88 protein-coding genes and 1 pseudogene (1 of these 89 only partly in view) are annotated in these 115,343 nt (G+C 43.1%); 64 read left to right on the plus strand and 25 right to left on the minus strand.

Going from position 1 to position 115,343, the window contains the following annotated elements; translation table 11 throughout:
• The 4 genes from AC59JO_RS18215 to AC59JO_RS18230 all read right to left on the minus strand — a co-directional run.
• The coding region (locus AC59JO_RS18215; RefSeq protein ID WP_497306984.1) for a hypothetical protein at positions 1–330 on the minus strand (330 nt) is incomplete at its 3' end.
• 79 nt (positions 331–409) lie between these two features.
• Positions 410–562, minus strand: a complete 153-nt coding sequence (locus AC59JO_RS18220) for a hypothetical protein (protein WP_497306986.1) — start codon at positions 560–562, stop codon at positions 410–412.
• Positions 563–597: 35 nt separating this feature from the next.
• The gene (locus AC59JO_RS18225; protein ID WP_158286820.1) at positions 598–741 is read right to left on the minus strand and encodes a hypothetical protein; all 144 of its coding nucleotides are present in this window, start codon (positions 739–741) and stop codon (positions 598–600) included.
• A gap of 52 nt (positions 742–793) precedes the next feature.
• A complete protein-coding gene (locus tag AC59JO_RS18230; protein WP_158286821.1) occupies positions 794–955 on the minus strand; it encodes a hypothetical protein in 162 nt (53 codons plus the stop codon).
• 568 nt (positions 956–1,523) lie between these two features.
• On the opposite strand from AC59JO_RS18230, the gene AC59JO_RS18235 reads away from it, so the two are divergent.
• The gene (locus AC59JO_RS18235) at positions 1,524–2,954 is read left to right on the plus strand and encodes a tetratricopeptide repeat protein (RefSeq protein ID WP_497306989.1); all 1,431 of its coding nucleotides are present in this window, start codon (positions 1,524–1,526) and stop codon (positions 2,952–2,954) included.
• Positions 2,955–2,979: 25 nt separating this feature from the next.
• On the opposite strand, the gene AC59JO_RS18240 is transcribed toward AC59JO_RS18235, so the two are convergent.
• The 3 genes from AC59JO_RS18240 to AC59JO_RS18250 all read right to left on the minus strand — a co-directional run bounded on the left by AC59JO_RS18240 (position 2,980) and on the right by AC59JO_RS18250 (position 6,318).
• Entirely contained in the window at positions 2,980–3,276 is a 297-nt protein-coding gene (locus tag AC59JO_RS18240; RefSeq protein ID WP_091211431.1) for a hypothetical protein, read from the minus strand.
• Between the two features lie 218 nt (positions 3,277–3,494).
• Positions 3,495–3,863 carry a helix-turn-helix domain-containing protein gene (locus tag AC59JO_RS18245; RefSeq protein ID WP_091211432.1) on the minus strand — a complete coding sequence of 123 codons (369 nt, stop codon included), beginning with the start codon at positions 3,861–3,863 and terminating at the stop codon, positions 3,495–3,497.
• 169 nt (positions 3,864–4,032) lie between these two features.
• Complete coding sequence (locus AC59JO_RS18250; RefSeq protein WP_497306992.1) at positions 4,033–6,318, minus strand: ATP-dependent helicase; 2,286 nt, start codon at positions 6,316–6,318, stop codon at positions 4,033–4,035.
• Positions 6,319–6,648: 330 nt separating this feature from the next.
• Here AC59JO_RS18250 and ybiA point away from each other — a divergent pair, with 330 nt between their 5' ends.
• Positions 6,649–7,209 carry a riboflavin biosynthesis intermediates N-glycosidase gene (ybiA, locus tag AC59JO_RS18255; RefSeq protein ID WP_413667324.1) on the plus strand — a complete coding sequence of 187 codons (561 nt, stop codon included), beginning with the start codon at positions 6,649–6,651 and terminating at the stop codon, positions 7,207–7,209.
• 54 nt (positions 7,210–7,263) lie between these two features.
• Here ybiA and AC59JO_RS18260 read toward each other — a convergent pair whose 3' ends face one another.
• A complete protein-coding gene (locus AC59JO_RS18260) occupies positions 7,264–7,623 on the minus strand; it encodes a response regulator (protein ID WP_110585230.1) in 360 nt (119 codons plus the stop codon).
• A gap of 352 nt (positions 7,624–7,975) precedes the next feature.
• On the opposite strand from AC59JO_RS18260, the gene AC59JO_RS18265 reads away from it, so the two are divergent.
• On the plus strand, positions 7,976–9,130 hold the full coding sequence (locus AC59JO_RS18265; protein WP_497306995.1) for a hypothetical protein: 1,155 nt from the start codon (positions 7,976–7,978) through the stop codon (positions 9,128–9,130).
• Positions 9,131–9,239: 109 nt separating this feature from the next.
• Here the strand turns inward: AC59JO_RS18265 and AC59JO_RS18270 are convergent, their stop codons facing one another.
• Positions 9,240–11,204 carry a M1 family metallopeptidase gene (locus AC59JO_RS18270; protein ID WP_497306997.1) on the minus strand — a complete coding sequence of 655 codons (1,965 nt, stop codon included), beginning with the start codon at positions 11,202–11,204 and terminating at the stop codon, positions 9,240–9,242.
• 265 nt (positions 11,205–11,469) lie between these two features.
• Between AC59JO_RS18270 and AC59JO_RS18275 the strand changes: the two genes are divergently transcribed.
• Together AC59JO_RS18275 and AC59JO_RS18280 are read left to right on the plus strand one after the other, a co-directional pair.
• Complete coding sequence (locus tag AC59JO_RS18275; RefSeq protein WP_497306999.1) at positions 11,470–13,491, plus strand: thioredoxin domain-containing protein; 2,022 nt, start codon at positions 11,470–11,472, stop codon at positions 13,489–13,491.
• A 12-nt stretch (positions 13,492–13,503) separates the two neighbouring features.
• Positions 13,504–14,007 carry an FKBP-type peptidyl-prolyl cis-trans isomerase gene (locus AC59JO_RS18280; RefSeq protein WP_091211441.1) on the plus strand — a complete coding sequence of 168 codons (504 nt, stop codon included), beginning with the start codon at positions 13,504–13,506 and terminating at the stop codon, positions 14,005–14,007.
• Between the two features lie 130 nt (positions 14,008–14,137).
• Here AC59JO_RS18280 and AC59JO_RS18285 read toward each other — a convergent pair whose 3' ends face one another.
• The gene (locus tag AC59JO_RS18285; RefSeq protein ID WP_413667328.1) at positions 14,138–14,857 is read right to left on the minus strand and encodes a toxin-antitoxin system YwqK family antitoxin; all 720 of its coding nucleotides are present in this window, start codon (positions 14,855–14,857) and stop codon (positions 14,138–14,140) included.
• A 68-nt stretch (positions 14,858–14,925) separates the two neighbouring features.
• Entirely contained in the window at positions 14,926–17,715 is a 2,790-nt protein-coding gene (locus tag AC59JO_RS18290) for a TonB-dependent receptor domain-containing protein (protein WP_497307002.1), read from the minus strand.
• 127 nt (positions 17,716–17,842) lie between these two features.
• On the opposite strand from AC59JO_RS18290, the gene AC59JO_RS18295 reads away from it, so the two are divergent.
• From AC59JO_RS18295 to AC59JO_RS18440, 30 genes are all read left to right on the plus strand, one after another.
• Complete coding sequence (locus AC59JO_RS18295) at positions 17,843–18,409, plus strand: acyl-CoA thioesterase (protein ID WP_413667330.1); 567 nt, start codon at positions 17,843–17,845, stop codon at positions 18,407–18,409.
• A gap of 52 nt (positions 18,410–18,461) precedes the next feature.
• Positions 18,462–20,366, plus strand: a complete 1,905-nt coding sequence (locus tag AC59JO_RS18300; RefSeq protein WP_497307004.1) for a tetratricopeptide repeat-containing sensor histidine kinase — start codon at positions 18,462–18,464, stop codon at positions 20,364–20,366.
• Positions 20,367–20,625: 259 nt separating this feature from the next.
• Complete coding sequence (locus AC59JO_RS18305) at positions 20,626–21,696, plus strand: fatty acid desaturase (RefSeq protein WP_497307006.1); 1,071 nt, start codon at positions 20,626–20,628, stop codon at positions 21,694–21,696.
• Between the two features lie 329 nt (positions 21,697–22,025).
• Entirely contained in the window at positions 22,026–23,555 is a 1,530-nt protein-coding gene (locus tag AC59JO_RS18310; protein WP_497307008.1) for a TolB family protein, read from the plus strand.
• Positions 23,556–23,571: 16 nt separating this feature from the next.
• Entirely contained in the window at positions 23,572–24,486 is a 915-nt protein-coding gene (locus AC59JO_RS18315; RefSeq protein ID WP_413667334.1) for a TIM barrel protein, read from the plus strand.
• A 182-nt stretch (positions 24,487–24,668) separates the two neighbouring features.
• The gene (locus tag AC59JO_RS18320; protein WP_413667335.1) at positions 24,669–25,280 is read left to right on the plus strand and encodes a gluconate 2-dehydrogenase subunit 3 family protein; all 612 of its coding nucleotides are present in this window, start codon (positions 24,669–24,671) and stop codon (positions 25,278–25,280) included.
• A gap of 3 nt (positions 25,281–25,283) precedes the next feature.
• Positions 25,284–26,999 carry a GMC oxidoreductase gene (locus tag AC59JO_RS18325; RefSeq protein WP_497307011.1) on the plus strand — a complete coding sequence of 572 codons (1,716 nt, stop codon included), beginning with the start codon at positions 25,284–25,286 and terminating at the stop codon, positions 26,997–26,999.
• Positions 27,000–27,164: 165 nt separating this feature from the next.
• Entirely contained in the window at positions 27,165–28,844 is a 1,680-nt protein-coding gene (locus tag AC59JO_RS18330) for a GMC oxidoreductase (RefSeq protein WP_497307013.1), read from the plus strand.
• A 37-nt stretch (positions 28,845–28,881) separates the two neighbouring features.
• Positions 28,882–30,309 carry a Gfo/Idh/MocA family protein gene (locus tag AC59JO_RS18335; protein WP_497307015.1) on the plus strand — a complete coding sequence of 476 codons (1,428 nt, stop codon included), beginning with the start codon at positions 28,882–28,884 and terminating at the stop codon, positions 30,307–30,309.
• A 125-nt stretch (positions 30,310–30,434) separates the two neighbouring features.
• Positions 30,435–31,001 carry a gluconate 2-dehydrogenase subunit 3 family protein gene (locus AC59JO_RS18340; protein ID WP_497307017.1) on the plus strand — a complete coding sequence of 189 codons (567 nt, stop codon included), beginning with the start codon at positions 30,435–30,437 and terminating at the stop codon, positions 30,999–31,001.
• A gap of 147 nt (positions 31,002–31,148) precedes the next feature.
• Positions 31,149–32,300 carry a Gfo/Idh/MocA family protein gene (locus AC59JO_RS18345; protein ID WP_413667339.1) on the plus strand — a complete coding sequence of 384 codons (1,152 nt, stop codon included), beginning with the start codon at positions 31,149–31,151 and terminating at the stop codon, positions 32,298–32,300.
• A gap of 26 nt (positions 32,301–32,326) precedes the next feature.
• Positions 32,327–33,379 (plus strand): sugar phosphate isomerase/epimerase family protein, encoded by a 1,053-nt coding sequence (locus AC59JO_RS18350; RefSeq protein WP_497307019.1) that lies wholly within the window; start codon positions 32,327–32,329, stop codon positions 33,377–33,379.
• A 372-nt stretch (positions 33,380–33,751) separates the two neighbouring features.
• Entirely contained in the window at positions 33,752–35,059 is a 1,308-nt protein-coding gene (locus AC59JO_RS18355; protein ID WP_413667341.1) for an MFS transporter, read from the plus strand.
• A 141-nt stretch (positions 35,060–35,200) separates the two neighbouring features.
• Positions 35,201–35,644 carry a c-type cytochrome gene (locus AC59JO_RS18360; RefSeq protein WP_413667342.1) on the plus strand — a complete coding sequence of 148 codons (444 nt, stop codon included), beginning with the start codon at positions 35,201–35,203 and terminating at the stop codon, positions 35,642–35,644.
• 10 nt (positions 35,645–35,654) lie between these two features.
• Positions 35,655–36,878, plus strand: a complete 1,224-nt coding sequence (locus AC59JO_RS18365) for a nucleoside permease (protein WP_413667343.1) — start codon at positions 35,655–35,657, stop codon at positions 36,876–36,878.
• Positions 36,879–36,904: 26 nt separating this feature from the next.
• Entirely contained in the window at positions 36,905–37,798 is an 894-nt protein-coding gene (locus AC59JO_RS18370; protein WP_497307022.1) for a hydroxypyruvate isomerase family protein, read from the plus strand.
• 51 nt (positions 37,799–37,849) lie between these two features.
• A complete protein-coding gene (locus AC59JO_RS18375) occupies positions 37,850–38,725 on the plus strand; it encodes a sugar phosphate isomerase/epimerase family protein (protein WP_497307024.1) in 876 nt (291 codons plus the stop codon).
• 18 nt (positions 38,726–38,743) lie between these two features.
• On the plus strand, positions 38,744–39,514 hold the full coding sequence (locus tag AC59JO_RS18380; protein ID WP_413667346.1) for a 3-keto-disaccharide hydrolase: 771 nt from the start codon (positions 38,744–38,746) through the stop codon (positions 39,512–39,514).
• A gap of 499 nt (positions 39,515–40,013) precedes the next feature.
• A complete protein-coding gene (locus AC59JO_RS18385) occupies positions 40,014–44,204 on the plus strand; it encodes a hybrid sensor histidine kinase/response regulator (protein WP_497307026.1) in 4,191 nt (1,396 codons plus the stop codon).
• A gap of 31 nt (positions 44,205–44,235) precedes the next feature.
• Positions 44,236–45,018 carry an NIPSNAP family protein gene (locus AC59JO_RS18390; protein WP_497307028.1) on the plus strand — a complete coding sequence of 261 codons (783 nt, stop codon included), beginning with the start codon at positions 44,236–44,238 and terminating at the stop codon, positions 45,016–45,018.
• Positions 45,019–45,309: 291 nt separating this feature from the next.
• Positions 45,310–46,557 (plus strand): efflux RND transporter periplasmic adaptor subunit, encoded by a 1,248-nt coding sequence (locus AC59JO_RS18395; RefSeq protein WP_497307030.1) that lies wholly within the window; start codon positions 45,310–45,312, stop codon positions 46,555–46,557.
• 302 nt (positions 46,558–46,859) lie between these two features.
• The gene (locus AC59JO_RS18400; protein WP_497307032.1) at positions 46,860–48,317 is read left to right on the plus strand and encodes a TolC family protein; all 1,458 of its coding nucleotides are present in this window, start codon (positions 46,860–46,862) and stop codon (positions 48,315–48,317) included.
• A gap of 86 nt (positions 48,318–48,403) precedes the next feature.
• A complete protein-coding gene (locus tag AC59JO_RS18405) occupies positions 48,404–49,069 on the plus strand; it encodes an ABC transporter ATP-binding protein (RefSeq protein ID WP_413667351.1) in 666 nt (221 codons plus the stop codon).
• 23 nt (positions 49,070–49,092) lie between these two features.
• Positions 49,093–50,319: an ABC transporter permease gene (locus tag AC59JO_RS18410; protein ID WP_413667352.1), complete on the plus strand. Its 1,227-nt coding sequence runs from the start codon at positions 49,093–49,095 to the stop codon at positions 50,317–50,319.
• A gap of 26 nt (positions 50,320–50,345) precedes the next feature.
• The gene (locus AC59JO_RS18415; RefSeq protein WP_497307035.1) at positions 50,346–51,530 is read left to right on the plus strand and encodes an ABC transporter permease; all 1,185 of its coding nucleotides are present in this window, start codon (positions 50,346–50,348) and stop codon (positions 51,528–51,530) included.
• 21 nt (positions 51,531–51,551) lie between these two features.
• A complete protein-coding gene (locus AC59JO_RS18420; protein ID WP_497307037.1) occupies positions 51,552–52,925 on the plus strand; it encodes a sigma-54-dependent transcriptional regulator in 1,374 nt (457 codons plus the stop codon).
• The gene (locus AC59JO_RS18425; protein ID WP_497307039.1) at positions 52,909–54,210 is read left to right on the plus strand and encodes a sensor histidine kinase; all 1,302 of its coding nucleotides are present in this window, start codon (positions 52,909–52,911) and stop codon (positions 54,208–54,210) included. Before AC59JO_RS18420 ends, AC59JO_RS18425 begins: the two co-directional genes overlap by 17 nt.
• Positions 54,211–54,656: 446 nt before the next feature.
• Positions 54,657–56,327: an alpha-amylase family protein gene (locus AC59JO_RS18430; protein WP_497307041.1), complete on the plus strand. Its 1,671-nt coding sequence runs from the start codon at positions 54,657–54,659 to the stop codon at positions 56,325–56,327.
• Between the two features lie 601 nt (positions 56,328–56,928).
• Positions 56,929–58,122, plus strand: a complete 1,194-nt coding sequence (gene uxuA / locus AC59JO_RS18435; RefSeq protein ID WP_497307043.1) for a mannonate dehydratase — start codon at positions 56,929–56,931, stop codon at positions 58,120–58,122.
• A gap of 177 nt (positions 58,123–58,299) precedes the next feature.
• Entirely contained in the window at positions 58,300–58,983 is a 684-nt protein-coding gene (locus AC59JO_RS18440) for a hypothetical protein (RefSeq protein WP_413667358.1), read from the plus strand.
• A gap of 79 nt (positions 58,984–59,062) precedes the next feature.
• Here the strand turns inward: AC59JO_RS18440 and AC59JO_RS18445 are convergent, their stop codons facing one another.
• Positions 59,063–59,425: a SnoaL-like domain-containing protein gene (locus tag AC59JO_RS18445; RefSeq protein ID WP_377022052.1), complete on the minus strand. Its 363-nt coding sequence runs from the start codon at positions 59,423–59,425 to the stop codon at positions 59,063–59,065.
• 182 nt (positions 59,426–59,607) lie between these two features.
• Here AC59JO_RS18445 and AC59JO_RS18450 point away from each other — a divergent pair, with 182 nt between their 5' ends.
• From AC59JO_RS18450 to AC59JO_RS18470, 5 genes are all read left to right on the plus strand, one after another.
• Positions 59,608–60,156: an RNA polymerase sigma factor gene (locus tag AC59JO_RS18450; RefSeq protein WP_208864721.1), complete on the plus strand. Its 549-nt coding sequence runs from the start codon at positions 59,608–59,610 to the stop codon at positions 60,154–60,156.
• Positions 60,157–60,167: 11 nt separating this feature from the next.
• The gene (locus AC59JO_RS18455) at positions 60,168–60,983 is read left to right on the plus strand and encodes a zf-HC2 domain-containing protein (RefSeq protein WP_413667359.1); all 816 of its coding nucleotides are present in this window, start codon (positions 60,168–60,170) and stop codon (positions 60,981–60,983) included.
• Between the two features lie 15 nt (positions 60,984–60,998).
• The gene (locus tag AC59JO_RS18460) at positions 60,999–61,865 is read left to right on the plus strand and encodes a DUF4097 family beta strand repeat-containing protein (protein ID WP_413667360.1); all 867 of its coding nucleotides are present in this window, start codon (positions 60,999–61,001) and stop codon (positions 61,863–61,865) included.
• 11 nt (positions 61,866–61,876) lie between these two features.
• Positions 61,877–62,698, plus strand: a complete 822-nt coding sequence (locus AC59JO_RS18465) for a DUF4097 family beta strand repeat-containing protein (RefSeq protein WP_413667361.1) — start codon at positions 61,877–61,879, stop codon at positions 62,696–62,698.
• A gap of 474 nt (positions 62,699–63,172) precedes the next feature.
• Positions 63,173–63,592: an RNA recognition motif domain-containing protein gene (locus AC59JO_RS18470; protein WP_413667362.1), complete on the plus strand. Its 420-nt coding sequence runs from the start codon at positions 63,173–63,175 to the stop codon at positions 63,590–63,592.
• A 9-nt stretch (positions 63,593–63,601) separates the two neighbouring features.
• Here AC59JO_RS18470 and AC59JO_RS18475 read toward each other — a convergent pair whose 3' ends face one another.
• Positions 63,602–64,945 (minus strand): FAD-binding protein, encoded by a 1,344-nt coding sequence (locus tag AC59JO_RS18475; RefSeq protein ID WP_497307047.1) that lies wholly within the window; start codon positions 64,943–64,945, stop codon positions 63,602–63,604.
• Between the two features lie 253 nt (positions 64,946–65,198).
• Here AC59JO_RS18475 and AC59JO_RS18480 point away from each other — a divergent pair, with 253 nt between their 5' ends.
• From AC59JO_RS18480 to ligD, 5 genes are all read left to right on the plus strand, one after another.
• Positions 65,199–65,843 carry a carbohydrate-binding family 9-like protein gene (locus tag AC59JO_RS18480; RefSeq protein ID WP_497307049.1) on the plus strand — a complete coding sequence of 215 codons (645 nt, stop codon included), beginning with the start codon at positions 65,199–65,201 and terminating at the stop codon, positions 65,841–65,843.
• A gap of 31 nt (positions 65,844–65,874) precedes the next feature.
• Positions 65,875–67,167 (plus strand): sugar MFS transporter, encoded by a 1,293-nt coding sequence (locus tag AC59JO_RS18485; protein WP_497307051.1) that lies wholly within the window; start codon positions 65,875–65,877, stop codon positions 67,165–67,167.
• A gap of 328 nt (positions 67,168–67,495) precedes the next feature.
• Positions 67,496–67,786: a hypothetical protein gene (locus AC59JO_RS18490; RefSeq protein WP_091211483.1), complete on the plus strand. Its 291-nt coding sequence runs from the start codon at positions 67,496–67,498 to the stop codon at positions 67,784–67,786.
• Positions 67,787–68,344: 558 nt separating this feature from the next.
• A complete protein-coding gene (locus tag AC59JO_RS18495; RefSeq protein WP_413667366.1) occupies positions 68,345–68,521 on the plus strand; it encodes a DUF3606 domain-containing protein in 177 nt (58 codons plus the stop codon).
• 12 nt (positions 68,522–68,533) lie between these two features.
• Positions 68,534–71,260: a DNA ligase D gene (ligD, locus tag AC59JO_RS18500; RefSeq protein ID WP_497307053.1), complete on the plus strand. Its 2,727-nt coding sequence runs from the start codon at positions 68,534–68,536 to the stop codon at positions 71,258–71,260.
• Positions 71,261–71,421: 161 nt separating this feature from the next.
• Here the strand turns inward: ligD and AC59JO_RS18505 are convergent, their stop codons facing one another.
• The 3 genes and pseudogenes from AC59JO_RS18505 to AC59JO_RS18515 form a co-directional block, all read right to left on the minus strand.
• On the minus strand, positions 71,422–71,928 hold the full coding sequence (locus AC59JO_RS18505; RefSeq protein ID WP_497307055.1) for a hypothetical protein: 507 nt from the start codon (positions 71,926–71,928) through the stop codon (positions 71,422–71,424).
• Between the two features lie 307 nt (positions 71,929–72,235).
• A complete protein-coding gene (locus AC59JO_RS18510; protein ID WP_497307057.1) occupies positions 72,236–72,550 on the minus strand; it encodes a hypothetical protein in 315 nt (104 codons plus the stop codon).
• Between the two features lie 99 nt (positions 72,551–72,649).
• Positions 72,650–72,718: pseudogene (locus tag AC59JO_RS18515) on the minus strand (hypothetical protein); the annotation flags it as partial.
• A 226-nt stretch (positions 72,719–72,944) separates the two neighbouring features.
• Between AC59JO_RS18515 and msrA the strand changes: the two are divergent.
• From msrA to AC59JO_RS18530, 3 genes are all read left to right on the plus strand, one after another.
• On the plus strand, positions 72,945–73,553 hold the full coding sequence (msrA, locus tag AC59JO_RS18520) for a peptide-methionine (S)-S-oxide reductase MsrA (protein WP_413667371.1): 609 nt from the start codon (positions 72,945–72,947) through the stop codon (positions 73,551–73,553).
• Complete coding sequence (gene msrB, locus AC59JO_RS18525) at positions 73,553–74,071, plus strand: peptide-methionine (R)-S-oxide reductase MsrB (protein ID WP_497307059.1); 519 nt, start codon at positions 73,553–73,555, stop codon at positions 74,069–74,071. Before msrA ends, msrB begins: the two co-directional genes overlap by 1 nt.
• 335 nt (positions 74,072–74,406) lie before the next feature.
• A complete protein-coding gene (locus AC59JO_RS18530) occupies positions 74,407–75,438 on the plus strand; it encodes a class I fructose-bisphosphate aldolase (RefSeq protein ID WP_413667373.1) in 1,032 nt (343 codons plus the stop codon).
• Positions 75,439–75,485: 47 nt separating this feature from the next.
• Here the strand turns inward: AC59JO_RS18530 and AC59JO_RS18535 are convergent, their stop codons facing one another.
• Together AC59JO_RS18535 and AC59JO_RS18540 are read right to left on the minus strand one after the other, a co-directional pair.
• Complete coding sequence (locus tag AC59JO_RS18535; protein WP_497307061.1) at positions 75,486–76,583, minus strand: alginate lyase family protein; 1,098 nt, start codon at positions 76,581–76,583, stop codon at positions 75,486–75,488.
• A 7-nt stretch (positions 76,584–76,590) separates the two neighbouring features.
• Entirely contained in the window at positions 76,591–78,153 is a 1,563-nt protein-coding gene (locus AC59JO_RS18540) for a M20/M25/M40 family metallo-hydrolase (protein WP_497307063.1), read from the minus strand.
• A 207-nt stretch (positions 78,154–78,360) separates the two neighbouring features.
• Between AC59JO_RS18540 and AC59JO_RS18545 the strand changes: the two genes are divergently transcribed.
• The 6 genes from AC59JO_RS18545 to AC59JO_RS18570 all read left to right on the plus strand — a co-directional run bounded on the left by AC59JO_RS18545 (position 78,361) and on the right by AC59JO_RS18570 (position 89,793).
• Positions 78,361–79,647 (plus strand): esterase-like activity of phytase family protein, encoded by a 1,287-nt coding sequence (locus tag AC59JO_RS18545; protein ID WP_497307065.1) that lies wholly within the window; start codon positions 78,361–78,363, stop codon positions 79,645–79,647.
• A 416-nt stretch (positions 79,648–80,063) separates the two neighbouring features.
• Positions 80,064–83,243 (plus strand): SusC/RagA family TonB-linked outer membrane protein, encoded by a 3,180-nt coding sequence (locus AC59JO_RS18550; RefSeq protein ID WP_497307067.1) that lies wholly within the window; start codon positions 80,064–80,066, stop codon positions 83,241–83,243.
• A gap of 27 nt (positions 83,244–83,270) precedes the next feature.
• Positions 83,271–84,890: a RagB/SusD family nutrient uptake outer membrane protein gene (locus AC59JO_RS18555; protein WP_497307069.1), complete on the plus strand. Its 1,620-nt coding sequence runs from the start codon at positions 83,271–83,273 to the stop codon at positions 84,888–84,890.
• A 234-nt stretch (positions 84,891–85,124) separates the two neighbouring features.
• Entirely contained in the window at positions 85,125–86,960 is a 1,836-nt protein-coding gene (locus AC59JO_RS18560) for a 3-keto-alpha-glucoside-1,2-lyase-like domain-containing protein (protein ID WP_497307071.1), read from the plus strand.
• A gap of 12 nt (positions 86,961–86,972) precedes the next feature.
• Positions 86,973–88,937: a hypothetical protein gene (locus AC59JO_RS18565; RefSeq protein WP_497307073.1), complete on the plus strand. Its 1,965-nt coding sequence runs from the start codon at positions 86,973–86,975 to the stop codon at positions 88,935–88,937.
• An 85-nt stretch (positions 88,938–89,022) separates the two neighbouring features.
• Positions 89,023–89,793, plus strand: coding sequence for a 3-keto-disaccharide hydrolase (locus AC59JO_RS18570; protein WP_497307074.1), 771 nt, complete (start codon positions 89,023–89,025; stop codon positions 89,791–89,793).
• A 281-nt stretch (positions 89,794–90,074) separates the two neighbouring features.
• On the opposite strand, the gene AC59JO_RS18575 is transcribed toward AC59JO_RS18570, so the two are convergent.
• Both AC59JO_RS18575 and AC59JO_RS18580 read right to left on the minus strand, forming a co-directional pair.
• Positions 90,075–91,307, minus strand: coding sequence for an MFS transporter (locus AC59JO_RS18575; RefSeq protein ID WP_497307076.1), 1,233 nt, complete (start codon positions 91,305–91,307; stop codon positions 90,075–90,077).
• A gap of 57 nt (positions 91,308–91,364) precedes the next feature.
• On the minus strand, positions 91,365–92,018 hold the full coding sequence (locus AC59JO_RS18580; protein ID WP_413667383.1) for a FadR/GntR family transcriptional regulator: 654 nt from the start codon (positions 92,016–92,018) through the stop codon (positions 91,365–91,367).
• Between the two features lie 184 nt (positions 92,019–92,202).
• Here AC59JO_RS18580 and AC59JO_RS18585 point away from each other — a divergent pair, with 184 nt between their 5' ends.
• The 5 genes from AC59JO_RS18585 (at position 92,203) to AC59JO_RS18605 (ending at position 100,705) form a co-directional block, all read left to right on the plus strand.
• On the plus strand, positions 92,203–92,811 hold the full coding sequence (locus tag AC59JO_RS18585; protein WP_413667384.1) for an RNA polymerase sigma factor: 609 nt from the start codon (positions 92,203–92,205) through the stop codon (positions 92,809–92,811).
• 49 nt (positions 92,812–92,860) lie between these two features.
• Complete coding sequence (locus AC59JO_RS18590; protein WP_497307079.1) at positions 92,861–93,799, plus strand: FecR family protein; 939 nt, start codon at positions 92,861–92,863, stop codon at positions 93,797–93,799.
• Between the two features lie 110 nt (positions 93,800–93,909).
• The gene (locus AC59JO_RS18595; protein WP_497307081.1) at positions 93,910–97,263 is read left to right on the plus strand and encodes a SusC/RagA family TonB-linked outer membrane protein; all 3,354 of its coding nucleotides are present in this window, start codon (positions 93,910–93,912) and stop codon (positions 97,261–97,263) included.
• A gap of 33 nt (positions 97,264–97,296) precedes the next feature.
• Positions 97,297–98,811, plus strand: a complete 1,515-nt coding sequence (locus AC59JO_RS18600) for a RagB/SusD family nutrient uptake outer membrane protein (RefSeq protein WP_497307083.1) — start codon at positions 97,297–97,299, stop codon at positions 98,809–98,811.
• A gap of 58 nt (positions 98,812–98,869) precedes the next feature.
• Positions 98,870–100,705 (plus strand): alkaline phosphatase, encoded by a 1,836-nt coding sequence (locus tag AC59JO_RS18605; RefSeq protein WP_497307085.1) that lies wholly within the window; start codon positions 98,870–98,872, stop codon positions 100,703–100,705.
• A gap of 156 nt (positions 100,706–100,861) precedes the next feature.
• On the opposite strand, the gene AC59JO_RS18610 is transcribed toward AC59JO_RS18605, so the two are convergent.
• From AC59JO_RS18610 to AC59JO_RS18625, 4 genes are all read right to left on the minus strand, one after another.
• Positions 100,862–102,757 (minus strand): T9SS type B sorting domain-containing protein, encoded by a 1,896-nt coding sequence (locus tag AC59JO_RS18610; protein WP_497307087.1) that lies wholly within the window; start codon positions 102,755–102,757, stop codon positions 100,862–100,864.
• Positions 102,758–103,397: 640 nt separating this feature from the next.
• On the minus strand, positions 103,398–104,129 hold the full coding sequence (locus tag AC59JO_RS18615) for an MIP/aquaporin family protein (protein WP_413667390.1): 732 nt from the start codon (positions 104,127–104,129) through the stop codon (positions 103,398–103,400).
• Between the two features lie 25 nt (positions 104,130–104,154).
• Positions 104,155–105,669, minus strand: a complete 1,515-nt coding sequence (gene glpK / locus AC59JO_RS18620; protein WP_497307089.1) for a glycerol kinase GlpK — start codon at positions 105,667–105,669, stop codon at positions 104,155–104,157.
• Positions 105,670–105,726: 57 nt separating this feature from the next.
• Positions 105,727–107,307, minus strand: coding sequence for a glycerol-3-phosphate dehydrogenase/oxidase (locus AC59JO_RS18625; protein ID WP_497307091.1), 1,581 nt, complete (start codon positions 107,305–107,307; stop codon positions 105,727–105,729).
• Positions 107,308–107,459: 152 nt separating this feature from the next.
• Between AC59JO_RS18625 and AC59JO_RS18630 the strand changes: the two genes are divergently transcribed.
• Positions 107,460–108,224 (plus strand): DeoR/GlpR family DNA-binding transcription regulator, encoded by a 765-nt coding sequence (locus AC59JO_RS18630; RefSeq protein WP_497307093.1) that lies wholly within the window; start codon positions 107,460–107,462, stop codon positions 108,222–108,224.
• A gap of 192 nt (positions 108,225–108,416) precedes the next feature.
• On the opposite strand, the gene AC59JO_RS18635 is transcribed toward AC59JO_RS18630, so the two are convergent.
• The gene (locus AC59JO_RS18635) at positions 108,417–109,466 is read right to left on the minus strand and encodes a LacI family DNA-binding transcriptional regulator (protein ID WP_497307095.1); all 1,050 of its coding nucleotides are present in this window, start codon (positions 109,464–109,466) and stop codon (positions 108,417–108,419) included.
• 351 nt (positions 109,467–109,817) lie between these two features.
• Between AC59JO_RS18635 and AC59JO_RS18640 the strand changes: the two genes are divergently transcribed.
• From AC59JO_RS18640 to AC59JO_RS18655, 4 genes are all read left to right on the plus strand, one after another.
• Positions 109,818–110,438 (plus strand): RNA polymerase sigma factor, encoded by a 621-nt coding sequence (locus tag AC59JO_RS18640; RefSeq protein WP_413667395.1) that lies wholly within the window; start codon positions 109,818–109,820, stop codon positions 110,436–110,438.
• Between the two features lie 79 nt (positions 110,439–110,517).
• Positions 110,518–111,552: a FecR family protein gene (locus tag AC59JO_RS18645; RefSeq protein ID WP_497307097.1), complete on the plus strand. Its 1,035-nt coding sequence runs from the start codon at positions 110,518–110,520 to the stop codon at positions 111,550–111,552.
• Positions 111,553–111,563: 11 nt separating this feature from the next.
• Positions 111,564–115,013 (plus strand): SusC/RagA family TonB-linked outer membrane protein, encoded by a 3,450-nt coding sequence (locus AC59JO_RS18650; protein ID WP_497307099.1) that lies wholly within the window; start codon positions 111,564–111,566, stop codon positions 115,011–115,013.
• Positions 115,014–115,032: 19 nt separating this feature from the next.
• A protein-coding gene (locus tag AC59JO_RS18655; RefSeq protein ID WP_497307101.1) for a SusD/RagB family nutrient-binding outer membrane lipoprotein crosses the window boundary here: on the plus strand, positions 115,033–115,343 show its beginning. The gene runs 1,222 nt beyond the window's last position; only the first 311 of its 1,533 coding nucleotides appear in the window; its start codon is at positions 115,033–115,035; its stop codon lies off the right edge, out of view.

The following is a 115,343-nucleotide window of genomic DNA, read 5'->3' on the forward strand; positions in this document are numbered from 1 at the left end:
AGAACCTAAGTCACGTTTTGGCTGAGGACCGAAGGCAAAGTCGGCAGAACCTAAGTCACGTTTTGGCTGAGGACCGAAAGCAAAGTCGGCAGAACCTAAGTCACGTTTTGGCTGAGGACCGCGGGCAAAATCAGCAGAACCTAAATCACGTTTTGGCTGGGGGCCACGGGCGAAGTCAGCAGAACCAAGATCACGTTTTGGTTGAGGGCCACGGGCATCGGCAGAGCCTAAATCACGTTTTGGTTGAGGGCCATTGGCGGCGTTTGCTAAAGTTGCTGTTGATAATATGGTGCTTAATGCTAAAGTTGCTATCAGTGTTAAATTTTTCATGACGTTTTTGAATGTGTGGGGGTACGTGAATATTTTTTTGTTTAATAAATCTCTCTTGTGTGTTGTTGTCTTTTTTTATTTAGTCGGCGCTGCCTAAATCTCTTTTAAAGCCGGTTGTCAACGAGTTAACCGGGGCGATCACCATTTTTTCTTTGCTTTCATTTTTGTTGGTAGCTGATGATAGTGCTCCTGCACTAAGGGCTACTGTTGCTATGAGGATGAATTTTTTCATGTTGTTTTATGTTTTATTGATCGTGAACAGATAAATCAGTCAGCACTTCCCAGGTCCCTTTTGTAACCGGTTGTGAATAAATGAAGGTTAGCAAACTCAGCTTTGGGGCTTTCCTTTTTGCAGGATGATATAACTCCTGTAAAAAGAACTGCTAAAGTGATGGTGATTATTTTTTTCATGATCGTGTGAATATTATCGATGTTGAATTTTCTGTATGATTTTAATCTGATCTCAGTCGGCGCTTCCCAGGTCGCGTTTAAAACCGGCGGGCGTTTTTGTGAAATTGACAGCTGTTGGCTGAGCATCTTTTTTTGTCGATGATGACAAAACCGATGACGATGAGAGTACTCCGGCGCCTGCGGTCAGAAGTACAAAAAACACTGCTTTTTTCATATTGATTAATTATTGTATTTAATATTCTATTTTTTAAATTAATACGATAGTAAATATTTATTAAAACTCATTAAGCTTATTTTAAGCTTATCACAAATATTTTAAAAGTCAGATTTTATACTCTGTTTTTTTAAAAATCCTGTTATTTTAAATTTTAAATAAAAGCTATCTGTTTCGTATTTTTATGCTGTTAATTATTCGGTTAAATTACTAATTTTAAATGTAATATCATTCCGGTTAGTTGTTAATATGGTATACAATTTGTTGCACGTTTTTCACGTTATTTCGCTTATTTGATATACAAACTATAAACATATGGTACATTTTGTATATATGTTTAAATATTATTGTAATTGGTTATAAGTTACCGTGGGTGATATTGGATGCTTGTTTTTATGTATTTAATACATTGTATATCAGATATTTAACACTGCAAATATAAATATGTTTTTTAATTAGTTAGAAAAAATATAAAAATAATTTTCCACATTGTTTTTTATTCTTAACATTAAATATAATTCAGCATTATTTTATAACTTTCACCCCAACAGAACGTAGAAGTGTTTTAATGAAAAAAATCGGCACATTTATATTATTCTTTTTATTATCGCTTACGGTATACGCGAATGATATAGCTGATGTTGCTGCTAAAGATACTACTGAAGTAATAAGCCTGAACACCAATGCTTATGCAAACAGGCTCACAAACCCCGAACAAACCGTAGAAGACGCTACCAAAGCGCTTAAACTATCTACCAAACTAAACTATATTGATGGTATTGCAGAGGCTTATCGGGTTATTGGTATTGGGAAATACTATCTTGATCAACCCGAAAAAGCTATTGAAAATTATTTGAATTCGCTTTCATACTTCACCCTTAACAATAACCTGAGAGGTGAGGCCAAAGTTTATAATAATATCGGGATCCTGTTTCGGGACCATGATTACGAACGCTCGCTTACTTACCTCAACAGATCACTGGAGATAGCACAAAAAATAAACGATACTAAACTGGTTGGATCGCTGTATTTAAACATAGGCAACGTTTACACGCGCAAAAACAACCTGTACATGGCGCTTAAGTTTTATGATAAAAGCTTCCCGATATTTCAAAAACTAAGCGACTCGGTAAACCTGATCCAGTGCCTGCAAAACCGCGGTGTTATTTATTTTAAGCTTAAGGATTATGATAAAGCCCTGAGTTTGCTGCTGGAGGCCAATTCGGGCGCAAAGGCACGTGATTTAAATGAATCGGTTGCCAGCGTTGACCTCACGCTTGCAGCCCTTTATATGACAAAAGGCGATTTTAAGAACGCCGAAAAAATGGTACAGGAGGGAACAGCTTATACCCAGCTGGTAAAGGACCCTAAGCTCGATTACGATTATAAATATACCACGTACGAACTTGAGTATAATAAAAAGAATTTTGCCCGTGCAGTAAATCTGTTGAGGGAAATATATACCCAGGATAGTATTACCTACAAAACCAACGTATCGGCACAAATGAACCTGGTGGAGGCCAAACGCCGGCAGGAGGAGCAGCTGAAAGAAAATGAAAGGATTGCTGAGCGCCAGGCTTATGACCGGTCGAAATTTTGGGCGGTAACCGTGGTTGCGGGTTTGTTGCTTGTAGTAATTGGCTTGCTGATTAGTAATGTAAAGCGTAAAGCCAAAACCAATGCCCAGCTCACGCTGCTAAACGGCGAGGTATCCCGGCAAAAAGATAATCTTGACCGGATCAATCATCACCTCGAAGAAATTATTGATGAGCGTACCAAAGATTTACAGTTGAAGAATAAGAAACTTTCAGAGCATTCTTCATATCTGTCGCATCAGATCAGGGGGCCCATTGCTACTTTACGCGGTTTAATTAATCTTGAAAAAGAAGGCCTGGTTGACCAGGCCGAATGTTTGGATATGATGGATAAGTGTGTATCCGAAATTGATGAAAAAATCATCGAAATGAGCGATATGCTCCATAACCCGCCGCGGGTTTAATTCCAATTACCATTTCTCTTTCGTATTAACTAAAATGTACCGGCAGGCTTGAATGTATTTGCGCTTCAATAAGGCCCAGGTAAATACAATACCACGATATCATTTGTAAAACCAGCAGTTGCCTGTGTTTATCATAACCCTGTGTTTCAAAGGCCAAAGCTTCATTGCCGGCAGTCACAAAAAATCTTACTTCGCCTTTGCTGGGTTTAAAGCGAGCCCTTAGTAAGTCAAATGCTTTTATTTTTAACTTACTTTTAGGATCATGAATAATACCGTCGCTCAGGGTTTCATTTTTTGATATGGAGATAAGATAATTCGACATACAGTTTGTATTTGTAATCCGTATGCCACAATTATTACTCCAAACCTTTATAAAACGCTCATTATCGCTAAATTAGCTAATATAAGAAGAAGATTCTTTATTGATGTTTCCTTTTATTAAATATTGTTAACTGGTATTTAATGGAACCAATAAAACAGGACATCAAGCGAAGCAAACAATGTACACTATCTGTAAACTGTAATATTTACAGCACACATTCACATAGCTACGCTGGCCTTGTTGCGTAATTCTTCGTAAAGTAATATTACTTTGCGTTGTAAATTGGCAATTTCTGATTCGCGGTCTATTAGCTTTTTTTGCGCAACACTTAAACTTGAGGGCCTCATGTCAACTTCTTCGGTGTCAAGAGCCAGTATGTTCACAACGTTAATGTCAAAAATATTGGCTATCTGTTCAAGACGCGACAAGTTAATATCAGTTACTCCGGTTTCAATTTTTGAAAATGCCGGAATAGAGATGCCCAAACGGTTAGCCACATCTTCCTGGCTCCATCCATGCTGATGGCGTAATGTCCGGATGTTTTTACCAACGGATTTGTTTGTTTTCTTTTTTACAGTATCGCTCATATTTCAATCAAAATATTAATTAGGGAAAGGGATACTGATGTAATCCAAATGGTATGCCATCATTAAATTACCTTTAAATTAGTGTTATAAGGGCAATTTAATGATGGACTGTGGTGAGGCCTGGGGAATCAATTCCTCAAAGTAGGGATTTTAACTCTTGGTTTATGTTTTACTGAATGATGTAAAGCTTTGCAAATTTTAGCAATAACTGCTTTTGGCCAATCTCTTTAAAGAAGATGGTAGCTTTTATATCGGGCTTGTTGCCTTCAAGTGATATCACTTTACCAAAGCCAAAACGTTCATGTTCTACCTCCATACCCACCTGCAGATTGGATGTGTCGGAAGGTTTGAAATTGGCCGATGGCACGTGCGCCTTAGCCAGTATGGACGTAGTTTTTACTGGTGCAGCAGCTGCCGGTTTTGGCCGCGAAAATGTATCAGGCTGCTTATCCCTGCTCCATGCTTTGCGTTCGTCCTCAAAAAATGGATTACTGCCGGAAGTCGGTTTTGCAGTGTAATCGAGTTCAAGGTATTTTGCATCAATTTCGTCCAAAAAGCGGCTCGGTTCGCAATTGATCAATGTTCCAAACTTAAAGCGTGAGGTGGCATAACTGATATGCAGCTTGCTTTCGGCACGGGTAACTGCCACATAAAACAACCGGCGCTCTTCTTCCAGGTCACTGCGCGAATTAAGTGACATCTGCGACGGGAAAAGATTTTCTTCAAGCCCCACAACATATACCTGCGGAAATTCCAAACCTTTTGACGAGTGGATGGTCATGAGCGAAACGGTGTCTGCATCTTTATTTTTATCCTTATCGTCATTGGTTAACAGGGCTACGTCCTGCATGAAAATATCGAGGCCTTTTTCCTCAATATCTTCCCGCTCCGAAAACTCCTTAATACCGTTTAAAAGCTCCTGGATATTTTCGTAACGGTTAAGTCCCTCTACAGATTTATCTTCATAAAGATCTTTCAATAAGCCCGAATGCTGGGCCACATATAAAGCAGATTCGTAGGCTGATTTTGTTTTGGCCAATACCTGGAAGCTCTGGATCATGGTGGCAAAATTGGCTACTGCACCGGATATTTTACCCTCAAGGTATTTGCCGGGTTCAACAATAACTTCCCATGGTGTTATGCCATGCTGATCGGCCGCTACGATGATCTTATCAACTGAGGTGTCGCCAATACCGCGTTTAGGGTAGTTGATAACACGTTTCAAAGCTTCTTCGTCGTTAGGGTTAAAGGTAAGCCTGAAATAGGCTATCAGGTCCTTGATCTCCTTGCGTTGATAGAACGACAGGCCTCCGTATATTTTATACGGGATGCCCAGCTTACGTAAAGCCTCCTCCATGGAGCGGGACTGTGCGTTGGTACGGTAAAGTATGGCAAACGCGGCCCATTTAAGCCCGTTCGAGCTGCGGTCCTGCATGATGGCTTCGGCTACCAGTTTACCTTCTTCGTTGTCGCTAAAGGCCCGCATAACTTTGATCTTATCGCCCGATTCTTTTTCGGAGAATACGTTCTTTTTAAGCTGATCTTTATTATTGCGGATAATGCTGTTGGCTACATTTACAATATTTTGTGTAGAACGATAGTTTTGCTCCAGCTTAAACACTTTCAGATCGGGATAATCCTTCTCAAAATTGAGGATATTTTGAATATTGGCACCGCGGAAAGCGTAGATACTTTGAGCATCATCCCCTACAACGCAAAGGTTTTCGTTAACGGCAGCAAGCTTTTTAACAATCAGGTATTGCGAAAAGTTGGTATCCTGATACTCATCAACCATGAGGTATTTAAACTTATGCTGATACTTGTTTAGCACATCAGGGTGCAGTTTCAGCAGTTCGTTGGTTTTGTACAGCAAATCGTCAAAATCCATAGCGCCGGCACGGTAGCAGCGGGTAGCATACATCTCGTATATTTTGCCCATTTGCCCGCGGCCGCTCGAAAAGTCGTCGGCCTGGATCTGCTCGTTCTTGTTGTATTCCTGCCAGGAGATCAGGTTGTTTTTTGATGCCGAGATGCGGTTAAGTACAAAGTTTACATTGTACAGTTTATCATCAAGGTTCATTTCTTTTAAAATGGCCCTTAACACACTCTTGCTGTCGTCGGTGTCGTAAATGGTGAAGTTGCTTGGATAGCCAATTTTTTCGGCCTCAACCCGTAAAATTTTGGCAAACACCGAGTGGAAGGTACCCATCCAGATATTTTTGGCTTCGGCACCAACAACATGGGTAATACGTTCGCGCATTTCGCGTGCAGCCTTATTGGTAAAGGTAAGTACCAGTATGTTAAATGAATCAACACCCTTGCGTATCAAATGCGCCACGCGATAGGTAATAACACGTGTTTTGCCCGATCCGGCACCGGCAATAATCATTACCGGCCCTTCAGTTTGTTCAACTGCTGCCCTTTGTTCGGGGTTTAATCCCTGTAAGTAATCCAAAATCTTTTCCTCTTTTCTTGAAGCAGCGAAATTAAGGTTTTGGGGCGAAAGGGGAAAGGATTTCGGATGTCGAATTTGAGATTTCGGATTTGGACTTTTTGTTGGGATTACACCGATTATTTTTTGATTACACCGATTTTGAATGTTGATGTAGATAACCGCGTTGATTAGGCTAATTTTTTAAAGACTGGTTTTAGATTGGGGATTCCTTTTTTACTTCACTTTTATCCTTGCGCTCATCTGTGATGAGTGCTTAACATGGCTTCGCGATTGTATCGCGCGGTGGACGATCTTTAATACTGTTAAACAAAATTTTTATAGTTTTAAACCATGCTACAGCACTATGATAAACAATGGCTCATTCAGGAGTTTAAACAGGAAAAACCGGTTAAATATCTTTTCTTTTGGGGACATACTCCGAAACCAGGCGAACAGGTAGGGAAATTTTGTTTCAGTCAATGGTTTGAATTGCCTTTTACCGTTGATGGGATAACCTATCGCACTGCCGAACATTGGATGATGGCCAAAAAAGCTTTGTTATTTAACGACACCGAAATTCACGATAAAATTATTGAAGCCGTTAAGCCCGGCGAAGCCAAAGATCTTGGTCGGGAAGTAAGAAACTTTGACGACGAGGCATGGAAAGCGCAACGTTACGAAATAGTAAAACAAGGCAACATACACAAGTTTAGTCAATATCCACTTTTTGCCGATTATCTGTTGGCTACCGGAGACCGCGTTTTAGTTGAAGCGAGCCCAAGAGACACGATATGGGGTATAGGTTTAGGAGGGGATAATCCCAAAGCACAGCATCCGGATACCTGGCGGGGATTGAACCTGTTAGGGTTCGCGCTGATGGAAGTGAGGGCTATTTTGAAAGCTGCGAAGTAATATTTTGTTAGGTTTATGGGAATAACTTTTAATTGATTTTAATGAAGTTATTCCTCAATTCAAAAACCTGTTAATGGTTTTCACCAGCTTATTTACATCAAAAGGCTTGGGTACAAAAGCATCATAACCAAAGTTAACCAGGGCAATGGCCTGTTCATGGTAGGCCGAGATCAGGATCACGGGGATATGCCGGGTATCCTCATTGCCTTTAATAAGCTGACAAATACGACCGCCGTTAAGGCCCGGCAACATATAATCAGTTAGTACAAGATCGGGGTTGTAATTTTTTACGGCTGCAATAATATCATCAGTACGGTCAAGACCTGTAACCTCAAAATCATGAAAGGTAAGCACAGTTTCAAGCACCCGTAAAATTTCGGCATCATCTTCAATTATGAGTATATTTTTTGCCATAAGTAAATTGCTAATTTAATACAGTTAGTTATTAGCTTTTAATGTCACAAATAAACAAAATGTTTTATAATTAAAAATATTTCGCGGTATTTAGGTGGAGTTAATATAGAGCTATATTACAAATATCTTCCTTATAAGCAGTTAGATATCATGCTATTTTGATAGTATATTATCTTTTGTAAAGATAATTGCTTTGATCCCTTTTTCCAATAGAAACAACTGATAGTTAACCATATAATCACTTTGTGACAATAGTGCAAACGGCTGCAATGCTTGTTTTTATCAATGAGGTGCAACGCATTGAAAAGTTGCTTGTCAATTAGGGCATAACCTGACAAATATGATTTGCAAAATGAAAATTAAATTTAACCTAAGCTTAATGTTTTTGATGCTTTTTGTTGCTATTGCAAACAACAGTGTTGCGCAGTTAGCCAATAAGATGGAAAGTGATGACAGCGCTCCTGCGGGCCGGGGCGAAACAGATACGCTTGGCAACAATGCAGCCGGGATCCTTCCCGCTCCTGATGTTTTGAAAAATACAGGTATCGTTTATGATGATAGTGGCGATTGGCAGGATCGGGTTAAAAACGGAGTGTTGAAGATTGCGTCGAAAAAATATGGCAAAGTTTATACAGCCGGTAAATTGGACGAGCTAATGATCGATAACCGTTTTGGTGAGGTTAAAGTAAATACCTGGAGCCGCAACGAGTTTAGTGTGGAAGTACAGGTGAAAATTTATGCCGATAAACAAGCCGACGCCCAGAGTTTTTTAGATGTGGTTGGTGTAAGCGATAAAAGGGGAGAGGCCATGGTATCTTTTAAAACAATTATTGGGAATAATTACAGTAACAGCAATGTGTTATGGACAGGGGAGGACAAGCCTCATCTTAAAAAAATCGAGATCAATTATGTAGTTTTTATGCCCGCAAAAAATGCATTAAGTATCAGCAATAGTTACGGCACAACTATTCTGCCTGATTTTAGCGGGAAACTCATATTGAACACTCTGTACTGTGATGTTACAGCAAAGAGGCTGATCAACCCGTTAAACAACGTAAAAGTAAACTTTGGTAATGCCAATATTGAAGCATTTAGTGGTACCCGGCTCGAGGTTTTGCATGGCAGCCTTGATCTTAATGAAGGCAGTAACTTTAATGTAAGCGTAAGCTATGGCCCGGCAAGGATAGGGCGAATTTATTCTTCGGCTAACGTTGATGTAAAATTTGGCAAACAGTTCAGGATTGAAAATATCGACAAAAGCATCAAAACATTAAACGTAAATGCAGCCTACTGTAGCGTTCAGGTGGGCCGGGTCACCGGGGTAAATGCCAATTGTAATATCAATACCTTTTATGGACAATTGAACATCAACGATCCTAATATTAAATTGCTGAGTAATGCAACATCAGATAATGCAGCAAAAAGCTATAAAGGCTGCCTGGGCAAAGGGAATACAAGCAGGAATATCGTTATAAAAACAAATTTTGGACAGGTTAATTTTGATTAAAAGAACAAAAAATGGCGGTAAGCCCAAACACTCACCGCCATTCAAAATTCCATCTAATCTCTAATTTTCCATAAATCCGAAATTGAAATTCCCAAATCCGAAATTAAAATCACTCTCCCCTGTAAACGTTGTTTTTAAGGTCAACGTCGGGCAGTTGATGATTAGGATCAATCTCCATGCTTTTAATGGCCGATGTTGAAGGATATTTAAACTTCCAAACGCCATCCCGCTGCCAGATATTTACCGGCAAATGAAGAATTTCAGTTTTGCCATTAGCCTGAACAATTTTAAGATCAACAGGCATGGCCATTTTTTCCTTATTGGTAAGGGTGATCAGCGCACCTTCGGCCGGGTTGCCTTTGATATAGCTTACTGAAGTAATAGCCTGGTCAAGCTTCCAGGTGGTAAAGAACCATGATTTCCAAAACCAGTTCAGGTCTTCGCCTGTGGCGTCATTCATTGCCCTGAAAAGATCGTAAGGCAGCGGGTGTTTAAATGCCCAGTTTTTTACATACTCACGGAAGGCATAATCAAAACGCTCGGGACCGATTACTACGTTTCTTAAGATATCCAAACCTAAAGCTGTTTTTGTATAGTATTGACCGTAATCATTCAATCCGATAGCCTCCGGAGGGGTCATGAGCGGGTCTTTGCTGTTGCGGTAACCGGCCAGTATATTTTGTGCCGAACTGCTTCTTTCAACATATTCGCCGTTGTTAAATGCCTTGGTGGCATATTCATTGATGAAAGTATTAAAACCTTCGTCCTGCCACATGTATTTACGCTCGTTTGAGCCCACGATCATCGGGAACCAGTTATGACCTATTTCATGGGTAACATCGCCCCAAAGGTCGCCTTTTTTCAGGTTGCTCAGGCAGAAGATGGCGCCCGGATATTCCATTCCCAAAGCTACGCCCGATACGTTCACTGCCGAGTTCCATGGATATTCAAAATATAAGTTTGAATAGATCTCCATGCTGTTTTTTAGATACTCGGTTGAACGGCCCCAACTGTCATAGCCTGAGCTTTCAACCGGGTAAGCCGACTGGGCAATGCCTTTGCGGCCCGAAGGGAAGTTAACCCGTGCTGCATCCCAGATAAAGGCATCCGAAGCACCCCAGGCAATGTCGCGGGTGTTTTGCATTTTAAAATGCCAGGTAAGCGTACCCTTAAACGGACGGGTTGAACCTTTACCAACTTCTGCAGCGCTGATGACGGTTACCGTTTTATCGCTGTTGCGGGCTTGCTCCAGTCGCTTCAATTGGGTTGGCGTAAGTACTTCTTCAGGATTTTGCAAATCGCCCGAACCAACTACAATTTTATTGGCCGGGGCTGTGATGTAGTAATCAAAATCGCCGTACTCGCAATAAAACTCGCCTAAGCCCATGTAAGGCAGGGTGTTCCAGCCTTCTACATCATCGTATACGCACATACGCGGATACCACTGTGCAATTTCATAAACATTGCCTTGTTTGAATTTTTTGCGGCCCATACGGTCGGCGCCATAAAATGGAATGGCGAAATCATAATTTACCTTGATCTCAATTTTTTCGCCTTTGCCGTCCATTGGGGAATTAAGGCGCAGTTGCATGCGGGCGTCAGTAATGATCGGATCAACCTTATAAGTTTCGCCTTTATAGGTAACCTCAACAGAAGCAATATGGTAACCTCCGCGGCTAAAACCACGAACATCAAACCTATCGCCGGTATAAGGAGTTACCGCTGCTCCGCGCGAGTCGGGTTTAAAAAGGTTTTGATCCAATTGCAGCCACAGGTAGTCGAGCTTATCAGGGCTGTTGTTGGTATAGGTAATGTTAACCTCTCCGGTAATGGTAGTGTCTTTGCCTTCGTTAAGTGAAGCTTTGATCTGATAATCGGCCCGGTTTTGCCAGTAATTTGGCGAAGGTTTTCCGGCAGCAGAGCGGGTTCCGCCGCTGGTAACCGGCCAGGTAATCGGGCCAAAAAGATCGCGGTGATTGTATTTTGTTGTGTCGGTGCTTTGGGCCGATGCCGTTCGCGTTAAGGGCATCAGCGCTACAGCGCATAATAAATAATTCAGTTTAAAACAGTTCATCTTAAATTTTTGGTAACAAGGGGGCAAATAAAGGGAAATAATTTGTGAGTTTGATAATTTTTAGCGTTGAAATGGTTGGATATAAGAACCTCACCTAAATCCTCTCCAAAGGAGAGGACTTTGAATTGCATCATTGGTGAAGTATCAAAGTTTTTACACCCTCTCCTTTGGAGAGGGAAGGGTGAGGTTAAAACTTTTCTAAATAATTACCATTTAACTTACAGGTGCAATTATATCTGCATTTTTGCAGCAAATACACAGCTATATGAATCGTTTGGCCAACTCTACATCGCCATATTTATTACAACACGCCAATAACCCGGTTAACTGGTACCCCTGGGGCAAAGAAGCCCTTGATAAAGCCAGGGCCGAAAATAAACTGATCCTGGTTAGTATTGGTTACTCGGCCTGCCACTGGTGCCATGTAATGGAGCACGAAAGCTTTGAAGATGAAGCGGTGGCTGCCGTAATGAACGAATACTTTGTTTGCATTAAGGTGGATAGGGAAGAGCGCCCCGATGTCGACCAGATTTATATGAGTGCCGTGCAACTCATGAGCGGCAGGGGCGGCTGGCCGCTTAACTGCATCTGCCTGCCCGATCAACGGCCCATTTACGGCGGTACCTACTTCCGTAAAAACGACTGGACATCGTTACTCTTTAACCTTGCCGATTTCTACAAACAAAAGCCCGAAGAAGCTGAAGACTATGCAGTACGGCTTACCGAAGGAATCCAAAAATACGAGTCGATTGAATTTGTGGTTGCACAGGCAGAACATACCAAAGATGATCTGCAATCTATTGTAAATAACTGGAAACGGTATTTTGATAAGCAGGAGGGAGGTACCGGCAATGCACCCAAATTCCCGATGCCCAATAATTGGCTGGCTTTAATGCGCTACGCTCATTTAATGAAGGATGAAGAGATTGCCCAACAGGTAAAACTCTCCCTGCATAAAATGGCGTTCGGCGGCATTTATGACCATGTTGGCGGCGGCTTTGCCCGTTATTCGGTTGATGGGCGCTGGCATGTACCGCACTTTGAAAAAATGTTGTATGATAATGCCCAGCTTATCGGCCTGTATGCCGAGGCCTACACCTGGAAGCCGGATGAATTGTACAGGCAGGTAGTTGATGAGATCATCACTTTCAGTACCCGCGAGCTGATGTCGCCAGATTATGGGTTTTACTCGGCGCTTGACGCGGATAGCGAAGGGAAGGAAGGCAAGTTTTATATTTTTACCAAAGATGAGATCGAAGAGATCCTGGGAGATGAAGCCGGACTGTTCAGCATCTACTACAATATTACGGAGGATGGCAACTGGGAAGAGGAAGAATCGAACGTATTGTTCCGTAAGGATAGTGACGAAGAACTGGCCCAAAAGTTAGGTTTGCCGGTCGATGAATTACATGCCAAAATAAATGCTTCAAAACAAAAAGTATTTGAAGCACGCAGCGTACGTGTACGACCTGGATTGGATAACAAGATCCTTGCTTCATGGAACGGCCTGATGTTAAAAGGCTTGAGTGATGCTTATCGAACGTTTAATAAACAGGAGTATCTTGAACTGGCGCTGAATAACGCCGGGTTTATTTTAAATAACCTGCTTGGTCAAAATGGCAGGCTATCACGGGTTTATAGTGCCACATCGTCGCAGGATAAGCCTGTTGCATTTTTGGATGATTATGTCAATATCATTGACGGCCTTATTGCGCTGTATGAAGTTACTTTCAATGAGCACTGGCTGTTGCAGGCCAAAAGCCTTGCTGATACAGCCATAGCCCATTATTATGACGAAACAATGGGTATTTTCTTTTTCACGGCCGATGATGATGAGCAGCTGATTGCCCGTAAATCTGAAATTATGGATGGGGTGATCCCGGCCTCCAATTCGGTTATGGCAAGGGTGCTTAAAAAGTTAGGCTTGCTTTTTGATAACGAAAGCTACGTTGAGGTTTCGGCTCAATTGTTACGCAATGTAATGCCACAGCTGGCAAAGTATGGTTCGGCCTATTCAAACTGGGTGATGCTTTTGCTGGATGAAGTATTTGGTATAAACGAAATTGCGATAACAGGTACCGAAGCCGAAGCTTTCAGAAAGGAAATGGAAAATAATTACATCCCCAATAAAATTATGTTGGGTGGTAATACAGGAAGTTTACCTTTGCTGCAGGATAAGTTTGGTGCATCAACACAAATTTTCATTTGTAAAGATAAAACCTGCGGATTACCTGCTCATAACCCGGCCGACGCCCTTAATGAAGTTGAAGCCAGATTTTACAACTAAAAACAATTTACAATGAAGATTGCACCTCAGCACGTAGTATCATTAACCTACGATTTGTACGTAGACCGCGAAAACACCGGTACCGAAACTTTGGTAGAAAGTACCACCCAGGAACAGCCGCTTACCTTTTTATTTGGTGCCGGTCAGATGTTGCCTAAATTTGAAGAAAACCTGAGCACACTTTCAACCGGTGATACTTACGAGTTTCGCTTATCTCCTGAAGATGCTTACGGTGTATATGATGAAGAAGCTGTAGCCAACCTGCCTAAAGAAATGTTCCAGGGAACTGAAATTCCTGAAATTGGCAGCATTTTGCCTTTACAGGATAACCAGGGCCACCGTTTCCAGGCTATGGTAGTTTCAATTGCCGAAGATGCCGTTATTGTTGACCTTAACCACCCAATGGCTGGCCAGGAACTGCATTTTAAAGGTAATATCCTTAACGTGCGCCCTGCAACCCCTGAAGAATTATCACACGGCCACGCACATGGTCCGGATGGTCATCACCACCATTAAACCCCACCCAAACCCTCCCCTAAAGGGAGAGGGCTTTAAATAAAAAAGGTTCGCTTTAAGTGAACCTTTTTTATTTAAAGTATGCAAGGAAAGTCTCCCCTTTAGGGGAGATTTAGAGGGGTTGAGGTGCTCAATAAAACTCCAACCCTCCGTCATTCCTGAAACCGCATTTGATCACTACCCGGCAGCTAACTGCTTGGCCGTTTACAGTAGCTGGTACAAATATCTTGTCGGCAGGGTCGGGTACGTCGATGCTCATATTAAAGGTTTTTTCGTACGAGCCGCTATATACATGTACCTTGAATGATGCAAGCCTTCCTAACGGACTAATAAGCAATTCTACAGCGCCAAATGATACATTGGGATTAAGGTTCATTAATTCCGGCGGAAGCTTAAAGAGGTTGAGATAGGGAAGATATCCAAAAAATCTGCCGCCTACTTTAAGCGGCTTGGTTGTTTTTGCCGTATCATTAAGTTTTACATCAACAAAATACTGCAGATTGGAGGTACTGTCTTCAGGCGCTTCATAGGTGATCTGGTTGGTCCTGTAGTCGAAATTTTGTACCAGGTGCCCGCGGTTATCAAAAAAGTGCCAAACGCCGGTTCGCTTATCATTATCGTAATAGCCACTGGCCAGGGCATAGTTTTTTTGATACAACGCCTGGTATAGCCCCTGCCTGATACCCCTGTTAACTTTTAGCACGTTAAACCGTTCAATTACCGAATCGGTGAGGCGATGTTTTACAACCACAGTTTCGGGGCTGTTTTTTGCGGCGGCAGCATCTTTGGTTTGTGCAAACGCACAGCCGATAAATAGTATCGATATAAAGGTTAAAATAAGCTTTCTCAATGCAGGGATATAGATTGTTGTAAATATATAACAGCGGTTAACGTATCTCCAAAAAAACGGGATACAAATTATCCCCTGCCTCCACGACGCCCGCCGCCACCTCCGCCGAAACCGCGCCCGCCACCGTTACGCCCTCCTTGCGGACGACTGCCCGTAAATTTTTGGAGCCGGAGTGTAAAGCTCAGCATAAAATACCTGCCCAGGCGGTTAGTGCGCGTATCAATTATCTGGTTTCCAACCGCTGTACGGGTGATGCCTTTGTTTTCGTCAAAAATGTCAAAGGCCTGGAACCGGAGCGAAGCAATATGCTTGTTTAAAAACTGGTATTCAAGATAACTGCTCAGCAGGGTAGGGTTGGCCTTAACAGTACTGCTGAAGCCGTGATTGATGGTTTGGGTTAAACTATAACCAAGCACCCAGCTGTAAAAAAAGTAATTGCGGCCATCCAGTCCCAGTGTCCAGGTTTGGGCATCGGTATTTAATGAGGATGGCAGGCTGTAACGGGTGGTATTAATGCTGTAATTTGCGCTGATCTCACTGTCCATAATGCTGTCAAGGTCAACCCGGAGTTTAGCCCCCTGGTTAAGTACCCAGTTTTTACCCTCGTTGCGTTGATTCTCTATAAATGATATGTTGTTATTATAGCTGGCGCCGCCATTTAATGATACAGTGTACTTACGCTCGGCAAAAGGTTTGGAAAAGGAATAATTGCCGTTTACATTATAAACGCCATTGGTGTTAATATAACGGGTTTCCTGTATGGTGTTATTGCCTTTGGTGGTTTGGGTATTAGCACTAACCGGCGATGAGTTGGTAACTATTGCATCCTGTGTTTCGGCAAATGATAAATTGGTAAACAGTGAATTGCCGCTTGCAATATCGAATTGATTGTACCTTACATTGAAGCTATTGGTAAAGGACGGTTTCAAATCCGGGTTACCATAAACCCTGTTTTGAGGGTCGGAATAATCTGGCTGAAGCTGTAACTGACTAAACGACGGCTGTGCATTTGATCCGCTGTAATTGAATGAGAATGAATGGTTTTTTGAAAAATTATAGATAAACCTTGCCGTTGGGATAATATTAAAAGTAGATGTAGTGGTATGGAAATTATGTGATTCGCCATCGAGCTTTGAAGGCTGAACCGCCAATCCCAATGTGTAATTATACTTAGGTTGTACCCCCCGAAGGTTTAACCCGATGCGGTTGGTGATAAACTGATAGTTATACAACGTACTTAAGGAGTCGACATAAGTTTGATTACCCGTTACAGGATCAACCCGGTAATTGTAGCGGTTATTATCGGTATTGGAATAATTGTAGCTGTAATTGCTTTCCAGGTAAGTTGTTTTACCAATAGGTTCGATATATGAAAAGTGAAGGCTTACTTTTTGAGATTGATTATCGGAGTTAACCTGCTGAAACAGGGGCGTTACTACGGTATCAGCCCGGGTGGTATACTTATCGTTAAGTTCCTGATCATTTTTAGAATAGCTTACATTGGCGTTAACGCTAAAATTGCGCCCTTTTTTATGGAACTTGTGGTTGTAAAGCACATTAAGGCTGCCGGTTTGTGATGAGTTGTTGGTTAAAGCCAGTTCATTACCTGTAACTAAATTTTCATTACGGGTATTGCTGAAGGTATCGGTACTCATGTTTTCAGCAGTAGCGTACGAAAACCCCGGGTTTATTTTGATATAGTTGGATGTGTCTATTTTGTATTCGATATTGAAATCAAACCTGTGGTTAATACCGTGATTATGGTTAGTGCTGTTATCCATATTGATGATATTGCCCGATTGATAAAGGTTTTGTTGCAGGGTTGTGCTATTGATATCCCTGTCTTTATCTGCAAAACTGTAGCTGCCATACACCGTTACTTTTTTGCTCCAGTCATCGCGGTAATTGGTGCCTATTGAGCGGTTAGTAGTGATGCCATTAGCAGTACTTACCCCTCCGGCACTGCTGCCGCCTCCACCGCCTCCACGCCCGGCGCGACCGCCACCACCGCCGCTGCTGCCAATGTTGAACGTATTGGTGTTGTTGTTATTCCATGTGCCGATGAGCGCCAGCTGCCTTGCATCATAAAATGAATTGGCCGACAGACGGGCCTGGTACCTGTCGTCATTGCCTACGCCAACGCTTCCCTGGCCAAAGTTTCCCTTGCTTTTTCCTTTCTGGATGGTAATGTTCAGGATCTTGTCCGGGTCGCCTGTTTTAATGCCGGTTAAATTGGCCTGGTCGCCGTAGTCGTCAATCACCTGTATATTTTCTACGATATCAGCAGGCAGGTTTTGGGTGGCTGTTTGCACATCGCCGGTAAAATAATCCTTGCCGTTTACCCGCACCTTGGTAACCTGTTTGCCATGTGCGGTTACATTGCCATCCTTATCAACGCTTACGCCCGGCAGTTTTTTAAGCAGGTCCTCTACGGGTGATCCTTCTCTTACTTTATAGGCGCTGGCTTTGTATTCGACGGTATCTTCTTTTATGGTGATGGGGATCACAGCCGAAACCACTACCGTGTTTAGCATATTGGTTTGAACCTTTACTTTAATAGGATCAAGCTTAATAGGCTTGGTATCATTATCCATTACATAACGGCGTGTAAAAGGCTGATAGCCTATACCGCTGATGGTAAGTTTAAAGTTTTTGGATACAACGGCAGGGAAAAAGAATACCCCTGCGGTACTGGTTGCTACTACTGCACTATCTTTATCGGATATCAGTTTTACGGTAATCCCCGGAACGGCACCCACGCTGTCAACCACGGTCCCGTGTACCTCACGGGGCTGTTGGGCATAGGCCGTTGATAAAAAAAGAATGCCAATAAACGCAAGCAGTAAGTGTTTTTTCATAGTTTAGGGTCAATTTAGGTTATTGACCGTTAAAGTTTAATGAAGGTTTAATCATTTAATCCTGTGTAATACTAATGTTGCATAAATTGTATTTTAGTGCATAACCTTATACTATCTTAACATCATTATGAGCACTTTATCCGATATCGACGGCTATAAAAGCGTAGCCTTTTCACAAGCCACCATTACCGAACTGATGATCCCTTCATACTCCAATTTCGGCGGAAAAATTCACGGAGGGATTTTGCTTTCGCTGATGGATAAAGTAGCTTATGTATGTGCAGCCAAGCATGCCGGCAATTATTGCGTAACAGCCTCTATTGATACAGTGGATTTTTTGCAACCCGTAGAGGTTGGCGAACTGGTATCGCTCATGGCATCGGTGAACTATGTGGGCAATACATCGCTGGTAGTAGGCATTAGGGTAATATCTGAAAATATCAAAAATCACTCGGTAAAACATACCAATACCAGCTATTTTACCATGGTGGCAAAAGACGAGTTTAACAAGCCAGCCAAAGTGCCCGGCCTGGTGCTGGAAAACCGCGAGCAGGTAAGGCGGTTTATCGAAGCCCGCCGCCGTAAAGAAATAAAACAAAGCTATATGAAAGAAGTTGAGCAGATTCAAATGCCTGATAATTATGAACATTGCATTGAACTGTTGCAGGGCGAGCGCTGCCTGGTTGCCGGATAGCTATTGTCCATATTAAGTTTATTATTAGATTGCAGCCTGAAACTGTTTGCGAATGACGAGGCCCGTAGGTTTATTATTGCTGTTGTTGATGCATGGTGGTATGTATGCCCAAAAAGCAAGCGGAACTGATCCCCAAAAATCGCAGTCATTAATCAAAACTATTGATAGCCTTAACAGGGTTATCGAAAATATCTACGTTGGTGCTCCTCATGAGGCAAGGGCAATGGCCGAGCATGCTTTACTGCTTTCGGAAAAAATAAAATATAACGAAGGTACCGGTAGTGCCTTTTTGAATTTGGGGCACGTATATTGGTCACAATCCTATTATCCTATCAGTTTGTTTTATTTCAATTCGGCTTTAACCTATCTGCCCAAAAGCAAACCCCTGATACTTGCTCACTGTTATAGTTCAATAGGCCGCGCTTACACCGATTTGCAGAATTATGGCAAGGCTTTAAAAAATTTAGACATAGCTGCCCGGTTTGCAGGCCATGATCCCGAAATGCTGGCCGAGGTTTACAACGAACGTTCATTTGTTTATGCAAAGCTTAAACAATATGATAAGGGGATAGCCCTCGCAAAGTTCGCCATGCGGCTTAGCCGCACTATAAATGACCAGCCCGCTATTTGCATATTGTATAGCCGGCTTGCCAACGCTTACCGGTTAAAGGGGCAGTATAAGCAGGCAATTGCTTATTCGGATACCGCTTTGCATATGAGTTACTTTGTTAACAACAAGCGCTTAAGGGCTATATCATTTATTGAGCAAGCCACTATTTATAATCTGGTAAATCAGTACGATAAAGCAATTGAACTTTCTAAAAAAGGCGCAGTGTTATCAGATAGCATAGGGATTATGGATGGCATATCATCTGCATACAAAACTATAGCTCACAGCTTTGAGCAAAAGCATGATCTGGTGCAATCGCTGGCTTACCAAAAGAAATATACAGCAGCACTTGATAGTCTTAATGCTACCAATAAGCGTAAAAATACCGAGCTGATCCAAAGCTATTTTGAACTTAACAGTCGCCTAACTGCTATTGCGGCAGTTGAGCAAAAAGCTAAGGAATATCGCGGAAAAATCCATCTGCAGAAAACGATTATCATTACCCTGCTTGTTGCGCTGTTGGTTGTGATACTGGCTTTATCCGTTACCTACTATCATTATAAGCAAAAAAGGGTTTTAACCAACCGGATGCGTAAACAGCATAAGGCCCTGCTGATTCAGAAAGAACTGATAGAAGAACAATCTTCAAACCTGGTCGGCATCAACAGCCTTAAAGATAAGTTGCTGGCTGTTATAGGGCATGACCTCCGTACGCCTATTGCCAACCTGCACTCTATATTACGCTTGTATAATACCAATGTTTTAACTGATACAGAGGTACAAGGCCTGATGAAGGAGATTGAACCGGTAGTACAGGGTGCCGAATTAACACTTTTAAACCTGCTTGAATGGGCGGGGAGCCAAATCAAAGGTATTAATCATGAGCCATCGGCAGTTGATATTTATCTGATTGGTGTTGAAATGGAGCGGATCTTCAGCTACCTTTTTCAGCAAAAAGATATCCGGTTTGAAAACAGGGCCTTACCCGGAATATGTGTGCATGCCGACGAAAGGCATATCAAAGTAGTTTTAAGCAATCTGGTTAGCAATGCCATTAAGTTTACTGGTGACAAGGGAATAATCACCTTATCAACTCTTAATGGTCAAAACTCCCTTAAAATTAATATTGCGGATACCGGCAAGGGAATTCCTGCTGAAAAGCTTCAACACTTATTTAGCCTCAATACCAAATATTCAGCAACAGGTACCTCCGGCGAAAAGGGGACAGGCATTGGCTTGTTTTTATGTAAGGAGCTTATTGAGTTTAACGGCGGCAGTCTTTGGGTAAACTCGGAAGTAAATAAAGGCAGCACCTTTAGTTTTAGCCTTCCTTTGGTAACGGATTAACCTTTCCTCAAAAATTATTCCTATTTAAAATCTGTGGGTTTGCTACATGATTAATGCTTATTAAGTAATATCTGTAGGGTATTGGCTTTTGTAATTTCCTATAAAGAAATTTAATTATTTTGAAAAAGTTTTAATCATTTGTTGGGTACTTTAAATCTTTTTCTGTCGTTAATACGTATAAGCAATAAGTAATTTTTACTATATTGTGACAAAATAGACAGATATTTCCTACTCTTTAAACTAACCACCCCAAAACTTAATGGCATTTTTAAACACTGTGCTCGAACCACCTGCATATGGTTGGACAGATGAACTTGGCAATCTCTCAAAACCCACCAACAAGCAAATTGTAAAGGAATTTTTTAAAAGGCTCAACGTATTCAGCAATAAAAAAAACTGGCTTTCATTTTTAAGCTGGTCGCTGGTTTTGGCTTTAGTACCTTTTTTAGGCCTGTTCATCTTTAAATATTTCAGCATCACCGGGCTCATTGTTGCCTTTGTATACGGAATGATCATTATGGGCACCCACGGTACTATCTGGCACCACAGGTATTGCACTCATGGCGCTTATACTTTTAAAAATAAATTTTGGCGGTTTTTTACACAAAACCTTACGCTTAAAATCATTCCTGAAGAGATTTACGCCGTATCACACCACGTGCACCACGCTTTATCTGATCAGCCTGGCGACCCGTACAACGCACAAGGTGGTTTTATGTATTGCTTTCTGGCCGATGTTAACCACCAGCCTATAGCCCGCAACATGGACGAGGCCTGCTATAAAAAATGTGTTAACCTGATGAAGCATACCGGGGTAACCACCAATACTTACAAGCAGTATCAAAAATGGGGCACCTTGGCTAATCCAACGCGTACCATAGTTGGTATTATACTCAACTGGGGCTTTTGGTTTGCGGCTTTCTACCTGTTAGGCGGCCCGGCGCTTGCCTGTGCAGTATTTGGTTCGGCGGGGATCTGGGCAGTTGGCGTACGTACATTTAATTATGAAGGACATGGCAAAGGAAAAGATATGCGCCGCGATGGTATCGATCATAACCGCGAGGACATGTCAATCAATCAACTATGGCCGGGTTACGTTGCAGGCGAATGGCATAATAACCATCACCTGTATCCTAAAAGCGCCCGTTCAGGTTTTAAACCATACCAGTTTGACCTTGCCTGGTGTTATATTAAGATGATGAGCATGCTGGGAGCAGTAAGCTCATACCGCGACTCGAAAGCTGATTTTTTGAAGGATTACTGTACGCCGGTGCCTGTTATTGTACCTGTGGCGATACCCGTTAACGAGATATTGGCCAAGGCGGAGTAAGCTGCTTTATAATATTATATATGGAAAGCCATAGCGGGATGATTGCTATGGCCTTTTTGTATTTTGAAATTCCCGTTTCCCTTAGCCGTTGTTGGTGTTGTCACCAACAACTCTGCTCCAAGCCAGCGAGGTTCAGCGTTACCTGCCAGGTTGTTGTTGGTGACAACACCAACAACGGCTTAAATCTCCACTCCGTGTTAAAATTACACTTTGTAAAAATCTGGTTATATGTTAAAAAAGTGGAGAATTGTTAAAATAGTACTATCTTAATTGCGAATTGATTATATACCTTAGTGAACCGATTATAGTGTACACTAAACACCAAACCAATGCGCTGTAAAATATTAAACGTTGTGTTATGCATGGCTTGCCTTGCCTTGTTTTCATTTCGGGTTAAGGCTCAGGGACCGGGAATTTTTGACGGGCAAACCGATGTAGGTACAGTTAAACATGCGGGTAGCGGGGTATATGACCCCAAACTGCAGCAGTATACCCTAACCGGTTCGGGCCAAAACATCTGGGCTACGCATGATGACTTCCATTTTGTGTGGAAGAAAATGAAAGGCGATTTCATCCTTCGCGCCAACGCAGCTTTTATAGGTAAAGGCGTTGAGGCCCACCGCAAGGTAGGTTTAATGGTGCGTGCCACGCTCGATTCAAACTCAAAACATATCAATGCGGTTGTGCATGGCGATGGTTTAACTTCATTGCAATACCGTAAAACTGTAAGTGGAATCACTGAAGAAAAGAAAGCATCCATCACCGCCGCCGATGTGATCCAGTTGGAGCGTAAAGGCAATACCTACACCATGTCGGTAGCACGTAAAGGTGATTTGTTTGTGAGTGAAGAAGTTACCGATCTTGATTTAGGCGACGACGTGTATGTTGGCATCTTCATCTGTTCGCACAATGCTGATGTTACCGAGAAAGCGGTATTTAACAATACACGTATTGTTACACCAGCCCCGGCTACGCTTGTGCCGTATAAACAGTATTTAGGCAGTGCGATTGAACTGCTCGACCTGGAGAGTCGGAACGCTACTGTGATTTATCAGTCGCCAAAATCGATCCAGGCGCCAAACTGGATGCTTGATGGGAAATCGCTTATTTATAACAGCGAAGGCTCGCTTTATAAATTTGATCTTAAATCGCATACGCCAACAGTACTCAATACAGGCATCGCTAAGAACAATAATAATGATCATGTGCTTTCCTTTGATGGCAAAATGCTGGCCATTAGCAGTGGTGATGGTGGCCCTTCAATTGGGTACACTGTGTCATCAGCAGGGGGGGAGGCAACCCGGGTAACACAAACCGGGCACGGTGCAAGCTATATGCATGGCTGGTCGCCCGATAAAAAGTATATTGTTTTTTGCGGCGAACGCAATAAGGAATTTGATGTGTACCGCATCCCGGCGAACGGTGGTCCCGAAGAGCGTCTCACCAATACCCCCGGGCTTGATGACGGGCCTGAATATTCGCCCGATGGTAAGTATATTTACTTCAACTCGGTACGTAGCGGCCTCATGCAGGTTTGGCGTATGAAAGCCGACGGCAGTGAGCAAACACAGCTTACTAACGATGATTATAATAACTGGTTTCCGCATATTTCGCCGGATGGCAAATGGATAGTTTACATCACATTCCTGAAAAGCGAAGTATCTCCCGGCGATCATCCATTTTATAAACATGTATATTTACGGGTAATGCCAATTGAAGGCGGTCCGTCAAAAGTAGTTGCTTACCTATACGGCGGGCAGGGTACTATCAACACCCCGTCATGGGCGCCGGATAGCAAGCATCTTGCTTTTGTAAGTAATTCCGATTTATTGTTTCCTGTATTCCCGATAGCAAAATAACCTTAAACATATAACCATGTATACATCACGCAGATCATTTTTAAAAACCGGCGCAATGGCAGTAGCCGGAGCGGCTTTGCTTCATGATAGTTTATTTGCAGCAACTGACAATAAACTAAAGCGCGTAGGGGTGCAGCTTTATAGTGTACGCGATGCCATGAAAGCCGATCCGCAGGGAACGCTTAAAAAGATTGCTGATGCGGGTTATGCACATGTGGAGCATGCTAATTATATCGACAGGAAATTTTACGGCTATACTGCTAAAGAATTTAAAAAGGTCCTGGCCGACCTTGACCTGAAAATGCCAAGCGGCCATACCGTAATGACACCTCAGCACTGGGATGCATCTAAAAATGATTTTACCGATGCCTGGAAATATACCATTGAGGATGCAGCCACCATGGGGCAAAAATTTGTGATAAGTCCATGGCTTGACGAAAAGGTACGCACCGACACCGATGCCCTGAAACGTACAATGGAGCAGTTTAACAAGTGTGGTGAACTTTGTAAGCAATCGTCAATGATGTTTGGTTATCATAACCACAATTTTGAGATCAGTACCAAAGTAGGTGATATCACGCTTTATGATTATATCATTCAAAATACCGATCCGGCTTTGGTTGCTCAGCAAATTGACATCGGCAACATGTTCAGCACCGGCGGTATGGCGTTAGAGTTTATTAATAAGTATCCCGGCAGGTTCCAGTCAATGCACGTAAAAGACGAAATTAAGGTGCCGCCACATAATGGCGATGACACCGAAAGTACAATTTTAGGTAAAGGGATACTGCCCGTTAAAGATATTGTAAAGGCTGGTGCAAAAAAAGGAGGCACCTCGTTATTTATTATTGAGCAGGAATCATACCAGGGGATGGACCCAATCGATTGTGTAAAAATTGATTTACAAATCATGAAAAAATGGGGTTATTAAGAGTATAAGGCTATCTTACGCTCTCGTGAATATTTAATTTCCCGGCCTTTAATTTTAGATTGTAATTATTAAGTTTGGGAACACGTTATAAATCATAAAAAGCCTCATCCTTTATCTGTTCAATAGACTAAAAATAGTATGGCAGATAAAATGGGCTTCGCTAAAACAATTTAGTTTAAACAATGGACCGGCGTACCGTCATTAAAAACCTGGCTTTGATCATAGGAGGAGCGGCATTGCTCCCGGCCTGTTCACAGGATAAAACAAAGTCGAAGGTTGCACTCAAAAATATCGACATCACTGCCAATCAGGAGCAGTTGATAGGTGATGTTTCGGAAACTATTATTCCTAAAACAACAACGCCGGGCGCTAAAGACCTGCAGCTGCATTTATTTGTACTGAAAATGCTGGATGATTGCTATAAAAAAGAAGATCAGCAGGCATTTGTAACCGGTATGGAACATTTTGCAGATCAGTCTCAAAAATTATATAGTAAAACGTTTGACCAGCTGGATACCAAAACCCGGGAGGCATTTTTACTGGATATAGAAAAGGAAGGTAAAGCGGAAGAAGCGGCTGCACAGAAAAGCGGCGACAAGAAGGATGCTGCACCGGCCACTCCGCCGGCAGGGAAATATTCGCCCGAGCTTAAAAAGTTTTACAGCATAGTAAAAAGGCAAACCATAAACGGTTACACCAATTCAAAATATTTTATGACCAACATAGTGGTATATGAGCTTGTACCGGGCAGGTACAACGCGCATTTCCCTTATAAACAAAAGCAAGCAGTTTAAGCGATGGCTAATTTAAATATCGACAGCGTTAAGGAACGCACTTTCGACGCGATAGTAATTGGCTCGGGTATGAGCGGGGGATGGGCTGCTAAGGAGTTTACAGATAAAGGGTTGAAAACGCTGATATTGGAGCGAGGTCGCGATGTAAAACACATAAAAGACTATCCCACTACCAATATGTACCCCTGGGAGTTTGAGCACCGCGGCGAATTGCCGATGGCTGTTCAGGAGGCCAACCCAATAGTGAACCGCTGCTATGCATTTGGAGAAAGCGCGGCACACTTTTTTGTAAAAGATGCTGAGCACCCGTATATACAGGATAAACCCTTCGATTGGATCCGCGGTTACCAGGTTGGCGGTAAATCCCTGCTATGGGCACGCCAAACCCAACGCTGGAGTGACTTTGATTTTGAAGGCCCTGCCCGTGATGGTTTCGCTGTTGACTGGCCTATTCGTTATAAGGATATTGCCCCATGGTATAGTTATGTAGAGAAATTTGCGGGTATTTCCGGTAACCGGGATGGTATTGCCGAATTGCCGGATGGTGAGTTTCTGCCCGCATTTCCGTTAAACACTGTTGAGGAATATTTTAGAGATCACGTAAAAAGTAAATATAAAAACAGGTATGTGATCAGTGCGCGTTGTGCGCATTTGTCAACCCCTAAACAGATTCACTTAGATCAGGGTAGGGTACAATGCCAAAGACGTACTATCTGCGAGCGTGGTTGCCCGTTTGGTGGATATTTCAGCGCGAATGCTACTACAATTCCATGGGCGTTAAAATCAGGCCACTCTATGTTAAGGCCTTTCTCGGTGGTTGAATCCATTATTTATGACGACAAGCTTGGCAAAGCAACCGGCGTAAGGGTTATTGATACCAATACCAAAGAAGCTATTGAGTATTACGCCAAAGTAATCTTTGTGAATGCAGCAGCGTTAAATACCAACCTGATATTGCTTAACTCCAAATCGCACCGCTTCCCTAATGGCCTCGGCAACGACAGTGGTGTGTTGGGTAAATATGTTGCCTTCCATAATTATTCGGCCCATATTGGTGCCGAGTATGATGGCGCTAAAGAATGGACAACCGATGGCCGTAACCCTGCCGGCGGTGGTTACATTCCCCGGTTCAGGAACGTATATAAACAGGAAACTGACTTTTTACGCGGCTATGCATCGGGCTTTAGCGCTTATCGTTATCCGCAGCGCAGCTGGGATGGCGTAGGCAGCAGCCTGAAAGAAAACCTGGCTAATAAAGAGCTTGGCCCATGGCATGTAGGTTCGCACATGATGGGCGAAACCATCCCGAAGGAAAGCAATTTTGTAAGCCTGGATGATAAGCAAAAAGATGCCTGGGGAGTGCCTTTATTAAAGATGAACGTTGATTACGACGATAACGATGAAAAGATGAAGAAGGATTATATAGAGCAGCTAACCGAAATGTTTACCAGCGCCGGCTTTACCAATATTAAAGCCAGTACCGATAAACGTGCCCCCGGTTTGGATATCCACGAAATGGGCGGTGCGCGCATGGGTAATGATCCTAAAACATCCATATTGAACAAATGGAACCAGATGCATAGCGTTAAAAACGTATTTGTTACCGATGGCGCCAGCATGACCTCAACCTCATGCCAAAACCCATCGCTAACTTATATGGCCTTTACCGCACGTGCTGCTGATTACGCCATGAGCGAGATGAAGAAGGGGAATATTTAGCCCCCCAACCCCCTAAAGGGGATGTAAAAGCAGCTCCCCCTTTAGGGGGCCGGGGGGCGACCTATGTGTAAAAAAAACACAATGTAATTTTGCAAAATGAATTTTATTCATACATTTAACCAGATAACCAAGTACTAAACAAATTAAACTAATCATATTATTCGTATGTCTGCAAACACTTATGACGCAATAGTCATTGGCTCAGGAATTTCAGGCGGGTGGGCTGCCAAAGAACTAACACAAAAGGGTTTGAAAACCATCATGCTTGAGCGTGGTCGTAATATCGAGCATATTAAAGATTACGTAAATGCTACCAAAGATCCATGGGAATTTCCGCATAGAGGCGGGCGTACCCAAAAAATGATTGAGGATTACCCGGTTCTTAAGCGCGACTATCCGTTAAATGAAACAAACCTTGACTATTGGGCAAGTGATAAAGACAGCCCATACACCGAGATCAAAAGGTTCGACTGGTTTCGTGGTTATCACGTAGGCGGTCGTTCACTAATGTGGGGACGCCAGTCATACCGCTGGGCTGATGTTGACTTTGAAGCCAACTTGAAAGATGGTATAGCTGTGGATTGGCCTATCCGTTATAAAGATATCGCTCCATGGTATAGTTATGCCGAGCAATTTGCCGGTATCTCTGGTAATAAAGATGGTTTACCAATTCTTCCTGATGGCGATTTTATGCCGCCAATGGAAATGAACGTGGTTGAAAAAGACGTTTCAAAACGCCTTAAAGAATTCTATAAAGAAGCACGTCACATGATCATTGGCCGTACGGCCAATATCACTGTGCCGCATAACAACCGTACCAACTGCCAGTACCGTAATAAATGCTGGTTAGGTTGTCCGTTCGGTGCTTATTTCAGCACACAATCGGCTACTTTGCCTGCGGCTATGGCTACCGGCAATTTAACGGTGCGTCCATGGTCTATCGTTACCAAAATATTGTACGATAAGGACACCAAGAAAGCTAAAGGTGTAGAAGTACTGGATGCTGAAACCAACAAAACTTATGAATACTTCGCTAAGATCGTATTCGTAAACGCTTCAACTATAAACTCGGCCTGGATCCTGATGAACTCAGCAACCGACGTATGGGAAGGCGGCTTAGGTAGCAGCAGCGGCGAGTTGGGCCACAACCTGATGGACCACCACCTTAATGTTAGTGCTTATGGCAGAATTGAAGGGTATGAGGACAAATATTATTTCGGTCGCCGTGCAAATGGTTTCTATATCCCACGCTATCGTAACCTTAACGGCGAAAAGCGTGATTACATCCGCGGTTTCGGTTATCAGGGTTCGGCAAGCCGCGAAGGCTGGAGCCGCGACATTGCCGAACTGAATATCGGTGGTGCATTTAAGGATGCATTGACTGAGCCAGGTTCATGGCATATAGGTATGGGCGCTTTCGGCGAAACCTTACCTTATCACGAAAACAAGGTTACTATCGACAAAACAAAAAAAGATAAATGGGGCTTACCAGTTGTTGCCATTGATGCCGAATTAAAAGCAAACGAGCTGAAAATGCGTATCGATATGGAAAAAGACGGCAAAGAAATGCTTGAAGCAATTGGGGCTAAAGATGTTCAAACTTCCAGCACCAATCCGTTCCTTGGTCGTGGTATTCACGAAATGGGTACTGCACGTATGGGCCGCGATCCAAAAACTTCAGTATTGAATGAGTGGAACCAGGTTTGGGATGCTAAAAACGTATTTGTTACCGATGGATCATGTATGACATCGGCAGCATGCCAAAACCCTTCGCTTACTTATATGGCATTAACTGCACGTGCTGCCAATCATGCTGTTGAGATACTTAAAAAAGGCGAAATTTAATCTGCAGCACATAAAAACAACCTAATAAGAACAACCTATGACTGAAGAAAAGGACAAAACCCCAAACCCGTCGAGACGGCAATTTATCAAAAGCAGCGCTATTGCAGCCGCTGGTTTTATGATAGTTCCACGCCATGTTTTGGGCGGTAAGGGTTTTATAGCTCCAAGCGACAAGTTATTGATTGCCGGCGTAGGCGCCGGTGGTAAAGGCCAAAGCGATATTGCTAACTTTTACAAAAGCGGTAAAGCCGAAATCGCTTTCCTGTGCGATGTGGACGACCGCAGAGCGGCCAAATCACGCGGCGATTTCCCTAAAGCAAAGTATTATAAAGACTGGCGCGAAATGTTTGATAAAGAACACAAACATTTTGATGCCGTTTCGGTTTCAACTCCCGATCATAACCACGCTATCATCACATACAATGCGATGCAGTTAAACAAGCACGTTTATGTTCAGAAGCCATTAACCCATGATATTTGGGAAGCGCGTTTGTTAACAGAGGCTGCAAAAAAATACAAAGTGGTAACACAAATGGGTAACCAGGGTTCATCAAATGATGGTACCCGTTTACTTTCAGAATGGTATGATGCCGACCTGATTGGTGATGTGCATACCGTTTACTGCTGGACAAACCGCCCGGTTTGGCCGCAAGGTATTGCATGGCCACCGCCACAGCCAAACATCCCTAAAGAGTTGGATTGGGACCTGTGGTTAGGTACTGCGCCTAAAAAAGATTACGTTGATAAACTGGTTCCATTTAACTGGCGTGGCTGGTGGGATTACGGCACAGGCGCCCTTGGCGATATGGGCTGCCACCTGGTTGAGGCTCCTTTCCGTGTATTGGGGATCCAGTATGCAAAAGATGTTCAGGCCAGCGTTGGCAGTGTTTATGTAGATGAGTTTAAAGAAGGCCATTTCCCTGAAAGCTGCCCTCCGTCAAGCCACATCACATTGACATTCCCTAAAACTGATAAAACTAAAGGTGATGTTACCCTGCACTGGATGGACGGTGGTATCCAGCCTGAAAGACCTATCGAATTGTTAGCAAGTGAAAACTTCGGCGGCGAAGAAGGCAACGGTACTTTGTTCATCGGTACAAAAGGAAAAATGTACGCAAGTACTTATTCTGATGCGCCTACGTTATTACCAAAATCGCTTACCAAAGATGCGAAAGCTCCGCAAAAATGGGCACGTGTACCGGGCGGCGCCAATGGTCACTATGCGCAGTGGGTTGAAGGCTGTATTGCCGGTTACGGTAAAACAGAACTAAGCTCATCGTTTGATAAGGCTGGTCCGCTTACGGAGGCTTTATTGATGGCTAACCTTGCGGTGCGTGGTCATGAGCTTAACGGCGGCAGGGTAAAATTAGTTTGGGATAACCAGGCTATGAAAGTTACCAACTTTGATGCAGTTAACCAATATATAAAGCGCGATTACCGCGAAGGTTTCGTATTAAAAGCGTAAACAAAATAATTAGTGGATTAGTGAGTTAGTGAATTAGTGATTGAGAAATCGCTGTCACTAATTCTCTAATTCCTCAATTAATTAAAATCACTAATTCATTAATTCACTAAATCAATAACTAATTTATGAATAGAAGAGAAGCGATAGGCAGGGTAGGTTTGATCCTTGGCGGTACCATCATCGGCGCCGAGTTCTTCATCTCCGGATGTAAACCATCTTCGCCGAAAGTAAACGACCTTTTTACACAGGATGATGTGGCCCTGATGGATGAAATTGGCGAAACCATTTTGCCTGCAACTTCAACCCCGGGTGCTAAAGCAGCCGAAATTGGTAAGTTTATGACGGTAATGGTACAGGATTGCTACACTGCCGATGATCAGAAAATTTTCACTAAAGGCCTTAAGGACCTGAATGATGCAAGCGACAAAAAATATGGTAAAAAGTTTTTGGAGGCTACTCCTGAACAGCGTACCGAACTATTAACCGCGCTTGACAAAGAACAAAAAGAATATACCAAAACCAAAAAGCCCGAAGATCCTAACCATTACTTCAGGATGCTGAAAGAATTAACCCTGTTGGGTTTCTTCACTTCAAAGCCGGGTGCTACACAGGCATTACGTTATATTGCCGTTCCGGGCAAGTACGACGGCAACCTGCCATACAAAAAAGGCGATAACGCCTGGGCAACCTAAAAAATTGCAATATCAATTGATCATATCTTTGGTGATTACCCCAATGAATTTATTGTCAAAAACAGCATTATAATGTAATGCTGTTTTTGACGTATACAATCGATTGAGAAGCCTTTAATCAAAAAAAATCAACCCCAACAAAAACAAATGAAATTAAGATTAGGAATGATTGGCGGCGGACAAGGTGCCTTTATTGGTGCTGTACACCGCATAGCCGCCCGTATTGATGGCGAATATGAACTGGTTTGCGGCGCTTTTAGCAGTAATGCCGAAAAATCGCAAGCCAGCGGCCTTTTGCTGGGCTTACCTGCAAGCCGCTCATACAGCTCATACCAGGAACTAATTGAAAAAGAAAAACAAATGCCCGAAGACGAGCGTGTACAGGTGATCAGTATTGTAACGCCAAACCATGTGCATTTTGCCCCAACCAAAATGGCGCTTGAGAATGGCTTCCATGTGGTGCTTGATAAGCCCATGACCTTTTCGCTTGAAGAAGCTAAAGAACTTGAAAAAGTGGTTAAGGCATCGGGTAAACTGTTTTGCCTTACGCATACTTATACCGGTTACCCTATGGTTAAGGAAGCTAAACAATTGATCAAAGCAGGCGCCATAGGCACTGTTAAAAAGGTTTATGTTGAGTATCCACAGGGATGGTTAAGCACATTTTTAGAAGGAGAAGATAATAAGCAGGCTTCATGGCGTACCGATCCGGGTAAAAGCGGTATTGCAGGTGCTATGGGCGATATAGGTACACACGCCTTTAACCTGGCCGAGTACGTTACAGGTTTAGAGGTGACAAAAATTTGTGCTGATATCAACATTGTAGTTCCTGGCCGCAAGCTGGACGACGATGGCGCTGCCTTATTGAAATTCAACAACGGTGCAAGCGGTGTGCTTACTGCTACCCAGATTGCTGCCGGCGAAGAAAATAATGTGAAGATCAGGGTGTATGGTGAAAAAGGTGGTTTGGAATGGCACCAGAGTGATGCTAATTCATTAACTGTGATGTACACCGATAAACCGGCTGAGATTTGGCGTACTGGCGGTGGTTATACCAGCTCATTTGCTCAGCATAACACACGTACACCAGCTGGTCACCCGGAAGGTTATCTGGAAGCATTTGCCAATCTGTACCGCAACTTTGCTTTAACGGTTAAAGCCGGTTTGGAAGGTAAAGAAGCTACTCCTGAAGAACTGGATTTCCCGGGTATTGAACAAGGCGTTCGCGGAATGGCCTTTATCGAAAATGTGATAGCATCAGGTAAATCGGACCTTAAATGGACTGATTTCACTATTTAATTTACCATCTACTTAAAACAAAAAACATGACTACTATAAAAGGACCTGCCATATTTATAGCACAATTTATAGGAGATGCGGCACCCTTCAATAGCCTCGAATCTATTTGCCAATGGGCAGCAGGTTTGGGTTACAAAGGTGTGCAGCTGCCAACTAACGATACCCGTTTCATCGATCTGCAAAAAGCTGCCGAAAGCAAAACTTATGCCGATGAAATCAGAGGTATAGTAAATGCTGCCGGTTTGGAAATTACCGAACTATCAACTCACTTGCAAGGTCAGCTGGTTGCTGTAAACCCGGTTTATGATGCACTGTTTGATGGTTTCGCACCTGAACATCTGCGCGGTAACCCGGCCGAAAGACAAAAATGGGCTGTACAGCAGTTAAAATATGCAGCACAAGCTTCAAAAAATTTAGGTTTAAATGCTTCGGTAACTTTTAGTGGTGCGCTGCTTTGGCCTATGGTATACCCATGGCCTCAACGCCCTGCCGGTATAGTCGAAACTGCTTTTGGCGAATTAGCTAAACGCTGGACACCGATTTTGGATGTTTACGAAGAAAACGGCATCGACCTTTGCTACGAGATCCATCCGGGCGAAGACCTGCATGACGGTATCACTTACGAGATGTTCCTTGATCATGTAAAAGGCCATAAACGTGCTAATTTACTGTATGATCCGTCGCATTTTGTATTGCAATGCCTGGATTACCTGGAATATATCGACCTCTATCATGAACGTATCAAAATGTTCCATGTTAAGGATGCTGAGTTTAACCCAACCGGGCGTCAGGGTGTTTACGGAGGCTACCAAAACTGGGTTAACCGTGCCGGCCGTTTCCGTTCATTGGGCGATGGACAGGTTGATTTTAAATCGATATTCAGTAAATTAACGCAATATGATTACAAAGGATGGGCTGTGCTTGAATGGGAATGCGCGCTTAAACATCCTGAAGACGGTGCAAGAGAAGGTGCTCAATTTATCAAAGATCATATTATCCGTGTAACAGAACGTGCTTTTGACGATTTCGCAGCATCAGGTTCTGATGACGCTTTCAACAGGAAAACGTTAGGAATATAGTTCCGATTTCGGATTTATTCAATGATTTGGAATTTTAAAAAACGTCATGCTAAACTTGTTTCGGCATGACAATAGGGTCTAAGACTTACGAAGTTTTTAAAACTTCGTAAGTCTGGATTTGCAACTTGCTGTCCCCGTCTCGCGCCCGTTTCTAATGAGCGCGTAAGGTGACTTCGTGTTTGTAACGCGACTGGCGATACAATCGCCAAACCATATTAAGCATTCATTACAAATGAGCGCAAGGAGTATGAATAACCCGCCGGCAAAGAGGGATTTGCAAAGCGGGCAAATACAAAGCTGATGTAATTCGGCAAAACGCATTTTGATAAACCAATTAACCCAATTATCATATAAACCTAAAGTAATTTGAAAATGCAAACTATTAACCGTGCACAGCTATTCAGGGCAAGCTGCCTGTCATTGCTGGTAACTTCATTGTCATTCGGTATCCGTGCCGGGATCCTGAGCGACCAGGGTGTAAGATTCCACCTGAACGCTTCACAATTAGGCACTATCGCGGCAACCGCCTTCTGGGGATTTCCGCTGGCTATTATTATCGGGGGCTTTATTGTTGATATCATCGGTATGAAAAAACTATTGGTATCAGCTTTCGTATTTCACCTGGTAGGGATTTTGCTTACCATTTTTGCCAATGGCTATTGGACGTTGTTCCTCTCTACTTTAATGATAGGGATTGCCAACGGCACTGTTGAAGCTTCCTGCAACCCGCTGGTAGCGTCATTGTTTACCGATAATAAAACAACCAAGCTTAACCACTTTCACCTTTGGTTTCCTGCAGGGATTGTAATTGGTACCTTAATCGTATTTGGGCTGGATACTGCGTTGGCCCATGGCGTATCGCCTAAACCATACTGGATCTCACAGGTAGAGATAGCGTTGATGCTGATCCCTACCATAGCCTATGGTTATTTGTTTTCGAAACTGGATTTCCCGGTTACGGAGCGTGTATCGGCAGGTGTTAGTACCGAGGATATGTATAAAGCATTGATCAACCCACTGTTTCTGTTCATGATTATTTGCATGTTCGGTACAGCTATTACCGAGTTGTTCACCAACCAATGGACAGACGTTTTGTTCAAAACGGTTACGGATAATGCTATCCTTATCTTAACTTTCGTTGCTTCGGTACAGGTATTGGGCCGTGCGTTTGCAAGTCCGATTGTACATCGTTTGGCTCCGCAGGGTGTATTGCTGATCTCTGCGATATTATCGGCATTGGGTATTTACCTGATGGTGCATTTGCACGGCGATGCTATTTATTTTGCAGCGGTGGTTTTTGGCCTTGGTGTAGCTTTCTTTTGGCCATGTATGATAGGTTTTGTGGCCGAAAACCTGCCGCGTACAGGTGCCGTGGGTTTAAACCTGATGGGGGGCGCCGGTATGTTCGGGGTATCCATTTATATGATGTTCATGGGCGGTTTTTATGACAAGATCATGGTTTCGAAATTACCGGCAGGGGCAAGTTTGGATGCTTACCGCTCTGCGCCGGCGGGCTCGGACATGGCTAAGGCATTTGATGCTGCGCGATCTGCAGCGGGCCCGGAAGTGTTGAATACAACGCTGATTATCCCGGTTGCATTAATCGTAGCATTTGTGGGGCTGGTAATTTACATGCGTTCACGTAAAAAAACCGCTTCATTAGGCGCTATATCGGTTTAATAGGGTTTTAATTATGATAAAAAGTTGTAATTTTCGCCTGATTAACCAACCCAATTAAAATTACATGATGAAAAACAGCAGGGGCTTTGTTAAGGAACAGATTTTCTGTTAGGCTATCATCATAAACCACAATTAATCTTTATGAAAAAAGTATTCGTTATTCTTTGTATCAGTGCGGCATTTGCTGCCTGTGGCGGAAATTCATCAAAAAACACCGGTGGCAGCGACAGCACTAACGGTGCCAATCAATCAGCTAAAGCTGCCGATGCTAATGCTGATACTGTAGTAGCAAAAACCGGTACCGAATCGGCAGGTGGTTCTGCAGGTTCATCAGCCGGCGAAAAATTAATGGCTTCGTTAGATTGCAGCACCTGTCATAAAGTTGACACCAAAGTTATTGGCCCTGCATTTGAAGATGTGGCTAAAAAATATGATGCTTCAGAGGCTAATATCGATATGCTTGCTAAAAAGATCATTGCCGGCGGCAGCGGTAACTGGGGTAACATTGCTATGACTCCACACCCTTCATTGCCTGAAAGCGACGCTAAAGAAATTGTAAAGTACATTTTATCACTAAAAAAATAATAAAATTTTCATGACCATAGGGATAAAATCAAAGCTATCGTTCATGATGTTCCTGGAGTTTTTTATCTGGGGCGCATGGTTTGTAACTTTAGGTACTTTTTTAGATAAATCGCTTCACGCTACAGGTGCACAGTCTGGCGAAGTTTTTTCAACACAATCATGGGGCGCTATCATTGCTCCGTTTATTATTGGCTTAATTGCCGATAAATATTTTAATGCTGAGAAGATATTAGGTGTGCTTCATTTAGTGGGCGCTGCATTAATGTATCAAATGTACTCTGCTACTGATGTTTCTGTATTTTATCCCTATGTGTTAGGTTACATGATATTGTACATGCCAACGCTGGCGTTGGTAAACTCGGTATCATTTAACCAGATGACCGACCCCGAAAAGGAATTTTCATCAATAAGGGTTTTTGGTACAGCAGGCTGGATTATAGCCGGTTTGCTTATCAGCTTTGTTTTTCATTGGGATTCCCCCGCTGGTATAAGCAGAAACATGCTGAAAAATACCTTCCTTATGGCTGGTATAGCATCAGCTGTTTTAGGTTTGTTCAGTTTCACGCTGCCGGCAACCCCGCCAAAGGTTGCTAAGGGCGAAAAGGTAAGCATCAGCCAGATGCTTGGCTTAGATGCCTTAAAATTACTTAAGGATACAAACTATGCTATCTTTTTTGTTGCCTCTATTTTGATCTGTATCCCGTTGGCATTTTACTATCAAAATGCCAATAGCTTCCTTACTGATATTAAGATGGATAATCCAACCGGTAAAATGACCATCGGCCAGATTTCAGAATTATTGTTCCTGCTTTGTTTACCAATTTTCTTTAAAAAGGCCGGCTTTAAATGGACAATACTTGTTGGCATGTTGGCCTGGACTGTGCGTTATGTTTTATTCGCCTACGGTAACGCAGGTGATCTGAGCTTTATGCTGCTTATTGGCCTGGCATTGCATGGCGTTTGTTATGACTTTTTCTTTGTATCAGGGCAGATTTATACAGACTCGAAAGCCGGTGTACAATACAAAAGTGCCGCACAGGGTATGATTACTCTTGCTACTTATGGCGTGGGTATGTTGATTGGCTTTTACGTAGCAGGAAAGATATCTGATAGCTATAATAGTCCCGCAGGTCACGATTGGAAAATGATTTGGCTGATACCGGCTTCTATCGCTGCTGCGGTATTCCTGTTATTCTTCCTGTCGTTCAAAGAAAAAAAGGGTGCAACCCAATAATTACCAGCTCAAACCAAAATATAACCATGGCATCAAATCAAAACAGGCGTTCGGCTATTAAAAGCATGATCGCGGGCACGGCGGCAATTGGCGCGTCGGGCGTATTATCTTCATTTACCACCGAAAACGAAAAAAATATGCAGGCGGATAATAAGCTAAAAGGCAATATTAACCATGCAGTATGCCGCTGGTGCTATGGTGATTTTACCGTAGATCAGCTTTGTGCTGCTGCTAAAGATATCGGCATAAAAGGTATTGATCTTGTAGGCCCTTCAGATTGGCCAACTCTTAAAAAATATGGCTTGTTCTCATCCATGTGTAACGGTGCCGAAATTAACCTTACCGATGGTTTTGGCGATAAACAGTTTCACGCCAAGTTACATGAAAACTATACTAAAATGATTCCGTTGGTAGCCGAAGCCGGTTACAAAAACCTGATCTGCTTTAGCGGCAGCCGTCGCGGTAAAACCGACGAGGAAGGCTGGAACAACTGTGTTGAAGGCCTTAAGCCAATGGTTGCCCTTGCCGAAAAGCATAATATAGTATTGGTAATGGAGCTGTTGAACAGTAAAATTGACCATAAAGATTACCAGTGCGATAGAGTAGAGTGGGGAGCAGAGCTTTGCCGCAGGATTGGTTCTGAACACTTTAAACTGCTTTATGATATTTATCATATGCAGATTGACGAAGGCGATGTGATCCGTAACATCCGTGCCAATCATCAGTACATAGCGCATTACCATACCGGTGGGGTCCCGGGCCGTAACGAAATTGACGAAACACAGGAACTTTACTACCCGGCCATTATGCGCGCCATAGTTGAGGTAGGGCATAAGGGCTTTGTGGCCCAGGAGTTCATCCCAAAACAAAAAGACAAAATAGCTTCGCTTAAAAAAGCGGTGCATATTTGTGATGTTTAAACCTTACATCACCTTATCACTCTAAAAAGCTAAACAAACTAAAACAAATACATGACAACCAGAAGAACATTTTTAGCACAAGCCGGACTAATTGCTGCCGGTGCGGTTATTGCACCTAAATTGGTATCGGCGAAGGCTTCAAATAAAGTGGGCCTGCAATTGTATAGCCTGCGCGATCAATTGCCCAAAGATGTAAAAGGTGTTATTGCACAAGTAGCAAAAGCCGGTTATAATGAGGTAGAAACCTTTGGTTTTAATAAAGAAACCGGTTATTGGGGATTAAAAGGCAAGGAATTTAGCCAGCTTTTAAAGGATAACGGCTTAACAACGCCAAGCGGTCATTACGGCCTGGACGAATACTTAGGCTCAGGTAAAACTGATGACCTGAACGCATACATTGAGGTTGCCAATACTATTGGTCAATCACATATCATTATACCCGCATTAAACCACAACTTTATTAAAACGGTTGACGACTGCAAAGGTGTTGCCGAAAAAATGAATAAGATTGCTGAGATCCTGAAAAAATCGGGCTTAAAATTAGGCTACCATAACCACAATTTTGAGTGGGCACCTGTTGGCGATACTACTTTTTACGATGTGGTGTTAAACAATACCGATCCTAAGCTGGTAGCCATGGAAATGGATATTTACTGGGTAGTACGTGCCGGTAAAAATCCGGTTGAAATTTTTGAAAAACATCCGGGCCGTTTCAATTTTGTACATGTTAAAGACAGGGATAAAACCAATGCCGAACTGAATACTGAGATAGGCAACGGTGATATCGACTTTAAAACCATATTGGGTAAAGCTAAACTTGCGGGCATTAAGCATTTTATTGTTGAGCAGGAAAACTATACCAATATCGATCCGTATGTGAGCATCGCAAAAAGTGCTTCATATCTGAAAAATACGCTTCACGTTTAAACCAATTATTTTAGAGAGATGAAATATCCATTAATATTAACCGCCCTTTTAGCAGGGAGCTGCTTCATGGCAAATGCGCAAAACGCTAAACCAGAGGATACTGAAATTTGGGAACCAATTCCTAAAGTAGTTACACCCGGTAAAAATTTAGGCGATGCCCCTTCAGATGCTATCATCCTGTTTAATGGCAAAGGCCTTGACGAATGGGTTTCTGTTGAAGATAAAACCCCGGCCAAATGGTTGGTAAAAGGTGATGTACTTACCGTAAACAAAGCTACCGGTAACATCGAGACCAAAAAAAGTTTTAACAACTATCAACTGCATATAGAGTGGAAAGTACCTGCAAACATTACAGGCAGCGGACAGGCCCGCGGTAACAGCGGTGTATTTCTGGCCTCAATAGGTAAAGGTGATGCCGGTTATGAGTTACAGGTTTTAGATTCGTACGAAAACAAAACTTATGTTAACGGTATGGCAGGCAGCTTGTACAAACAGGTGATCCCATTGGCAAACCCAGGCCGCAAACCCGGCGAGTGGAACGTTTATGACGTGATCTGGACTGCCCCTGTATTTAACGAAGACGGTTCGTTAAAATCGGCAGCAAGGGCTACTGTGTTCTTTAATGGTGTGTTGGTTGAAAATAATTTTGAACTGCTCGGTCCTACGCAGTACATCGGTAAACCATCGTATGAAGGTAAAAAACATGGTGCTTCACCAATTAAATTACAAGCTCACGGCGATAAAAGCGAGCCGCTTAGCTTCCGTAATATTTGGGTAAGAGAACTGTAAGCTATATAGCTTTTCTGAAATTATAATAAGCCTTCCGGTATCTGCCGGGAGGCTTTTTTGTGGTGTGTACAGTGTGCTATCGGCGGATATCCTATAACGGGAAATTTCCACACGAATACTTTTCAAATCTTCCACAATTAATCGAATTACACGAATCTTGAATTACATAGAATCTATTAATTGATTGATAAATAATATTGATAAACAAGTTGTTAGCTTTAAGATTTGTGCATTCGGCTTTAAGCTTAATTAATATCAAATAAAACTCGTGTAATTCGATTAATAGGTAAAAATTACTGTGAAAATTTTTCATTCATTATTTTTCAATCTGCTCCTGATTATGGCTATCGCTTAATACCGTACCTGTTTTGTTTCTTTTTTTTGCCTATTTTAAACTTATAAATAATATAGCCGTATAAGTTAACTATAAGCCATTTTGTTTCTCTTTTTAAGAGACAGATTTTTCCGGGATCATTAAAACTCAACGCAGACTGTTATTGTGAATATCTATAAATATTTGTTTGTTGTGGTTGCCTTATTGGTTGCCCAAAATGGGTTTTCGCAGGATAGGAACCTTAAGTTTGAGCATATCGGTACCCGGGAGGGTTTATCTCAAATTAACGTAAGCTCCGTAATTCAGGATAGCCGTGGCTTTATGTGGATAGGCACCCGAGATGGCCTCAACCGTTATGACGGGTATGGCTTTGTGATCTATAAACACAGTATCCAGGATGACAATTCGCTAAGCAGCAACCTGGTATCGGATATTGCTGAGGATAAAGATGGTAACATATGGCTGGCAACACTATTTGGCCTGAATAAACTTGATCGTAAAACGGGAAGGTTTGTACATTATTTTCATGACAGCGCCAATCCTAACAGCATCTCAAGTAACCTTGTAAACCGGCTGATATTTGATCATGAGGGTATTTTATGGGTAGCAAGCCAAAAAGGCGGGCTCGACAGGTTTGATATTCCTGCAAATAAGATCACCCATTATAAACATAGCGATACAAATTCATCTTCATTAAGCGACGATGATGTAACAGCACTAAAAGAAGATTCAAAACATCAGTTATGGGTTGGCACCCTTGGAGGGGGGCTTAACCTATTTGATCGAAAGACCGGAGCCTTTACCCGGTATCAAAATAAGCCGGGGATAGCTACCAGTATTTCCGGAACCTATGTAAGTTGTATTTATGAAGATAACTCTGGCCGGCTGTGGGTTGGTACGGAAGATGGTGGCCTTAATTTATTTGCTCCGGAAACAGGTACATTTAAGCACTATCTCCATAACGATAAAGATGCTAACAGCATTTCTGGCAATACCATTTTGTCGTTAAGTATGGATCTGAATGGTAAACTCTGGATAGGTTCGGAAAATAATGGCGTTAATATTCTTGATCCGGTTACAGGCAAAATAACAAACTATAAGCACGATGATATTGACAGGGGAAGTTTAAACGGTAATTCGATCTATAGTATTTGCCGCGACAGGATGGGGAATATGTGGCTTGGCGCTTTTAGCGGGGGCATTAACCTGTATAAGCGCAGTACCGAAAGTTTTTCGCATTTCAGGCATAACTCATCGCCCCAAAGCCTGGCTAATAATTTTGTACTTTGTTTACATGAAGATCAGAATGGTAATATTTGGGTAGGCACCGATGGAGGAGGGGTTAACGTGTTTAACAAGGACGGTACTGTTAAGCATTTTGTAAATGATCCTGCAAATCCTAACAGCCTGATAGGGAATTATATATTAAACATTACCCAGGATTTTAGGGGCGATTTTTGGATGGGGACCTGGGCTTACGGTTTGTGCAGGTACAGTCCTGGCACCGGTAAGTTCACCTACTTTAAACACGATGACTCAAAGCCCGGCAGTTTAAGCAATAATAATATTTACGCCCTCACCCATACCCGCGATCACCGCACCTGGGTAGGCACCTATAACGGAGGCCTTGATTTATTTGACGAAAAGTCGGGGACATTTTCCGCGTTTCGTTATGATCCTAATGATCCTAAAAGTATCAGCAGCGACAGGGTATACGCATTGCTTGAAGATCATGACAATAACTTTTGGGTTGGCACTTTTGATGCCGGGCTCAATTTGATGGACAGGAAAACCGGAACCTTTACCCGTTTTCAGCACGATGAAAAACGCAACAGCATCAGCAATAACAGCATCCCCGATTTGTTTGAGGATAGCAAAGGCCGTATTTGGATAAGTACTCTTTCGGGGCTCAACCTGTTTAACCCGGTCACTAAGCATTTTACGGTATTCACCACAAAAAGTGGCTTGCCAAGTGATGTAATTTATGCTGTGCGCGAAGATAAACTGGGCACTATTTGGGTAAGCACAAACAATGGTTTATCTAATTATGATCCGGTTAGGCACACATTTAAAAATTATACTATTGAAGACGGTTTGCAGGACGAAGAGTTTAAGTCGCATTCGGCGCTGCAGACAAAGGAAGGCAGGATCTTTTTTGGAGGGATTAACGGATTCAACTCTTTTACTCCCCAACAGATCTTAAAGCCATCTGCCTTTATGCCGCTGGTGATCACCAATTTTCAGTTATTCAATAAAACCGTAAAAATTGCCCGCGATAAAGATGATCCCTCGCCCTTAAAGCAGGATATAAGCGATACTAGGGCAATCAAATTGTCATACAAACAATCCGTAGTAACCTTACAGTATGCGGCGCTCGACTACTCTTCGTCTGATAAAAAGAATTACAGCTATATACTCGAAAATTTTGATACGGAATGGAATAACGTTGGCAGCCGCAATACGGCATCTTACACCAATTTGCCGCCGGGCGAATACACCTTTAAACTAAAATATCAAAATACGTCGGGGCTATGGTCCCCGCCTACAACTGGCTTAAAAATTACTATTGTGCCTCCGTTTTGGCTAACGTGGTGGTTTAAGTTGATAGCGGCAGCAACTATAATTGGTTTGATATATTTTGTTTATGCCTACCGTGTTAAGTTTTTAAGGGCGCAGAAAACAGTGTTGGAGCGGCAGGTAAAAGAACGTACCGAAAGCCTGGTAAAAATGACAGCTAATGAGCGACTGGCCCGGGAGGCTGCAGAAGAAGCACGTGAGGAAGCCGAAAGTGCTAATAAAGCCAAGAGCATTTTCCTTGCGACTATGAGCCACGAAATTCGTACCCCTATGAACGGGGTTATTGGTATGGCAACGCTACTGGCCAGTACCAGGCTTACAAGCGAACAGGAAGAGTATACCGAAACCATAAAAAATTGCGGCGATGCCCTGCTAACCGTTATTAATGATATCCTCGATTTTTCTAAGATTGAATCGGGCAATATGGAGCTAGATGAGGAAGATTTTGACCTGCGCGACTGCATTGAAGGTGTTTTGGACGTTTTTGCCGAAAAGGCTTCGCGTTTAAATCTCGACCTCGTTTATCAGGTTGAGCATAATGTACCGGTGCAAATTATTTCCGATTCGATACGCCTTCGGCAGATCCTGATTAACCTGGTGGGTAATGCTGTAAAGTTTACAACCCAGGGCGAGGTTTTTATAAAAGTTGGGGTGAAAGCGTTAAAAGGCGATGACCTGGAGTTGATATTTAAAATAAGGGATACAGGCATAGGTATTGCCGACGATAAACTGGAACGTTTATTTAAACCGTTTTCGCAGGTTGATTCAAGCACAACCCGTAAGTACGGCGGCACCGGTTTAGGTTTGGCTATCAGCGAAAAACTGGTGAAGTTGATGGGGGGCGAAATTAGCGTACAAAGCGAAGTTGGGAGAGGGACCACCTTTTCGTTTACTTTAAAATCAAAAGTGGGGCAAAAAGTAAAACGCAATTACGTTTACCTTAACCTCGCCGAACTTGAAAATAAGCGGATCTTATTTGTTGATGATAATGCTACCAACCGTGATATTATTGATACCCAATTGCGGCAGTGGAAGTATGACCCTGTAGTTGTGGCATCGGCAACCGAGGCGTTGAAGGTGCTTAACCAACAGGACGAGCCTGTTGATCTTTTGATAACAGACATGAGCATGCCCGAAATGGATGGCCTGGAACTGGCTAAGGAGGTAAAACAAAAATTTCCTGAAATACCCATTGTGTTGCTAAGCTCCATTGGCAGCGAACAAAGCAAACGGGAGGATAATGTCTTTAACGCGATACTGACTAAGCCTACCAAGCATAATCTTTTACATAAACATATTGTTGAACAATTAAAGGCCGGCAGCGGGATCAAAACAGAGTATAAGCCCGCACAAACAGCTTTTTCAAAGGATTTTGCTAAAAATTACCCTATGAGTATTTTGATAGCCGAGGATAATTTAATAAACCAGAAATTGGCTATACACATGCTAAGCAAAATGGGCTATAGTGCAGATATTGCCGAAAATGGCCATGTTGCACTAAATGCTATGGTAGCAAAGCACTACAACCTCATTTTAATGGATGTACAGATGCCAGATATGGATGGCCTGGAAACAACCCGTTTTATCCGCAGTAATATGCATGACCAGCCGGTAATTATTGCCATGACTGCCAACGCTATGCCCGAAGACAGGCAGGCATGCATGGATGCCGGTATGAATGATTATCTGAGCAAGCCCATGAAACTTTCTGATTTAACGGAAATGCTTGAAAAGTGGGGTAAATATATAAACGGACTCAATAAAGATTTACTGAATTGATTTATATTTACTCCCCAAACATCCCACCATTATGAACCTTTTTTTTAAATCGTCTGTCGCTTTTTTTACATGTTTATTGATGGTTACTATAGCGTTTGCAAAAGCGCCAGCACGTAATTATTATCAGCTTAAAATATATCATTACAAAACACAGGCCCAGGAAAGCACAATTGAAAAGTATTTACAGCAGGCCTACATACCTGCGTTGCATAGGGCTGGCATTAAAAATGTTGGTGTGTTTAAACCTATAAGCCAGGTTGATACTGCAAAGCTGTTATACGTATTTACGCCTTTTCAGTCATGGGATAGGTTAATGGGGATTGATCAAAAGTTGCAGGCCGATGCAGCATATCTTGCTGATGGTAAGGATTATATTGATGCGGCCTACAACGAACAGCCATATACCCGGTTAGAAACTATTATATTACAGGCTTTTCCAGGAATGCCTTCAACAGCAGTTCCAAACCTTACCGCTAACAAAGCTGATAGGGTTTACGAGTTGCGCAGTTATGAAAGCCCTACCGAAAAATACAATGTAAACAAGGTAACTATGTTTAATGTAGGCGATGAAATAGGTCTTTTCAAGCGCCTTGGTTTCAATGCTGTTTTTTATTCGGAAGTTATTGCAGGCAGTCACATGCCTAATTTAATGTATATGACCACGTTCAACAGCAAAGAAGACAGGGACAAGCATTGGGATACCTTTGGCAAAGATGCCTACTGGAAAACACTTTCTGCCAAAGCTGAGTACCAGCATAACGTTTCTCATGCTGATATTATCTTTCTTCGCCCGGCAGATTACTCTGATTTTTAGGTTGCTGGCAGGTTCAACTTATGGACTTGCATCAGAGGTGCAAAAGGTTTGCAGCTTCTAAGTGAATTACATTTTTAGTATGCCAGAGGTATACAACATCTCCGCGCGGAACAGCTCAACGGTAAAAAATAAATCAGCGCCATCAACGCAATCAAAAATCAATCAACGGTCGATATTGAAGATTTTGTCCGATATCGATCACTTTTTGAAAATTATAATATCATAATTTATTTATAATCAATGATTTAATATTGGTATAGCTCTTGCAAAACTTTATCCAAAGTTATCATAATGGATAAGGAAATTGCACTTGAAGTTACTACTGCCAAACGCAAAAAAACAGCGCTGGTCATCATTAGCAGCATAGCTGTTTTGGTGCTTGCTGTGATGCTTTTGCGGGGATATATTAAATCAACCATCACCCGGGCCGAAATAACAACCGCCAGGGTTGAAATTGGCAATATAGAAAATACCATAAACGCTACCGGTGAGGTGTTGCCGGAGTTTGAAGAAATCATCACCAGTCCGATAAATGCATCGATCAAAAGCGCGCTGATGGACGCGGGTAATAAGATCAAAGCCGGGCAATCGATATTAACGCTAGATAAATCGGCTACCCAAACCGATTATGAAAAACAAAAGTTTCAGCTCGAAACCAAACGCACCGAGATCAGCAAACTCAAACTTGATCTGAATAAAAGCTTCTACGACATCCAATCAAATAACGACATTAAACAGCTTCACATCAGCAACCTCGCCGATGCGGTTGAAAACGCTAAACGCCTGTACAAAGCCGGCGGCGGCACCCGCGAAAATATTGAGCAAGCCGAACTGAACCTGAAAGTTGCCCAGCTTGAAAAAAAGCAACTTGAAAACGAGATCAAAAGCAAACAACAAACCATGCAGCTGGAGATTAAGGAAGCTGAAATAGCTGCCGATATTCAGCAAAATGATTTGAAAGAATTACAACGCAAGCTTAATCTGGCAAATGTAGTTGCGACACGAGCGGGCGTCATCACTTACGTAAATAAAAACATCGGCGCCAACATTCAGCAAGGAGAGACCCTCGCCCGCATTGCCGATTTAGGCAGTTTCCGGATCCAGGGTAGTGTGTCTGATAACGTGGCCGATCAGGTTCATAGCGGCCTACCAGTTATTGTTCGAATCAATGATGAACAGTTACGTGGGCATGTAAGTAATGTATCCCCATCGATACAAAACAGCATAGTTTCTTTCGATGTACAGCTTGACGACAGGGCGAGCAAACTGCTCAGGCCTAATATGAAAGTAGATGTTTTTTTGGTAACGGCCACACACAGCAAAATCATGAGGGTAGCCAACGGTCCGGCGTTTAAAGGTCCCACTGTTCAGGACATCTTTGTGCTTAACAATGGCAAAGCCGAGCGGAGAACGGTACATATTGGCCTCACCAATTTTGATTATGTGGAGATACAAAGCGGGGTGAAGCAAGGTGAAGAGGTTATTACATCGGATATGAGCGAATACAAAAACTCGAGGGAAGTAACGGTAAAGAATTAGAAAGGAAATCGGAATTGCTCGGTCGGTTGGAAATGTTAGTTAAAAAAGCCATGTCATTGCGAGGAGGTACGACGAAGCAATCTCGTAGCTATACAGATCGGACATGCATTGGCTACGAGATTGCCGCACTACGCTTGTAATGAAGTGCCTCTGCCGCTGTTGGTGTTGTCACCAATAGCTCTACGTCAGGCTTTCGAATACGACTTTCCGTGATTATGAAAATCATTGGGGTAAAAGTTGTTGGTGACAACACCAACAACAGCAAAGAGGGGGGCTGGCTGTTTATTTAAAAGGATATTGTCATGAAAATACTATACATCATATTATTACTAACCATAAGCACAGCAGCGTTCGGCCTGAGCAGCAGCGATACGCTCAGGCTAACCCTGCAGCAGGTGGTTGAGCTGGCCAAGGCCAACTCCATAGCCGCCAAACAGGCCGCTACCACGCGCGAAACCAAATATTGGGAGTATCGCACGTACAAATCAAACTATCAGCCGCAACTGGCGTTAAGCGGTATTTTACCGGGGTATACCAAAACATTTTCGCAGGTACAGCAGCCCGATGGTACGATACTTTTTCAGCCTATTCATAATGATAATTCGCAGTTAAGGCTTGATTTCAGCCAGAGTATCGCAGCCACCGGTGGCACCATTTTCGGCACTACACAGTTGCAGCGTTTTGACGATTTTGACAGGCACAATGTATTGTATAACGGCATTCCTTATGGTATCAACTACGCGCAGCCGCTGTTTCAGTTCAATAGCCTTAAATGGGACAAAAGGATAGAGCCTTTAAAGTTTAACGAAAGTAAGCAGGCTTATATCGAAGCACAGGAAAAGATAGCAGTTGATGTGGAAGGCTATTTTTTCGACCTGCTGCTGGCCCAGGTAAACCTTAAAATGGCCGAAACCAATTTGGCCAATACCGAAGGGATCATCAAAATAGCCAACCTGAAATACGAGTTAGGGAAAGTGTCAAAAAACGATATCCTTCAACTGCAGCTGGAAAAGATCAACGCGCAGAAAGCAGTGGGCACAGCCAGGCGTGATGTGGAAATAACTACGCTTACGTTGCGCAGTTTTATAGGGCAGGCAGGAGACGACCGGATAGTTTTGGCAGTTCCGAAAGATATCAATAATATGATTGTCTCATCAGATAGGGTACTTGCCGAGGCTAATGCTAACCGGTCGGCAGCTATCGCTTTTTCACGCCGCCTTGCCGAAGCTAAGCGCGATGTAGCCAAGGCCAAAGGGCAAAACGGCCTTACAGCCACGCTCACCGCTAGTTTAGGCTTTTCAAATACGGCAACCAATATTCCGGATGTATACAAGAACCCTCAAAACCAACAGGTGCTGGAGCTGCAGCTATCGATACCGATATTGGATTGGGGCAGATCGAAATCACGGGCTAAAACAGCCCTGGCTAACCAGAAGCTTACAGAATACGCCGTTGAACAGGATAAACAGACTTTTAAGCAGGAGATAGTTACCCAGGTTTCGCTTTTTAATATGATGAAGGAACAACTGGTTTATACGGCCAGTGCCGACAGCATTGCCGGCGAGAAATATAAGATAGCGCGCGAACGGTATGTACTTGGAGATCTGAGCATAACAGATCTTGGTATCGCATTCCGCGAAAATGACCAGGCCCAGCGTGATTATGTAACCGCCCTCCGCGATTTTTGGGGAGCTTATTACCAATTGCGCTACCTTTCGCTTTACGACTTTGAAACAAACAAGAAAATCACTTATAACTAAATCAGTAATTCAATAACCCGATATCAATCCATAACCCATAAAAAATCACTAAATCACTAATTCATTAAATCAATAATTAACCTCTCATGATACGTTTACAAAACATTGAAAAGGTGTACCGCACCGATACCATCGAAACCCTGGCCCTTAACAGCGTAAGCCTTGATATTGCCAAAGGCGAATTTTTATCCATTATGGGCCCTTCGGGCTGTGGAAAGAGTACTCTGCTCAACATTATGGGGCTGCTTGATGCGCCTTCAAAAGGCAATATCCATATTGACGATCAGCAAACAGCTGGCATGAATGATAAACAGCTGGCACAGTTCCGCAATAAAAAGCTGGGTTTTATTTTTCAAAGCTATCACCTCATTAATGACCTCCAGGTGCTTGATAATGTGGAGCTGCCCTTGCTTTATCGCGATACTACTGCCAAACAACGCCGCCAGCTGGCAGCCGAAGCGCTGGAAAAAGTTGGCCTGGCTAATCGTTTAAAACATTTCCCTACGCAGCTTTCAGGCGGTCAGCGCCAGCGTGTGGCTATTGCAAGAGCTATTGTAGGTAAGCCCGAAATTATTTTGGCCGATGAGCCAACCGGTAACCTGGATAGCGCTATGGGCAACGAGATTATGGAAATCCTGCTTAATCTTAACCGCAACGATGGCACTACCATAGTAATGGTAACGCACGATGAAAATATGGCCCACAAAACCCATCGTTTGGTGCGCCTGTTTGATGGCGCGCAGGTTCAGTAATTAACTGGTTTTAAATTAAAATTATGCTTAAAAATTATTTTAAAATAGCCATAGCGGTGTTAAAGCGCCGCAAGTTTTTCACGTTCATCAGTTTGTTTGGGATTAGCTTTACCTTAACTATACTGATGGTTTTAACTGCGTTTATTGATAAAGTGGTAGGTGATACTTATCCGGATAAAAAACGCGACAGATCATTATACATTAACCGCATCCAGGAATCGGGTAAAGATAATTTGCAGTCGAGCACATTATCATATTACTTTTTAAGCCATTATACAAGTATGTTGAAAACACCGGTAAAGGTTGCCATATCATCAGCATTTAACGGTACCAATACCTACGTTAACAATAAAAAAATAGCAGTAAATTATAAATATACCAATGCCGAATATTGGGATGTGCTTGATTATGATTTTACCGAAGGTAAGGCATTCAACGGCCAGCAGGTTACCAATGCTGATCGTGTAGCGGTAATATCTGAGGATATGAAACGCGAATATTTTGGAGATGCACCCTCGGTAGTTGGTAAATATATCGAAGCGGATAACGTAAGCTATCGGGTTATAGGTGTAGTTAAAAACGTACCCATAACCGATTATATGCTTTACAGTGATATCTACCTGCCTTACACCGTTTCCAAAGCCAATTATAAAGATAAAGGGTACATGGGTGGATATATGGGGATTTTATTGGCTAATTCAACGGGCGATGTACAAAAGATGCGTGATGAGTATGAAAACCTTATGAAAAGGGTACCGGTTGAAAGAAAGGAATTTACCCATCTGTACAGCCATGCCAACCCGTTTTTGGCGGCTTATCTTGATACAGGTAATGAACAGCATTCCGGGGTGTCTATAGCGCTTATGGCCATAAGCGTGTTTGTTTTCATATTTACCCTTTTGCCAACGCTTAATCTGATAAATATCAACATCACCCGAATTATGGAGCGCTCTTCAGAAATTGGGGTACGTAAGGCTTTTGGCGCATCATCCAAGACATTGGTTTACCAATTTATTGTCGAAAACCTGATCCTTACCTTGTTGGGGGGCGTTCTCGGTGTTGCTTTATCGCTGCTGGCACTTTATGTTATCAATAACGCCAATTTGATAGCCAACCTTGAGTTAAGCATCAATTTTACAGTATTAATTATAGGCCTGCTGGTATGCCTTGTTTTTGGTTTATTATCAGGCGTGTATCCGGCCTGGCGCATGTCAAAACTGAATGTGGTTATGGCACTTAAGGCTCAGTAAAATATTTATCATTAATTAAAAATATTATGTTTAAGCATTTATTTAAACTCATCTGGAATAAAAAGAAGCAGAACTTCCTGCTCATGACCGAGATGCTGGTGTCATTCCTGGTACTGTTTGCGGTATTTACGCTGATGGTTTACTATTATACCAATTATAAAAAGCCCATGGGTATTGAATATCAAAACGTTTGGGTCATAAACTACGGCAATGCATATCAAACAAAAAATATCGATTCACTTAACCTGTACTATGAAACGTTAAGAAAAACAATAAAATCATTGCCGCAGGTGCAGGAAATAAGCTTTGTAAGCGGCAATATCCCATTTTCTCAACATGTTAATGAAAGTGCCTTAACCTTTAACGGAAAGCACGTTAACCATTTAAATAATTTTACTGTTGAAGACGGTTACAAAGACGTGCTTCAGGTGCAGTTGCTTGAAGGCCGGTGGTTTAACAAGCAGGATGCTGTTGCCAAAAACAAAAGTGTTGTAATTGATGCGGCATTAAAGGAGGCAACTTTTGGTAATGAACCGGCTGCGGGTAAACTTTTTGGTAATGATAACGATAAAGACAGGTTAAGAGTAGTTGGCGTAATTCAAACGATAAAAAGGAACGGCGATTATGTAAATCCAGGCCCCGGGCTGTTTTTCAGAACTGATACTGGGTCGTTTCGCTGGCTTGGTAAAATCCTGGTTAGGGTAGCTCCGGGTACCGACGCAACCTTTGAAGGTAAACTCTACAAAACAATGGCCAATTACATGAAAAATTCAAATGTAGAGATCGAGCACCTCTCCAACAAGCTCAAGGATAGTAATTATTTTGCATTGGTACCCATGATCATATTGGGTATTGTATGTGCATTTTTGGTAATTAATGTTGCGCTCGGGTTATTTGGGGTATTGTGGTATAACATCAATAAACGCCGGGGCGAAATCGGGCTGCGCAGGGCAATCGGCGCTACCGGTAATTCAGTGTCATCACAATTGGTAAGCGAATCCATGATCCTGGCTACACTTTCACTTATTATCGGGGTGTTTTTCGCCGTGCAATTTCCGCTGCTTAATGTATTCGACCTGTCTGCCGGTATATATATCGGAGGGATGCTTTTATCAGTGCTGTTTGTTTACCTGTTAGTGCTCATTTGTTCACTTTACCCTGGCAAACAGGCTGCGGCTATTTATCCCGCTGTTGCTTTACACGAAGAATAATTACGATATTGACCGCCTGTTATGATATTGGTTATTGATGATGATATTGCTGTACGCACCTCGCTGATCCTGCTGTTAAAAAGCGAGGGCTATGATGCTGTAAGTGCCAATGAACCTGCCGAAGCTTTGAAGATCATTAAGAAAAAAACGGTCGAGCTGATTATTCTCGATCTTAATTTTTCGATAGATACATCGGGGCAGGAAGGAATGGACCTGCTTGCAAAGATCAAGGCTTTTAACAGTGCCATTCCTGTAATCCTGATCACCGGTTGGGGAAGTATCGAGCTGGCAGTGAAAGGCATGAAGCTGGGCGCTAATGATTTCATCAACAAGCCATGGGTTAACGAGCATCTCATTCAGTCGGTTAAAACCCTGCTCGATCTGCAGGATAAAAAGACGGAACACCGTACCCGTAAGCAATTGGATAAAACTTACAATTTTGAGAATATTGTAGGCGAAGATCCCCGGATGCTCGACATCCTGGAAACCATAGGCCGCGTTGCGTCAACTGATGCATCGGTGCTGATCATGGGTGAAAGCGGTACAGGTAAGGAGCTGATAGCGGAAGCGATTCACCAAAATAGTCTTCGCCGTAATAAGCCATTTATCAAGGTGAATTTGGGTGGCATTTCTACCTCTTTGTTTGAGAGCGAAATGTTCGGCCACATTCGCGGAGCGTTTACCGATGCACGGTTTGACCGGATGGGCCGCTTTGAAATGGCCAACAAAGGCACCATTTTTTTAGATGAAATAGGCGACCTGGATGCCAGCAGCCAGGTAAAGTTGCTCCGCGTATTGCAGGACCGCACTTATGAAGTATTGGGCAGCAGCCGAACCAAAACGGTTGATACCCGCGTAGTATGCGCTACCAATAAAAACCTGAATGACATGGTATCGCGCGGTACTTTTCGTGAGGATTTATTGTACCGTATCAACCTGATCACCGTTTACCTGCCGGCTTTGCGCGAGCGGCCGAAAGATATTCCTTTGCTGGTTGACTTTTTTATTAATAACTTAAAGCAGATCTATAACCGGCCTAATTTGTCGGTAGCGCCATCAGCCATGAAGTGGTTGCAGCAGTTACCTTTACCCGGCAATATCAGGCAATTGAAAAACCTGGTGGAGCGCTCTATTTTGGTGAGCAGGAGGGATGAGTTGAGTATCGATGATTTCCGGTCGCAACTGGAATTGTCACCTGTTAAAAAAGGAAATATCCAATTGCCGGGCGTAGGCACATTAACTTTAGAAGAGGTAGAAGTAGAGATGATAAGACGGGCATTGGATCACCATAAAAACAAGATAAGCAAGGCGGCAGCGGCGCTGGGCCTCACGCGCAGCGCCCTGTACCGGCGGCTCGAAAAATACCAGATCCCGTACGATGAAGCTGAGGACTAAATACATTTTATTTGTGGTGATCCTGCACCTGCTTACCCTGGTGCTTGCATGGTTTATTTTCATCGACAATAAGATCTATTTTATCATAGCCGAGGCTTTTGTTCTTCTTTCGGCAGCCGTAGCGATACAGCTTTACCGCCAGCTTGTACTGCCTTTAAAAATGTTACTACAGGGGATAGAGGCCATAAAAGACAAAGATTTTAACGTGAAATTTCTTTCAACCGGTAAACTGGAGGTTGACGCGCTGATTGATGTTTATAACCAGATGATGGACGAGTTAAGAACCGAACGGACACGACAGGAGCAACAACATTTCTTTTTAGAAAAGCTCATCCACACTTCGCCAACGGGTATCATTATCCTTGATTTTGATGACCGCGTGCAACAAATCAACCCTAAAGCTTTGCAGGTTTTGGGTATTGATGAAAAAGCCGTGATTGGTGAATTAATTGGCGAGCTCGCTCACTCTATCTTCAAGCACATCAAAGCCCTTAAATCGGGCGAAACGGAGGTGGTTAAGCTGGATGGGGTTAATTCGTTCAAACTGCAAAAATCGCATTTTATCGACCGGGGGTTCTCACGTCATTTTATCATGTTAGAGGATTTGACAGCCGAAATACTGGCGGCCGAAAAGAAAGTTTATGGCAAAGTGATCAGGATGATGGCACATGAGGTTAATAACACCATAGGGCCTGTAAATTCCATCATGCAATCAGCCATGAAAACCGATCAGCTTTGGGCAGGTCATGATTTCGACCCGATAAAAGATGCGCTGCAGGTTGCAATGGACAGGAATCAAAACCTCAATCTGTTCATGCGTAATTTTGCAGATTTGGTTAAGCTGCCTCCGGCCAACAAACAGCCTGTTGTATTGCAAAAGCTCTTAGAATCGGTAGTAACGCTGATGGGCATTCGTGCTGAAGAAAAAGGGATATCGCTTGCAGTTGACCTACCCGAAGAACCGGTTAAAATAATGGCCGATGAACAGCAACTGGAGCAGGCATTCATCAATATTGTTAAAAATGCCATCGAGGCTATTGATGATGAGGGATCGGTAACATTTACCATCAATCTTAAAGAAAAAAAACTCATCATTACCGACACCGGAAAAGGCATCTCGGCCGAACAAAACGCCAACCTGTTTACCCCATTCTTCAGCACCAAAAAAGATGGGCAGGGGATAGGCCTCACCCTGGTACGTGAAATCATGTTAAACCACGGCTTTGAGTTTTCATTGAAAACTGTTGCCGAACGGCAGACGGAGTTTGTGGTTTATTGGGGCTGAAATGGGGTGATAGAAAGAAGGAAATTACGCCGCCGCTCGGCTCCAGCCGAGTGGCAATTATCCAGCGGCCTCTGGCCGCCGTGGCAAAAGTAGCCTAACCTTGGACGAAGCCTGTCTGAAAGAACCTAACCCTGGTCGAAGTTTAGCGTAGCGTAACTTCGTCCTGGAATTGTAGAAGCATTCTGCTTCCGTAGCAAAAGAAAAACATAGCCTTTATAGTCAGGTCGGTAACATACAATCAAGAGTTGTTGAGTTAAGCTGGAAGCTTAACCCATTTTAGGACGAAGTTTAGCGTAGCGTAACTTCGTCCAGTAATTGGATTTTATATGATTGTGCAAAGCCAATAAAAATCCATAATTGTATTAGCATTTGCTTAATCCTTTTAGTAACGTTGTAAATCAATTTACATGTTACCTTAACAGATAATTACTGCAACCACATTCACCATGCAAAGACGGCATTTTATAAAACTTTCTGCGGCTACATCAGCTGCCATGCTTTTCAGCAAGCTCACTTACTCGGCCTCAAACGGAGCTGCAATTATGAATGCTCCCGATGAGGTGTGGGCACAATCAGGCACCGACTGGGTTAAGCTTACAGCATCAAACGGATCTCATTACACTTATAAAGATATCAGCGCAAGCCTTAAAACTAATGGCAACGGGCTTGGCGTATATATTTCATCACCAAAACAAGAGTTAAATGCGGTGCGCTTAAAATGGAAACATAATACATCTGCTTCTGCTAAATTTCTGGGCGATCATTGGGAACGCTCGTATGGTGACCTGCAATGGAAAACTATGGCTTCCGGTATTAAAAATCCCTGGTATGTAATTATCCATGATGATAAACAAACCGTTTGCTTCGGTGTAAAAACCGGTGCTAACAGTATTTGCTGGTGGGGCGTTAATGCCGATAATATCGAACTTACTTTAGATACAACCTCAGGCGGGGTAGGCGTGCTGCTGGGCGACAGGCAACTGCACGCTGCTGATGTAATTACTACCAATGCTAAAACAGGGGAGGATGCTTTTGCCGCAACGCATCGTTTTTGTAAAATGATGTGCGAAAAGCCACGCATCCCAAAACAACCGGTATATGGCATCAACGACTGGTATTTTGCCTATGGTAATAACTCGGCAGAGCTGATCAAAAAGACAACGGCCATGATGGCCGAACTGGTTACAGATCACAGCAATAAACCTTTTTCTGTTATTGACGCAGGTTGGGCTACCTATTCGCCGTTGTTACCCGGCGATGGCGGCTGGAACGATGATTTTTCAAAGCCAAATGATAAGTTTAAGGATATGCATGCCCTTGGCGATGAGATCAAGAAATTAGGCATGCGCCCCGGCCTGTGGATGCGACCGCTTTGTGCCAAACATGATGAAAAGGCCAGTCTACTGGCACCGAAGATTCCGGGCAGGAATGATCCGAAAAATCCGGTACTTGATCCTACTATTCCTGAAAACATAGCCCGTATCCAGCATAACTTTGATGTGTATAAGCAATGGGGGTACGAAATGGTGAAACACGATTTTACAACCTATGATATTGCCGGTCGCTGGGGTTTTGATATGAAGAATAGTTTCACCGCGCCAAACTGGCATTTTAACGACAGAAGCAAGACTAATGCTGAGATTATCCTGCACCTATACCGCTCCATTCGCGAAGCAGCAGGCGATGGCATTTATGTGATCGGTTGTAATACGATGAGCCATCTTTCGGCCGGGGTATTTGAGATGTGCCGTATAGGTGACGATACCAGTGGTCATGAATGGGAGCGCACCCGTAAAATGGGTGTTAACACATTGGCTTTCCGCTTGCCACAGCACAATGCGTTTTATGCGGTAGACGGTGATTGCGTAGGCCTTACTAAAGATATTGAATGGAAAAGGAACAAGCAGTGGCTGCAATTATTAGCTGAGAGCGGTGCGCCGCTGTTTATCTCAGGCCAGCCGGAAGCTATGGGCGAAGAGCAAAGGAAAGCTGTTAAAACAGCCTTTGCACAGGCGGCAAAAGTACAACCGCTGGGCCAGCCATTGGATTGGATGGAAACATTAACACCCACCAAATGGAAACTGAACGGCAGGGTGGTTGATTTTGATTGGGCATAAACAAAAAGGGTGGGTGTCGCCCTGAGCTTGTCGAAGGGGCGCGCGCAGAGGCCTTGCCCACCATGCTTCGACAGGCTACCCATGACACCCATTTTTAATTTGTCATCCTGAGTGATAGCGAAGAATCTTCTTCAACATGCAGAACTACTATACAGGGTGAAGAAGTTGCTTCGTTTCTGCTCTTGACATGTTGCAGAACCCAGACTTACGAAGTTTTTAAAACTTCGTAAGTCTTTGCCTTTTTAATTCACTTTTCAAAACCCACCGAATGAGAAGAAATTCCCTTATGCATTCGTAGCACAAAATAATTTGCAATTAACTGTTAGGCGATTAAAAAAATATAACGATTATTGGAGCGCGATAAATTGCAGCCTGACATGTTTTACTGACATTGTTTTGTCAGTGTTCAACTTTTAAAAAACAAGTGTTCAATTAAATATACCGGTAAATATTAAACCGCTGTTTATCAGCTTGTTGGTTGTTTTGTTGTGATTTATTGAACGCTTAAGTTGCTGACTGTCAATGCTGAGTTTTTTTTGAGCTGTTCACACTTTTAAAATTGAACACTCCTGTTTTTGCATATTAAACCTACGATATAAAAATGAGTGATACCAATACAAGCAATACTTTCAGCATGATCAACACCATGCGCTGGTATGGCCCCAATGATCCTGTGAGTTTAGCCGATATCAGGCAGGCAGGGTGTACAGGTGTAGTAAGCGCCCTGCACCAAATCCCCAATGGCCAGATATGGACCGTTGAGGCTATCAACGAGCGCAAAGCGATTATCGAAGCGGCCGGCCTTACCTGGGATGTGGTTGAAAGTGTACCTGTACATGAGGCCATCAAAACCCAAACCGGCGATTATCAGCAATATATTGAAAACTACAAGCAAAACCTGCAAAACTTGGCAACCTGTGGTATCCATATCGTTACCTATAACTTTATGCCGGTACTTGACTGGACCCGTACCGATTTGAGCTTTACCGTTGGAGATGGCTCCAAAGCGCTCCGCTTTGAAAAAGCCGCCTTTATTGCTTTTGATGTATTCATGCTGCAAAGGCCAGGTGCCGAATGGGAGTACACCAGCGATGAACTTGACTGCGCCAAAGCCCGCTTTGACGGCATGACGGAAGATGATAAACAATTACTGCAGCGTAATATTATAGCAGGTTTGCCAGGCAGTGAGGAAAGTTTCACGCTGGATAAATTCAGGGAAGCTTTGGCTGCTTATGATGGTATCGATGCCAAGCGGTTAAGGGAAAACCTTATTTATTTTCTGAGCGAGATCATCCCCGTTGCAGATGCCAACAATGTTAAAATGGTGATCCACCCCGATGACCCGCCATATGCTATTTTAGGCCTGCCAAGGGTAGTAAGTACTGCCGAACATATTAACGCCCTGATAGAGGCTGTGCCATCGTTAAACAATGGCCTCTGCTTCTGTACAGGATCATACGGTGTAAGGCCGGACAATGACCTGCCTGCCATGGTTAAACAATTTGGTGACAGGATCAATTTCATCCACCTGCGCAGCACCCGCCGCAATGAATTTGGCGATTTTTATGAAGATAACCACCTGGAAGGTGATGTGGATATGTACTCGGTGGTGAAAGAGTTAGTACAGGTAATGAAGCAACGTAAATTAAGCATCCCAATGCGCCCCGATCATGGTCACCAGATGCTGGATGATCTTAAAAAGAAAACCAACCCCGGTTATTCTGCCATCGGAAGGCTGCGTGGCCTTGCCGAGTTGAGAGGGCTTGAACTGGGCATCATCCGCTCAATGGAATAAAATAATTTTTAATACAATCCGGAAACGGGAGGTTCAAAAGAGCCTCCCGTTTTTGTTTTATGGATATATACACTTTTTGAAATTATGGTGTACTTAAATGAAATGCCAGTGTAATTGTAAGTTTATTGATGTGCATAGCTTTAGTTAATTATTAAAACCAATTAATTAAATCAAATTATGAAAAAACAATTAAGCAAACTGATGTTTGGCAGCTCGCTGCTGCTTTTAACCCTCGTATCGGCCTGTAGCAAAGACGCAGGCAAACCTGCCGCAACCAATGGCAACACCACAGCGCCGCGGGCCGCTGTTCCTCAAAGCGGTTTTAGTTTATGGGGAACCTGTAATGGTGCACCCTATAACATTTCGGGAACCAATGGTATTTGTGTTCCGGTAGGTAATTGCAGTACCGATATTGATGCGGCGCAACAAAGCACAGGGCAAAACGCTACCGGACTTCAGTTTAATGGTTGCTTTAAAGGTGGTACAAGCGCTTCCAGTTCGGCAAGTGAGCAGGCAGTTTTCCTGTGCGATAATGTTTCGCAGTGGAATGGTAATGAAATGGGTTTCGTGAAAACCCTGAATGACAATGCCCTGAAAGGGTATTTACAGGGAGGCGGGCAGTACATTACCCAGGTAATATCTGTGGGCGATAACGGTTACCATACTTTTAAATGCCAGGCCCGTTCAGGTAATGTGCACCAGGTTGATTTTTATGTGGATGGGACATATAAATTCACCCTCACCAACAACAGCGGCACTTACTGGAACAACTGGTATTACTTTGTAGGCACAAATCATTGGTATGGCGGTTCAAGCAATACCGGTCAGCAAATTGAAATGTATAACATGACCACTTTTTAATTTTTACTACCCCGATTAAAAAACAAAAGGCCTTTGCGGAGAGCGAAGGCCTTTGTTGCTTATTATTGGTTAGGTGTTCTTAGCCCATGTTATAAAAAAACTGCTCGGCTATAATTTTTCCATCTTTTACTTCATAAACCGCTATTTCATTCATCGGCATACGGCCGCCTTCTTTATAGGTAACATCCATATCCATAGTTACCGCAAAAAAGTTACCGGTAACAATCGGGTCAGATACCTCGCCGCTGTGTACTTCCTGTACCGAGGCATACCAGTATTCTGTTTTGCCTTTAACAGCCTCTTTGCCCTCGGTAAGTTCCATTGGCGAACCCTTTGGCTCACGGCTCACAATATTATCTGCATAAAGTTCATCAATAGCCTGGGTATGCTGGCCCTCGCGGCAATACTGTACTAATTTTTCTGCTACTTCGGTGGTGGTCATGATCTTATGGTTTTAATTGTTGTTATAAAGTTAGTTAATAACGCTTCAAACCAATCGCCTTTTTGGTTTAAATTTCTGTTAAGTTTGATCTGCAATTGCACCTCCCGAAAAAAAATAAAAATTTTCTGTAACCATTTTATGCCGCCGAAGTACTTAAGGTATATTACATAATTACAAACTGATTGAACACGCTTACAGACAATGCCATTATGCTAAAGGTGAAAGCCGGCGACCTTGACAGGATGGGTATGCTCTTTGAACGCTACAATCGGCAGCTGTACGGCTTTCTGTTCCACATGACCTATCAGCGCGAACTGAGCGAAGACATGGTGCAGCAAGTGTTTTATAAAATGCTTAAATACCGGCACACCTTTACCGGTACCGGCGAATATATACACTGGATGTACTCCATCGCACGCAACGTTTTAAAAGATCATTGGCGCAAAAACAAGCAGCAGGTACAGCACGAGGGTGTGGAAGCTGCCGAAACCATAGCCGGGGGCCTGGTACCCGACGAAGCTTTTGAAAAAAAGCAAGCCAAGGCCGAGCTGCACCGGGCCATGGAAAAGTTAAGCGAAAGTCAGCGGGAGATTTTGGCCCTGAGCCGGTTTCAGGAGTTAAAATGCCAGGAGATTGCCGAAATACTGGGCATGACCGAAGGTACAGTAAAAGTGCGCATTCACCGGGCTATGCAGGAGCTTAAAAGTATTTATGTAAAAATGGAACGATAAAACAGTATAAGATGAAATGTGAGCTATATGAAGAACTGTTTACCGGTTGGATAAACAAAGAATTAAATGCCGAAGAAAAGGGGGCGCTGGAACAACATATATCGGGCTGCGACAGTTGCCGCAATGAGTTGCAGGCTTTGCAGCAGCTATGGGGCCACATGGGGCAAATTGAAACACCCGAACCATCGGCCAACATGAGTGTGAAGTTTTATGCGATGCTTGATACTTATAAAGAATCTGTAAAGGAGCAAAGGAGCTTATGGGCTGATGTCAAATACCAGGTAAGCCGCATCTGGGAATGGCAGCCACGCTGGCCAATGGCCTATAACCTGGCAATGGTTGTGCTTTTAGTTGGAGCTGGTTACCTGTTTTTCGGAAAAAGCAAAAGCGATGATCAGGATAAACAATTAAAAGCCCTAAGCTCGCAGGTACACGAGCTTAAACAAACTATGATGCTGGCCCTGCTTGAAAACCCTTCGGCATCTGAACGAATCAGGGGGGTAAGCTATACCAGCGAGATCAAACATGCCGATAAGCAGGTGATCGATGCTTTATTAGCTACGCTGAATAACGACCCTAATGTAAATGTACGCCTGAGCACACTTGATGCATTAACCCATCTTGCCGGTCACGCGGAGGTAAGGGAAGGCCTCATCAAATCAATAGTTGAGCAGGATTCGCCGCTGATGCAACTGGCTATTGCCGATGTGATGCTTAAACTGCAGGAAAAAAGATCCGTGGGTTCATTCAGGGAGTTATTAAAACAAAAAGACCTTGATCATGGCGTACGCGACAAGATCAAACAAACAATAACCCAACTAATTTAAAAAATAAACCAAATCATGAAAAGATCACTAATACCTGTTTTAACAGGTCTCGGGCTTTGCCTTGCCCAACTTTCTGCCCATGCCCAGGATTTTAAGGAACATGTTAGCAAACAGTTCACTTTGCAGGGAGCGGCTTCAGGTACCACCCTGGCTATTTACAATGTTTTTGGATCCATAAGCGTGCAGGGATATTCAGGCAACCAGGTATCTATCGAGATAGATGAAACCATCCGGGGTAACGAGGCATCTGATGTGGAGCAAGGTAAAAAGGAATTTAAACTGGGGTTTGAACAGAAAGCTGATAGCATAATTGCTTACACAGCTGAGCCTTATGACAGCCGCCCGCGCCGCAATTGGAACAGGGACGAGGAGCACAGGCATGTTCACTATACCGTAAAACTGGAATACACCGTAAAAGTACCTTATGGCATGAACCTCTGCGTATCTACAGTAAACGATGGTAATGTTGAAGTTAAAGATGTTTACGGCGCCTTAAAAGTTAATAACGTAAATGGTGGTATTACTATAGCCAATGCTAAAGGCACAACCAGTGCACATACCATCAACGGACCGCTTAGCGTAACTTACCTGTCGGTACCGCCGGATGCTTCAAGTTACTATACGCTTAACGGGAAGCTCGAAGTAACTTATCCGGGCAATTTAGCTGCCGATCTGGAATTTAAAAGCATGAACGGTCAATTTTATACGGATTTTCCGGACGCCGAAGTATTGCCTACCCGGGTAAGTAAAACCGAATCAAAAAGTGGTGCAGGCACTACTTATAAACTCAGTAAAAACAATGGCGTGCGCATAGGGGCGGGAGGGAAGCTGTTTAAGTTTGAAACCCTCAATGGAAATATTTATATCAAAAAACAACAATAAAAGATAAAAACATGAAAACGATAAGATTTACAGGAATATTGATGCTAACTGTGCTGCTGAGCGCGAGGCTTTGGGCACAGGAAGATAAAGGGCAGCTGGTTGTGCCTTTGAGCGAGCCGGGGAAACCTTATAAGCTGGATATAAGCTTGGTTAATGGTTCCATAACAGTGACCGGCTATGAGGGTAAAGATATTATTATTGATGCACAGGGTGAAGAAAGAAAGCATCGTGAAAGAGAAGCAGCTCCCGGAGGAATGAAGCGTTTATTTGCCGGGAATAATTTAGATGTGCAGGCACAGGAAAATAATAATCAGGTAAATATTCATGGCAGCCCCAATAAAACTACTAATTTGACTATTAAAGTCCCCATGAATAGTACCAGTGTAAAGCTGTCGACCGTAAATAATGGTAATATCAATGCTACCAATCTAAACGGTGATCTGGAAATCAGGAATGTTAACGGTTATATTAAACTGAACAATATTTCAGGGTCTGTTGTAGCCAACACGGTTAATGGCAATGTGGAAGTTACCTTTAAAAGCATTGATGCAAAAGCCGCTATGGCCTTTTCAACACTTAACGGCAAAGTCGATGTTACGTTCCCGGCAAGTCTTAAGGCTAATGTGAAGTTAAAATCAGACCAGGGTGATATTTTTACCGATTTTGATGTAGTTACTGAACAGCGCAAACCGGTTGTTACCAAAAATACAGGTGAAAAAGGAATGTACAGCCTGAAGATGGAGGATTGGGTTTACGGAAAAATAGCCGGCGGTGGCCCCGAATTATTGATGAAAACTACTTTTGGCAGTCTCTATATCCGCAAGGCAAAATAAAATTAGCAACATCAGTTAGTTATTGGGAAACTGTGGGGAATTTTGTCGGCAAATTTGGGCTGATGACCAACGATTCACGAATTTTAAGAACGTGGACAAGATAAAATCAAACCATCAGGTTGTAAATGACATTCTGCATACAATACTATGACCGGCCAGTTAATAATAACGATCTGTTGAGCGCAGATGTGCTGAAAAGAGGTCTTGTCTACTGGTAATATCTAAATTTTCGTTCATTAGTTCAAAAGCAAATGTTTGAATATGAGATGAAATGATAAAATGAAGAAATTAGCTCAGAATAGGTTCAATTCAGTACAGTTTAAGTATACAATTTGTGTAAAATTGGCGTTCCGTAAAAAAAACGGAATGCTTTTTTTATAAATAAGCACCCAACTGACCGTTGAGCAATAGGCTAAACCATTTTTGTGCATTATATTTGCTCACTGGTTACTTGTTGCAATTACAAAGTATAGTATGGTTAAACTTTTTATCGTGGGTTTTCCGCGAGACATGGAAGAAATTGAACTTGTTGAACTGTTCAGTGCTTATGGCACGGTAAGCACCGTGCGGATAATTACCGATAAAGACAGTGGCATAAGTAAAGGTTATGGTTTTTTAGAAATGACCGACGAAGCGGGAGCCCAGCGGGCAATTGACGCTATGAACGGTGCTACTATTGATGAACGTGAAATAAGCGTTAGGATAGCAGAGCAAAAACATCAGCCACAACAAAGGCAACAGCAATTTACCAAGCCTAATAAGCCAGGGTTTAATAAAGTAAAACCGCAGGGATACAACAAACCCCGCTTTCCGCGCGAAAATAACAATAGATTTGAACAGCAGGAAGCTGCGGCCCCGGTAAGAGCAAAACGTCCCCGCAGGCAGCAGCCATAAGCTTTAGTTTCAGGAATTATAAAGTTCGTTTGATAAAAACTGGTTCCGGAATTTCCCATGCGGGTCATATTCGGCTACCACAGCTTTAAAGGCATCCATTTTTTCGTAACGAGCTGCTAATGTTTTAGCTGGTATAGTGAAAATTTTGCCCCAGTGCGGTCTTGCTTTAAACGGCGAAAGTTCCCGTTCAATTTGGGGAAGTAATTTCAGTACGGCTTCTGTTTCTTGTTTCCAGGTAAAGTGGATAGCCACTGATTTTTGATTATGGGCAGGGCTCATCCAAAGATCATCGGCGGCAATAGTGCGGATCTCGGTGATGAAAAGGTGAGGGCCTATTTGCTTGCCCAATTTGGCTACCGCTTCAATAGCTTCAACTGCATGGTTAAACGGAATAAAAAACTCTGATTGCAGCTCTTTTCCGCTGCTTGGGGTAAAGCCCATTTTAAAATGTGGTAGGCGTTCATACCATGGTCCCGGAACCCCCATTTGCTCGGTACAGTTTTCGGCAGAGAGCCCTATAATCGGGTGCAGGTTTTTTGTAGCTGCTTTTGCCCCGTAAAATTCTTTCAGGTTTTCGTCTTTATCTGTACCTATCCGGCTTTTTATCCAAACCTCGTTAATATGGTCGCTTTGCCAGTCGGTAAACAAGCTTACGCTATATCCTGCCGAAACAATTTTTTCAAAATGCTGCTTTAGCTCACTCATGGGCAGGCCGGTAAAAACATGTTGTTTCATCATGTAAGTCGGCTGTATTTGCAATGTAACTTTGGTAATTATACCCAATGCTCCGAGCCCCACCGCGGCTGCGTTTAACTTAGCTGCATCTTTGTTTTTTGAAAGATGAACAATACTGCCATCGGCCTTAACAATCTCCAGGCCCACCACTGCACTAGAAAGATTGCCGTTTTTTACGCCCGAGCCATGTGTTGCAGTAGTAATTGACCCTGCTACTGATATATGCGGCAGCGACGCAAGGTTATGCAGGGCGAAGCCTTCTTTATGAAGATAAGGTGCAAGTTCTCCATATTTTATGCCGCCTTCTACAGTAACGGTGTGGTTTTGCCTGTCGATAGATACCACTTTGTTAAGATCGCGGGTTGAGAGCAGGTTGTCTTTACTATCGGCAATGTTATTGAAGCAATGTCGTGTACCCAGTGCCTTTATTTTATCGTGTTTTTTAATAAGCTGCTGTACTTCTTCAACCGATTTTGGGTAAAATACATTGTCCGTGCTGTAAGTTAAATTACCCGACCAGTTTTGCAGGCGAGGTTGTTGCGCGAATGATTCAAGAGATGATAATAGGGGAGATGCCATTAAGGTAGTACTTAGTTGAATGAAAGTTTTTCTTTTCATAACAAATTGGTTAGTACAAGGTAGCTAATTATTAAGCAGAATTGAAAGAGAAATTGCAGGGCGCTTCGCAGGCAAGCGCAAGGATTAAAAAGTTTTTATATTTTTTTAATAAGTAAAAATAGATTTTTAAATAATTTATAAACTTTTTGTTTATTTTGGTAAAATAATTAACGTTTACCTGTTAATTCGGTGTTAGCTTTTGGCTAAAGGTGAGTTTTTGGTAAATTGAAACTGAAATATTTATAAAATAGCTGTGAAGGAAGTTTGCGTCCCGTTTATTCCGGGTAATTACAATGAAAATAACCTCGACGAGTTGTCCGCTTTACTCAGCCGGGAGCAAAAGCACGGTATCGATAATCTTTTATGGACGGATGCCGGCTATTTTCCGTCGGTTAGTTTTTCAATAGCCCATGTTAATAACAGTATAGCGCTAAAATATTTTGTAAAGGAACAGCATACCCGGGCAACTTATACAGCCGTAAACGATCCTGTTTATAAAGATAGCTGCGTAGAGTTTTTTTTAGGTTTGGGTGATGATGGGAATTACTATAATATGGAGTTTAATGCCCTCGGAACAGCGTTGGTTGGCTTCGGTAAAGACCGTAACGGAAGGCTGGGTATACCTGATGATAAAGTGAGGGACATAAAGTCACTAAGCAATATCAATTGGGCGCAGGATGCAACAGGGCTTAACGCATGGGAGTTAACCTTATTGGTCCCTTTTTCCGTTTTTATTTATCATGATATTAAAACATTGGAAGGAATTACAAGCAAGGCAAACTTTTTTAAATGCGGCGATGAATTGCCCGAACCGCATTTTATAAGCTGGAATAATATCGATAGCCCCGTACCCGATTTTCACCTGTCTAAGTTTTTCGGTACGATAAAGTTCAATTAAATTAAAATATCTCTAATCAAAACAAACTAATATGGCCCAAACAGCAACAGTAATCGAATCGCCGGTAAAAAAATCAGCGATAAACCCGATTGTAATTATCGGTGCTTTATTCTTCATTTTTGGTTTTGTAACCTGGATGAATGGTACACTCATTCCTTATTTAAAAATAGCCTGTGAACTTAGTACCAAGGAAGCTTATTTTGTAACCACCGCTTTTTATATTGCTTACGTTGTAATGGGGATCCCCGCGGGCAAAACCATCAAAAAATTTGGTTTTAAAAACGGTATGGCCATAGGTCTGTTTGTAATGGCAATTGGGGCATTGATATTTATACCCGCCGCGATGACCCGTACTTACGGCATATTTTTGATTGGTTTGTTTGTTCAGGGTACAGGTTTAACGGTACTGCAAACAGCATCGAACCCATATATCACCATTTTAGGCCCTGCCGAAACTGCCGCGAGGCGGATCAGCATCATGGGGATCTGTAACAAAATTGCCGGTGCTTTAGCCCCGGTTATCCTGGGTACTGTCGTACTTGCCAATATTGATTCAATAACTGAAAAGCTTAAAACTTTAAGTGCCGGTGAAAAAGCGCTGGAACTTAACCAGCTGGCGTCAAGGGTAATATTGCCTTACGGTATTATGGTAGTTGTTTTAATTTTACTGGCTATCCTTATTTATTTTTCATCACTGCCGGAGATTAACACCGAGCATGAAGACGAAACCGTAGCTGCGGCAAACACTAATAAAACAAGTATTGTACAATTCCCGCATCTGATGCTTGGCGTGGCAACCTTGTTTGTTTATGTAGGGGCTGAGGTTATTGCAGGCGATTCAATTTCGCTTTATGGTACTTCGCAGCATATTCCGTTGTCAACAGCCAAATTTTTTACATCGTGTACTTTGATCTCGATGATAGTAGGTTATCTTGTTGGTGTTTTTTGTATCCCGAAACTGATAACACAACAAAAGGCATTGGTAGCCTCGGCAATTTTGGGTATCCTTTTAACACTGGCAACCTTGCTTACCCATGGTTATGCATCGGTATTCTGTATTGCATTGCTTGGTTTAGCCAACTCGTTAATGTGGCCGGCAATATGGCCGCTTGCATTAGCTGGTTTGGGCAGGTTTACCAAAATAGCATCATCATTGTTAGTTATGGGTATTGCCGGTGGTGCAGTTTTACCTCCGCTGTACGGCTATTTTTCAGAGAAGTTTTCGGCGCAGTCAGCGTATATCATGCTTATCCCTATTTACCTATTCATTTTATATTATTCAACCATAGGGCATAAGGCCGGCAGAAGTAACGTAAAAGCTTAATCAGAATAATTTTATCTTCTATAACCAAACCGGGTATCATCAGTTCTCAAGCTGTTGCTATCTGGTTTTGTTGTATAACAGTGTTATGTGCTTGATATATAGTTGATTGTGTTTTGGCTATATATCGTTATGTGTTTGGTTTTTTTGCGAAATATAGCTATTGAATTTTAATTAAATTTACTTAACTTTCTGTTTGTTAGTGTGTTGTGTGTTTGGTTCGATTGTTGGCCAAAAACGGATAAAATGAACAACATTTGCCGGAATATTAGTTCATAACTTTTGATGAACTATGCCAGGAAACAGGGGTAATCAATTAAAAATCAGCGCTATGAAAAATGTAAAAACCTGCAAAAAGCTTAATCGAACTTTAACCAAATGGGTTATAGATCTGCATGGCAAAGGTTATATCAATGATTTTTCGCAAATAAACAATCAAAGGTTACGTTGTGTTCAAAACTGCGAGGATTTTTCGATTACCGACCTCAACATCAATGTTATTGATGAAGCTTTTGACCAGTTAACCCAAACATATAAGTATATCCATACCATCGAAACAATGGATGGTGACAAAGGACTACTTGTTGTTGAAGCTTTATGTACGCCGCCACTCGTAAATTGATCAGGGCATAATAATTATTGAATCCCTCTGTAATAGTATCAACAGCGAAGGGAGTAACATATCTTTATCTTATTTATCTAAAAGCCTGAAAATTGACACCCGATTTTCAGGCTTTGTTGTTTGGTGTTGCCTTGGCTGTGATGGAAAAATTCATTATGTCCCTTATAACAGGATTGGTTTTTTGCTACCAATAATCGTTAGTATAAGCGTAAATACCCGAAATATAGTGAGTTTTGATTTGATGATTTGATTTTAAACTGCTTATAATCAAATAGTTGAATTGATGGCATGTTCTGTGCATACGCCCTTATAACAAACCCAAATTAAAAACATGTAAAGAAACAACTATGGAAATGTGCATATTCTGGATAACCCGTTTTGTGTTGCTTGTTTGCCTTGCAGTGCTCGTTTATATGATCATGCCAAATTATACCGAACAAAGCGACGGTTGGGATTAGGTGCAATACCGATAAATTTTATTATAACAATTTATTAATTAATACTCAAACCTTTGTCAGGGAGTATCTGTTAATATTTTATTCAGTTATAAAACTAATCATGGACAACAGGAGTAAAGCAGGATGGCCCGACAACAGCCTCATTAATACCAGCGAAAATTATGAAGTTGAATATTGGGCAAACAAATTTGGTGTTCGCCCTGAGCGATTAAAAACAGCGGTGCGTGCCGTTGGAAATTCGGCGGCAGCAGTAGCCAAATATTTAAACAGCAAATAAAAAATCACCAATATGAGCCTGGAAAAGTATGTAGAGAAACGCGATTTCAGCAAAACCAAAGAGCCTAAAGCGGGCAGAAGCAAGGATAAGGATCACTTGATGTTCGTGATTCAGAAGCATGATGCTTCGCGTTTACATTATGATTTCAGGCTGGAGATGGATGGTGTGCTTAAAAGCTGGGCTATTCCCAAAGGGCCTTCAACCGATCCTAAAGTAAAGCGCCTCGCCATGATGGTTGAAGATCACCCTTTTGACTATCGGAATTTTGAAGGCATTATCCCCAAAGGCGAATATGGTGGTGGTACTGTTATTGTTTGGGACGAAGGTACCTATGAGCCAATTGAAGAGATCAAAGGGAAAAAAGCCCAGGAAAAATACCTGCTTAAACAACTCGAAGCCGGTTCGGTAAAGATCAAACTTCACGGAGAAAAGCTGGAAGGCGAATTTGCACTGGTTAAAACCCATGGCATGGGCGAAAATGGCTGGTTGCTGATTAAGCATAACGATAAGTTTGCTTCAGTTAAGGATGTTACCAAAAAGGATAAATCCATTCTATCAGGCAAAAGCATCGAAAGTATGGAGAAAGCCAGCGAAAAGGTTTGGCGGCACGGACATGAAGAAGATTTAGAAAAACCTAAAAAGGAAAGTAAAGAAAAAGTCCTGAACAAACCGGTAGAAGAACTGGAGAGCAAAGTTGATACCAATGAAGCGGAGGAATTTGATGTTGAAGCTTTACTAAAAAAAGTTCCCAAATCAAAAGCACCAACCAATATAAAGCCGATGAAGGCTACTTTGGTTGATGAGCCTTTTGATGATCCCGACTGGCTTTACGAGGTTAAATGGGATGGTTACAGGGCTATTGCAGTGATCGACAAAAAGGGAGCGGAGCTTATCTCCCGTAATAATCTGCCTTTCGACAAATATTATCCGATCAATAAATTATTGAAAGACTGGCAGACCAATGCGGTAATTGATGGCGAGATCCTGGTATTGAACGATAAAGGAATCTCCGACTTTGGAGCCCTGCAAAACTGGCGAAGCGAGGCTGATGGCAATTTGGTTTATTACGTGTTCGATATCCTTTGGTATGAAGGTAAAAACCTGATGGATTTACCCCTTAAACAGCGCCAGGCCATATTGACATCCATCCTCCCCACAAATGACGATCGTATCCGGCAAAGTAAGGTTTTTGATACCGGCGGCATCGAGTTTTTTAATGCTGCTGAACGCATAGGCTTAGAGGGTATCATCGCCAAAAAAGCAAGCAGTGTTTATACTTCTGATCTCCGCTCAAAGGAGTGGCTTAAAATAAAGGTGCACCGCAGGCAGGAAGTGATCATTGCGGGGTTTACCAAAAACGCAGGTACTTCCAAATCGTTTAGTGCTTTGGTGGTTGCTTTATATGATGATAAAGGCGAGCTACAGTACGCCGGCAAAGTGGGCACCGGTTTTTCTGATAAACTGCAAAAAGAAATGATGGAGCAGTTTAAGCCCATTATCATAAATAAAAGCCCGTTTGAGGTGGAGCCGGATGTGGATAAGCCATCGCGGTTCAGGCCGCAGCGTTTGGGCGCAAAGCCAACCTGGCTTAAACCCGAACTGGTTTGTGAAGTTGCCTTTGCAGAAGTAACGGGGGACGGCGTGTTCCGGCAAGCTTCTTTTAAAGGGATGCGTACTGATAAGAAAGCAAAAGATGTAGTCTTGGAAACTCCTAAACATACTGATGAAACGGTAGCAGAAGCCGAAAGTGCAGATATTGATAAACATGCCAAAGCCATTAAACCCGTGAAAGATACCGGTCGTAAAACCCTGCTTAACCCTAAAGATGAAACCCAGGTGCGTGAAATTTGCGGACATGAACTCAAGTTTACCCACCTGAGTAAAATTTACTGGCCCGAAGATGGTGTAACCAAGCGGGATATGTTCAACTATTATTACCAGGTTGCAGATTATATTTTACCATACTTAAAAGACAGGCCAATGTCGCTCAACAGGTTTCCTAATGGGATACATGGCCCATCCTTTTATCAAAAGGATGTGAAAGGCAAAGCCCCGGACTGGGTCACCAAAACTTTTCCGTATACCAATGGGGAAGGGGAGCATAAGGAATATTTGGTAGGCTCTGATGAATCATATTTACTTTGGATGGCCTCATTAGGATGCATTGAAATGAACCCCTGGTTTAGCCGGGTGAAATCGCCGGATAACCCGGATTATTGCGTGATAGACCTCGATCCTGATAAAAATACCTTCGACCAGGTTATTGAAGCCGCTTTGGAGGTGAAAAAAGTATTGGACGTAGTGGATGTACCGTCATGCTGCAAAACGTCGGGCTCAACAGGGATGCATATTTATATCCCGCTGGGTGCTAAGTATGATTATGATCAGTCGCAGCTATTCGCACGGCTTGTTGTAGATATTGTGCATAAACAAATTCCGGGTTATACCAGTCTGGAACGCATGGTAGCAAACCGGAAAGGTAAAATGTACCTCGATTTTCTGCAGAACCGCCCGGGGGCTACCATTGCCGGTCCGTATTCATTGCGGCCTAAACCGGGCGCTACTGTTTCTATGCCCTTACATTGGGACGAGGTTAAACCTGGACTTACCATGAAAGATTTTACCATTTTCAATTCGATAGACCGCCTTAAGGAAACCGGCGATCTTTTTAAAGGTGTACTGGCAAAAGGTATCGACCTGGAGAAAACGATTAAAAAGGCGAAGAGTGTGTTTGAATAAGATCAAGATAGCAAGTATAAAATATGTCATTGCGAGCGAAGCGTGGCAACCGCATGCTCTACAGAGCGGCTGTGCTTCCGTGCGATTGCTTCGTCGTACCTCCTCGCAATGACATATTTTGCTTTCCGATAACGTATTATTAATATACTTATAACTTTTTACTAAGCCACAGCCGCCGACAGGATAATACCATTGTGCGCATTTTCTACGCCATTTGCATAACCATTACTGTCGATAAACATCTTTTCATTTTCGATGAGGAAATGTGCCCCGCCAACAAAGAAATTCCCTTTAATGGTGACCACATGATCAGGGTGCTGCGCGTGAATTTCATTCAGCACATGGCTTGAAAGTCCATGATATTCATGCGGGTCGAACTGGTAAACATCCAGCACCGGCTCGGCATGGCCGGGTTGAAATACTTTGATGCGGCCGCTGGTTACATTAAGCTGCACGTTAGCATTGTTTTCGTTGTTGTTAGCGCTTATCCTGATGACTTCGCCGTTTGGCGCGTTAATGTTGGCATCAATGGTAAGCAACTTGCCTTTTTGGTTGTCATAAAATGACAGGATCCTCAAAAACTCAATATTACTAAGCCCATCGCTGTAAGTGAGCGTGTTTCTTTCACTTAAAAAAATGGTAGTCCCAAAAATGAATGCATGTTTCATAACGGAAATTTTTAATTGGTTAATTGATAATAATAAAATTACCAAAAAAGCAAAATGTTTTAAAATTCCGTTATTCTTTCCTCGGTGAATGCAGGATGCAATCACAAAACTTTTTCCGGTGAAAATTAGGGATCATGTAGGCACAAACATCAGCCTTGATATTTCCAAAAGATATAGTTATAAGTAGCCCTGTGCACCCGTTGATCACCAAAATGATGTTCTTCCCAGTTTTCAACAGAGAAGGAATCCTTAAATATCCCGGTTGGCAATGATATTCAAATGCTCAGGCTTTTTTATGAGGTCACTATTACAAATTGCTCAACTTAAAATAGCCAAGGGTGATCTTATCTTCCGGAAGATCGGCATTTGGAATAAGCTCGATCTGGTATTTTTCTTTTTGAACTGGATTTAAAATATCCTCTACTTTATAAATATCGTCAACGTCAACGCCGTATTTATCATCAATGTGCGAGTTAGCCCCGTTAAAATGATTATGCTTAAAGAAAAATGTTTCTTTGGCGTTTTTTGTGGCCGATGCAAAATCGTTCTGAACGGTGAGCACAATGTAGTGCCGCTCTTCAAACTTATTGGGTTGATATCCGCCAAGGTTGATGAAAAACAATTTATTATCCTGAGGGATGTTGTTACCACGCGGGGTGATCTTAACAGCATATCCATCAACCGCATTTACTTCCCGCCAGGCATCGATATGGATTTTTTCGGGCTCTGGCCAAAAGGCCTGGATCTCAGGTACTAAATCACCAAGCGATGGCGCGCTATTCCAAAGAATACGTCATGTTGTTCTACGTGCCTTCCCGGTGGTTTACAGCCCAGCATCAGCATAAAAAGTTTAAGGTTTTCCATGGTTTAAAGTTAACATAAGCATGGCGGGCAATGTAACGAGTTTGTCAAACAACTATCACAAAGTGTTAAAGTGGTAACTTTGTTCAACGCTACCAATGTTTTTTACGTTAGTTGCTGTAGATACGCATCGTATTAAAACCTATTTGATATACATGAAAAAAGTAATTTGTTCAGTAGCCGTGTTATTAACGGCATGTTTCTCTGTTTTTGCGTCGGTTCCTAAAAAAGGTTTGGATACGGCCACTTTTGCCACAGGCTGCTTTTGGTGTACCGAAGCCAAGTTTCAGCAATTGAAAGGGGTTGAAAAAGTGATCTCCGGATTTTCCGGCGGGCATGTGGCCAATCCATCTTATGAGCTGGTTTGCACCGGTACAACCGGCCATGCCGAAGCTTGTAATATTATCTACGATCCCTCAAAGATCACTTATGATGAACTGCTCGCCGCGTTTTTTGTAGCCCATGACCCAACACAACTAAACAGGCAGGGAAATGATGTGGGTACACAATACCGCTCTGCTATATTTTATCATAATGCCCTGCAAAAGCAAAAGGCCCAATATTACATCACTAAACTGAACGCCGAAAAAGCTTATAAAGATCCAATAGTAACGCAAGTGGTGCCATACAAAGCTTTTTACAAGGCTGAAGACTATCACCAGAACTATTTTAACCAGAACGGCAGCCAGCCTTACTGTAAATATGTGATCCAGCCCGAGTTGGAAAAATTTAAAAAGGTGTTTAAAGATAAACTGAAGCAATAATGAAAGCGGTATATATTATAGCAGCCTTGTTCTGTTACGCTACAGGAGTATTTGCACAGCAGCCCAAAACAATAAAAGGGCACGAGAACAATCCATATTATTCTAACACTGACACCAAACATTTAAACGTGTCAAATGCTGAATGGAAGAAGATCCTGCCGCCTGCTTTATACGCCACAGCAAGGGAGCAGGAAACAGAACGGGCATTTACCGGCAAATACTGGAATAAGGATACCAAGGGAACCTATTATTGCGCGGTATGCGGTAACAAGCTTTTCCGCTCGGATGCCAAATTTGCAAGTGATTGCGGCTGGCCAAGTTTTTATGAGCCGGTACGCAAAAACAGCGTGATCTACAAAGAAGATAATTCATATGGTATGCAGCGCACCGAGGTACTTTGTGCCCGTTGTGATTCGCACCTGGGACATATATTTGATGACGGTCCACCGCCAACCTATAAAAGGTTTTGTATGAACTCTGTATCGCTTGATTTTGTGCCGGAGGGGTTTGGGTTGTAGCCTGATAATATCGGCTAACTGAAGGGGAAATTATGTCATTGCCGTCGACTTTAGTCGACGGTTAAAGAAACTAAATAAAGGGCTTTAGCCCAAATGCCGCATGCATTTGGGCTAAAGCCCTTTGCTTTTAAGCACTATCCCGTTGACTAAAGTCAACGACAATGAATTATTTTACGGGATACCCGAGATCGGCTTTTTTACCGGTATTTCGAAGTTTTGTTACATCAATTCACCAGTTAAAGTCATCTATACGTAAACCTGCAATATTCCCTGCACTGCTTAAAACAAGTATGAATTAACTTGTGTTTATCCACCAATAATCAAGCAAATTACTTATGGAACTGCAAAGCCTGAAAGATATCGCAAAACAGCTGATGGCCGGGAATAAAGGCCTTTTAGCCATGGACGAAAGTACCGCCACCTGCAACAAACGATTTAAAGCGCTCAATATTCCGCAAACGGAAGAATATCGCCGTAAATACCGCGACCTGATCGTGAACACGCCGAGACTGGAGGAAGCTATAAGCGGGGCCATTTTGTTTGATGAAACGATAAGGCAAAGTACTGCAGATGGTAAACTGTTTGTTGATATCCTGAAGGAAAAAGGAATTATTCCGGGTATTAAGGTAGATGAAAGCGCAAGGGACATGGATGGGTTCCCCGGCGAAAAAATAACTGAAGGATTGGACGGTTTGCCTGAACGCCTGGCCGAATATTATAAATTGGGTGCCCGCTTCGCCAAATGGCGTGCAGTGATTACCATAGGTGAAAACACGCCTACAAGCGGTAGTATCAAAGCCAATGCATTTTTGCTGGCCCGTTACGCGATCATTTGCCAGGAGGCAGGTATTGTGCCCATTGTAGAGCCTGAAGTTTTGATGGACGGTGATCATTCACTTCAAACCTGTGCCGATGTAACCAATGAGGTTTTGCATACGGTATTTAACCAGTTGTACCAGCAAAGGGTGAATTTTGAAGGAATGATACTGAAGCCCAATATGATTGTGCCCGGTATTAAAGCCCCACAGCAGGATAGCGCAGATGTGGTGGCCGACACTACCATCAACTGTTTTTTACGCTGTGTACCAGCCTCTGTACCCGGCATCGCGTTCCTTTCGGGCGGGCAATCTCCCGAACTGGCATCTGAGCGTTTAAACGCTATGCATGTACGTTTCAAAGATAAAATGCCCTGGGCTTTAACATTCTCGTATTCAAGAGCTGTACAGCAACCCGCGTTGGAAAAATGGGCAGGGAAGGATGAAAATATTGAAGAGGCGCAAAGGTTATTATATGAGCGTGCACATATCAATACCATAGCCCGCGATGGCAAATATACACCGGAGCTGGAAAAGCACCCGGTAGCATAAAACAAGAAAGCCGCCTTATTCGGGCGGCTTTCTTGTTTTATGTAGGTTTATAATCCTTTAACTTTGTAATGGGTATAAGTAGTAAAACCTAAAAATGTATTATCAATAGGGACGCCAAGCGGAGCCTGTAATTTTCTCAAATACTTTAGGTTATCGGTATTGTAGTGTCCATAGGCAACTTCGACTCCGGGAAAAATGCGGCTGTTTAAATCGCAGTAATCACAGCCCGTTTTTTGCTCGTAAGCTTTCCGCATAAAATCATAGCCAAGGCTGATATTTTTATTGCTGATCTCCCATAAACTATTATCACCCTGTATTTTGGCAATGGCGGCAGCATAAGCATAGGCCGTTAGCGAGTATTGGTAATGAACACAATCTTTACGCACACAAAGCTCGGGTAGGGTGCCATGCGGTTGAATGACGTTTGGCAATTCTTTTACTAAAAGGTCATAGCCGGCACGATAAGCAGTATCGTTATTTAAAAATACGCCGATAGCCATTTTAGCATATCCTGCCGATGCATCCCAGTTATTTTTATAATCGGGGATCTTATTGATGTAATTATCCTTTACATCAACAAGGTACTTGCTGAACTGCTCAATGTCAGCAGTAGCCCATCCGGCAGATTTGCCCTTTACCTTATAATGCCTGATGATCTCCGCTGCAGCCACAAAGCTTGGCGTTGTCCATGAGGCTTCCAGATCGGGCTGGTTAGGATTGGTTTTTCCTGCCAGCAGGCCATAATCCTTAAAAGCGTAAGCCCATCCGTTCAGTAAGCCGATTGCCTTCTTAGCATAGTCTGCATTGCCGGTAGCAGCCCATGTCAATGCAAATGCGTAAACCAGTTCGCAATCCTTCCTGATCTGCGTTTTTGAAGGCGATGTTGCCCCGTTTGAACCAACTACGATGGTTGATGGAAACGAAGACGGGTATTCATGATCCTTAATAAAATCAAGCACTTTTTGATAGGCAGCGGTTCGCATAGTGTCACCTGCTTTTAGTTGGGCACTGATGAAATCCAAACTGGCCCTGGTATTTAAAATACCAGGGTGCACAAATTTGGTTTTATTGTTTTCCTGCGCTTTCAGACTGAAGCTAAAGAGCATCAGGAGGGATGCAAGCAAGGTTATTTTACAGTGTCTCATCTTCAGCCTACTTATCCAATCCGCCGCGGCGCGTAGCTTTAACCTGTGCAGGCCATTTAATGCCTTCGGTTTTGGTGTTAACGGTTTTTTGCGGGTCCTCGCTGGCCATATAAGCCATGATGGCAGCTAAAATGGCGTTGTTTTTCAGGTCATCAAAAACAACCTTATCATAAGTATCACGGTTGGTATGCCATGTGTATGATCCGTACGACCAGTTAAGTGAGCTTAATGAAAAGCCAGGTGCACCAACTGCTACAAACGATGCGAAGTCAGATCCGCCACCACCAGGTTGCCCCGGAAAGTTTGTTTTGATCCGGTTTTTGATGGTATCAGGTACAGCGGCAAGCCATCTGCTTAAATAATCCTTAGCTTCAACAAAGCCCTGGCCGGTAAGGTTCACTACGCGGCCTGTACCGTTATCCTGGTTAAACAATGCCTGCAGATTACTCACAATTTCGGGATGGTCCTCAACAAAAGCACGTGAGCCGTTCAGTCCTTCTTCTTCGCTGCCCCAGTGACCTACCAATATGGTACGTTTTGGATGCGGATAGAACTTTTTCAACAGGCGCATAGCCTCCATCATAGTCAGGGTGCCTGTGCCGTTATCGGTAGCGCCGGTGCCGCCATCCCATGAATCAAAGTGGGCGCTTAGCATTACATACTCATTAGGTTTTTCGGTTCCTTTAATCTCGGCAATGGTATTAAAGGTTGGCACTACGCCCAGTTCTTTTGATTCGCAATGGATACTGATCACAGGTTTGCTACCAGATTCGCTCAGGCGATATAGCATACCATAATCTTCCAGCGAAATATCAACCGTAGGTACAATTTTGGTATAGGCAGCGAAGATCTTATCAACCCCAAACCCTGCCGACCAGTTATTGGTCAGGATGCCTGCTGCGCCCGCGTTTTCTAAAGCTACAGGCAATGTTTTATTGGTAAAGCCTGTTTTGCTGATGCGTTTTTTCCATGCATCAGTTTGGGCCGTACGGTCAGCTTTCATCTTATCAAATGACTCTTTCAGGGCAAACTCCTGCCAGTTATAATCGGGCCTGCCCGTTGGCTGCAGCATGGAGATCATTACAAACTTACCTTTAACATTGGGCAGCCATTGCTGAAAGGCTACAGAATCGGCCACATCCGGCAGGATAATTACTTCGGCAGTGGTGGTTTTTTTGCCCATGCCCGGGCTCCAGGCCAGTTGCGTGCCTTCTAATGATTTTACCCTTGGCGATACCATATCAATATGCGAAATGCCGCGTTCCCATCCGCGCCATTCGCCCCATTTTTCGTTTTTTGCCTGAATGTCCCAACTTTTATATTTAGCTACCGCCCAGTCGTTAGCCTGTTTCATTTGCGGTGTGCCAACCAAGCGGGGGCCGATGCCGTCAAACAATTCGTGCGCCAGCTTTTCCAGCTGTGAGTTGCTGGTTTCCTCATTCATGATGCTGTTGATAACCGGATTTGTTGATTGTGCCGAAGCTATGCCGCTGCAAAGCAGCATACCAAGAACAAGAGGCTTTGTCTTGTTCCACAGGTTGTTGCAGGTATGATGGTAAATATGTTTCATAGTGCCTAAATTATGAAAAAGTAGTCGCGGTAATACGTTTTATCCAAATTGATATTGCCAGGTAACATAATTATTGCAAAACGTTAAGTTGTTAATAGATTAATATCGAACAGGGTTTGTGCTTTTAGATTAAATTATTGTTATTGAATTAACAATAGGTTTACACGTTGCGGGTTCTTTTGTAAAAGTTAATCAATCACAGATCAAATGAAAAAACAACTACTTGGCGTCATTGCCGTATCGGCGGTGATCCTTTCATCCTGTCATGACGATAATAAGGTCAATCCATTCAGCTATCCTGATATGGCCGAGGCTCAAAACCCGGCAGTGCTTTTCACTACAGCCGATGGCGTAAAGGTGTATAACGGTGGCTTTGGTTCGGCGGTTGTGGCTGATCCAAAACAGAAAGACGTATTTTATCTGCTTACTGACCGGGGTTCAAATGTTGCCGGTCAAACAGCAAATTCAATCATTATTGGTAAACCGGATTTTGATCCGCAGATAGGTAAATTCAGGCTCACAGAAGGTAAGCTCTTTTTAGAACAAACTATTGAACTTAAAAACGCCAACGGCGGCAAATTGAACGGGCTGCCAAATCCTGCAGGCATGGGGGCCTCCGGCGAAATTCCTTTTGACCTGAGTGGAAATCAACTGTCGCCAAGTGCCGATGGCATCGATTCGGAAGGTTTGGTTTTAGCAGCCGACGGTACTTTTTGGGTAAGCGATGAATACGGCCCGCATATAGTGCATTTTGATGTCAATGGCAAAACCATCGAGCGCATTAACCCTTACGGATCAGGAACCGGTGGCCGTAAAATCCCGGCTGTATTTGCTACCCGCAGGGCCAACCGCGGCATGGAAGGTTTGGCCATTACGCCTGATGGCAAAACACTGGTAGGCATGATGCAATCGCCAATGTACAACCCATCTAAAGCAAAAGTTGCTAACTCAACTGTATTACGCATCCTTACTTTTGATATTACTACGGGGGCCACAAAACAGTATGCTTACCTAATGGACAACACCTCGTTAACGGGAGTAAGTGATATAACTGCTGTTAGCGCAACCACGTTTTTAACCATTGAGCGCGATGGTAATTTTGGCGGCGCACCAACCAATCCGGCTACGTTCAAAAAGGTGTTTAAAATAGATCTTAGCAATGCAACAGATATTTCTGACCCGGCCAATGGAGCCAACGGTAAATTGTACGGCGGCAAAACTGTTGAAGAGCTTAATGATGCCGCCGGTTTGCAGGCAGCCGGTATTACCCCGGTTACCAAAACCCAGGTGCTTGATCTGTTAAAAGATTTGCCAACCGTTTATCCGCATGATAAAGCCGAAGGTTTGGCCTTGCTGCCCGGCAATATTCTGGCAATATCTAACGATGATGACTTCGGTGTTATTGATAATGGTAAAAATGGTTTTGCAGCTAAGATCTTACCAGCCACTAATTCGGTTGACAGGAACCGGATTTATTTTGTGAAGCTTAAATAGGGGGGTAAAAGTTAAAAAATGATTAATGCCTTTCGGTTAGCACCGGAAGGCATTTTTGTTTATACGACTTGCAGGGCGTTAGGGTAATGTTTTGAAATTAAAATGAATTTTACTGTTAAAATAACATTTATTCAATGATTTAATTTTAACATTGGTATATATTATTTTATCACGATGACGATAATATATTGCCTTTTAATTTTGTTTTTAATATTTAACTAATTGATAATTAGTTATTTGTAATTTTTAATTTCTATTTTTAACTTATGTTAAAATAATACAAAAAACCACTCATATCGTATTACAATCGATTGAGGCCTCTGGCTACATTTACTTAGCATATAATCTCTTTGGCAATAACTGTTAAAAAGTGATTATATGCTTCAAACCAATTTTAACAATTTAAAGTAAAATGTATGAGAGGAAAACTACGCATTAAAAAAGTTGTGGCCTTCATCTGCTTAAATTTATCGCTTGTGCTGATAAGTTTTTCAGGTTATGCTCAAAGCAAACAGGTAACCGGTAAAATTACCGGTTCCGATAACGGGCTCCCTTTACCCGGAGTTACTGTTAAGATAAAAGGCAGCACGCAAGCTGCCGGCTCTAAGCCCGACGGTACTTACTCAATAATGGCCGGAAGTAATGAAACGCTTGTTTTTAGCTTTGTTGGTTTCTTAAGCCAGGAAGTTGCCATTAACGGCAGGTCGGTTGTCAATGTATCATTAGTGCCCGACAATAAAACCCTTACAGAGGTTGTTGTTGTTGGTTATGGTACCACCAAACGTAAAGATTTAACTGGTTCGGTTAGTTCGGTTACTGCCGAGCAAATCGCTAAAGTGCCTGTTACTGCTTTGGATCAGGCTTTGCAAGGCCGTTCATCAGGTGTGCAGGTTACTAATAATGATGGTGCACCGGGTGGTGGCGTTAGCGTACAGATCAGGGGTATTGGTAGTTTAGGGAATAATGATCCGTTATATGTAGTGGACGGTTATCCTATTACCGGCGGCCTTAACAATATCAACCCAAATGATATTGCTTCAATGGATGTATTAAAAGATGCATCTGCTACAGCTATTTACGGTGTGAGGGCATCAAATGGTGTTGTTATCATCACAACCAAAAAAGGTAAAAAAGATGGCGTACAGGTATCATTAGATGCTTATGCCTCTCTTCAATCCGAGCCTAAAAAATATAAAGTGCTTAATGCACAGCAATGGGCTACATTGGCAAATGAAGTTCATGCTGCCGAAGGTTTTACCGAACTGCCTGAATGGAGCACTCCATCATCTTTGCACAATGTTGATTGGCAAAATGCGGTTTATCGTAAAGGCTTGAAACAAGATTATAACCTTGCTATCCGCGGTGGGAATGATAAAATCCAATCAGCTTTTTCTGCCGGCTATTATGATCAGAAGGGTATAGTACTTGGCTCATTCTTTAAAAGGATCAACCTTGGCATGAACATCGATTATAATATCGCCAATTGGTTAAAATCATCAACAAGCGCTAAATTCTCAAGGCAAAATACCAAAAATCCATTCGGAACAGGTTCATTAGCACAATTAAGCCAGCTGATCCCTACGCTTGATGGCGGTAATAAGCTTACCAATGAAATTAAAGATTCAAAAGGCAACTATGGTTTCTTTAACCCGGTAAATATTTATACTAAAAGCTGGAATAACCCTGTTTACTCTATCGAAACACAGGATATCAAAAATTTACAGAATTACTTTTTAGGTTCTACCTCCTTAGAGGCTACTTTATTTGAAGGCCTGAAAATCAAAAGTAATTTAGGTATCAATACCAGTGATTTTTCAGGTTATTATTTTCAGCCTGAAGATAACAGGTCAAGCGAGCAATACAATTTAGGTGGTGCAAACCAGCTAAGTGTTTATTCACAAAATGCAAGCAATACATTTGAATGGCTGTGGGAAAACACCATTTCGTACAGCAAAACATTTGGTCAGCATGCCATTGATTTTGTAGGTGGTGTATCTGAACAGGAAAATACCGGCAGACAAATAGGTGGCAGCGGTAATAACCTGCCAAGTAACTCCATCAGGGATTTAAGCCAGGTACAAAATCTTGTTGCTTATGGCGGTCAGCAAACCTACTCGCTGGCATCGCAGTTTGCAAGGTTAAACTACAAGTTTGCCGATAAATATTTGCTTACAGCTACTGTAAGGCGCGATGGTTCGTCTAAATTTTACACGGGGCATAAATACGGTACTTTTCCATCTGGTTCATTAGCCTGGAAAGCCAAAGAAGAATCGTTTTTAAAGAATGTTAACTGGCTGTCTGACTTGAAATTCCGTGGTAGCTACGGTACAGTTGGTAACCAGTCAAGCATTGGCCTTTTCCAATATCTGGCACGTTATACTTCGGGCGGCCCGGCTACTTCCGGTTCAAACGTTGGTTACCCTTTTGGCAAGATTTACCAGAGCGGTTTAGCACTTACCAATCTTGACAATGTTAACTTAAAATGGGAAACATCAAAGCAAACCGATATTGGTATGGATGTAGCTTTCCTGAATAACAGCTTAACTTTAACTGTTGATTATTATAAAAAAGATTCAAAAGATTTCTTATTAAACCTGCTTACTCCGGCCCAAACCGGTTTTACATCGGCAACACAAAACGCGGGCAGTATCAGTAATAAAGGTTTTGAGTTTGCTTTAAACTACAGGCATACCATCAGAGATTTTAACTATGGTTTAGGGTTAAACATTACCACTGTTAGCAATAAATTGGTGAGTATAAACAAAAACACTCAATTTATTACCAACCTGGTTAACCTGCCGCTGCCTGCTAACGGTTGGTCAACCTTTAGCGAAACAAATATAGGCCAGCCGGTAGGCGAGTTTTATGGCTACCAGTCATTGGGTATATTCCAAACACAGGTCGAAATTGATGCACTGAATGCTAAATCGCCTACGGGGCATTATCAGGTGGCTACTACACAGCCCGGCGACCGTAAGTTTAAAGATATCAATGGCGATGGCCAGATCACTGCCGATGACCGCACCAGTTTAGGAAGCCCGATCCCTAAATTTTATGGCGGCTTCAATATCGATCTGTCTTATAAATCCTTTGATTTCAATGCATTCTTCTACGGTAGCTATGGTAACAAAATTTTCAACTACCAGGAGCGTAACCTTGAAAGTTTCCAGGCACCTGGCTTTGTGGGCGTTGAAAACGTAAGTCAGCAATATTATGAAAACCGCTGGACACCAACCAACCCTTCAAACCGTTTTGCAAGGGCTACCTACAATGATGATGTTAGCGCTAATAACGTAGCCTCAAGTGTATACGTTGAAAATGGCAGTTACCTGCGTTTAAGGAACGTTACGTTTGGTTATACTTTACCTGCGGCACTTACCAAAAAGATGAGTGTTACCAAAATCAGGTTCTATATAGCAGCTCAGAACTTGTTCACGATCACCAAATACACTGGTCTTGATCCGGAAATCGGGCAGGCTACTGGTACCGATCCTATTACTGGTGCTACTATCACAAACCCAACCGGCTCGGGTATCGACTTAGGTACTTATCCGTCATCCAAATTTTACACCTTAGGTTTAAATGTAACTTTCTAACCAAACATTTAACATAACAGTAAAGAAATGAAATTCAACAAGAAATATATATACGTACTTTCAGTTGGACTGGCAGTATTGCTCCCGCTAAGCTGTAAGAAGAACTTTCTGGATCAAACCGATTCGCAACATCCTACGGCAACAACTTTGTTTGATAAACCGGCTGATGGGATAGCCCTTGTAAACGCTATTTATGATACCTATCAAAATGCCGATCTGTTAAAAAAATCGCTTTGGTATTACGCCAATTTCCAATCGCATGATTTTTTCAACTGGGGCAACGACAGGTTTTATAATACCTACGCCATCCCATCAACATTCGGCGCTATTGAGGTGTTTTGGACACGTGCTTATGTTGGTATAGCCCGGGCTAACTCGGCCTTGCCAATCATTGCAAAAATGAAAGCCAACGGTGTTTTAACCGCGGCTCTTGCCGACAGGCTTACCGGCGAAGTTTACTTTTTGCGCGGTATGACCTATTATTACCTGGCTGCAAGCTTTGGTGGTGTTCCGTTGGAGTTAAAGGACGGCACAAACCTTGGCTTAACACCAAGAAGTACACAAGACCAGGTGTTTACCCAAGTGGTATCTGATCTTACTGCTGCTGCTGGTTTATTGCCATGGAAAGAAGCATTGGCAGATGCAGACAAAGGCCGTGCTACTAAAGGTGCTGCATTGGGGTACCTGGGTGCTGCACAAATGTGGTTGAAAAAATATTCTGATGCTTTAACTTCTTACAATCAGCTAACCGGAAAGTATTCATTGCTGCCAAATTTCATTGATGTAAATGAGTATGACAAACAAAACAATGCCGAATCACTTTTTGAGGTTCAGTTTGATGTTGCCGGTACGCAAAGCTGGGGCGCCAGTAACGAGGTTGCATGGATAAGCACCTTTGGCATGCCCGAAGAGGTAACCAACTTTGGTTATGATTATGCTAATTCGGCTCTGGCTGGTTCATTTCAGGATGGCGATTTGCGGAGAGTCGCAACTGTAATTGGCCCCGGCGATGAAAACCCAAGTCCGGGTATTAAAGCGCGTGGCGGTATTAAATCATATCCTTTGGTAATTTCGGGTTTTGCAAGCACCGACCCGGCCGTGAAAGCAAAATATACAGGCGATGACGGCAAGATCATCAATACCTGCGGTACAAAAACCCGTCCATGGGTAGGTTCGGATAATTCACAATTGAGGACTGGCTATTACAACGAAAAATTTTGGCGCGATCCTACTTTGGTAGGTAACTCAGGCGATCAAACCATATTTGGTGCCCAAAACCAGGTCTTGTTGCGTTTTGGCGAAGTATTGTTGAGCAAAGCTGAATGCCAGGCACGTACAGGCGACGCTGCCGGCGCATTAGCTACGCTGAAACAGGTTCGTGACCGTGCTTTTGGCGGCTCGGCTCCGTTAACTTTCATCAGTGATGGTAAGGTAATAACCGATCCGCTGCAGATGATTTACAGCGAATACAGGCATGAATTATCAGGCGAGTATTCAACTTTTTATGATTTGAGAAGGGCTGGTGTAGCAACTGATTTTGTGAAGAGTGTTTATGGTGTAACCATACCTGCCGGTCGTGAGTTATATCCAATCCCTCAGTTTGAAATTGGTCTTAACCCTAATTTAACGCAAAACCCGGGGTATTGAAATTTAATTTGATTTAAGAAAAGGGTTTCTTCCAGTCGGGAGAGACCCTTTTTTGTATTTTTCAACCGGGGGTGTTTTACAAGCCGGCTTATTGTATTGGTCTGGCTTGCTTTAAATCGGATATGATAAAATTTTTTCGTAATCGATTGCGTAAATTACTATCTTGCGGGATAAATGTGAGGTCGACATTATTATGCGTCCTTCGCCAATAAACCATATTATAATTAAAAACCAATGCATCGCTTTAACCAATCTCCTAAACTATTTTGTAAAAAAAGGTTTTGGATCGCGTGTGTATGCCTGTTGGGTTGCCAGCAACTCAGGGCGCAGAACGCATTATCTCTCAATGACCTTTCTTTTTTCGATAACCCTTCATCAAACTGGAAAGTAGCGGCTGGTGTACAGGCCGATATTGTGCAGGACGAAGTTTTAACCACTAAAGATGGCAGCGGAACCCTGGTAAACCTGCCCGGAAAAAAGGAAGCTAAAGATCTGTTCACCAAAACTGTTTATGGGGATGCTGATCTGGAGCTTGACTATATGATGGCGAAAGGCTCCAACTCGGGCATTTATTTGCAGGGGCGTTATGAAATTCAGCTTTTAGATAGCTGGGGAACGGTGAACCCTAAATCGGGCGATAATGGCGGCATTTATGAGCGCTGGGACGATAGCAAGCCAGACGGGCAGCAAGGTTATGATGGCCATGCACCAAGGCAAAATGCCAGCCGTGCACCGGGTTTGTGGCAGCACATGAAAATTTCATTCCAGGCGCCGCGTTTTGACGGTAATGGGCAAAAGATCAGCAATGCAAAAGTGCTTTACGTTTGGCTCAACGGTGTTTTGATTCAGGATAATGTGGAGCTTGCCGGGCCAACACGTGGAGCTTTTGATAATAAAGAAGCTGCAACGGGCCCGTTGCGTTTACAGGGAGATCATGGTCCGGTAGCTTTTCGTAACATCAGGATAACCAGCTACGATAAACCGCATCCAACGTTATCAAACCTCAAATATTGGGTTTACAAAGGAGGCGAAATTGCAGGCGATAGTTATAAAAAGCTGAAACCTGAATCTGAAGGGATTTCGCCTGTACTATCTTCAAACCAGAGCAAGCTTAATAATGATTTTTTAATTCGTTACACAGGTAATATACAGATTAAAGAAGCAGGCGAGTACGCCTTTAAACTGAGTGTACCCGGTGGAAAGGGCGTATTTAGGATTAACGGTAGCGATGCAGTTGCATTAGCCGAAAACAGGGGCGATGGAAAGATACAATTGCAACCTGGCGATCATTCATTTGAATTACTCTATTCAAAAACTGTCGACTGGGTTAAACCGGCATTGGGGCTTACCGTAGCTGGTCCGGGTGTACGGGAGTATCTGTTAAGTGATGCCAATGTGAGTAATAATGATCCGGTTGATCCTATTTTAATTAATGCTACATCAAACACCATTTTGCGCAGTTTCTCCGATTTGCCGGGTGGTATCAGGGTTACACATGGTGTAAATGTGGGCAGCCCGGAGCTGTTACATTATACTTATGATTTGGATAAAGGAATGATTGTGGAGATCTGGCGCGGTGGCTTTCTGGATGCCACGCCTATGTGGCACGACAGGGGCGATGGCTCATCACGACCTTCCGGTTCTGTTCAATATCTTGGTAAACCTGTTCCCGCAATCGAAAAACTAAGCGATGCAAATGCAGTCTGGGCTTTGGATACCGCAGGTACAGGATACAGACCTAAAGGCTATGTTTTAAATGCAGATGATGTTCCAGCTTTTAAATATATCGTTTACGGATCGCCTGTAACTGATGCCAGCAGCGTGATGGATAAAGGCCAGGGCATCCACCGGGAAATAACCCTTGCTAATGCTGTTGATGGATTGTTTTATCATCTCGCTTCGGGAAACATTGAAGCGCTTGGCAACGGATTGTATGCTATTGATGATAAATCATACTATATCCGTATTGATGATGCGGCGGGAGCTAAAGCCGTTGTTCGTGATGCCGGAGGTAAGCAGGAGCTTATCATTCCTATTCAAAAGAAATTAACCTATTCTATTATTTTTTAAGCTGCCCACATCATGAACAATACTTTAAAACAAATGATAAACAGGGGCGCGTTTTTATTTACGCTTTTAATTATCGCGCTGTTGAGCGATATCAAAAATACCTTTGCCCAGGCCGAATCGCCTAAAGAGGATGATTTTTTTAAGATCATGAAAGTGCCTGCCCCCGAAGGCACTATACTTGAAGTTGGCGGTTTGTGCACACTGCCTAATGGTACATTGGCGGTAACAACCCGCCGCGGGGATATATTTATGGTCGAAAATCCAACCGGTCAGCATCCGTTTTTCCGCAAATTTGCTTCGGGTTTGCATGAGGTTTTGGGCGCGGCATGGAAAGAAGGGGCTTTATACGTTGTTCAACGAGGCGAATTAACCAAGCTGGTTGATACCAATATGGATGGCAAGGCCGATGTTTTTGAAACCATTTATGCCTGGCCGTTATCAGGCAATTACCACGAATATAGCTTTGGCCCTAAAATAGCGCCAGATGGCTCATTCTTTGTAACCTTGAATCTTGGCTTCCCGCCCGATTGGTGGCACCCCAAAAGCTTTGTACCTTACAGGGGATGGGCTTTAAATATTAAGGAAGATGGTACAGTTACCCCATGGGCGGCCGGTCTGCGTTCACCATGTGGGATCAGTATGATTGACGGCGAGCTTTGGTATGCCGATAACCAGGGCGACTGGGTAGGCTCGGGCAGTATTATGCCAATTAAAAAAGGTGCATTTATGGGGCACCCATCAAGTTTGGTTTGGACCGGTTTGCCTAATTCGCCATTAAAACTTACGTCCGAACAGTTCTTCGCCAAAAATAATCCGCGGATAGAATTTGATAAAAACGGGCAACCGGTTAAACCGCAGGATGTAGTTAACGAGAAATTCAAAACCGAATTTGAGGCTAAAAAAGAAATTCCTGAACTGCAGTTACCAGTCGTTTGGTTGCCGCATGGTATCCTGGGGATTTCGAACTCTGAGATAGTGAAAATTCCGGAAGGTGCATTCGGTCCTTTTGCTGGGCAATTGTTGATCTGTGACCAGGGACAAAGTATGATTGACAGGATTTTCCTGGAAAAAGTTAACGGTGAATACCAGGGAGCTGCCTGGGCTTTCAGGAGTGGTTTTCAGTCGGGAATTGTAAGGTTGGCCTGGTTGCCTGATGGTTCATTAGCGGCCGGCGAAACCAACCGGGGATGGGGATCGGCAGGGGAGGCTACCATGGGCTTGCAGCGTTTGGTATGGAATAATAAAGTTCCGTTTGAGATGCGCGCCATCCGCGCCATGCCCGATGGTTTTGAGATAGAGTTTACCAAACCGGTTGATAAAAAGGTGGCTGAAGATCTTGCATCTTATTCGGTAGAAAGCTTTATCTATAAATATCACGGCGTATACGGTAGTCCGCCGGTAAATACCGAGAAATGCCCGATAGTTGGTGTCAAAGTATCAGCAGACGGTTTAAAAGCACGCCTTATTGTAAATAACCTACGTAAATATTACATCCATACCATTACGCTTACGGCTATTCGTGATAATGAAAACTATTTCAATCTCGTGCATCCAACGGCATATTATACATTGAATAACATCCCCGAAGGGCAAAAGCTCTCCATGACAGAAGTTAGTACAGTGAACTCGGCCAAAGCGACAGCTTCAACCGATTTAAAGAAAGGTGTTACCGGGAAAAAGGGTGCCGCTGTAAAACCTGCTGCGGCTGTAAATGCGATTCCTACTTATGCCGAGGTACAGCCCATCCTGTTGAAAAACACCTGTTTGTCGTGTCACAATGCAACAAAAAGACAGGTTGGTCCGGCATATGTTGATGTAGCTAAACGCAAATACAGTGTAGCAGAGCTAATTCAATTGATCCATAGCCCTAAACCCGAACATTGGCCTGATTATTCAACGCCAATGCCGCCAATGCCGCAGGTGCCTAAGGATGAAGCCAGAAAGATAGCTTTATGGATTAAATCGCTGGCTAAATAATTTAGGAGCTTAAAGCTAAAGGCAGAAAGCTAAAAGCTATTTATAAGTTACTGTTTAGGATATTAATGTTTTTATATAAAGTTCAATGAAACACAAGATTATTTTGACTGCTTTATTAGCAGGTAGTTCATTAGCCGCGTTCGCGCAACAAAATGCCAAGCCTGAAGATACCGAGATCTGGTCGCCGGTACCTGCTGTGGTTACACCCGGTAAAACTTTGGGAGATGCCCCGTCCGACGCTATTGTTTTGTTTGATGGTAAAAATCTTGATGAATGGGTAGCTACCAACGATTCTACATCAAACCATAAATGGAATGTGGCGGATAAAGTAATTACCGTTGATAAAAGCGCGGGCGATATTCAAACTAAACGAAGATTTATGGATTTTCAGTTGCACATTGAATACCGGATCCCATCAAACATAACCGGCAGCGGACAAGCACGCGGCAACAGTGGTATTTTCCTGGCAGCCCTGCCATGGGGAGCCGGTGGTTACGAACTGCAGGTGTTGGACAATTATAACAATAAAACCTATGTTAACGGACAAGTGGGTAGTTTGTATAAGCAAGCAATTCCGCTGGCAAATGCCTGTCGTAAACCCGGCGAATGGCAAACTTACGACGTTGTCTGGACGGCTCCGCGTTTTAACGAGGATGGCTCGTTGAAATCGGCAGCGCGTGCTACCGTGTTGCACAATGGTGTACTGGTTCAGAACAATACTTCGTTAATAGGAGACACACCGTATATAGGTAAGCCAGAGTATCGTAAGCATGGCGCTTCGCCAATAAAACTGCAGGCGCATGGCGATAAAAGCGAACCGATCAGCTATAGGAATATTTGGGTAAGGGAACTATAAATAAGTAACGGAACTATAAAAAACGTCATTGCTGAAGTAGGAAGCAATGATGTTTTTTATAGTTTTTCCTCTTGCGCTCGTTTGCAACGAGCGCTTAATATGGTTTGGCGATTATATCGCCCGTTGCGTTACAAACGCAAACCCACGTTGCGCACTCGTTGCAAACGAGCGCGAGATAAAAATAAAAAAATGTCATTGCGAGCGCAGTAATCGCATGCTATACAGAGTCGCTCTGCTTCCCTGCGATTGCTTCGTCGTTCCTCCTCGCAATGACATGTTTTTTAACCCTTTGCCACTTTCTTTCCCTCAATATTTGGCAATAGGCCAGTGAAAATACCTATCAGCGGCAAATAGGCACAAAACTTAAACACATAGTTGATACTGGTCATATCGGCAACTTTACCTAATATGGCAGAGCCTAAACCGCCCATCCCAAAGGCCAGGCCGAAGAATAAACCCGCTATCAAGCCTACTTTTCCGGGTACCAGTTCGGTAGCGTAAACTAAAATGGCCGAAAATGCAGATGAAAGGATCAGTCCGATAAATACTGATAAAACGCCTGTCCAGAATAAGGATACGTAGGGCAGGAGCATGGTAAATGGAGCTACACCCAATATCGAGATCCAGATGATGTATTTACGGCCAAAACGATCGCCAAGCGGTCCGCCGAAAAGTGTACCTGCCGCTACTGATCCTAAAAACATGAACAGGTAAATTTGTGATTGCTGAATGCTTAAATGAAATTTATTGATCAGGAAGAAGGTGTAGTAGCTGGTGATACTGGCCAGGTAAAAATATTTGGAGAAGATAAGCACCAGTAAGATACCTAACGAAAATATCACCCGTCTTTTAGAGATATTGAGAGGTGTACTTTCTTTGGCGTTTTTGTTTTTTGCATTAAAGCTCAGACGTTCGGCATACCATTTGGCAATCCGTAATAGCACCAAAATTCCGGCGAAAGCGATCAGGCAAAACCAGATCACGTTTGATTGCCCGTAAGGGATTACAATAAGGGCCGCCAGCAGCGGGCCAACGGCACTGCCGGCATTACCACCCAATTGGAAAATAGATTGTGCCAGTCCCTTTTTACCTCCGGATGCCAAATGCGCGACCCGCGATGATTCCGGATGAAATATAGATGAGCCTATCCCGATAAGGCTAACGGCTATCAGAATAACATAAAAGTTGCCCGCAAAGGAGGCCAGCAACAATCCCGATAAGGTAAAGCCCATGCCAATTGCGAGGGAATAAGGTTTTGGCTTTTTATCGGTGTAAAGCCCTACAAAAGGCTGTAGAATAGAGGCTGTAATTTGATAGGTAAACGTAATAAGCCCTATTTGAGCAAAGTTAAGGCTGAAGCGTTGCTTGATAAGCGGGTATATGGATGGTATAACCGATTGCAGCATGTCGTTAATAAAATGGGCCAGACTTATGGTAAACAAAATTGAATACACGGTTTGCTGAACCAATTTTTTAGGCTCGGTGGTAGTAATTGTTGGCGATGTAGATTCCATTTAGTGATAGATTAAATTATAAAACATTATAACATCAGATGAATTTTACGAAAATTTTTAATGTTGATGAATTTCGAGAGCTGTATTCCAGGCCTGTTTTGAATCGGAATCGAGAATGTTTTTCAGGAGCTTTTCGTGAAGATGTTGTGTGTCGATAAAAATACGTGTATCAGGGTGGATTTCAGTAAACCAGTTTTTTAAGTGGACGGCAGCTGTTTTATATAAATCGCTCAGGATCTCATTTTTTGACGCTTCGGCAATAGCAATGTGAAATTTAACATCGGCATCGATACATTCTTCCAATAGCCCGGCTTCGGCAGTTCTTTTCCGCGTTTCTAAATGGCTTTTCATGGTGAAAATATCCTTTTGTGAGCGGTTTATAGCTGCTTTTTCCGCTATTTTCATCTCCAGTAACTGCCTTACCTCATCAAGGTCTTGTGATCGGGCGCGTTTTATACGGGCTTCCATTGGCTCGGGGTTAACAGCTGTGCGTTCTACAAAAGTTCCTGCACCCTGCTGGATCCTGAGCAGGCCCGATTGCACCAGGCTTTTTGTAGCCTCTCGGATGCTTGAGCGGCCAACGCCAAACTCGGCCATAAGCTCGGGCTCTGTAGGGAGTTTATCATTTATTTGATATCGGCCACCGGCTATCTGCTCCTTTAGTTTCTCAGCAATCTCCTCAGCCAGCGACCTTTTAATAATCTTACTCATTTGTAAATCATCAGATGAATAGCAAATGTATGACTTTGTTTGAAAAATAAAAGTTATTTTGGGCGTAAAATCTATTTTTTAAAAATAGTACCAATTATTAGCCGGTGTTTTCTAAAGCATTAATATATATTTAAATTTAGCTTAACATTTGTGCCGTTACTTTGATGCCATAAAATACCCCTAAGTGAAACAATATTCGGATGCACAACTTCTATATGAACTGCAGGGCGGTAACGATGGGGCATTCCGGGAAATTTATGAGCGTTATGCTGATAAGCTGATTGCTTTCGCGTTAAAGAAAACGCAAAATGAAGATGAAGCGATGGATATGGTACAGGAGCTGTTCCTTTCCATATGGAAAAATCGTAATACCATCCAGGTAAATGGCGCGCTTGAAGCTTACCTTATGGTTTCGGTTAATTACATGAGCTATAAATGGTATAAAAAGCAAAGCACAAAGCCCCGTTCATTAGATGATGTTTGCGAATTGCAGGAAACTTACGAACAAAGCCCCGATCAAAAACTTTCCCTTGCCGAATTACGCCTGTTAATAAACAGGGAAGTAGCTGATATGCCCGAAAAAATGCGCCAGGTTTACCTGTGTAGTCGTGAGCAGGATATGACCGGGCCGCAAATCGCCGAGTTTTTAGGCTTATCGCACCAAACTGTGCGTAACCAGATCAGTAATGCTTTAAGCAGGCTTAAAAAGTCTGTTCAGAAATATTACGATGTTGTTCCGTTTGATAATTACAGCAGATTTTTGCTGCTGATAATTTTTTTCAAAAAGTTATAGTACACTCTCCCATGTTCGGTCACTTAACAGGTATAAAGCCCCCTGTTAGGTGAATCAAAAAGAAATAAAAAGATTACTCAATAAGTTTAACGCCGGTAAATGCACCGACGAGGAATTGCAGCTTTTACAACAAATGATGCATGAACTTGATGCGGACACTAACACCAGCGATAATATTAAAGCTCTGAAGCAACCACTTTGGGAACGTATAGAAAAACAAACCATAGCTAAAGGTAAGATTCGCAGGTTAAACACTACCTGGTTAAAAGTTGCTGCGGCTGTCTTAGTTGCAGTATGCGCCGGACTGTTCTATTCAAAAATAGCTACCCATAAAAATGAGCAGATTGCCTACCAGGTAATCACCGCCCCCAAAGGCAGCATGAAACAGATCACGTTGCCCGATAGTACCACAGTGCAGTTAAACGCAGGTACATCAATAAAATTTCCGGTTAGTTTCAGCGATTCAAAAAGGGAAGTTACGCTGATAAATGGCGAGGCATTTTTTGATGTAAAGCATGATGTAAAAAGGCCATTCATGGTGCATACCGCAAAAATTACTACACAGGTATTGGGTACATCGTTTAATATCAAATTTTATAAAGAGCTGCCCGATCTGCAGGTTTACGTGAACAGTGGTAAGGTAGAAGTGCATGATCAGCGCCATACTTTGGGCTTTTATACCCCGAGGCAGCAGCTAACCTACAACAAACAACATGGAAGCTTTACGCGCCAGGAGTTAACTGTCGATCATTCCCTGAGCTGGATGCATGACGAACTGATACTGGATAATGCATCATTTAAGGAGATTACAGTTTACCTGCAAAATCGCTATAGCGTGAATTTTAAATACAATGAAAAACGCCTGGCACAGCAGCACTACTCGGTTAGGTTTTCAAATAAGCTGAATATCAGGCAGGTGCTGGATATACTTCAGTTTATTGATGGCCACAAGTATAAGTTAAACGGAGATATAGTAAATATTAAATAGCAATATAAAAGGAAAACCAATGCCTGCTCCAACAGGCACTGGCTCAATTAAGTGTAGCTGCCAAAACTAAAAGCCAATAGGCAGTTACTAATCACTTTAAAAACAAATGTATGGAAAAATCTTTAACCCGGATTTCAAGAAGATTAATCTCAGCAATTTTGTTGCTGGTAACAACCCTGACGGCATTATTGCCCTCACGCGCCTTCGCCGAGCGTAGTGTGTCGCTGATGGATCAGCCGGTAACCGTAAAGTTTGCCGATGAGACCATGGATGCATCGCTCGAGAAACTCAAAAAAGCGGTAAATACCGTTGCATTTAACTACAAGATGGATGATGTGGCCGCGGTAAAAGTAAAGGCAAATTCATTTGTTAACAAACCATTAAAAGATGTACTTAACGCTTTAACTGCTAATACGCAATTGGAGTACCGCGAAAAGTACGGCACTATCATCATCTCCCACAAAAAAGTGGTACGTGCACCCGAAAAAATTACAGTAACCGGAACGGTGACCGATAAGGATGGTCCGCTTGCGGGCGTAGCTGTACGCAGCAAAACCTCAGCCGCCGCTACCTCAACGGATGTTAACGGCAATTTTAAAATTACTGTTGAAAAAGGTGAGGCGCTGGTATTTAGTTTTATCGGTTACAAAAGCCGTGAAGTTGTTGCCGGCCAGTCGCCGCTTAACATTACTTTGGAGGCTGATGTTACCGGTCTTAACGCTGTAGTTGTAGTAGGTTACGGCACACAGAAAAATACCGATGTAACCGGTTCGGTAGGCTCATTAAAAGTTAGCAATGTTAAAGACCGCTCTGTAGGCTCGGTTACCGAAATGTTGCAGGGACAGATAGCCGGTGTTACGGTTTTGAACGAAGGTGGTGACCCAACTTCGGGCCCGAGCATTAGGTTACGTGGTCAAAGCTCTTTCAACAATGAAGGCCCGCTGATGGTTGTTGACGGTACTATTTACAACGGAGGTCCGATTGATCCTTCAGATATCGAATCAATAGACGTATTGAAAGACTCATACGCAGCTATCTACGGTGCTAAAGCTGCCGGTGGCGTAATTTTGATCACTACCAAACGTGGTAAACAAGGCAAAACCAATCTTGACGTTACTGCAAAAGGCGGTGTGCAAAATGCTTTGAAGATCTTGCAAGCGTTAAACGCTGCCGATTATGCAGATGCGATAAATACTGCTTATGATAATGCAGGCAAAACCCGTTTGCCCGCCTTTGATGCAACTATCAACCCAGATTCGCGTGTAACCCGTACCAACTGGACAGATGCCTTGTTCAGAACAGGTTACATTCAGGATTATAATATGAATATCAGCGGTGGTACAGAGAAATCTAACTTTTACGTATCAGGTGGCTACCGTAAAAACGATGCTATCCTGTTAAATACTAACGCTATCCGTTACAACTTTCGTGTAAACTCCGATCACCAGATCAATAACTGGCTGAAGATTGGCGAGAGCTTCTCGTACTCTTATAACAACGGACAAGGCGCTAATACAACCAGCGCCTATACCGGTGCTATTTTATCGGCAATTTTCTATCCGCCTAATGCTTCTATCTACAACCCCGATGGCAGCTTTGGTGGTGTGCCCGCACAGTACGCAGGCTCTTATGGCGACGTTATTAACCCGGTTGCCTATTTAAAACGTTTGGATAACAGCGACGCTGTAAATAGCTTCAATATCAACCCTTATGTTGAAATAAACCTGGTTAAAGGTTTAAAATTCCGCTCAAACCTGGGGATTACTAAAAACTCTGAAACTATTAAAAACTTTAGTACAAGGGTTTTGGAGCCGGGAAAGAAATTCTTCGATAACTTCCTGTTCCAGGAACAAAATAATACGCGTACCATCTTGGCCGAACAAACTTTAAACTACGACAGAACCTTTGGTAATCACCACGTAACTGCTTTGGCAGGTTACACTTATCAGGATGATACCCAGGAGTTTTTTAGCGTGAATACGGATAACTATTTAAGCGAGGATCCTGCTTACCGTTACATCATCAATGGTAGCCTTAACCCAACCGGTGTGCCTCTGCAGGGCAACAAAAACGAATCAGCTTTGATCTCGTACCTTGGCAGGATCGGTTATGATTATGCCGGCAAATACTTTATCAACGGTATCATCCGTCGTGACGCTACGTCACTGTTAACAAGTAAAAACCGCGCTGAGGTTTATCCGGGTGTATCTGCAGGCTGGTTAATCAGCAAGGAATCATTTTTTCCTACTGATGCGTTGGTGTCATTTGCTAAGTTAAGGGCAAGCTATGGTCAGTCGGGTAACCTTGCAGGTTTGCCAAGCTTCCCAACTTCGGTTTCGCTAACCAAAACTGCAGGCTATTTAGGTAGTCCGGCTGCTGCCATCACCGGTTCGGCTGTTGATGGTTTGGCTAACCTTAACCTTAAATGGGAAAAAGCCACTCAAACCGATATCGGTGTTGATTTAGGCTTAATGAACGGCAAGATCAATGTTACTGCTGATGTGTTCCAAAAAAGAAATACACGGTTCCTGTTCCAGCCTCCGGTTGCAGCGGTTTATGGTGTGTCAAACCCTCCGTTTGTTAATGGCGGCCAGATAACAAACAGGGGTGTAGAGTTAGCAATTAAATACCAGGGGGCCGTTGGCGAATTCCACTATAACCTGGCAGCTAACGGGTCATACATCAAAAATAAAATTGATAACATCCTTCCAGGTCAGCAAACTATCCTTTCCGGCCCAACAGTAAGGGATAACCTGGTACCTGTATGGTTACAGCAAGGTTATTCATTGTATTCTTTCTTTGGTTACAAAACTGCTGGTTTGTTCCAGTCGCAGGATGAGGTTAATAATTATAAAGGCGATTCAGGTAACATGATCCAGCCAAATGCAAAAGCTGGTGATATCAAATTCCAGGACCTTAACCATGATGGTAAAATAACCGAGGCCGATAAAACTTATTTGGGTACGCCATTCCCTAAATTCAGCTACGGATTTACGGCAAACTTTAGCTACGGTCCGTTTGATATGAGCGTGTTTTTACAGGGTATTGCGGGTAATAAACTTTTCAACGCTGTTAAATACACCGGTTTAAACGCATCTATCCAAAACTATAACCTCCTGGCTGATGCTAAAAACGCGTGGACTCCAACGCATACCAACACCAATATCCCCCGCTTATCGGCAAGTGATGCAAACGGCAACTTTGGCAACGTATCCGATTTTTACGTTGAGAATGGCTCGTACATGCGCATTAAAAACGTAACCCTTGGTTACACACTGCCAAAAGCATTGATGGCTAAAATTGGTGTACGTAGTGCCCGTGTTTTCGCCAATGCTCAAAACCTGGCCACTTTTACAAAATATACAGGTCTTGACCCCGAAGTTGGGATCAACCAAAACGGTGTTGATTTAGGTCTGTACCCACAGGCAAGGATCATTTTAATAGGTGTTAACGTAGGCTTATAATATATCAGGAACCACAATTAAGGAGATACAGAGATGAAATTCAAAAATATAATTAGCAAAGGCTTAATGGGTGTAATGGTTATTGCACTGGCCCAGAGCTGTAAAAAAGGTACTTTAGATAATATTAAACCAACCGGTACGCCAACCAGCACTAACTTCTGGAAAACAGCTGCTGATGCCCAGGCGGCGGCCAATGGGTTATATGAAAAACAAAGCAACAGCGAAGACCTTTATGGCCGTGGTTTCTTTTGGTTCATTAACGCCAGTGACGATATGGTTGTAGGTCGTACATCGGCCGATAGGGAAAATATCAAAAACTTCGTATGTACCGGCAACGAAAACAGTATTTACGCGCCTTGGCAGCTTCACTTTGTGGTAATGAAACGTGCCAACGATGTGATCAACAATGTGCCGAATATCAACATGGATGCAGCCACTAAGAACTTTATTTTGGGTCAGGCCTACTTTATCCATGCGGTAATGCACCTGGAGATAGCCGATTTATACGGATCAGATAAACAAGGTGCTCCTTTACAAAATCGTGCTAATCCGTTGGCGTTCCCGGCCCAGTTACCTTCTGTAAAAGATAACTACGCTTATATTGAGGCAGATTTGAAAAAAGCAGCTTCATTACTGCCTTACTTTGATAAATTGGCCACTGCCGACTATGGTCGCGCGCATAAAACTGCTGCTTATGCTTATCTGGCTAAAACCTACCTGCATGCAAAAGATTATGCAAATGCTGAAAAATATGCCGATTCGGTTATACTGAGCGGTAAGCATGCCTTGTTAAGCAATTATGCCGATGTATTTAAGATCGCTAATAACTATAGCTCGGAGTATATCTGGTCGGTTGCCAGTAGCCTGAACGGACAGAGCATTTTACCGGGTGCCATGTTAGAGAACAAAGGCTGGGGTTTATATAACGGTTTCGGTTATTATCAGCCAACAAAAGAACTGGTTGATGAGTTTGAAGCAGGCGATAAAAGGCTTCCGGCCACTATTCTGCAAAAAGGCGACAGCTTCCAATATTTCGGGCAAACTTATACTTACCCAATCGGTGGCAAAAGCAATAGCTTAACCGGTTATCAGTTTAACAAATACATGGAGCCGTTTAGCTATGCGGGAGGTATTCACGTGAGCCCTAACGGCGACGAACCGTCTACAGATTTAAACGTGCCATTATTGCGTTATGCCGAGATCTTGCTGATCAAAGCTGAAGCGCAGATCATGCAAGGCAAAAACGGCGATGCCGCGCTTAACCAGGTGCGTGTACGTGCAGGATTGAGTCCAATTACTAATGCTACGATGGCAAACCTCAAACACGAACGTCGTGTTGAATTGGCAGGCGAGTGGAGCGATCGTAATTTTGACCTTGTTCGTTGGGGCGATGCGCAGGCAATTTACGCAAAACCGTTACACGGTTCAAATGGCTCAGTTGTGTGGAAAGCTCGTAACTTTGACCCGGCGAGGGATAACGTTTGGCCTATCCCGCCAAAGGACATCCAGATAAGCCAGGGCCAGCTGAAACAGAATGCCGGCTGGTAATTGACATATTGAAACTTACAAAACCGGGCCTAGCCCGGTTTTGCTATATCTATACCAAATGAAAAAAAGTACTACCCTGATTACGCTGGCGGCGCTGCTGGCAAACATCGGCCTGACGGCCAACGCGCAGGTTAAAAATTACACCGTAGCCGACGCGCATTCCCACAACGATTACAAAAACAACATTCCTTTTTACCGGGCCTACGAAAAAGGCTTCGGATCTATCGAGGCCGACTGTTATGCTGTTAACGGGCAGTTGATGGTGGCTCATGATAAAAAGGAAATCGATGCAAAGCGGTCATTAAAAGCTTTATATATAGATCCGCTGATTGAAAAATTTAAACGTGATCCCCAACGCCATTTAAGGCTGCTTATCGAAATTAAGGAAGATCATAAAGCAGTATTGCCGCTGGTGATTAAAGAACTAAAACCGCTTGAACAATATTTTGATTATGAAGGCCACCCGGGCAGGCTATCGATAGTTATGACAGGAGCAGTGCCGCCTCCAGCCGAGATGACCAACTATCCGGCCTGGATCTCCTTTGATGTAGATCATATGAACGGCTTTACACCTGAACAGTGGAAAAAAATCGGACTGGTAAGTTTCCCATTTGGTAAATACATGCACTGGAATGGAAAGGGTGTATTGAATAACGAAGAAATTGCGAGGATAAAAGCGGGGATCGATAGCGTACATAACTCCGGTAAAAAAGTTCGTTTTTGGGAAACACCTGATACCAAAAGCAGTTGGCTTGCCCTTATCCGTTTAGGTGTTGATGTAATTGGTACCGATAAAATTGAGGAGCTTGGCGATTTCCTGAACAAGAAGCCAGCAAGCGAATACACCGCACCGCAAGCGTACACCATTTATAAACCAGCTTATAAATCGGACGGCGCGGTTAAGAAAGTTAAAAACATCATTTTGTGCATTGGCGATGGCATGGGGCTTTCGCAAATCTATTCAACCTATACAGCCAACCGTGGGCAGTTGAATATTTTCCAAATGCTGAATATTGGTTTTTCGGTAACCAATTCTGCCAATGCTTATATCACCGATTCTGCTGCAGGAGCAACCGCCTTTGCGTCAGGCCAAAAAACTAATGATAGGGCAGTGGGTGTTGATCCGTCAGGAAAACCATTGAAGTCATTAGCTGATTACAGCGCGGAAGCAGGTAAGAAAACCGCGGATATTGTGGCTTGTGAATTAACGGACGCTACCCCCGCAGCTTTTTATGCACATGATTTAGAAAGGAGCCATTCGATAGCAATCGCGAATCAGATCACTTCATCGCCAATTGATATTTTCTTAGGTTCGTCATATAAAGACTTTATCTGGCCGGTTAATGGTGAAAGTCCTGTTGATAAGATGAAGAAGAGGGGATATACAGTTATCCGCAACTTCGATGAATTTTTAAATAGCTCGGCTCCTAAAATCCTGGGCTTAATGGATGACAGCGTAACCCGCCCGAAAATGGAGGGTAGGGGCAATTATCTCCCGCTGGCATTCAATAAGGTAACCCAAGCATTTAAGAATGCGCCAAAAGGTTTTTTTATGATGATTGAGGGTTCGCAGATTGATCACGGCGGTCACGCCAATAACCTGAAACAGGTAATTACTGAGAATAGTGACTTTGACCGCGTAGTTGGCGATGCGCTGAAATTTGCCGATGAAGATGGTGAAACCCTGGTAATTGTGACCGCGGATCATGAAACCGGAGGTTTAACTCTGCTCGATGGCAGTATTAATAACGGTTACGTATGGGGCGATTTCAGTACCAATGATCATACGGGCACCCCAGTTCCTGTGTTTAGTTACGGGCCTCATTCGCTTGATTTCAGAGGGGTTTATAGTAATACCGAGATCTTTAATAAGATTAAGGCTTTGTTGCAATAGCTGCAATTAACAGAAACGATAATAAACCCATGTCATTGCGAGGAACGAAGCAATCGCATGCTATACAGGGTGGCTATGCTTCCGTGCGGTTGCCACGCTACGCTCGCAATGACATGGTTTTTAATTTCTCTATTGCGGTGAACCGGTCAGGAATAATCAGCCTATGATCTGCACCCATCCAGAGTAAACCGTACCATTCTTCAGATCGATCTTGTAGTAATAGGTTCCCGTAGGCAGCCTGTTGCCATTGTATGTTCCATCCCAAGCTTTTGTATAGCCTTTGGCGTTGTAAACTATTGTTCCGTATCGGTTAAAAACCTGTGTAATGGCATTGTCGTAGGCTCCCAGCGCATCTATTTGCCAGGTGTCGTTTATGCCATCTCCATTGGGAGTAAACGTGTTGGGGATGGTGAATTTATCAATAACCTTTACCTCAACAGCAGCTTTAGACTCCAGGTTGCACGATCCGGGTTGCAATACATGCAAAATATAGGTGATGTTGCTGGTTGGAAATACAAAGGGTTCTAAAGATGTGGTATTGCTGATGTTTTCGTTAGGTGTCCAGTAATAAGTAACATTTTCGCCGCTTACCTGGGCATGAAGCTGTATCCTATCGCCTTTCATGACTTCACGTGTGGCGGTGGCGTAGGCTCCGGGACCCTGGTTTACCGTTAAGGTTACAGCGCTCTTGGCTTTGCAGCTGTTATTGGTCACTTCAACGGTATAGGTGGTAGTTTCTTCCGGGGATGCCATTGGGTTGGGGATGTTTGGGTCCGACAGGCCGGTTGCGGGGTACCATCTGTAGGATGTTCCGCCCGTGGCGTGGAGCTGTGTTTTGTCGCCTTTGCAAATTGTCCGATTGTCACCTGCATTGGCAACTACAGGTGCGTTTATATTTACTGTAACCCCAGGCGCAACGCTTGAGCATCCGTTTTTAAATACAGTAACTTGATATTGCCCGCTCATAGCCGCTGTTGCACCGCTAATGACTGGGTTTTGTTGCGCAGACGTAAAGCCATTTGGCCCTGTCCAGCTATAACTATCGCCAGCTGATGCCGTAAGATAAATGTTTTCGCCAGGACAGACGGGCGAACTTGCAGTGGCAGTAGCCGGTTCCGGATTGATAACGGTTAACGTTACAGCCGATGAAATTAATCTGCATTGCGCCGAATTAATATTGCCCTGCTGGGCAACTAATACCCTGTATTGATAATTGCCGGTGGTGATAGGTTGATGGAGCGGGTAGGAGCCCGATACAGCGCCGGGAATATTTATCCATCCGTTTGGTGTACTTATTTGCCACTGATAAACAGGATTTTCATAAGGTAGATCGGATGCGGTGCTAACATTCAAGGTGTAAAACTTATCAGCTTCAGCGCATCCCTGTGCTGTTATGGCTGTTTTGTCGTTTCCGAAATAGGTAGTAAGTGCAGGGCCGTAGGGGCGTAGTGAAATATCGTCTAACGCCACGTCGTTACCGTAGCCGCCGCTGGCATTATTGGTCATTTTGATGGTTACATCGCCTCCGGTTGATGGGGTATTAAAAGTAATATTGTATTCCAGCCAGCCTAAACCATTATCTATTGGTCCGGTATGGTTAGTTTTTGTTTCGAGAGCAGTGGTTACAGAAAATGTAATGTCGGGCTTAATGCCGCCCTGTTTCATTAGGTTTAATACATAAACGCTGAACCTGTAAGTAGTACCGGGACACAGGGTTTTAACCGTTCTTTTATAAAACTCGTCGATGGTATTGGTGGCATCCACAATCATCATGTAGCCATTGGGTTGCCCAGGTGTATGATTACCTGTTTGCAGCCACGATTCAGGGTACATGCCGGCAGTGGAGTTGGCAATAGTATAGCTGCCTTCACCCGGTTGTGATGGAATGTAATTATAGGTAGTAGAAAAATTGCCGTCATTTATTTTCGGACCTATTTGAGCCGTTCCGTCCCCAAAGTCCTCAATTAATACCGGTTCCCCCTCCTGCGCTCTCGGGCGCAGGGTGAACTGTGGCAATAGGAATCCCATCGCCAGTAAAGTGATAAATTTCATGTGTTTTTACGCATGTCGGCAAGACTTGCAACGCGCTCGCGTATCTTGCTTAAAAGTTTAATCAAAGCGGCCGGGGGACAGCCGGTATTGATATAAACTTGGGTTAATGTTGTGTTTTTTTAGGGGTAGGTTGCAAAAGCAAAGCCATGCCGGAGGCTTAAAACAATGAAGAGTAGAAATGTGCAGTGTGTGAAAATGAAATTTGGCGAGTGGTGAAAAACAAATTTGTAAAAGGTACACTAAGTAGCTGTATTATACTTTTTTGAAAGTTGCTGCTTTGAAATATGCATCACAGGTTGTAAAATGTTGTTTACGAAAAATGAATTTTAGTGGCGCGATTTTTGCTGAGCCGGTGGATTTGAATTTTGATAGTATCGTTGCTTATTTTCTACCATTAATCTTGTTGTGGGGAAATAAATCTACAAAATTTGATTTCTGTGTTGATAGCAAACTCTATTCCTGTTAGCTCTTCGCTTAAGTTTTAATTAAATGAACAACTTGAACAAAATGTGTATTAAAAGCACAAAAAGAACGGAATGAATAAAGGGGGATTTTAAGAGCCGGAGAGGCGTAACATGGCGTTTTAAAGACTTACGAAGTTTTTAAAACTTCGTAAGTCTGGGGCTGCCTCAAATGAGATTTATTGCTTAATCGAAAGGTACAATACCGCAGCAATAGAAGCGCCAACCAACGGGGCTATCACGGGGATCCAGGCGTAAGCCCAATCGCTGGTACCCTTACCTTTTATCGGTAATAGCATGTGCATGAAACGCGGGCCAAGGTCGCGGGCGGGGTTAATAGCGTAACCGGTGGTGCCTCCTAACGACAGGCCTATTACCCACACCAATAAGGCTACAGGGATTGCACCAATAGAGCCAAGGCCGATAGGCGTTTTAGCCGGCGTAATTTCCGCGCCTGCTATATAGAAAATGGTAAATAGCAGCACAAACGCACCAATTACTTCACTGGCGATATTGGAGACGTAATTTCTTACTGCAGGGCCGGTGCAAAATACAGCCAGTATGGAGGCTGGATCATTTGTGCGCTTAAAATGATCATAATACATTATCCAAACTAAAAATGCACCGAGGCAAGCGCCTGTAAATTGAGCAATAATGTAGGGTATAACATTTGCCCAGGAAAACTTGCCCGCAATGGCCAGCGCCAAAGTTACGGCGGGATTGAGATGCGCCCCGCTATACGGTCCTGCTACAACAACCCCAACAAAAACAGCCAGGCCCCAGGCGGTAGTGATCACTATCCATCCGCTGTTATTTCCCTTCGTATCTTTTAAAACTACGTTGGCCACTACGCCATCGCCTAACAATATCATGAGCATGGTGCCTATCAATTCGGCTACAAATGGAGACATGTTTAAAATATTTTAATGGTGGATATTAAATAACAGATACGGGGTGGCTGGAATTAGACCAGCATTGGGCTGTGCTTACCGCGCGTTCCCAGCCAGCTATGCCGGTTTTTACTTCTTCCAGATCGTCGCCCGGGTTGAACTCGGCCTCAACTGCCCATAAATGCTGGATCTCGGCAATGTCTTTCCAGTAGCCTACGGCAAGCCCGGCCATGTAAGCTACGCCGAGCGCCGTTGTTTCAGTTACCTCCGGTCTTATAACCTTACAGTTCAGCACGTCTGATTGAAACTGCATCAGCAGGTTATTGGCCGTTGCACCGCCGTCTACACGTAATTCTTTAATTTCCATACCTGCGTCGGCCTCCATCGCTTTAAGTACGTCCATAGTTTGGTAGGCTATTGATGCCAATGCGGCCCTTGAAATATGGGCGGCGGTAGCCCCGCGGGTTAGGCCAACTATAGCCCCGCGTACTTCCGGGTCCCAGTAGGGGGCGCCCAGGCCTGCAAATGCAGGTACAAAATATACACCGGCGGTATCTTTTACCGATGTAGCCAGTTTTTCAATATCCGCCGAGGTTTTGATAATGCCAAGACCATCGCGCAGCCATTGTACAACTGCACCGCCTATAAAGATGCTTCCCTCAAAAGCGTAAGTGATCTCACCATTTATTTTCCAGGCAACTGTGGTAAGCAGATTGTTTTTTGATTTAATAAACTCGTGCCCGATATTCATCAGCATAAAACAGCCAGTGCCATAGGTGTTTTTAACCATAGCCTTATCAATGCACATCTGCCCGAACAAGGCTGCATGCTGATCGCCGGCTATACCTGCAATCGGGATCCTTTGCGCAAATATGTTATTGGCGGTGTAGCCATATAGTTCGCTTGATTGTTTTACCTCGGGCAATATGCTTTTAGGGATATTGAACAATTGTAGCAGTTCATCATCCCATTGCTGGGTGCGGATGTTGAACAACATGGTTCGGCCGGCATTGGTTACATCGGTGGCATGTACTTCGCTACGGGTGAGTTGCCAGATGAGCCAGCTGTCAACCGTGCCAAAGGCAAGCTCGCCTGCTTCGGCCTGCGCCCGTGCTCCTTCAACGTTATCCACGATCCATTTTATTTTGGAACCCGAAAAGTAGGCATCAATCACAAGGCCTGTTTTATTCCGGATCATATCGCCATAGCCGTTTTGCTTCAACTCATCGCAAAATGCCGCAGTGCGCCTGTCCTGCCAAACAATGGCATTATGGATGGGTTCGCCGGTTTTGCGGTTCCATACTATGGTTGTTTCGCGCTGGTTGGTTATGCCAATGGCCTTGATATTTCCGCCGCCTAAGCCCGCTTTTGCAATGGCTTCAACCGCAACGGAGATCTGCCCTGCCCAAATCTCGTTAGGATCGTGCTCAACCCAGCCTGGTTTTGGGAAATACTGTTTAAATTCCTTTTGTGCCGAAGTAATGATCTTGCCCGCATGATCAAAAATTATGGCCCGCGAACTGGTAGTGCCCTGGTCGAGCGCTAAAATATATTCCTGCATAATTTGGTTTGGTTTACCTTGGTTTATTTATTGAATATCACATTAAATTTGTTCATTTTAATGCGGTGTTAGTATATAATTTTTTGCTGTTTCGTTAAAGGCTTTAATCTGTGCTTGTTCCCAGGCTACATCTTTTCCGAGTTCGCCGGCCATGAGGCGGGCTATTTCTGGCGCCATTGCGATAGCCAGGCGGGCATCTAAAAATAACACACGGGTACGGCGTGCCAGTATATCTTCAACAGTTCGTGCCATCTCCTTTCTTACCGACCAGATCACTTCGCCCTTTGTATAACTGCCTTCAGCATGAACAGGGTTTTTCCAGTCAGCGTTCTCCTTGTACAAAGCCAAAACGTTTTCAATATCGGCGCCGTAAACAAACATTGGGTTGGTGCGATCAGGGTTGGGGCGACTGCCATGTATAGATAATGAATCTGTTTTACAAGACGCGTTTTTAAGCCCGCCAACCTCAATAGCCTTATCAACAATATCCTCAGCCATTTTGCGATAAGTAGTCCATTTGCCGCCGGTTATGGTAATCAGTCCTGATGCGGAAACGATCAGCTTATGGCTCCTTGAAATTTCTTTTGTTTTTGATGATCCGTCCTGAGGGGCAGCAAGCGGCCTTAAGCCTGCAAAAACGCTTAAAATATCTGCACGGGTTGGGGCTTTGGTGAGGTATTTGCCGGCGGTTCTCAATATAAATTCCACTTCCTCATCCAGCGCTACCGGCTCCAGGCTGTGCGAGTCGATAGGAGTATCGGTGGTACCTATCAGCAATTTCTCATGCCACGGAACGGCGAAAAGTACGCGCCCATCCTCGGTTTTGGGGATCATTAGTGCATCTTCGGCCGGTAAAAATGAACGGTCGAGCACAAGGTGTACACCCTGGCTTGGCTTAACCATCGGTTTCATTTCGGGGGTATCCATTTTAAGCACATCGTCAACAAAAACGCCGGTAGCATTAATTACCGTTTTTGCCTTTAATTGGTACGTGGTACCGGTTTCTGCGTTAGTAGCTTTTACGCCTGTAATTTTATTGGTAGTATCTTTGATCAATCCAGTTACTTTAAAGTAATTGAGCAGGCTTGCGCCCTGTTCAACGGCGGTTTGCGCTAGGTTAATTGCCAGCCTCGAATCATCGAACTGCCCATCATGGTAAACAACGCCGCCGTGAAGTCCTTTTTCCAGGATTCCCGGCAATCGTTTAGTGGTTTCTTTTTTTGAAATATGTTTTGCCCGGCCAAAACTTAGTTTGCCGGCCAGTAGATCATAAATGCTGAGGCCTATAGTATAAAAAACACCATCCCACCATGTATAATTGGGAATAATGAAACTTTCATTTTTTACAAGGTGCGGCGCATTTTTTAGTAGTAACCCCCGCTCACGTAAGGCCTCCCGCACAAGTCCTATATCGCCCTGTGCCAAATACCGAACGCCGCCGTGTACCAGTTTGGTCGCGCGGCTCGAGGTGCCTTTAGCAAAATCGGCTTGTTCCAGCAATAACGTAGAGAAGCCTCGCGAAGCTGAATCGACAGCTGCGCCAAGTCCCGTAGCTCCACCACCTATGATGATCAGGTCCCAGGTCTTTTCGGTATCAGTAAGATAGTTAAGATTCGCCTCTCTTGTAAACTGATTCATTTTATTTCGATGTTTATTCAAATATATAAAATCGAAATAAAATAAAACTAAATGAAATTAAAAATAATTTTATTTGATTACATTTGATTAACGAGGAGCACAGTAAGCCTTACAAAACATTACAATCAATTTTTCTGTTTAATTTAGCGATTATGAGTAAAAACACTGACCGGCATAAGTTTATCCTGCAAAAGATTGATACAGATGGTTTTGTGAATGTACAGGACCTCAGTAACCAGTTAAGTGTTTCGGAAGTTACTATCCGAAAGGACCTGAAACTTTTGGAAGATAAAAACCTGCTTTTCAGAACGCATGGCGGTGCAAGTAAAACAAACCCTTATGCCAATGACAGGCCGGTTGCCGAAAAAGAAAAGTTGAATGGCCCTGAAAAGAAGAGGATAGCTTTTGAAGCCGCAAGCCGTATTGGTGCTAACGATTCGGTTATTATAGCCTCGGGTACTACCATGCTTGCCCTTGCCCGGGCTATGCAGCCAAATAAGCATATTACTGTTGTTACAGCAGCCCTGCCGGTGGCTCTTGAACTTCTTCAGCATCCGCAGGTTGATATTGTTCAATTGGGAGGGCAGATGCGTAATACCTCGTCATCGGTAACCGGTAACTATGCCGAACTGATGCTTGACGATATGCTATGCGGTGTTTTGTTTTTAGGGGTAGATGGCATCGATCCGGAAATAGGGCTCACCACAACCAATTTATCAGAAGCACGCCTTAACCAAAAAATGATCAATGCTGCCCAGGCTACGATTGTACTTGCCGATAGTACAAAGTTTGGCAAGCGTGGATTAGCGAAGATCTGCTCGTTGGATCAGATCAATGAGATCATTACCGATAGCGGCATCAGCGCGGCAATGCTCAATATGTTGGAAGAAAAAGGGGTGAAGGTGACGGTTGTGTAGGTAAATCTACTGGTGTTGAAGGATAAATAAAAAATGGCATTTCGAGCGAAGCGCGGCAATCTTGTCGCCCATGCATGTCTGATCTGTATGGCTACGAGATTGCCACGTCGCCCCAGATACTTTTGCCCATGCTGCTCCTCGCAATGACATGGGGTTTAATAAAGTTTAATACTTAATGTTAAATTAATGCTCTCAATTGTTCTCTGTGTTCGCATTACCTTTCGCTGATGATGACCTTACTATCAACTGCGTATCAACCTTCTCCGTAGTAAATTCTTCAACGGGCCATTTACTTTCGATGGTTTTGATCAGCATTTCGGTGGCCATTTGCCCAATCTGAAAAGCAGGCTGGCGTACCACCGTTAAAGGCGGGTCAAACAGGTCAACCACATCCGAGTTAGTGAACCCGGCTATCGCAATATCTCCGGGAACCTTTAAGCCCCATTTTTTTAATATCGACATACTGCTGATGGTTAGCCTGTCGCTGCCACTAAAAATAGCCTCCGGTTTATCATCCAATGCCAGCAATTCTTTCAGCACAATCTCCACTTCGTCGTGTATCATGCCACCATGGTTGCAATGTTTAAGGTATTCGGGCCTGAATTCGATGCCGTGTTTATCAAGTGCCGCCTTGTAGCCTTCAAAGCGCTCATGGCTTATGAGCAGGTTATTTGAGTTGGTAAGGTGTGCAATTTTGGTGAAACCCGAGTTGATTAATGCTTCCGTACCGTTAAACGAGCCCTGGAAGTTATTGGCTATCACCTTGTGGGTGTTCAGATCTGGAGCTGCCCTGTCAAAAAATACAATAGGGAAACCTTTATCCAGCAGGTATTTATATTGAGAGGTATCGGTTGTTTGGGCCGATAATGATACCAGCAAACCATCCACATGTCTTGATAGCAAGTGCTTTACATTGGCGCTTTCCCTGTCAAATGACTCGTGCGTTTGGGTAATGATAACGTGATATCCGCGGTTATAAGCTATGGACTCGATGCCGTTAATGGCCTGCGAAAAATAATCATTTGCCACCTCGCAAACCACTACGCCTATCGAGTGACTTTTTTGTTCTTTAAGACTTAAAGCAATAGGGTTGGGCCGGTAGTTTATCTTTTCGGCATACTCAAGGACAAGCTTTTTGGTTTCGGTACCTATTTCATAGCTTCCGTTCAGCGCTCTTGATACCGTTGATGTTGACACACCCAAAGCCTTGGCAATATCCTTAATAGTAACTGATTCAAACATAATTTAATCCGGCAGCAGGTTCTTAAATATCCAGGGAAAAATTGATACGGGCTAAGTTATTTTAAAAAAAGAATATTTCAGCGTTTTTCAATTTTCAAACTGTATAACTCATTTGTAATGGTTCCCATATCAGTTCTATCGTCTAAGCACATTTTTAAATAAAAGAAAATGACATTCGATTTTATTGATTGATTTTCATTAACAAGATGTGTCCACACGATAAATATACGTTAGGATAATCTCACTTTAATTTAAGTGACATTGATTTTTAAAGTTGACGTAAAATTATTGTTATAATTATTACATTGTACCTGATTTCAATTGTAAAACGTTTTATCCCCTGGTTAAGCTATGTCTCACGAACAAATTGTTCATGACGATCATAATACTGCTATTTGGCTTGCTTTTAAAGAAGGCAATTGGGATGCCTACACACAATTATATAACCAATATTTTAAGGTACTCAATAACTACGGGCATAAATTTACCAGGGATGTCAATGTCATTGAGGATGCTATCCATGATCTTTTTATCAGGCTGTGGACAAACAGGGCAGGGCTTGGCAATCCTGCTTCGGTAAAAAACTATCTTTTTAAATCTTTACGCAGCATTATTTTCCGCAAGCTGCAATCAAAATCGCGCTTTGTCGATCTGGAAGATGAAGCGGAGCATAACTTTCCGTTCGAAATATCCTTCGATCAGCAGATCATGGCCGATGAGGAAGAACAGGAGTTACAAAAGAAGATTAAATTTCATGTAAAAGCTTTGCCGGCGCGGCAACAGGAAATCATCTACCTGCGCTTTTATGAAGGTTTGGGTTATGATGAAATTGCTGATATTATGGAGATAAACGTCAGTTCGGCCTATAAACTGATCTATAAGGCGTTTGATAACCTCCAGGATGTACTCAAAACTTCCAAATTGGCTATTGTTTTAGCCTTGTATTCATGCTTTTACGTAAATAATCATTAAAAATTAATTTTTTTTTCGGTTTGTAGGGATAATTAGGGTAGGGTGCTGTCTATAAGGAGTAAATAACACCTTATAACCCATGCAGATAGCCAAATACAGTAATTATACCCTGCCGGATTTTTTAGAAGACGATGATTTTCTCCGTTTTGTGATTAACCCCTCACATAACGACACTGTTTTTTGGCAGCAGGTTGAAACCGCATACCCGCGACAGAAAGAAATAATAGCCGAAGCTTCAAAAATTATTACCGCATACCGCAAGCAGGATGTTTTTACCAACGAGGCTAATCAATCAAAAGTTTGGCTCCGGATTGAATCATCACTGCAAAGAGATCGGGGTAAGCCAAAGATCTTCACGTTAAACAGGTTCCTTCGTGTTGCCGCAATGTTATTGCTGGTATCATCTGTAGGTATTGCTTTATGGCTGATAAAAGGCAGGCCAAATGAAATTGATACTACTTATGGCGAGCTGAGTACCGTCACCTTGCCAGATGGCTCAACCGTAGTGCTCAACGGCAACTCGAAATTAACTTACTCCGATAACTGGGACAAAAATTCGAGAGAGGTTTGGATAAATGGGGAGGGATTGTTCAACGTAAAGCATATCAATAAAGATCCCCACATTATTAAACCTTCTGAAAGGTTTATAGTGCATTGCCCTGATATGGATATTGAGGTGTTGGGAACAACTTTTAATGTCAGAAGCAGGCATAACAAAACCAATGTGGGTTTAGTACAGGGAAAGATCAGGCTTGATTACGTTGACGCCGCATCCGGGAAACAATCGCTTATTATGAAACCTGGTGATTACGTGCAGCATGCTTATAAAAAAGCCCTTACCCGTACTGTTCTTCCAGCCCCTGAAAAGATCACCAAATGGACAAAACATCAACTTTTATTTAATGATGCCAGTCTGGCGCAAATCGGCGAGGTAATGACCGATGATTATGGCTATCACGTTGATTTTTCGAACGCAGATTTAACTACCCTCAAAATAGAAGGGGAAATAAACGTGCCTAATGTTGACGAGCTGATTGAAACTATCTCCACCACACTCCCGGTGAAAATTATCCGAACAGACAAAAATATCACTATAACAAAATTAAACCCCTAAACGAATAACTTATGAGAAAACTCGACTCATCCAATTTTTTAAGATGTTGCTGTTTCCTGATGGTATTACTTGGCCGGTCGGCGTACGGCTATGCCCAAATGGCGTTAACCAGTAACAGCAGGATTCATGCAAAAAGCTTCGGTTATGCGGCTCCGCAGACTGTTGAAAACAAGGTGCTGCTAAAAGATGCGCTGGATAACTTGAAAAAACAATTCAACGTTCAGATAGCTTACCAGGAAGGCTTGCTTGACAACAAATTTGTGCCCGCAAATTTGACCAATAACATCAGCCAGTTAACGCTTGATGATAATCTGAAGCAATTGTTATCGGCCTTTCAGCTAACGTACCGTAAGATAAACGATAACCAGATCTCGATTTTTACGGCGAAGGATCTTACCTCCACCAATGCAGCTGTTGCAGCAGTTACATTAACAGGTAAGGTTGTGGATGCCGGCGATGGCCAACCGGTTGTGGGCGCATCGGTTTACTTAAAAATTGACAATAAGGTGGGAGCTATCACCGATATTACGGGCAGCTTCCGGTTAATAGTGCCTGATAAATATTCAGGCAGGCCATTAACCCTGGTGGTAGCTTATGTAGGATACAACCAGGAGGAAATTAACGTGGCCGACCCGGGTTCACCTTTGCAAATTAAACTGGTGCAAAATAATAAAGCTCTTAACGAGGTTGTAGTTACTGCCCTGGGTATCAGTAAGCAAAAAAAATCGTTAGGCTATTCCGTTACTGAGGTTAAGGGTACAGAGTTTACCCAGGCCCGCGAAAACAACGTGGCCAATGCGCTTACCGGTAAAGTTGCCGGTGTTAACGCAGCCGGTTTGTCAACTGGTCCGGGTGGTTCAAGCCGCGTGGTGATCAGGGGTAATGGTGGCCTTGCAGGTGATAACCAACCTTTATATGTGGTAAACGGTATGCCGATTGATAACAGCGTACCCGGTGGCGCGGCTACAGTTAATGGTATTACTAACAACGTTGACCGCGGCGATGGTATAGCAGCAATCAATCCAGACGATATAGAATCGATAAGTGTACTTAAAGGAGGTACAGCAGCGGCACTTTATGGCTCACGGGCGGCAAATGGTGTTATTTTGATTACCACCAAAAAAGGCCGGATCCAGAAAGGAGTAGGAGTTGAATTTAACTCGACGGCTACTTATGATAATGTGGCGGTTTTCCCTGATTACCAGTATGAGTACGGGCAGGGCGATGGCGGGGTAAAACCAACCACACTGGCCGCTGCACAAGCAAGCGGAAGGCGCTCATGGGGTTCAAAAATTGATGGCTCAACCGATTATGTGGCGGTCGACGGGAAAACCCACCCTTATGTTGCACAGAAAAATAACCTCAAAAACTATTATCAAACGGGAAGCACTTATACCAACAGCCTTGCTTTTTTAGGTGGTAACGAAGCTTTTACCTACAGGTTTTCGGCTGCTGATTTGAATAGTAAAGGTATTTTGCCGGGCACTACTTATGACCGTAAAACTTTTAACCTTGCCCTGAACGGCAAACTGAGTGATAAACTATCGATTGAAGCGTTGGCCCAATATAACATTGAAACCGGCCATAACCGTACCGGTGCGGGCGACGCATTGGGTAATCCCAACTGGACCCCGCTTGAAGTAGCCAACACGGTTGATGTTCGCTGGCTGAAGCCAGGTTATGATGCTTTAGGCAACGAACAGATCTGGAACGATGCATCCATCGCATCAAACGGTTATTTTGTAATCAATAAATATAAGGAAGATGATGTGAAGAACCGTTTTATTGGTCAGGGATCGGTTATTTATTCGCCCATAAAAGATCTTACTTTCAAAGCTACCATCAGCCGCGACTTTTTCAATTACAACTATACCAATATCCTGCCAACGGGTACATTGTATATCCCTAACGGCCAGTACGCGGGTATCAAATCGGACGTGTCTGAAACCAACGAGCTGGCAACTGTTAGCTACAAAACAAAGATCATTCATGATTTAAACGTGAATGTCTTGGGTGGTGTAAACAGTCGTAAAAACACAACAAACCAGTTAACGTTCAGTGGTTCGCAGTTTACTATTCCATATTTTTACAGCTTTACCAACCTTGCAGTTTCATCAACTACACCATATAATGCCAAGATTGTAACCAACTCGGTTTTTGGCTCGGCCGATTTTGATTACAAGAGCCTGGTATTCCTGTCATTTACCGGCAGGAAGGACTGGTTTTCAACGCTTAGCCCTAAAAGTAACAGTATCTTTTACCCAAGCATAGGCGGCAGCTTTATCCTGTCGGATGCGGTTAAACTCCCTGAGTTTTTTAACCTTGCCAAACTGCGCGGTTCATGGGCGCAGGTGGGCGGCGGCGCGCCGGATCCTTACGTTATTAACCTTACTTACAGTAACGTACCAAGCGCCGGTCAGCCGCTGCAAAACGTAACTACTAATAACATTACCAATAGCAATCTTAAGCCGTATACTTCAACAACATTTGAAGGCGGTTTTGAATTGCAGATGCTTAAGAACCGTTTAGGTTTGGATGTTACGCTGTATGATCGTAAAACAACCAACGATATTGTAAATACGGCTATTTCTTCTACATCAGGCTACAATAATGTGATCCTGAACGTTGGTAAGGTAAGCAATAGGGGTATCGAGGTATTATTGAACGGTACGCCCGTAAAAACAGGCAGCTTTACCTGGACCGCGAGCTATAACGTAGCCTACAACGATAACAAGGTAGTTAAACTGGCCCCCGGCCTTAACACCATTCAGCTGGCTACATCAGTAGGTAACTGGGGTATTTTAGATAATATTGAAGGTAAGCCCTTTGGTATGCTGGTTGGTACCCGTATGCAAAAGGATGCTCAGGGCAATGTGGTGTTCAATGCCACCACCGGTTTACCGGTACAAACTCCACTGCAACAGCTGGGTAAAAGCGTTGCCCCGCTTACCATGGGTTTAACCAACGAATTCAGGTATAAAAGGTTCTCGTTGAACTTCCTGGTTGATGGCAAGTTTGGCAACAAGGTGTTTTCGGTTATGGAGGTATATGCTACCCGTTTAGGCTTGATGAAATCAACATTGCCGGGCCGTGAAAACGGATTGGTGCTGAACGGTGTTGATCAAACAGGCGCGCCTTATACCCGTACAGTGCCTGTAAGTGGATTAAGATCATATTATGATAACTATAAAACGTATTCAGATCTGTTTTTGCACGATGGCAGCTTTGTTAAACTTCGCCAGGTTATCCTGTCATACGCGCTTCCAGCAAGTCTTTTAAACAGAGTTAATATCCAGTCGGCCAGTATCTCCTTTGTGGCCCGGAACTTATGGACTATTTACAAGCAGACAGACAATTTTGATCCGGAGCAAAGCTTTACCAACAGTAATGCGCAGGGCTTTGAGTCTATAGGCTTGCCGCGTACCCGTTCACTTGGCGTAAACCTGGCCGTTAAGTTTTAACACTTTTAAATTGAATACGATGAAAAGACATTTAACTAAATATATTTATTGTTCTCTGATGATGCTTTGCATTATCGCCACACAATCGTGTACCAAAAACTTCGATACGCTTAACGTTAATCCGGATGCATCGTCGAAAGCGGTACCGCAGTACATTTTTACCAAGGCCCAATATGACGGTACTGCCCGTATGCTTGATCTGTTACTGGGTACCATGCAGTATACTACCAGCTTTAATGATGTGGCCGGTTTCGGATCAAAGTATGTGTTGAGCCAGAGCCCGCAGTCGGCAGCCGCTTTCACCAATGCTTATCCAAATGAGATCAATGA

The sequence above is a fragment of the Mucilaginibacter sp. A5337 genome (genome assembly GCF_059690695.1).

Bases quoted from the DNA above. Each gene is read 5' to 3' on its own strand.
- AC59JO_RS18445 (WP_377022052.1), bottom strand. From the start codon at position 59,425: ATGACCACCACCGAAGTAGCAGAAAAATTAGTACAGTATTGCCGCGAG.
- AC59JO_RS18530 (WP_413667373.1), top strand. From the start codon at position 74,407: ATGGAACTGCAAAGCCTGAAAGATATCGCAAAACAGCTGATGGCCGGG.
- AC59JO_RS18460 (WP_413667360.1), top strand. From the start codon at position 60,999: ATGAAAAGATCACTAATACCTGTTTTAACAGGTCTCGGGCTTTGCCTT.
- AC59JO_RS18535 (WP_497307061.1), bottom strand. From the start codon at position 76,583: ATGAGACACTGTAAAATAACCTTGCTTGCATCCCTCCTGATGCTCTTT.
- AC59JO_RS18335 (WP_497307015.1), top strand. From the start codon at position 28,882: ATGACTGAAGAAAAGGACAAAACCCCAAACCCGTCGAGACGGCAATTT.
- ybiA (WP_413667324.1), top strand. From the start codon at position 6,649: ATGCTACAGCACTATGATAAACAATGGCTCATTCAGGAGTTTAAACAG.
- AC59JO_RS18325 (WP_497307011.1), top strand. From the start codon at position 25,284: ATGGCTAATTTAAATATCGACAGCGTTAAGGAACGCACTTTCGACGCG.
- AC59JO_RS18425 (WP_497307039.1), top strand. From the start codon at position 52,909: ATGAAGCTGAGGACTAAATACATTTTATTTGTGGTGATCCTGCACCTG.
- AC59JO_RS18605 (WP_497307085.1), top strand. From the start codon at position 98,870: ATGAAAAAAAGTACTACCCTGATTACGCTGGCGGCGCTGCTGGCAAAC.
- AC59JO_RS18640 (WP_413667395.1), top strand. From the start codon at position 109,818: ATGTCTCACGAACAAATTGTTCATGACGATCATAATACTGCTATTTGG.
- uxuA (WP_497307043.1), top strand. From the start codon at position 56,929: ATGAGTGATACCAATACAAGCAATACTTTCAGCATGATCAACACCATG.
- AC59JO_RS18275 (WP_497306999.1), top strand. From the start codon at position 11,470: ATGAATCGTTTGGCCAACTCTACATCGCCATATTTATTACAACACGCC.
- AC59JO_RS18560 (WP_497307071.1), top strand. From the start codon at position 85,125: ATGCATCGCTTTAACCAATCTCCTAAACTATTTTGTAAAAAAAGGTTT.
- AC59JO_RS18465 (WP_413667361.1), top strand. From the start codon at position 61,877: ATGAAAACGATAAGATTTACAGGAATATTGATGCTAACTGTGCTGCTG.
- AC59JO_RS18490 (WP_091211483.1), top strand. From the start codon at position 67,496: ATGAAAAATGTAAAAACCTGCAAAAAGCTTAATCGAACTTTAACCAAA.
- AC59JO_RS18235 (WP_497306989.1), top strand. From the start codon at position 1,524: ATGAAAAAAATCGGCACATTTATATTATTCTTTTTATTATCGCTTACG.
- AC59JO_RS18340 (WP_497307017.1), top strand. From the start codon at position 30,435: ATGAATAGAAGAGAAGCGATAGGCAGGGTAGGTTTGATCCTTGGCGGT.
- AC59JO_RS18295 (WP_413667330.1), top strand. From the start codon at position 17,843: ATGAGCACTTTATCCGATATCGACGGCTATAAAAGCGTAGCCTTTTCA.
- AC59JO_RS18265 (WP_497306995.1), top strand. From the start codon at position 7,976: ATGAAAATTAAATTTAACCTAAGCTTAATGTTTTTGATGCTTTTTGTT.
- ligD (WP_497307053.1), top strand. From the start codon at position 68,534: ATGAGCCTGGAAAAGTATGTAGAGAAACGCGATTTCAGCAAAACCAAA.
- AC59JO_RS18305 (WP_497307006.1), top strand. From the start codon at position 20,626: ATGGCATTTTTAAACACTGTGCTCGAACCACCTGCATATGGTTGGACA.
- AC59JO_RS18230 (WP_158286821.1), bottom strand. From the start codon at position 955: ATGAAAAAAGCAGTGTTTTTTGTACTTCTGACCGCAGGCGCCGGAGTA.
- msrB (WP_497307059.1), top strand. From the start codon at position 73,553: ATGAAAGCGGTATATATTATAGCAGCCTTGTTCTGTTACGCTACAGGA.
- AC59JO_RS18225 (WP_158286820.1), bottom strand. From the start codon at position 741: ATGAAAAAAATAATCACCATCACTTTAGCAGTTCTTTTTACAGGAGTT.
- glpK (WP_497307089.1), bottom strand. From the start codon at position 105,669: ATGCAGGAATATATTTTAGCGCTCGACCAGGGCACTACCAGTTCGCGG.
- AC59JO_RS18315 (WP_413667334.1), top strand. From the start codon at position 23,572: ATGTATACATCACGCAGATCATTTTTAAAAACCGGCGCAATGGCAGTA.
- AC59JO_RS18320 (WP_413667335.1), top strand. From the start codon at position 24,669: ATGGACCGGCGTACCGTCATTAAAAACCTGGCTTTGATCATAGGAGGA.
- AC59JO_RS18350 (WP_497307019.1), top strand. From the start codon at position 32,327: ATGACTACTATAAAAGGACCTGCCATATTTATAGCACAATTTATAGGA.
- AC59JO_RS18300 (WP_497307004.1), top strand. From the start codon at position 18,462: ATGACGAGGCCCGTAGGTTTATTATTGCTGTTGTTGATGCATGGTGGT.
- AC59JO_RS18505 (WP_497307055.1), bottom strand. From the start codon at position 71,928: ATGAAACATGCATTCATTTTTGGGACTACCATTTTTTTAAGTGAAAGA.
- AC59JO_RS18600 (WP_497307083.1), top strand. From the start codon at position 97,297: ATGAAATTCAAAAATATAATTAGCAAAGGCTTAATGGGTGTAATGGTT.
- AC59JO_RS18575 (WP_497307076.1), bottom strand. From the start codon at position 91,307: ATGGAATCTACATCGCCAACAATTACTACCACCGAGCCTAAAAAATTG.
- AC59JO_RS18570 (WP_497307074.1), top strand. From the start codon at position 89,023: ATGAAACACAAGATTATTTTGACTGCTTTATTAGCAGGTAGTTCATTA.
- AC59JO_RS18360 (WP_413667342.1), top strand. From the start codon at position 35,201: ATGAAAAAAGTATTCGTTATTCTTTGTATCAGTGCGGCATTTGCTGCC.
- AC59JO_RS18625 (WP_497307091.1), bottom strand. From the start codon at position 107,307: ATGAATCAGTTTACAAGAGAGGCGAATCTTAACTATCTTACTGATACC.
- AC59JO_RS18555 (WP_497307069.1), top strand. From the start codon at position 83,271: ATGAAATTCAACAAGAAATATATATACGTACTTTCAGTTGGACTGGCA.
- AC59JO_RS18355 (WP_413667341.1), top strand. From the start codon at position 33,752: ATGCAAACTATTAACCGTGCACAGCTATTCAGGGCAAGCTGCCTGTCA.
- AC59JO_RS18390 (WP_497307028.1), top strand. From the start codon at position 44,236: ATGAACCTTTTTTTTAAATCGTCTGTCGCTTTTTTTACATGTTTATTG.
- AC59JO_RS18595 (WP_497307081.1), top strand. From the start codon at position 93,910: ATGGAAAAATCTTTAACCCGGATTTCAAGAAGATTAATCTCAGCAATT.
- AC59JO_RS18310 (WP_497307008.1), top strand. From the start codon at position 22,026: ATGCGCTGTAAAATATTAAACGTTGTGTTATGCATGGCTTGCCTTGCC.
- msrA (WP_413667371.1), top strand. From the start codon at position 72,945: ATGAAAAAAGTAATTTGTTCAGTAGCCGTGTTATTAACGGCATGTTTC.
- AC59JO_RS18240 (WP_091211431.1), bottom strand. From the start codon at position 3,276: ATGTCGAATTATCTTATCTCCATATCAAAAAATGAAACCCTGAGCGAC.
- AC59JO_RS18440 (WP_413667358.1), top strand. From the start codon at position 58,300: ATGAAAAAACAATTAAGCAAACTGATGTTTGGCAGCTCGCTGCTGCTT.
- AC59JO_RS18260 (WP_110585230.1), bottom strand. From the start codon at position 7,623: ATGGCAAAAAATATACTCATAATTGAAGATGATGCCGAAATTTTACGG.
- AC59JO_RS18400 (WP_497307032.1), top strand. From the start codon at position 46,860: ATGAAAATACTATACATCATATTATTACTAACCATAAGCACAGCAGCG.
- AC59JO_RS18420 (WP_497307037.1), top strand. From the start codon at position 51,552: ATGATATTGGTTATTGATGATGATATTGCTGTACGCACCTCGCTGATC.
- AC59JO_RS18565 (WP_497307073.1), top strand. From the start codon at position 86,973: ATGAACAATACTTTAAAACAAATGATAAACAGGGGCGCGTTTTTATTT.
- AC59JO_RS18580 (WP_413667383.1), bottom strand. From the start codon at position 92,018: ATGAGTAAGATTATTAAAAGGTCGCTGGCTGAGGAGATTGCTGAGAAA.
- AC59JO_RS18395 (WP_497307030.1), top strand. From the start codon at position 45,310: ATGGATAAGGAAATTGCACTTGAAGTTACTACTGCCAAACGCAAAAAA.
- AC59JO_RS18220 (WP_497306986.1), bottom strand. From the start codon at position 562: ATGAAAAAATTCATCCTCATAGCAACAGTAGCCCTTAGTGCAGGAGCA.
- AC59JO_RS18645 (WP_497307097.1), top strand. From the start codon at position 110,518: ATGCAGATAGCCAAATACAGTAATTATACCCTGCCGGATTTTTTAGAA.
- AC59JO_RS18370 (WP_497307022.1), top strand. From the start codon at position 36,905: ATGGCATCAAATCAAAACAGGCGTTCGGCTATTAAAAGCATGATCGCG.
- AC59JO_RS18365 (WP_413667343.1), top strand. From the start codon at position 35,655: ATGACCATAGGGATAAAATCAAAGCTATCGTTCATGATGTTCCTGGAG.
- AC59JO_RS18610 (WP_497307087.1), bottom strand. From the start codon at position 102,757: ATGAAATTTATCACTTTACTGGCGATGGGATTCCTATTGCCACAGTTC.
- AC59JO_RS18485 (WP_497307051.1), top strand. From the start codon at position 65,875: ATGGCCCAAACAGCAACAGTAATCGAATCGCCGGTAAAAAAATCAGCG.
- AC59JO_RS18545 (WP_497307065.1), top strand. From the start codon at position 78,361: ATGAAAAAACAACTACTTGGCGTCATTGCCGTATCGGCGGTGATCCTT.
- AC59JO_RS18280 (WP_091211441.1), top strand. From the start codon at position 13,504: ATGAAGATTGCACCTCAGCACGTAGTATCATTAACCTACGATTTGTAC.
- AC59JO_RS18290 (WP_497307002.1), bottom strand. From the start codon at position 17,715: ATGAAAAAACACTTACTGCTTGCGTTTATTGGCATTCTTTTTTTATCA.
- AC59JO_RS18380 (WP_413667346.1), top strand. From the start codon at position 38,744: ATGAAATATCCATTAATATTAACCGCCCTTTTAGCAGGGAGCTGCTTC.
- AC59JO_RS18410 (WP_413667352.1), top strand. From the start codon at position 49,093: ATGCTTAAAAATTATTTTAAAATAGCCATAGCGGTGTTAAAGCGCCGC.
- AC59JO_RS18430 (WP_497307041.1), top strand. From the start codon at position 54,657: ATGCAAAGACGGCATTTTATAAAACTTTCTGCGGCTACATCAGCTGCC.
- AC59JO_RS18375 (WP_497307024.1), top strand. From the start codon at position 37,850: ATGACAACCAGAAGAACATTTTTAGCACAAGCCGGACTAATTGCTGCC.
- AC59JO_RS18455 (WP_413667359.1), top strand. From the start codon at position 60,168: ATGAAATGTGAGCTATATGAAGAACTGTTTACCGGTTGGATAAACAAA.
- AC59JO_RS18405 (WP_413667351.1), top strand. From the start codon at position 48,404: ATGATACGTTTACAAAACATTGAAAAGGTGTACCGCACCGATACCATC.
- AC59JO_RS18475 (WP_497307047.1), bottom strand. From the start codon at position 64,945: ATGAAAAGAAAAACTTTCATTCAACTAAGTACTACCTTAATGGCATCT.
- AC59JO_RS18345 (WP_413667339.1), top strand. From the start codon at position 31,149: ATGAAATTAAGATTAGGAATGATTGGCGGCGGACAAGGTGCCTTTATT.
- AC59JO_RS18540 (WP_497307063.1), bottom strand. From the start codon at position 78,153: ATGAAACATATTTACCATCATACCTGCAACAACCTGTGGAACAAGACA.
- AC59JO_RS18650 (WP_497307099.1), top strand. From the start codon at position 111,564: ATGAGAAAACTCGACTCATCCAATTTTTTAAGATGTTGCTGTTTCCTG.
- AC59JO_RS18635 (WP_497307095.1), bottom strand. From the start codon at position 109,466: ATGTTTGAATCAGTTACTATTAAGGATATTGCCAAGGCTTTGGGTGTG.
- AC59JO_RS18245 (WP_091211432.1), bottom strand. From the start codon at position 3,863: ATGAGCGATACTGTAAAAAAGAAAACAAACAAATCCGTTGGTAAAAAC.
- AC59JO_RS18270 (WP_497306997.1), bottom strand. From the start codon at position 11,204: ATGAACTGTTTTAAACTGAATTATTTATTATGCGCTGTAGCGCTGATG.
- AC59JO_RS18415 (WP_497307035.1), top strand. From the start codon at position 50,346: ATGTTTAAGCATTTATTTAAACTCATCTGGAATAAAAAGAAGCAGAAC.
- AC59JO_RS18550 (WP_497307067.1), top strand. From the start codon at position 80,064: ATGAGAGGAAAACTACGCATTAAAAAAGTTGTGGCCTTCATCTGCTTA.
- AC59JO_RS18470 (WP_413667362.1), top strand. From the start codon at position 63,173: ATGGTTAAACTTTTTATCGTGGGTTTTCCGCGAGACATGGAAGAAATT.
- AC59JO_RS18495 (WP_413667366.1), top strand. From the start codon at position 68,345: ATGGACAACAGGAGTAAAGCAGGATGGCCCGACAACAGCCTCATTAAT.
- AC59JO_RS18630 (WP_497307093.1), top strand. From the start codon at position 107,460: ATGAGTAAAAACACTGACCGGCATAAGTTTATCCTGCAAAAGATTGAT.
- AC59JO_RS18330 (WP_497307013.1), top strand. From the start codon at position 27,165: ATGTCTGCAAACACTTATGACGCAATAGTCATTGGCTCAGGAATTTCA.
- AC59JO_RS18615 (WP_413667390.1), bottom strand. From the start codon at position 104,129: ATGTCTCCATTTGTAGCCGAATTGATAGGCACCATGCTCATGATATTG.